Origin of the sequence: Streptomyces sp. NPDC029044, from assembly GCF_040637495.1 — a bacterium.
Classification (GTDB): Bacteria; Actinomycetota; Actinomycetes; order Streptomycetales; family Streptomycetaceae; genus Streptomyces.
On record NZ_JBEZWN010000026.1, the window covers coordinates 1 to 97,037 of the forward strand.

Below are 97,037 nucleotides of genomic sequence, written 5' to 3' on the forward strand. Positions count from 1 at the left end.
CTATGGCGACTTCGGGGGGCAGGCGGGGTGCGGGGGGCCCTGGCGGGGGGGTGGACGGGGGGCGGCCGGGGGGGGGGGCGGCCGGGGGGGCCGCGGCGCGCCACCCCCGGCCGGCGGGCCCCCCCCCCCCCCGGGGGCACCCCCTCCTGCCTTCCACCGGTCAGTGGCCGCGCTCGGCGCCGCCGTTGACCTGGATGATCTGCGAGGTGATGTGCCCGGCCCCCGGGGAGGCCAGCCAGTGCAGGGTTTCGGCGACGTCCCCCGGGGTGCCGGCCCGGCCGTTCGAGGTCTCATCGATGAGCCGGGCCCGCCGCTCCTCCGCCATCGCGTCCCCGAAGAACTCGGTGTCCTCGATGTACCCGGGCGCCACGACGTTCGCGGTGATGCCACGCGGTCCCAGCTCCCGGGCCAGGTCGTGGGCGTAAGGGTGCAGCCCCGCCTTGGCCGCCGCGTACGCCCCGCTCCCGGACCCGCGGTAGGCGGCGATGGAGCTGAGAAACAGCACGCGTCCGCCGGGCTCGGCGAGCCGCGGCTTCAGCGCCTCGGTGAGCAGCACCGCCGTCAGGGTGTTGAGGCGGAAGTTCACATTCCAGGTGTGCGCGACGGCCGCGAGCGGATCGTCACCCGGGGCGTCCGGTTCGAGCAGCCCGTTGCCCCCGGCGCTGTGCACGAGCACGTCCACAGCCCCCAACTCCCGTTCCACGAAGGCGGCGACACCCCGCACGTCCTCCGGCTCGGCGAGATCGGCCGCGTACGTCAGCGCGCCGGGCACCTCGGCCTTCTCCAGCACCTCGGCCCGCCGCCCGAGCAGCAGCACCCGATCGCCGTCCGCGGCGAACACCCGGGCCGCCGCGAGCCCAATTCCCGTACCGCCACCACTGATTACTACATTCCGTGCCATACGGACGACCCTACGACGCCCCGGCCGCCCGCCGTCAAACCGGCAGCCGCAGCCGCCGGTGACTCACCGCAGGCTGCGGACGTCGAGGTGCCGCAGAACCCGGTCGACCACCTCGGGATCCGCCCCGGGCTCGCTGCGCGCCGCCAGTACCTCGTGCCGCGCGGCGCTCAGCATCTCCTGCTGGATCCGCCGCACCCGCTTCACCCGCCGGGCCCCCTCCCGGTACGCCTCCCGCCGCTCGTCCTCCGCCAGTTCGGGACTGATCCGCACCCCGATGTCGTAGGCCCGCCGCAGCATCTGCTCGGACAGCTCCTCCGGCAGTTCCTCGGTCCCCTCGATCTCCCGCAGCCGCTGCTTCGCCGCCTTGGCCGCCCGGATCGCCAGGTCCTTGGCGAACTCCTTCTCCTTGTCCGTGTCGGCCTTCACCCCAAGCCACCGCACCAGCCACGGCAGCGTCAGCCCTTGCAGGACCAGCGTCGCCATGATCACCCCGAAGGCGATGAAGATGATCTCGTCCCGGCTCGGGAACGGCGCGCCGGCATCGGTCTCCAGCGGAATGGCCAGCACCAGCGCGACCGAGGCGACCCCGCGCATCCCCGACCACCACATCACCACGGTCTCGCGCCAGCTCACCGGGATGTCCTCGTCGTAGTCCCGCCGCGCGTGCAGCCGTTTGGTCAGCCAGGTCGCCGGCAGCAGCCACAGCAGCCGGGCGAACACGACGACGACCACCACCACCGCCGCCCAGCCCAGCAGCTCGCCCCACCGCCCCGAGGCCGTGCGGATGGCGTTGTGCAGTTCGAGACCGACCAGCCCGAACGCGACGCCGGTGACCAGCGTGTCGACGATGTTCCAGAACGTGTGGCCGGCCAGCCGTGTCATGACGTCGTCGGCGTCGGAGCCGTACTCCGCGAGGAACAGCGCGGTGGTGAGCACGGCGAGCACGCCGGACCCGTGCAGCTCCTCGGCCATGACGTAGGAGGCGTACGGCACGAGCAGGGTCAGCCCGATCTGCAGGGTGGCGTCGCCGAGGATTTCCATCAGCTTGTTCGCGCCCCAGCCCAGCGCGAGGCCCACGGCCACCGCCACCACGGCCGACAGCACCAGGTCGAGCCCGGCCTTCCAGGGCGAGAACGTCCCGCTGACGGCGGCGGCGATCGCCACGTGGTAGAGGACGATGGCCGTCACGTCGTTGAAGAGGCCCTCGCCCTCCAGGATCGACACCAGGCGGCGGGGCAGTCCCAGCTGTCCGGCCACGGCGGTCGCCGCGACCGGGTCCGGCGGCGCGACCAGCGCGCCCAGCGCGAACGCCGCGGCGAGCGGCAGCCCCGGCACGATCGCGTCGGCCACGGCGGCCACGCAGGCCATGGTGACGAACACCAGCGCCACGGCCAACAGGAAGATCGGCCTCTTGTTCGCCGCGAACTGCCGCCAGGAGGTGCGCCGCACGGCGGCGTACAGCAGGGGCGGCAGCAGCAGCGGCAGGATCAGGTCCGGCGCGATCTCGACGTTCGGCACGAACGGCAGCAGCGCGAGGACTATCCCCAGGAGCGTCATCAGCACCGGGGCGGGCATCTTGAGCCGGTCGCCCAAGGGGACACTGATCACGGCCCCGAGCAGCAGCACGAACAGCAGGGCCAACTGATCCACGGTCAGCGCTCCACAACGGTCAAATGTTCACACGACTGACCTCAAGCCTGCCACGCAACTCCCGGGACAAACCGTTTCGGCACCCACCACGAGGGGCTAAAGCGAACGCCGCATCCCCTGGTGCGGAATCCCCGCCTCCAAGTACTCGGGCCCGTAGGGCTCATAGCCGAGCCGCGCGTAGAAGCCGAGCGCGTGCGTCTGCGCGTGCAGGTCCACGGCCGCGAGCCCCCGCGCGCGGGCCGCGTCCTCGATGGCCCGCACCAGGGCGGCACCGACGCCGAGCCCGCGTGCGGCTCCCGTCACGGCGAGCCGGCCGAGGGAGCCCACGGACGGGCCGGCGCCGGTCTGGGCCACGGCCGCCTCCCCGTGCAGCAGCCGCCCCGTCCCGAGCGGCACGCCGTCCTGGCGGACCGCCAGCACATGGACCGCGCCGGCGTCGTACGCGTCGTACTCGATGTCCTCCGGTACGCCCTGCTCGCCGACGAAGACCTCCTTGCGCACCGCGAAGCACGCCTCACGGTCGGCCGGGTCCTCGGCGATCCGCACCACGTACGGGGTGCTCACGCGTACGTCTCCTCGCGGACCTGCTCCAGGGCCTTGTGCAGGTCCTCCGGGTAGTCGCAGGAGAACTCCGCCCACTGACCGTCCCCGGGGTGCTCGAAGCCGAGCCGTACCGCGTGCAGCCACTGGCGGGTCAGGCCCAGGCGCTTGGCGAGCGTCGGGTCGGCGCCGTAGGTGAGGTCGCCGACGCAGGGGTGCCGGTGGGCGGCCATGTGGACGCGGATCTGGTGCGTGCGGCCGGTCTCCAGCTTCACGTCGAGCAGCGAGGCAGCGCGGAACGCCTCGATGAGGTCGTAGTGCGTGACGGACGGCTTGCCCTCGGCGGTGACCGCCCACTTGTAGTCGTGCTGGGGGTGCCGGCCGATGGGCGCGTCGATGGTGCCGCTCGTCGGGTCGGGGTGGCCCTGGACGAGCGTGTGGTAGCGCTTGTCGACCGTGCGCTCCTTGAACTGGCGCTTGAGCGAGGTGTAGGCGCGCTCCGACTTGGCGACCACCATGAGGCCCGAGGTGCCCACGTCGAGCCGGTGCACGATGCCCTGGCGCTCGGCGGCGCCGGAGGTGGAGATCCGGTACCCGGCGGCGGCCAGGCCCCCGATGACGGTCGGCCCGCTCCAGCCCGGCGAGGGGTGCGCGGCCACGCCGACCGGCTTGACGATGACGACCACGTCATCGTCGTCGTGGACGATCTCCATGCCCTCGACCGGCTCGGCGACGACCTGCACCGGCGCGGGCGCCTGCGGCATCTCGACCTCCAGCCAGGCGCCGCCGTGCACGCGCTCCGACTTGCCGACCACCGACCCGTCGACCGTGACCTTCCCCGCGGCGGCGAGCTCGGCCGCCTTGGTACGGGAGAAGCCGAACATGCGGGAGATGGCGGCGTCGACGCGCTCGCCCTCCAGGCCGTCGGGCACGGGCAGGGTACGGATCTCGGGAAGCGTGCTCACCCGTCGAGTATGCCGGACGGCTCCGACAGGGCCGTACGCGCGCTCAGTCCTTGTGGACGGTCCCGTCCGGGTCGAGGCCCTTGAACGACAGCAGCACGATCAGGATGCCGCCGCACACGATCGCCGAGTCGGCCAGGTTGAAGACGGCGAAGTGCTTGGGTGCGATGAAGTCCACGACCGCGCCCTCGAAGACGCCCGGCGCCCGGAAGATCCGGTCGGTGAGGTTGCCCAGCGCCCCGCCGAGCAGCAGGCCGAGCGCGATCGCCCAGGGCAGGCTGTAGAGCTTGCGGGCGAGGCGGGCGATCACCACGATCACCGCCGCCGCGATCATCGTGAAGATCACGGTGAAGGCCTCACCGAAGCCGAAGGCCGCGCCCGCGTTGCGGATCGCCTCGAACTTCAGCCAGTCGCCGATGATCTCGATGGGCGGGTGGTGCTCCAGCTTGGCCACCACGATCAGCTTGCTGATCAGGTCGAGGGCGTACGCGATCGAGGCGACGGCGAACAGCACCGCGATCCGGCGCCGGCCCTGGGGCCGCCCGGCTGCGGACTCACCGGGCGGGGTGCCCTCGGAGTCGGGTCGCTCCTTGCCGCCCCCGGCCGCGTCCGGTGTGTCCGGCGTACCGATGATGCGCTCCGCCTCTGCCACGTGAGTCCCTCAACCTAGGTGCCTGACTGAGGACGAGGGTACGGCACACCCCGCAGGTCGCACGTGCTCAGGAGGCATTCGGCGGCCGGTCAGTACCGGCGCTCCTGCTTCTGCTTGCACTCCACGCAGAGCGTGGCCCGGGGGAAGGCCTGCATCCGGGCCTTGCCGATGGCGTTGCCGCAGTTCTCGCACAGGCCGTAGGTGCCCGCGTGCAGGCGCTCCAGGGCGCGCTCGGTCTGGAGGAGCATCTCCCGCGCGTTGGCGGCCAGGGCCAGCTCGTGCTCACGGGTGATGTTCTTGGTGCCGGTGTCCGCCTGGTCGTCGCCCGCGCCGTCCCCGGAGTCCCGCATCAGACCGGCCAGCGACCGCTCCGACGACGTGATCTCCTCACGCAGCCGGGTCTCCTCGGACGTCAGCTCGGACCGCGCCTCCTCGACCTCCTCCGCCGTCCAGGGGTCCTCGCCCGGGCGTACCGCGAGCTCACCGGGCTCCGCCGCGGCGATCCGTGCCTTGGGAACGGCGGTCTTCGCCGCCGTGGCCGTGCCAGGAGTCTTCTTCGCAACCACCGTCGTCGCTCCCGTCTGCTGCGCGGCCTCGGCCGCACCCGCCTTCTTGGCCGTGCTGCTCGCGGCCGTGTCCTGTGTGACCGCGCCGGTCCGGGCAGCGCCCTTCCCGGCCGCGCTCCTGGTGGTGGTGCTCTTGCCTCCGGCGGTCTTGCGGGCCGGGGCCTTCTTGGCGGCGGCCTTCGTGACCGCCGCCGCCTTTCCCGCCGTGGCGGTCTTGCCGGCGGCGGCCTTCCCGGCGGTGGCCTTTCCGGCAGTGGCCTTCCCGGCTCGGGCCTTTTCCGCCGAGGCGGCCTTCCGGACGGCCGCCTTCTTCTCCGCCGCCTTCCCGGCCGGTGCCCTGGCGGCCGATCCCTCGGCCGACTCCCCTGCGGCTCCGGCCGATGCCTCATGGGCCGGAGCCTGGGCCCGTGTCCTCTTCACCGGTGCCTCGGCCGGTGCCCCGTCCGTCGACGCCCTGGCCGAACCCTCATGGCCCGACACCTTGGCCCGTGTCCTCTTCGCCGGCGCCTCGGCCAATGGCCCGTCCTCCGACGCCTTGGCGTGTGCACGCTTCGCCGACGCCTGGACGTGCGCCCGCTTCGCCGGCGCCTTCACCGCCGACGCCTTGGCCGAACCCTCATGGCCCGACGCCTTGGCCCGTGTCCTCTTCGCCGGTGCCTCGGTCGGTGGCCCGTCCTGCGACGCCTTGGCGCGTTCCTTCCCGGCCCGCGCCTTGGCCCGTGTCCCCTTCGCCGACGCCTCGGCCGGTGCCCCGTCCTCCGACGCCTTGGCGCGTGCACGCTTCGCCGACGCCTGGGCGTGCGCCCCCTTCGCCGACGCCTCGGCCGGTGGCCCGTCCTCCGACGCCTTAGCGTGTGCACGCTTCGCCGACGCCTGGGCGTCCGCCCGCTTCGCCGGCGCCTCGGCCGGTGCCCCGTCCTCCGACGCCTTGGCGCGTTCCTTCCCGGCCGGCGACTTGGCCGTTGCCGCCCGGGGAGCGCTCTGCCCGGCCCCGGTCACCTCAGCCCCTGGCGGCTCGGGCCCTGACGCCCTGGTCTCGGACGACCTGGTGTCCGACGACCGGGTGCCCGACAACCGGGTCCCGGACGACCTGGTGCCCGACGACCTGGCCCCGGAGGATCCGGTGCCCGACGACCCGGCCCCGGAGGATCCGGTCCCGGATGGCTTGGCCTCGGCCGGTCCTGCCGCGGCCTCCTGGCTCACGGCCCTCCCGCCCGCGGCCTTCCCCTTCGGCGTCCTCTCCCCGGCCGTCCTCCCCCGGCCCTCCTGCACCGCCCGCCCAGCCGATCTGCCCTGCGTGGACTTCTTCCCGCCCACGTCCTTGGCCGCGCCGCCGGAGGCCTCCGCGGACCTGCCGGACGCCGACTGCTGTACGGCGGTCTTCTTCGCCACCATGGCCGCGGCCCCTTCACATATTGTGATCTTGCTCGCGAATCGTGCTGGGACGATAAATCGACTCGAGTCCCGCGGCAACGGGGCACACCGCCTGATTCGCCCGCCTCGCGCATGCCGCGGCGAACCTGCATCCGTTGTGCCCAGCTCCCCGCCCGGTAATCCGCCGAGCCGGACGTCCCAGGATCCGAACACCTATACCACCCCATTAGGGTCATCAAACCCATTTCGCACCCCTCCCGATACCCGCAAGGCCCGGCGCCCGGAAAACCGGTCGGCCGCCGTCCGCGCGGCGCCGTACACTGGGCGGAGCGAAAAGCGTGGATGGGGACGAGTAGCGGCGTACGCAGCCCAGAGCGACCCGGGGACGGTGTGAGCCCGGGGGCGAGCGCGACGTGAAGATCACCCCGGAGCCGCCGGAAGAACGCCGCAGCCGAGCGCAGCGGTCGGTAGACCCGGCATCGCGACCCCAATGAGGGGGCTCACCGGCGCACACCCCGTGCCGGAGGGCCAAGGAGGGTGGTACCGCGGGAGCGCGCCGAAGGCGGCGCAGGCAGACGTAGCTCTCGTCCCTCCGGACGGAAGGCAGCAAGTCCGCCGGAGGAAGCCCGCTGATGACATCGCCGACGTACCGCCAGGTGCCCGCCCAGGTCGACCTGCCCGCCCTAGAGCACGCCGTGCTCGACTTCTGGCGCGAGCAGAAGATCTTCGCCAAGACCCTGGAGCAGTCCGAGGGCCGCCCCGAATGGGTGTTCTACGAGGGCCCGCCCACCGCCAACGGCATGCCGGGTGCCCACCACATCGAGGCCCGCGTCTTCAAGGACGTCTTCCCCCGCTTCCGCACCATGCGCGGCTACCACGTCGCCCGCAAGGCCGGCTGGGACTGCCACGGCCTCCCGGTGGAGCTCGCCGTCGAGAAGGAGCTCGGCTTCTCCGGCAAGCAGGACATCGAGGCGTACGGCATCGCGGAGTTCAACGAGAAGTGCCGCGAGTCGGTGACCCGGCACACGGACGCCTTCGAGGCGCTCACGACCCGCATGGGCTACTGGACCGACCTCCAGGACCCGTACCGCACGATGGACCCGGAGTACATCGAGTCGGTCTGGTGGTCGCTGAAGGAGATCTTCAACAAGGGCCTGCTGGTCCAGGACCACCGCGTCGCCCCCTGGTGCCCCCGCTGCGGCACGGGCCTGTCCGACCACGAGCTGGCGCAGGGCTACGAGACGGTCGTCGACCCGTCGGTCTTCGTCCGCTTCCCGCTCACCTCCGGTCCGCTGGCCGGCGAGGCCGCGCTCCTGGTGTGGACGACCACGCCCTGGACCCTGGTCTCCAACACGGCGGTCGCCGCGCACCCCGAGGTCACCTACGTCGTGGCGACCGACGGCGAGGAGAAGCTCGTCGTCGCGGAGCCGCTGGTCGCCAAGGCCCTCGGCGAGGGCTGGGAGACCACCGGCCAGACCTTCACCGGCGCCGAGATGGAGCGCTGGACCTACCAGCGCCCCCTCGAGCTGGTCGAGTTCCCGGCCGATGCCCACTTCGTCGTCAACGCCGAGTACGTCACCACCGAGGACGGCACGGGCCTGGTCCACCAGTCCCCCGCCTTCGGTGAGGACGACCTCAAGGTCTGCCGCTCCTACGGCCTGCCGGTCGTGAACCCGGTCCGCCCGGACGGCACCTTCGAGGAGGACGTCCCGCTGGTCGGCGGCGTCTTCTTCAAGAAGGCCGACGAGAAGCTCACCGCCGACCTCGACGAGCGCGGCCTGCTCTTCAAGCACATCCCGTACGAGCACAGCTACCCGCACTGCTGGCGCTGCCACACCGCGCTGCTCTACTACGCGCAGCCCTCCTGGTACATCCGCACCACGGAGGTCAAGGACCGCCTCCTCGCGGAGAACGAGGGCACCAACTGGTTCCCGGACACGGTCAAGAACGGCCGGTACGGCGACTGGCTGAACAACAACATCGACTGGGCGCTGTCCCGCAACCGCTACTGGGGTACCCCCCTGCCGATCTGGCGCTGCGAGGACGACCACCTCACCTGCGCCGGATCCCTCGCGGAGCTGTCCGAGCTGACCGGCACGGACCAGTCGGGCCTGGACCCGCACCGCCCGTTCATCGACGATGTCACCTTCGCCTGCCCGCAGGGAGGCTGCGGCAAGACCGCCACGCGCGTGCCGGAGGTGATCGACGCCTGGTACGACTCGGGTTCGATGCCGTTCGCGCAGTGGGGCTACCCGTACAAGAACAAGGAGCTGTTCGAGGCCCGCTACCCGGCGCAGTTCATCTGCGAGGCCATCGACCAGACCCGCGGCTGGTTCTACACGCTGATGGCGGTCGGCACGCTGGTCTTCGACAAGTCGTCGTACGAGAACGTCGTCTGCCTCGGCCACATCCTCGCCGAGGACGGCCGCAAGATGTCCAAGCACCTGGGCAACACCCTCGACCCGATCCCGCTCATGGACCGGCACGGCGCCGACGCGGTCCGCTGGTTCATGGCGGCCGGCGGCTCCCCGTGGGCGGCCCGCCGCGTGGGCCACGGCACGATCCAGGAGGTCGTCCGCAAGACCCTCCTGACGTACTGGAACACGGTCGCCTTCCAGGCCCTGTACGCCCGTACGTCGAACTGGGCCCCGTCCGAGGCCGACCCGGCCCCGGCCGACCGCCCGGTCCTGGACCGCTGGCTGCTGTCCGAACTGCACGCCCTCACCGACCAGGTCACCCGGGCGCTGGACGCCTACGACACCCAGCGCGCCGGCAAGCTGCTGTCCGCGTTCGTCGACGACCTGTCGAACTGGTACGTGCGCCGCTCGCGCCGCCGCTTCTGGCAGGGCGACAAGGCGGCGCTGCGCACGCTGCACGAGGTCGTCGGGACGGTCACGCAGCTGATGTCCCCGCTGACCCCGTTCATCACCGAGCGGGTCTGGCAGGACCTGATCGTCCCGGTGACCCCGGGCGCTCCGGAGTCGGTCCACCTGTCGTCCTGGCCGGAGGCGGACCTCACCGCCATCGACCCGGAGCTGTCCAAGCAGATGGTGCTGGTGCGGCGCCTGGTGGAGCTGGGCCGTGCCACGCGGGCGGAGTCGGGCGTCAAGACGCGCCAGCCGCTGTCCCGCGCGCTGATCGCGGCGACGGGCTTCGACACGCTGGACTCCGGACTGCGCACGCAGATCACGGAGGAGCTGAACGTCGAGTCGCTGGCGACCCTGAGCGAGGTCGGCGGCAGCCTGGTCGACACCACGGCGAAGGCCAACTTCCGCGCGCTGGGCAAGCGGTTCGGCAAGCGCGTCCAGGACGTGGCCAAGGCCGTGGCGAACGCGGACGCGGCCGCCCTGTCGCTGGCCCTGCGCGAGGGCACGGCCTCGGTCGAGGTCGACGGTGAGACCATCACGCTCGCCCCCGACGAGGTCATCATCACCGAGACCCCCCGCGAGGGCTGGTCGGTGGCCTCCGACTCGGGCGCCACGGTGGCCCTGGACCTGGAGATCACCGAGGAGCTCCGCCGCGCGGGCCTCGCCCGTGACGCGATCCGCCTGATCCAAGAGGCCCGCAAGAACAGCGGCCTCGACGTGGCCGACCGCATCGCACTGCGCTGGACGGCCACGGACCAGGCGACGGTGGCGGCCCTGACCGACCACGCCGGCCTGATCGCCGACGAGGTGCTGGCGACCGACTTCGCGCAGGGCGAGGCGGAGGACGGCTACGGCGCGCCGTTCACGGACGAGGGCCTCACCCTCACGTTCCGCCTGCGCAAGGCGTAACCCTCAGGCCGAAGGCCCGGTCCCGCCAAAGATCTTGGCGGGACCGGGCCTTCGGCGTTGCGTACGCACGAACAGGGTGACGCGGACACGAACGCGCGTGGCAAAAGGGCGGGCCCCGGGTTCACACCCGGGGCCCGCCCTGAACGCTGCCGACGTCTATGCCGTACTACTGGCCATCAGGCCGTCAGTTGTCATCCTCGTCGATCAGGAAGCCCCGCATGGGCGAGGGCGCCTGGCCCATCGGCGACGGGCCCTGCGGGCGTACCGGCGCCATCGGCTGGGTCATCGCCGGCGACATCTGCTGCTGGCCGCCGTAGGACGGAGCAGCCGGCGCGGGAGCGCCGCCCATCGTCGGGTTGCCGCCGCCGTAGGACGGGGCGCTCGCGCCGGCCGGAGCCATGGAGGGCGCCGGGGACGGCGGGAGGGACGCGGCCGCCGGAGTGCGCGGCGGGGCCAGCGAGTCGTCGGCCTGGGTCTCCAGCTGACGCAGCTGCGACTCCAGGTACGACTTCAGGCGCGTGCGGTACTCGCGCTCGAAGCCGCGCAGGTCCTCGACCTTGCGCTCCAGCGTGGCGCGGGCGGACTCCAGGGAGCCCATCGCGACGCGGTGCTTCTCCTGCGCGTCCCGCTCCAGGGCGTCGGCCTTGGCACGGGCGTCACGCTCCAGACCCTCGGCACGCGAACGCGCCTCGCCGACGATCTTGTTGGCCTCGGAACGGGCCTCGGCGATCGCCTGGTCGGCGGTCTGCTGGGCCAGCGAGAGGACACGGGCGGCGCTGTCGCCACCGGGGCCTCCCTGACCGGGGCCGCCCATCGGACCGCCCATGGGGCCGGGGCCGCCCATGGGGCCGCCCATCTGCTGCTGCATCGGGGGCTGGCCCATCGGACCCGGACCCTGGCCCATGGGGCCGGGACCCTGGGGTCCACCCTGACCGCCGGGGCCGGCGGGCAGCTGCGGGGCACCGCTCGGCAGCTGGGGCGGACCACCCATGGGGCCACCCATCTGCTGCTGCGGCGGGCCCGATATGCCGGCGGGGACAGGACCACCCGGACCGCGCATACCCTGCTGCTGCTGTTGCTGCTGATCCTGCTGCGGCTCCGGAGGCTTGCGCATGTTCTGCTGGTTCTGCGCAGCAGCGCGCGTGGCCGCGGCCAGTTTGGCGCGCAGGTCCTCGTTCTCGCGGAGCAGGCGGGTCAGTTCGGCTTCGACCTCATCGAGGAAGGCATCGACCTCGTCCTCGTCATAGCCTTCTCGGAGGCGGACGGTCGTGAACTGCTTGTTCCGCACGTCCTCGGGGGTCAACGGCATCTCTTCACCTCAACGTAGTCGTCGGCATTCGGCAAGACCGTATCTGTCACATCGCTCACATCGCGTTCCGCACGACGGTGATCAGGATGTAAACGATGATCATCAAAACGAAGAAGGACAGGTCGAGCGCCACGCCCCCGAGACGCAGCGGCGGGATGACCCGCCGCAGAAGCTTGAGCGGTGGATCAGTGGCAGTGTAGGTGGCCTCCAGAACGACCACCATCGCCTTGCCGGGTTGCCATGAGCGGGCGAACTGGAAGACGTAGTCCATGACCAACCGGAAAATGAGCACGATGAGGAAGACCATCAGCGCGATGTAGAGAACCTGCAGAACCACGCCCATGACCTGTTGCTTCCCTCTCCCCTGTGCCTTGCTGTGTACTGCTGTGCACTGCTGTTTCCGGTGGTGCGTCTCAGCTCTGGTTGAAGAACCCGCCCTCTGCGATGCGGGCCTTGTCCTCCGCCGTGACATCGACGTTAGCAGGCGACAACAGGAACACCTTCTGCGTCACCCGCTCGATACTGCCGTGAAGACCAAACACCAGACCGGCCGCAAAGTCGACAAGTCGCTTCGCATCTGTGTCGTCCATCTCAGTCAAGTTCATGATCACCGGGGTGCCTTCACGGAAGTGTTCCCCGATGGTACGGGCCTCGTTGTAGGTCCGTGGGTGAAGCGTGGTGATCCGGTAAGGCTCTCGTTCGGACACGACCTTGGGCATGATCACCGGTGCGTTCTTCTCCAGACTTGCGCGTTCTTGTGTGATGGATGCCACGGGCGCGATGCGCGCCGGGCGGCTGGATTCCGCGGGGAGCGAAGCGGAGCGGGCGGCCGGTTCGCGGGGCGCGGGCGGCTGTACGACTCGTACCTCTTCGTCCCTTTGGGGCTGATGTGAGACGTGCGGCTGGTGTGACGGCTCGTGCCGTCGGTGGTCCCGCTCGGGCTCCGGGTCCAGTTCGGGTTCGAAGTCGTCGTCGGGGTCGAATCCGCGGCCGTCGTACCCATCGTCCTCCACGAGGCCGAGGTAGACCGCCATCTTGCGCATCGCGCCGGCCATGCTCTGAGTCCTCCGCTCTGTGGTGGATCGGCTGACGACTGCCAAGTGCCCGCGATCCACGAGGTCCTTGAATCCGCCTTTCGGCGGCAATGACCATATTTTCTGCTGTGGTCCGACTTCTTGGCGACGTTACCCGAGCCTGGGGCGGACTCCGAGTACCGCGCTGCCGACGCGCACATGTGTCGCTCCGGCCGCAACGGCCTGTTCGAGGTCCGTACTCATCCCTGCCGAGACCATGGTGGCAGCCGGATGACTCCGGCGCAGGTCGGTCGACAAAACCATCAGCCGCTCGAAGGCCGCCTGTTCGCGTCCCGCGTACTCACCGGTGAGCGGCGCGACGGTCATCAGTCCGTCGAGCCGGAGCCCCGGCGCCGCCGCCACGAGATCGGCCAACTCCCCGATCCCGCCGGGCCCCGTCCCACCCCGCTCGCCCCGGCCGCTCTCACCGGCGTCGAGTGCGACCTGGAGGAGACATCCCAGCTCGCGCCCGGCCCGGACGGCCTCCTTCGACAGGGCCGTGACGAGCCTGGAACGGTCGACGGACTGCACGAAATCCGCGTAACCGACCACCGATCGCACCTTGTTGGTCTGGAGTTGACCCACGAAATGCCAGGTGAGGGGCAGATCCGAGCAGGCCTCGGCCTTGGGCGCCGCGTCCTGGTCGCGGTTCTCCGCGACGTGCCGCACGCCGAGTTCGGCGAGGATCCGCACATCGCTCGCGGGATAGGTCTTGGTGACCACGATGAGGGTCACCTCGTCACGCGCCCGCCCCGCCGCGGTGCACGCGTCGGCGATACGCCGTTCCACTTTCGCCAGATTCGCGGCGAGTTCGTCCTTGCGTTCCGTCATGTCCTGTCAGTCCAGCCACACATAACCCGCGAGCCGACCGGTGGTGCGGTCGCGGCGGTACGAGAAGTGATCGCGCGACTCCAGCGTGCACACCGGCGACTGCTCCCGGTCGCGCACCCCGAGCCGATCCAGCTGGGCGTGCACTCCGGCGCTCACGTCGACCGCCGGCGTGCCCCAACTCGTCTCGGCGTACGCCGCCGGCTCGACGGCGGACACCTCGGCGCGCATCGCCTCGGGCACTTCGTAACACCGGCCGCAGACGGTGGGCCCGGTGCGGGCGATGATCCGGGAGGGCTCGGCGCCCAGCTCCGTCATCGCGCGCAGCGCGGCCGGGACCACTCCGGCGATCATGCCGGGCCGGCCCGCGTGGGCCGCGGCGGCGACCCCGGCGACGGGGTCGGCGAGCAGCACCGGCACGCAGTCGGCGGTGAGTACGGCGAGGGCGAGCCCCCGGCGCGTGGTGACGATCGCGTCGACCGACGGGACCGGGGCCGAAGATCCCCACGGCCCGTCCACCATCGCGACGTCGGCCCCGTGCACCTGGTTCATCCAGACCACCCGGTCCGGCTCGAGGCCGAGGGACTTGGCGGCCAGGTCACGGTTGGTGCGTACGGCGTCGGGGTCGTCACCGACCGCCCCGCCGAGGTTGAGCTCCTCATACGGAGCGGCGCTCACCCCGCCCCACCGGTCGGTGAAGCCGAAGTGCGCGCCGCTCGCGCTTTCGCGCTGTCCTATCACGACTGAAGGATCACTTGAGGAAGTCCGGTACGTCCAGTTCCTCGGCCGCGCTGTCCGAGTAGGTCCGCGGCGCCGGCGTGACCGGCGGAGCGACCGGGATGTCCTTGACCGGCTCCGGAGCGGGCTCCGGGTCCTCCTTCGGGGTCACGCTGCCGAGCGATCCGAAGGACGGGCGGCTCTCGGTCTGCCGCGCCGGGGCCGGCTCCTCCCGCTTGGCCGAGGAGGAACCGAGGACGTTGTCCCGCTTGGCGGGCGGCTGGCCGCCGTCGAAGCCGGCCGCGATCACGGTGACCCGGACCTCGTCGCCGAGGGCGTCGTCGATCACCGCGCCGAAGATGATGTTGGCTTCGGGGTGGGCGGCCTCGCTCACCAACTGGGCGGCCTCGTTGATCTCGAACAGACCGAGGTCGGAGCCGCCGGAGATGGAGAGCAGGACACCGCGGGCGCCGTCGATGGACGCCTCCAGCAGCGGCGAGGAGATCGCCATCTCGGCCGCGGCCACCGCGCGGTCGTCGCCGCGGGCCGAGCCGATGCCCATCAGGGCCGAGCCGGCCTCGGACATGACCGACTTGACGTCGGCGAAGTCGAGGTTGATGAGGCCCGGGGTGGTGATGAGGTCGGTGATGCCCTGAACACCCGAGAGGAGGACCTGGTCGGCCGACTTGAAGGCGTCCAGCACCGAGACCTGGCGGTCCGAGATGGACAGCAGCCGGTCGTTCGGGATGACGATGAGGGTGTCGACCTCTTCGCGGAGTTCGGCGATGCCGTCCTCGGCCTGGTTCGCGCGGCGCCGTCCCTCGAAGGTGAACGGGCGCGTGACCACGCCGATGGTGAGGGCACCGAGCGAGCGGGCGATGTTGGCCACGACGGGCGCGCCGCCGGTGCCGGTGCCGCCGCCTTCACCGGCTGTCACGAAGACCATGTCGGCCCCCTTGAGGACCTCCTCGATCTCCTCGCGGTGGTCCTCGGCGGCCTTGCGGCCGACGGCCGGGTTGGCTCCGGCGCCGAGTCCGCGGGTGAGTTCACGGCCGACGTCCAGCTTGACGTCGGCGTCGCTCATCAACAGAGCTTGCGCGTCGGTGTTGATGGCGATGAACTCGACGCCCTTGAGACCGACCTCGATCATCCGGTTGATGGCATTGACACCACCGCCGCCGACACCGATGACTTTGATGACTGCGAGGTAGTTCTGCGGTGCTGCCACGTCGAAGGCCTCTCGCCTCGAGTTACGTGTCGCCGAATCACCGTGACGCACTGCGCCCCGCGACCCGACGACTGATGCCGAATGGGACGGTCCGTATCGCCGACCCGAACCCTAACCCTGAAGTTTAGGGTTACCAGTGTGTCTGTTCCTTGGAGTCTTCTGAACAGGACACTAAGTCGACAAGTGGCGCACGTTCAACGAACACGCCGAACCTCCCGTTTTTCTTTTCACCCTATGTGATCAGCCGTAGCACTGCCCAACCAGGGTGCTGGCCTGCGCTGATGTGCGTCAACTCCGCGATGACGCCGGGGCGGTGGGCACACTCACGTCGAAGTACCCCGCATCGGGCGTTGCTTTCATCAGGGCGGTGAGGGTACGGGCCTTCGCGGCACCCTTCTCGCTGCTCCCCCAGACGACCGTGCGTCCGTCCCTCAACTCCAGCGAGATGTCGTCGTAGGAACGGACCTTGACGGTCCGTGTCTCGCGGGCGACGGCGGCCGGAACCGCGCGGGCGACACCGACCGCCTCGCGCACCAGCCGGGACTCCCCGAAGCGGCGCAGGCTGGCGGCTGCGGAGCCGGACCGGGAGAGCGTCAATTCCAGTGCCGGAACGCCTTTCGGGGCTTCAGAAACCGTGGCGAAGCGGACACCTTCATCGTCCACTTCGACGAACTTTTCACCCTTGTGGACAATCAGAACCGGAGTCCGCTCCACCACTTTCAGGTCGATTCCATGAGGCCAGGAGCGGACCACGTCAACCGCGTCAATTCGGGGCAATTTCCGGCGCAATCGTGTCTCGATCGCACCGGTGTCGACGGAAATCAGCGGCTTCCCGAGCGGAACCTCAGCGGCGGACTCGACCTGATCGGGCGTCAGGACCCGGGTGCCGGACACGGAGACGTGCTCGGCGCGCAGCCAGTCGGAGCCGTAGAAGAGCCAGATCGTCGGGATGCCGAGGAAGACCAGGGCGAGGCCCAGGAGGACGAGCGCGCGGAGTCTGGCCCGCCTCGACCGCAGGCGGGGCGGCGGGCCGGACGACTCCTGCTGGCGTTCACCGCGTTCGGCGGTGGTCGATCCGGCCACGCTCCCTGCCTTCCGTCATACAGTCCTATCGGTGTGCACGACTGGCGGCGATCGCCTCGTACACCATGCCGACGAGCAGCTCGTCGGCGTCCCGGCGGCCGAACTCGGCGGCGGCGCGGGACATCTGGTACAGCCGGTGCGGATCGGCGAGCACGGGCAGGACGTTCTGCTGGACCCACTCGGGGGTCAGCTCCGCGTCGTCGACCAGCAGTCCGCCGCCGGCCTTGACCACCGGCTGGGCGTTGAGCCGCTGTTCGCCGTTGCCGATGGGCAGCGGGACGTAGGCGGCCGGGAGCCCGACGGCGGAGAGTTCGGCGACGGTCATCGCACCCGCGCGGCAGAGCATCATGTCGGCCGCGGCGTACGCGAGGTCCATCCGGTCCAGGTAACTTACCGGGATATACGGGGGCATTCCCGGCATCTGGTGGACCTGCGGCAGTTCGTTCTTCGGGCCGACCGCGTGCAGGATCTGGATCCCGGCCTGCTGGAGCCAGGGCGCGACCTGCTGGACGACCTCGTTCAGGCGGCGGGCGCCCTGGGAGCCGCCGGTGACCAGCAGGGTGGGCAGGTTCGGGTCGAGGCCGAACGCGGCCCGGGCCTCGGGGCGTACGGCGGCCCGGTCGAGCGTGGCGATGGAGCGGCGCAGCGGGATACCGATGTAGCGGGCGCCCCGCAGCTTGCTGTCGGGCGTGGAGACGGCGACCTGGCTGGCGTACCGCGAGCCGATCTTGTTGGCCAGGCCCGGGCGGGCGTTGGCCTCGTGGATCACGATCGGCACGCCCAGGCGCTTGGCCGCGAGGTAGCCGGGCAGGGCGACGTAGCCGCCGAAGCCGACCACGGCGTCGGCCCTGGTGCGCTCCAGGATCTGCTCGGTCGCCTTGATGGTGCCGCGCAGCCGGCCCGGGACGGTGATCAGTTCGGGGGTGGGCTTGCGCGGCAGCGGAACGGCGGGGATCAGCGCGAGTTCGTACCCGCGCTCGGGTACGAGACGGGTCTCGAGGCCGCGCTCCGTGCCCAGGGCCGTGATGCCCACGCTCGGGTCCTGCCTGCGCAGGGCGTCCGCGAGGGCGAGCGCGGGCTCGATGTGGCCCGCGGTTCCTCCGCCGGCGAGTACGACATGCACCGAAATTCACCGCTCTCCGGACGAGCGCGCCACCGAGGCACGCCGTCGCATCGTGTTCCATCTCCGGGGACTCCGACCGGAACCGGTGCCCCCCGCCCCCCGCTTTCTACCAAAGCGGGGTTGCCGCATCGCAAGCGCCATCCGCGCAGCGGGGTCCTGACGCGCGAAGGCGATCAGCAACCCGATGGCGAACATGGTCGGCAACAGGGCGGATCCTCCGTAGGAGAACAGCGGGAGAGGGACGCCGGCGATCGGCAGCAGACCGAGCACCGCACCGATGTTGATCACGGCCTGGGCCGTGATCCAGGTGGTCACGCCTCCCGCGGCATACCTCACGAAGGGGTCCTCCGTGCGTCCGGCCACGCGGATACCCGCATAGCCTAGAGCCGCGAAGAGGGCGAGTACCGACAGCGTCCCCGCCAGGCCCAGTTCCTCACCGGTGACGGCGAAGATGAAGTCGGTGTGGGCTTCGGGTAGTTGGCCCCATTTCTCCACACTCGCACCGAGCCCGGAGCCGAAGATTCCGCCCGAGGCGAGGGCGTAGATCCCGTGCACGGCCTGCCAGCAGTCGACAGGTCCCGACTGGGGCTCGGTGGCGCCCAGGCACTGGAGCCGGGCCATGCGGTTGGGGCTGGTCTTGATGAGGATCAGGCCGAGGACGGCGGCGATCGACAGCACCCCGGCGAACAGCCGCGTGGGGGCGCCGGCCAGCCAGAGCAGGCCGAACAGGATGGCCGTGAGGATGATCGCGGTGCCCATGTCGCCGCCGATCATGATCAGGCCGAGCAGCATGAACGCGGCCGGCACCAGCGGCACGAGCATGTGCTTCCACTGGGTCAGCAGCTTCCTGTCCTGCTTGCGGGCGAGCAGGTCGGCGCCCCACAGCACGAGGGCGAGCTTGCCGAACTCGCTGGGCTGGATCTGGAAGGAGCCGCCGAGGGAGATCCAGTTCTGGTTGCCGTTGACCGACACCCCTATCCCCGGGATCTGCACCAGGACCATGAGGAAGACGGCGCCCGCGAGGATGGGGTAGGCGAGCGCCCGGTGCAGTCTCACCGGCATCCGCGAGGCCGCGAGCAGCAGACCGGTGCCGATCCCCGCCGCGAGCAGCTGCTTGCGGAAGAAGTACGAACCGGGCAGCGACATCTGAAGCGCGGTGATCTGGGAGGCCGAGTAGACCATCACCAGACCCAGCACGGTGATCAGCAGACTGCCGCCGAGGATCAGGTAGTAGGCGGTCAGCGGTCGGTCCCAGCCCCTGCGTGCGCGGGCGTAGAGGCTCAGGGCGCGGTTCTCCCGCGCGAGCCGGGGCGCGGCGGGGCGCTTGGGGGCGCGCGGGGTCGGAGGCCGTCCGGTGCGGCTGGTGGGCACAGCGGCTCACCCTGCCATGCCGGAGGGGGGCGTTGCGCGGTGCACGCCCCCTGGCCGCTCGGGCACCAGCCACATCCGTGTCACGCGTCCCTCCCAGGTACGCCCGGCACCGCCGCCGGGCGAGGCGGACCCGGGTCAGCCGTCGGCGGAGCCGAGCTCACGGACGGCGTCCGCGAAAGCGTCCCCGCGCTTGTTGTAGTTGGCGAACATGTCCATGGAGGCACAGGCCGGAGCCAGCAGCACCGTGTCGCCCGCCTGAGCGAGTTTCCGCGCCTCCCGGACCGCCGCGCGCATCGCCCCAGTGTCGGTCCGGTCGAGGTCGACGACGGGTACCTGCGGGGCGTGTCGCGCGAGGGCTTCCCGGATGAGCGCGCGGTCCGCGCCGATCAGCACGGCGCCCCGCAGCCGCTTCGCCGACTTGGCGACCAGCTCGTCGAAGGTCGCGCCCTTCGCGAGCCCGCCCGCGATCCACACGATCGGCTCGTACGCCGCCAACGAGGCTTCCGCCGCATGCGTGTTGGTGGCCTTGGAGTCGTCGACGTAGGCGACCCCGTCCACGTCCGCCACGTGCGCGATGCGGTGGGCGTCCGGGGTGAACGCCCGCAGGCCGTCCCGCACGGCCCTGGCGGGCACGCCGTAGGCGCGGGCGAGGGCCGCCGCCGCGAGGGCGTTGGCGATGTTGTGCGGGGCCGGCGGGTTGACGTCGCCGACCTCGGCGAGTTCCTGGGCGTTCTTGTGCCGGTCCTCGACGAAGGCGCGGTCGACCAGGATGCCCTCCACGACGCCGAGTTGGGACGGCGCCGGGGTGCCGAGGGTAAAGCCGACGGCCCGGCAGCCCTCCTCGACGTCGGCCGCGCGGACCAGGTCCTCGGTCGCCTTGTCGGCGACGTTGTAGACGCAGGCGACGCGATTGCCCTCGTAGATACGGCCCTTGTCGGCGGCGTACGCCTCCATGGAGCCGTGCCAGTCGAGGTGGTCGGGGGCGAGGTTCAGCACGGCCGCCGAGTGGGCGCGCAGGGAGGGCGCCCAGTGCAGCTGGTAGCTGGAGAGTTCCACGGCCAGGACGTCGTACTGCTCCTCGCCGAGCACCGCGTCCAGCAGGGAGACGCCGATGTTGCCGACGGCGGCCGTGCGCAGGCCCGCCGCCTTCAGGATCGACGTCAGCATCTGGACGGTGGTGGTCTTGCCGTTGGTGCCGGTGACGGCGAGCCAGTCGGCGGCGTCGGGGCCGCGCAGGCGCCAGGCCAGTTCGACATCGCCCCAGACGGGCACGCCCTGCTGCTCCGCCGCAGCGAACAGCGGCTTGTCCGGCTTCCAGCCGGGCGCGGTGACGATCAGCTCGGTGCCCTCCGGCAGGGTGTCGCCGTCACCGAGGCGCACAGTGACGCCGAGCGCCTCCAGTTCGGCCGCCTGCGCCCGCGCGCGCTCGTCGGCGCCGTCGTTGACGACCGTGACGGTCGCGCCGAGGCCGTGCAGCACCTTGGCCGCCGGGACGCCGGAGACGCCGAGCCCGGCGACGGTGACGTGCTTGCCCTGGAAGTCGAAGGGCTCCGAGGAAGTCACTTGTCCGCTGCCCATCCTGCGTAGAAGAGGCCGAGTCCGACGATCACACAAATGCCCTGGATGATCCAGAAGCGGACCACGACGAGCACCTCGGACCAGCCCTTGAGTTCGAAGTGGTGCTGGAGTGGCGCCATCCGGAAGACGCGCTTCCCGGTGAGGCGGAAGGAACCGACCTGGATCACCACGGACATGGTGATCAGGACGAACAGGCCGCCGAGGATGGCGAGGAGCAGTTCGGTGCGGGAGCAGATCGCGAGGCCGGCGAGCACACCGCCGAGGGCGAGCGAACCGGTGTCGCCCATGAAGATCTTGGCCGGCGAGGTGTTCCACCACAGGAAGCCAAGACAGGCACCCATCAGCGCGGAGGCCACCACCGCGAGGTCGAGCGGGTCGCGCACCTCGTAACACGCGCCCGGGTTGGTCAGCGTCTGCGCGTTGGCGCAGGACTCCTGGAACTGCCAGACACCGATGAAGGTGTAGGCACCGAAGACGAGCACCGAGGCGCCGGTGGCCAGACCGTCCAGACCGTCGGTCAGGTTCACGCCGTTCGACATCGCGAGAATCATGAACAGCGCCCAGACCACGAACAGCACAGGGCCGATCGTCCAGCCGAAGTCCGTGATGAACGACAGCTTGGTGGAGGCCGGGGTGTTGCCGCGGTTGTCCGCGAACTGCAGCGACAGCACGGCGAAGCCGATGCCGACGATCAGCTGGCCGGCCATCTTCGCCTTGGCGCGCAGACCGAGCGAACGCCGCTTGACGATCTTGATGTAGTCGTCGAGGAAGCCGACCAGGCCCATGCCGACCATCAGGCCGAGCACCAGCAGGCCCGAGAAGGTCGGCGCCGCGTCGACATCCGGGTCCAGATAACCCGTGATCACCTTGGCCAGGAAGTACGCGGCGACCGTCGCCAGGATGAAGGCGATGCCGCCCATGGTCGGCGTACCGCGCTTGCTGGCGTGCTCGCGCGGGCCGTCGTCGCGGATGTACTGGCCGTAGCCCTTGCGCGCGAGGAGCTTGATCAGCAGCGGGGTGCCGACCAGCGTGAGAAAGAGACCAATGACTCCTGCGAACAGGATCTGCTTCATCATCGGGCGGAAACCTCACCCTCGGCACCGGTCTCGACGAGCGCCTGCGCCACGCTCTCCAGACCGACCGAACGGGACGCCTTCACGAGCACGACGTCCCCCGGGCGCAACTCGCTGCGCAACAGGTCGACCGCCGCCTGTGCGTCGGACACGTGCACCGACTCCTCACCCCACGAACCCTCGTTATATGCGCCCAGTTGCAGCCAGGCGGCTTCCCTGCCACCGACCGCGACGAGCTTGCTGACGTTGAGCCGGACGGCGAGCCGCCCGACCGCGTCGTGCTCGGCGAGAGCCTCGTCCCCGAGCTCGGCCATCTTGCCGAGCACCGCCCACGTACGACGCCCCTTGCCCATCGCCGCGAGCGCGCGCAGAGCGGCTCGCATGGACTCGGGGTTCGCGTTGTAGGCGTCGTTGACGACCGTCACGCCGTCCGGGCGCTCGGTGACCTCCATCCGCCAGCGGGAGAGGGAGCCCGCCTCGGAGAGCGCGACGGCGATCTCGTCAGCGGACATGCCCAACTCGTGGGCGACGGCGGCCGCGGCGAGCGCGTTCGACACGTGGTGCTCACCGTACAGGCGCATGGTCACATCGCTTGCACCGGAGGGTGTGTGAAGCCTGAACGAGGGCTGTCCGGCGTCCGTGAGTCGCACGTTCTCGGCACGAACGTCCGCTTCGCCGGACTCTCCGAAGAACAGCACTTTCGCCTTCGTACGGGAGGCCATGGCCCGGACGTAGGGGTCGTCCGCGTTGAGGATCGCGGTGCCGCCGTCGGCCTCGGACGGCAGTGCCTCCACCAGTTCGCCCTTGGCCTGTGCGATCTGCTCGCGGCCGCCGAACTCGCCGATGTGGGCGCTGCCCACGTTGAGGACCAGGCCGACCTTGGGGGGTGTCAGGCCGGCGAGGTAACTGATGTGCCCGATGCCGCGGGCACCCATCTCCAGGACCAGGAACCTGGTCTCCTCGGTGGCGCTCAGCGCGGTCAGCGGCAGCCCGATCTCGTTGTTGAGCGAGCCGGGCGTGAACACCGTCGGCGCCTTGCGCTGGAGCACCTGCGCGATGAGGTCCTTGGTGCTGGTCTTGCCCGCCGAGCCGGTGAGGGCGACGAGGGTGGCGCCGAGACGCCGTACGACGTGCCGGGCGAGGGCGCCGAGGGCGGCCTGGACGTCGTCCACGACGATCGCCGGCACGCCGACGGGGCGGGTGCCGAGCACGGCCACCGCTCCCGCCTCGACGACCGCCGCCGCGAAGTCATGGCCGTCCACGCGCTCCCCGGCGAAGGCCACGAACAGGCTGCCCGGCCCCGCCTCGCGGGAGTCCCGGACGACCGGGCCGGTGACCTGGGCGGACGGATCCGGTATGTCGTGCGTCTGCCCGCCGACGACTTCTGCGATCTCGGCGAGGGAGAGGGCGATCACAAGTTCATCCCCTGGGTCTTCTGGATTTTCATCCCTGGGTCTTCTGGATGGCTTCGCGCAGCACCTGGCGGTCGTCGAAGGGACGGACCACCCCGGCGATGTCCTGGCCCTGCTCGTGGCCCTTGCCCGCCACCAGCACGGTGTCGCCGGGTTCGGCGCGGGCGACGGCGGCGGCGATCGCGGCGGCCCGGTCCTCGAAGACCTGCACCTCGCCGCGCTCGTGGGCGGGCACGGAGGCCGCGCCCTGGAGCATCGTGGCGAGGATCGCGAGGGGGTCCTCGCCGCGGGGGTTGTCGGAGGTCAGTGTGGCGGTGTCGGCGAGCCGGGCCGCCGCGGCGCCCATCGGCTCGCGCTTGGTCGTGTCGCGGTCGCCGCCGCAGCCGAGGACGATGTGCAGCCTGCCCTCGGTGACCTTGCGCAGGGCGCGCAGCACGGACTCGACGGCGTCGGTCTTGTGGGCGTAGTCGACGACCGCGAGGTAGGGCTGGCCCGCGTCCACGCGCTCCAGACGGCCCGGAACGCCGGGGACGGCGGCGACACCGTCGGCGGCGGCCTGCGGGTCGAGGCCGGCGACGGCGAGGGCGACGATCGCGGCGAGGGTGTTGGCCACGTTGAACGGGCCCGGCAGCGGCGATGTGGCGGCGATCCGCTCGCCCTTGGGACCGATGACGGTGAAGGTCGAGTCGAGCCGGCCGACCTCGACGTCCTCGGCGCGCCAGTCGGCGTCGGGGTGCCCCTCGGCGGAGTAGGTGACGACCGGGACGGTGGCTTCCTTCGCCAGCCTGCGGCCGTACTCGTCGTCGACGTTGACCACGCCGAGTTTGCCCCGTTTCGGGGTGAACAGCTGCGCCTTCGCCTGGAAGTAGTCCTCCATGTCGGAGTGGAACTCCATGTGCTCCGGGCTGAGGTTGGTGAAGACGCCGATGTCGAAGACGCAGCCGTCGACGCGGCCCAGCACCAGGGCGTGGCTGGAGACCTCCATGGCCACCGCGTCGACACCGCGTTCGCGCATGACGGCGAACAGGGCCTGGAGGTCGGTGGCTTCGGGGGTGGTGCGCTCGGACTTGATGCGCTCGTCACCGATGCGCATCTCGACCGTGCCGATCAGGCCGGTGGACCGAACCGTCTTCAGGCCGCCCTCGACGAGGTAGGCCGTGGTGGTCTTGCCGGAGGTGCCGGTGATGCCGATCTGGAGCAGGTCCCGGCCGGGGTGGCCGTAGATGGTGGCGGCCAGTTCGCCCATCCGCCCGCGCGGGTCGTCGACGACCAGCACCGGCAGTCCGGACGCGGCGGCGCGCTCGGCCCCCGTCGGGTCGGTCAGCACGGCGGCGGCACCGAGGCCCGCGGCCTGGTTGACGAAGTCGGCACCGTGCAGCCGGGCCCCCGGGAGGGCGGCGTACAGGTCGCCGGGGCGGACGGCGCGCGAGTCATGGGTGATGCCCGTGACCTCGGCGGCGCTCTCCGGCGCGGAAGCACCCAGCTGATCGGCGAGTTCCGCGAGGGGTGTGGCGGAGACCTGTACCGGCCTGGGCGGCCCGGGGTATGTCACGGGATGGCCCTTCTGGGTGGTTTGGGACTGATCAGCGTGTGGCACGGCGGTGAGCGTACCGGGCGTACCCGCCTCCGGGCGAAGTGAGGGGCTGGGGCTGCTCTGGTTCCCGGGCTGCGGGGTGATCGTTGTCACGGAGGCGGTCCTGGTGGCTCGGTGGGGCTGAGTACGGGGCAGGGCGTGGGGCCCTGATCACTGCTTGAAGGAGACGGGCAGCTTCGCGGGCTTGGCACCGGTCGGCGGGACCTGGAGGGACTTCAGTGCGAACTCCATGACCTTCTTGTAGACGGGTCCGCAGATCTGACCGCCGAAGTAGCTGCCCCGGGTGGCGTTCTGGATGGCGCAGTAGACGGTGACGCGGGGCTTGTCGGCGGGCGCGAACCCGGCGAACGACGAGGTGTAGCCGTGGTACTTGCCGGTGGCCGGATCCACGCGGTTGGCGGTACCCGTCTTGCCCGCGACGCGGTAGCCGGGGATGCGCGCCTTGGTGCCGGTGCCCTCCTCGTCGTCCACGACCGACTCCAGCATCTGGGCGAGGGTCTTCGCGGTCTTGGCGCTGACGACCCGGTTCTCCGCGGGTTTCGGGGCGGGGGTGAAGCGCCCGTCCGGTCCCTTGGTGCCGCGCACGAGGGTGGGCTCGATGCGGACCCCGCCGTTGGCGATGGTCGAGTACACCGAGGCCGCCTGCATGGCGTTGATGGAGACGCCCTGGCCGAAAGGGATCGTGTACTGCTGCGAGGTCGACCACTTGTCGGGCGGGGCGAGGATGCCCTTGGTCTCGCCGGGGAAGCCCAGCCCGGTGTAGCTGCCGAGGCCGAACTTGCGCAGGTAGTCGTAGAGGACCTTGTTGGCCTGGGCCTGGGTCTTGCCGAGCTGCCCGGTGGCGAGGATGGTGCCGATGTTGCTGGACTTGGCGAGGACGCCGTTGAGCGTCAGGTACCAGGTCGGGTGGTCGATGTCGTCCTTGAAGAGCCGGTCGCCGCGGTGCAGCCGGTTGGGGACGACCACGTGCGTGCCCGGCGTGGCGGCGTCCTCCTGGAGGACGGCCGCCATCGACATGACCTTGGCGGTGGAACCGGGCTCGAAGGCGTCCTGGAGGGCGGCGTTGCCGAGGGCTGCCGGGTCCGCGTCCGACAGGTCGTTCGGGTCGAAGCCGGGCGAGTTGGCCATGGCCAGGATCTGCCCGGTGCGGGTGTCCTGGACGATGACGTAGCCGCGGTCGGCCGCGGACTCCTTCACCTGGTCGCTGATGGCGTTCTGGGCGGCCCACTGGATGTCGCGGTCGATGGTGAGCTCGACGTCGCTGCCGGGGACGGCCGGTGTCTCGGTGGAGCCCGCGGTGGGCACGAGACGGCCGCCGGACTGGGCGTAGCGGATCTTGCCGTCCTTGCCGGCGAGCTGCTTGTTCAGCTGTAGCTCGATGCCGCCGCCGGGCTTGCCCTCGCCGTTGACCCAGCCCAGTATCCCGGCGGCGAGGTCGCCGCCCGGGTACACGCGCTTGCTGGTGGCGACGGAGAACACGCCCGAGAGGACGTTGGGCGTGGACTTGTCCGTCTCCGCCTTCTTGGAGAGCGCCGACTTGAGATCCTTGATCTGCTTCCAGACCTGCGGGGTCTGGCGGGAGGCCAGTTTGACGTAGCGCAGGGCCTTGTTCTCCGGGCGCAGCTTCTCGACCAGGGCTTCCTGCTCCTGGCCGAGGATGGGCGCGAGGAGGGCCGCCGCCTGTTCGGGGCCGTCCCCGATCTTCAGCATCTTCGGGGCGAACATCGTGGGGTCGGCGGTGATGTCGTAGGCGTCCTCGCTGGTCGCGAGGGCCACACCGGACCGGTCGGTGATCTCGCCCCGGTCTGCGGCCAGCACCTGCCCGACGTAGCGGTTCTGCTCGGCCTTGGCGGCGTACGTGCTCGCGTCGACGGCCTGCACCTGGAAGAGCCGCACGACGAAGGCGGACAGGACCAGGGTCAGGGCGAGTCCGACCAGGCGCAGGCGGGGGCGGGGGCTGCCGAGCCGCAGCGGCTTGGGTGCCGCCGGGCGGCCCTGCCCCGGTCGCCGGGCCGGACGGGCACCGGGGCCGGGACGCCGCCGGGCGTCGGGGCGGGCGGGCCTGGCGGGGCCGGGCACGCGACGGCGGGGCGGTTCCCTGTCGGACACTTCCGTCACCTGCCGGGGGTCGAAGGAGGGCCGTCGGTCATGGCCTCGGGGGCGAGGACCAGGGGGGTGTGCACGGAGGACTGCGGGACACCGGGGGCCGCGCCGGGGACGCCCTTGACGGTGCCGTCGGGAGCGAGGAAGGCGGGGTCGCCGCCGGGCACCATGCCGAGCTCGCGGGCGCGGCGCATCAGGGCGTCGGGGGCGGAGTAGGCGTCGATGTCCCGCTGGAGGGCCTGCTCCTCGTCGGTGAGGTTCTTGGTCCCGCGCTGGAGGTCGTCGAGCTTGAACGCGCCTTCGCTGAGGGCCGAGTTCAGCACCAGGAGGGCGATGAGACCGCCGCCGAGGAGGAGGACGACCAGGAGGACGAAGGGCGTGCGGGCCGCCTGCCCGGGGCCGGTCGGGAGGAGCCGGGCGAGTCGGGCCGCCCTCCCCTTCAGTTCGGGTTTGCCGCTCACGCACGCTCCCTCGGTCCGGCCTGCACACGCCTCACTCGACGTCCTCCCTGATGCGCTGGGCCCCGCGCAGCCGCGCCGGTGCCGCCCGCCGGTTCTCGGCGATCTCCTCTTCGGTGGGGAGTTCGGCACCGCGGGTGAGCAGCTTGAGCCGCGGCTGGTAGCGCTCGGGCACGACGGGCAGTCCGGGCGGCGCGGTGGTGGCGGCGCCCGCCGCGAAGACCTGCTTGACCAGCCGGTCCTCCAGCGAGTGGTACGACAGCACGGCGATCCGTCCGCCCACGTCGAGCGTCTTCACGGCGGCCGGGATCGCCCGCTCCAGGACGGAGAGCTCACCGTTGACCTCGATGCGCAGGGCCTGGAAGGTGCGCTTGGCCGGGTTGCCGCCGGTGCGCTTTGCGGCCTGCGGCAGGGCGTCGCGGATCAGCTCGACCAGCCGCGCGCTGCTGCTGAACGGCTCCTTCTCCCGCTCGCGCACGATCGCGCTGACGATCCGCTTGGCCTGCTTCTCCTCGCCGTAGGCCCGCAGGATGCGCACCAGCTCGCCCGGCGGGTAGGTGTTGAGGACCTCGGCGGCGCTGACGCCGGTCGTCTGGTCCATGCGCATGTCGAGCGGGGCGTCCTGGGCGTAGGCGAAGCCGCGGTCGGCCTCGTCGAGCTGCATGGAGGAGACGCCCAGGTCGAACAGGACGCCCTGCACGCGCGCGATGCCGAGCCGGTCGAGCACCTCGGGGAGTTCGTCGTAGACGGCGTGGACCGGCGTGGCGCGCTCCCCGTAGGGGGCGAGGCGCTCGCCGGACAGGCGCAGGGCCTCCTTGTCGCGGTCGAGGGCGACGAGCCGGACGGCGGGGAACCTCTCCAGGAGTGCCTCGCTGTGCCCGCCGAGGCCGAGAGTGCAGTCGACGACCACCGCGTCCGGGCCCTCCAGGGCGGGTGCCAGCAGATCCAGGCACCGCTGGAGCATCACCGGGACGTGTCGACTCTCGCTCAAGGGGCCCTCTCAGATCCGGCGCGGCCGTACGCACCGCCGGGTCCCCGCCCGTTCCCAGCTTCGCTGGGGCCCCGGTGAAGGGGCGGCCGGCCGGCGCCGGAAGCGTCAGCCGGCCGGGAGCGGGAGGAGGCCGAGCCGTACGTACGCGCCGCGCGCGCGGGGAGATCTCCGGTCGTCGCCGGGGTCTCCGAAGAAATCAGTCCAGCGGGGAGAGTCTCGCCTCCCGCTTCGCGTCACTTTAGTCCACCCTGTCGCGCGGTCAATCAACCGGCCTGCGCGTCGCCGCCGTTCGCGCGGAGACCGGTACGCCACCCTTGTGGGTTACCTCACAACCGCCTGCCGACGGCATTCTTTGTCGACTCCCACAGGAGGCCTGGACGGGGTGTGACCAGTAACGTCATACCTATGACGACTTCTGCATCGGTTCCCACAGGTTCGGAGAGCGCCATAGCGGCCGGCGGCACGGTCACCGACCGCCTCGTCGAGGCGAACGCCCGGTACGCGGCCGACTTCGGCCACGCCGACATGGCCGCCAGCCCCGCCCTGCACGTCGCCGTCGTGGCATGCATGGACGCCCGCCTCGACCCGCTGCAGGCGCTCGGCCTCGAACTCGGCGACTGTCACACGATCCGCAACGCCGGCGGCGTCGTCACCGACGACGTGATCCGCTCGCTCACCATCAGCCAGCGCAAGCTGGGCACGCGCAGCGTCGTCCTCGTCCACCACACCGGCTGCGGCATGGAGACCCTCACCGAGGACTTCCGGGGCGAGCTGGAGGCCGAGGTCGGGCAGCGTCCGTCCTGGGCGGTGGAGTCCTTCCAGGACGCCGAGCAGGACGTACGGCAGTCGATGCAGCGGATCCGCACCTCGCCGTTCGTGCCGCACACCGATGACGTGCGCGGATTCGTGTTCGACGTGAAGACCGGCCTGCTGCGCGAGGTCGATCCGGCCTCCTGACCCGGCCCGCAGGCCTGGACGCCGTGGGCCGTCCGCCCCGGAAAGCCACCTGCTGTAGCTGTCGAAAGCCTGTCAGTCACGCGTTCGAATGGTCGTAAGACCGACATATCGCGGCCAGTTGTCCACAGTCGAGTGACACGAAACGGTAACGGCAGCAAGAATGCGGGAGTGGCGTCACGCGGAACTTTTCACGCGTGGTGTCCGTGGTTCGGGGTGGGCCGGCCTGCGTCATGCGGCGTCGGCCCGGGAAAATGGGGTATCCCGTGCTCCTTGGGGGCGCGGGAAAGGCCGAGGAGGGCCGGGTGACGACCTATGACGATCGAGCGAGCCTCACTGATCTGACCGCCGTGGTGGAGCGCGTGCGGGAGTCGGTGGAAGGCGTGATCGAGGGCAAGCCCGAGGTCGTACGGCTCTCGCTGACCGTACTGCTCGCCGAGGGACATCTGCTGATCGAGGACGTCCCGGGTGTCGGCAAGACGATGCTGGCCAAGGCACTGGCGCGGTCCATCGACTGCTCGGTGCGCCGCATCCAGTTCACGCCGGACCTGCTGCCGTCGGACATCACCGGCGTGTCCATCTGGGACCAGCAGCGCCGTGACTTCGAGTTCAAGCCGGGCGCGATCTTCGCGCAGGTGGTGATCGGCGACGAGATCAACCGCGCCTCGCCCAAGACGCAGTCCGCGCTCCTGGAGTCGATGGAGGAGCGCCAGGTCACCATCGACGGCAAGACCTACGAGCTGCCCAGCCCCTTCATGGTGGTGGCGACGCAGAACCCCGTCGAGATGGAGGGCACCTACCCGCTGCCGGAGGCCCAGCGCGACCGCTTCATGGCCCGGGTGTCGGTCGGCTACCCGAGCGCGGAGGCCGAGCTCCAGATGCTGGACGTGCACGGCGGCGTCTCGCCGCTGGAGGACCTCCAGCCCGTGGCCCACGCGCACGAGATCCTCAAGCTGATCGAGGCGGTGCGCGGCGTGCACGTCGCCGAGCCGGTCCGGCGCTACGCGGTCGACCTGGTCGGCGCCACGCGCACGCACCCCGACCTGAGACTCGGCGCCTCCCCGCGCGCGACGCTGCACCTGCTGCGCGCGGCGAAGGCGTCCGCGGCCCTCAGCGGCAGGGAGTACGCGCTGCCGGACGACGTGCAGGCCCTCGCCGGCGCCGTCCTGGCCCACCGGCTGCTGCCCACCGCCCAGGCCCAGCTCAACCGGCGCACCGCCGAGCAGGTGGTCGACGAGATCCTTCAGCGCACCCCGGTGCCGACCGCGGCGCCGCCACAGCAGAGCGGTTTCGGCGGCCTCGACCGTACGGCGCCGGCCTATCCCCAGCAGCCGCCGCGGAGGCTGTGATGACGACCGCGGGGACGGGGCACGCGGAAGCCGACCGGGGCGAGAAGGGCGGCATCCGCACCGCCCTGGCCGGTCTGACCACCCGCGGACGCTCCTTCCTGGCCGCCGGTGTCGCGGCCGCGATCTGCTCCTACGTGCTCGGGCAGGCCGACCTGCTGCGCGTGGGTCTCCTGCTGGCGGTACTGCCGCTGGTGTGCGCGGCGGTGCTGTACCGCACCCGCTACCGGGTCGCGGGCAGCCGCCGGCTCTCCCCCGCGCGCGTGCCCGCGGGCAGCGAGGCCCGGGTCCACCTGCGGATGGACAACGTCTCCCGGCTGCCCACGGGGCTGCTGATGCTCCAGGACCGGGTGCCGTACGTGCTCGGCCCCCGGCCCCGCTTCGTGCTGGACCGGGTCGAGGCGGGCGGCCGGCGCGAGGTCTCCTACCGGGTGCGCTCCGACCTGCGCGGCCGCTATCCGCTGGGTCCGCTCCAGCTGCGCCTGACCGACCCGTTCGGCATGTGCGAGCTGACCCGGTCCTTCTCGACGTACGACACGCTCACCGTCATCCCGCGCGTGGAGCCGCTGGCGCCGGTACGCCTCAGCGGTGAGGCCAAGGGGTACGGCGACGGCCGGCAGCGTTCGCTCGCGCTGGCCGGCGAGGACGACGTGATCCCGCGCGGCTACCGCTACGGCGACGACCTGCGCCGCGTGCACTGGCGCTCCACCGCCCGCTACGGCGAGCTGATGGTGCGCCGCGAGGAGCAGCCACAGCGCGCCCGCTGCACGGTGCTGCTGGACACCCGGGGCATCGCCTACCAGGGCGCGGGACCGGACGCGGCCTTCGAGTGGGCCGTGTCGGGCGCCGCGTCCGTGCTGGTGCACATGCTCGAACGGGGCTACTCGGTGCGGCTGTTGACGGACACCGGCAACGCGGTGCCCGGTGAGGGCGGTGACGGCTTCGCGGGTGCGAGCCAGGAGTCGGCGGACGCGGCCGGGCTGATGATGGACACCCTCGCGGTGATCGACCACTCCGACGGCGCGGGCCTGTCCCGGGCCTACGACGTGCTGCGCGGCGGGAACGAGGGACTGCTGGTGGCCTTCCTCGGCGACCTGGACGAGGACCAGGCGGCGGTGCTGGGCCGGATGCGGCAGCGCAGCCCGGGTGCGGTCGCCTTCGTGCTGGACAGCGAGAGTTGGGTCCGGGAACCGAGCGACGTCCCCGGTCCGTCGGACAGGAGCGAAGACCGGTTGCGCATGCTGCGGGAGGCCGGCTGGACGGCCCTGCGGGTGCCGCGGGGCGCCTCCGTGGACGAGGTGTGGCGGCAGGCCGACCGGGAGCGCAGGGGCGTGGCCGCCGCGAGCGGCGGGGAGGGACCGGGATGAGCGGGCGGGTACGACTGACCCTGGGCGCCTGGGCGGCCACGCTGATGGCCGCGTGCGCCCTGCTGCCCCTGGTCAAGCCGGCCACCTGGATCGTGCAGGCGGCCTTCCTGCTGGCCCTGCAGTCGGGCGTCGGTGCCGCAGCCCGCAGGGTGCCGCTGGCCCGGCCGCTGACCGTCGCGGCGCAGGCCGTGGTCACCGTCGCGCTGCTGACCTTCGTGTTCGCCCGTGAGCAGGCCCTGGCCGGGCTGATCCCCGGGCCGCAGGCCTTCGACCGCTTCGCGGTCCTGCTCCAGCAGGGCGGGGACGACATCGCCCGGTACGCCATCCCGGCTCCCCTGGAGTCCGACGGCATCCGGCTGATGCTCATCGGCGGGGTCCTGGTCATCGGGCTGCTGGTGGACACCCTCGCGGTGACGTTCCGCAGCGCCGCCCCGGCCGGGCTGCCCCTGCTCGCGCTGTACTCCGTGGCCGCCGGGCTGTCCGACGGGGGTACGGACTGGCTGTGGTTCCTGGTGGCGGCGGCCGGCTATCTGATGCTGCTGCTGGCCGAGGGGCGGGACCGGCTGTCGCAGTGGGGCCGGGTGTTCGGCGGCGCTCCGCGTACGTCCGGCGCCGAGCCGAGCGGCGCGGTCGCCCCGGTCCGTACCGGCCGGCGCATCGGCGTGGTCGCGCTGGGCATCGCGCTGGTGGTGCCGCTGGGCCTGCCCGCGATGAACGGCGGCCTGCTGGACTCCGTGGGAGCCGGCGCGGGCGGCGGCCCCGGCGGCGGGGGCACGATCTCCGCGGTGAACCCGCTGGTGTCGCTGCGGGACAGCCTGAACGCGGACGACGACCAGCAGGTCCTGTCCGTGCGGACGAAGATGAAAGACGTCTCGGACCTGTATCTGCGGATCGTGTCCCTGGACGACTTCGACGGCACCACGTGGAAGCCGTCCCGGCGGTCCATCACCGCCGTGCCCGGCGGCACCTTCCCGGACCCGGTCGGCCTCAGCCCGGACGTCAAGCGCAGGGAGGTCGACACCACGATCACGGCGGCCGACTGGTACGCCCAGGACTGGCTGCCCATGCCGTACCCGCCGAGCGGTGTGCGCATCAGCGGCAACTGGCGCTACGAGCCGGTGGGCATGACCCTGGTCGGCGACCACGGGCAGAACACGCGGGGCCTGACGTACCAGGTCAAGAGCCTGGAGATGCAGCCGACGGCGAAGCAGCTCGCCGCGGCGGGGCCGCCGCCCGCGGACATCGAGGGCGACTTCACCGAACTGCCCGACTCGCTGCCGTCGGTGGTGGGCCGCACCGCCCGCCAGGTCACCGCGGGCGCCGCCAACCCGTACGACCAGGCGGTCAAGCTCCAGGACTGGTTCGCCGTGACCGGCGGCTTCGAGTACGACACGCAGGTGCAGGTGGGCAGCGGCTCGCAGGCCATCGCCCGCTTCCTGAAGGACAAGCAGGGCTTCTGCGTCCACTTCTCGTTCGCGATGGCGGCGATGGCCCGCTCCCTGGGCATCCCGGCCCGGGTGGCGGTGGGCTTCGCGCCCGGTTCCCCGCAGGCCGACGGCTCGGTGTCGGTGGGGCTGCGCGACGCGCACGCCTGGCCGGAGCTGTACTTCGAGGGCGTGGGCTGGACCCGCTTCGAGCCCACCCCGAACCGCGGCTCGATCCCGTCGTACACCCTGCCCGACAGCCCGGACAACTCGGTGCCGGACCCGGTGCGGCCGTCCGAGACGACGTCCACCGCGCCCTCCTCGGCGCCGTCGGCGAGGGAGTCCTGCACCCCGGAGCAGAGGAAGCTGGACGGCGGCTGCGCGAGCGAGTCGCCCGCGGCCGCGCTGCCCACGGACGACGACGGCCCGAAGTGGTACGCGTTCCTGCTGTGGGCCCTCGCCGGTCTCGCCGTCCTCGCACTCCCCCTGGCGCCGATGCTGTGGCGGCTGCGGACGCGCACGGTGCGGCTCGGGGCGCACGGCCGCAGTGAGGCGGACGCGGCGCGGCACACGCTGGCCGTCTGGCAGGAGCTGACCGACACGGCGTGGGACTTCGGCATCGCGCCGGACGAGTCGCAGACACCACGCAAGGCGGCCGCCCGAATCGTCCGGCTGGGCGACCTCGACGCGGCGGCCGCGGCCTCGGTGCACCGGGTGGCGAACGCGGTGGAGCAGGTCCTGTACGCACCGCGTCCCCGCCCGGTGGCCGGTCTCACGGACGATGTCCGCCGCGCGACGGCGGGCCTCCGCGCTACGGCCGGCCGCCCGGCCCGGCTCCGGGCGCTTGTGGCTCCCCGCTCCACCGTGCGGGTGGTGTGGGCGGCGTCGGCCCGGTGGACGGACGTCCGGGAGCGTGCCGTGGCGTTGCGGCCGACCTGGCGGAAGGCGTCGGGCCAGCAGGGCTGAGGGGATACGCCGGGCCCGGCAGGGCTGAGGGATACGCCGGGCCGGCACGGCTGAGGGATACGTCAGGCCCGGCACGGCTAAGGGATGCGCCGGACCCGGCACGGCTGAGGGATACACCGGACCCGGCACGGCTGAGGGATACGTCAGGCCCAGCACGGCTGAGGGATACGTCAGGCCCAGCACGGCTGAGGGATACGCCGGGCCGGCACGGCTGAGGGATGCGAGCGGCTCAGGCCGGTCGGTGCGAGTGCGCCGGCCGGCCTTTCGCGTTGCCGGGGCAGGCCGACCCTGTTGTGTCCGGTGCGGGCCGGCCCCGCGCGGGCCGGCCCCGGCTGTCGACGCATGCGTCAGGGGGTGACCACCGACTCGATGGTCACCCCCTGACGTACGTATGCGGACGTAGGCCTGGAGAGGCTGCGCGCAGGGCTAGTGGCCGCCCTGCTCGTCGCGGCGCTTCTGCCAGCGCTGCTCGATGCGGTCCATCACGGAGCGGCGCTGCCGGCCCTGTCGGCGGGCCTGGGGCCCGGCGGCACCGCCGGCCTGTTCGCCCGGCTTGGGAGCCTTGCGCCAGCCGGTGACGGCCAGCACCGCACAGCCCAGCATGACGAGGAAGCCCACGACACTCAGCCAGACCTGCTTGGCGACCATTCCAGCCATGAGGAGCGCGATACCTACGAGGAAGCCGGCGACCGCCTGGTAGACCCGTCGCCGGGTGTACGTGCGCAGCCCGCTTCCCTCAAGCGCTGTCGCGAACTTGGGATCTTCGGCGTACAGCGCTCGCTCCATTTGCTCGAGCATGCGCTGCTCGTGCTCCGAGAGCGGCACGGAGTCCTCCTCATCGTGCAGTCGCCGGGGCGACCCGGGGGGTCCCTTCAGGATAGGCAGGGAATCGCCCCCGTGAAACCCGCCCCTCTGCGCCAATTGACCAACCGGACCCCGGCATGGGCGTCCCGGCTCGCTGAGGCTTCCATTCCCCGGCGGCCGACCCGTCATGCCGGAACGGTCTCCCTCGATCATACGGCGCGCCGCCTCCATTCGGGGGGCCTGTGGCGTACTCCATGCACAGCCAAGCCGCTGATCAGCGGCGGTACCTCAGGAAGCGGCTCAGGCCTCGGCAGCCCCATCGGTCTCGGCGGCCCCACCTGTCGCACCGGTCCCACCCGTCTCACCGAGCACGTGCAATTGCGTCGCCACCGAGTGGAAGGCGGGGAGCTCGGCCGCGGCCTCCTCCAGCTTCAGCAGCGCTTCCAGCGCTCCGGGCTCGGTGTCCACCAGGACGCCGGGCACCAGGTCGGCGAAGACCCGCACGCCGTGCACGGCGCCGACGCGCAGACCTGCGGCCTCGACCAGGCCGGTGAGCTGCTCGGCGGTGAAACGGCGCGGAACGGGGTCACCCGTGCCCCATCGCCCGTTCGGGTCGTCGAGGGCCTGGCGGGCCTCCGTGAAGTGCCCGGCGAGGGCGCGGGCCAGCACGGCACCGCCGAGGCCGGCGGCGAGCAGGCTGAGGACGCCCTCGGCGCGCAGGGCCGCCACCGCGTTGCGGACGCCTTCGGCCGGGTCGTCCACGTACTCCAGGACGCCGTGGCACAGCACGACGTCGTAAGCACCGCGCTCGGCCACGTCGAAGAGGCCGTGGGCGTCGCCCTGCACGCCCTTCACCCGGTCGGCGACACCGGCCTCGGCGGCACGGCGCTCCAGGGCGAACAGCGCGTTGGGGCTGGGGTCGACAACGGTGACACGGTGACCCAGACGGGCGGCGGGCACCGCGAAGTTGCCGCTGCCGCCTCCGGTGTCGAGGACGTCCAGCGACTCCCGGCCCGTGGCCTTGACCCGGCGGTCCAAGGCGTCCTGGAGGACCTCCCAGACCACGGCGGTACGGAGTGAGGCGCGGGGGCGCATCGGGTCCGACACGGCAGTTGACTCCTCGGCGCGGCACCGCCTCTTGCACGGCGGCGTGAACGGGGCGTCTTCCCCGGCCCCGGTCGACGGGGAGGAGAAGACTTCAGGCGTCCCCCACCCTATTGCCTACGCCGAGGCGCCTGGATGACCCGGTGCGGGGACGGACCCCGGGTCAGACGGGAGCTCCCGGCCCGGGCCGTCGGCCGGACCCGGGCTGCCTACCGCTCCAGGGCCGCGGGCCGGTCCCCCGGCCGCCGCTGCCCGGTCAGCCCGCGTCCGGCATGTCCCTCCCCGAGCCGGGCCCCTCCGGCCGGTCCTGGTCCGGGCGGGGCTGTGGGAGGACCGGCTGGAGGACCAGCATCCGCTCGACGAGGCGCAGGAACATCGCCACGTCCCGTATCAGGTCGTCGGCGTCCCGGCCGGTGGCGGCGCCCTGGATGCCGGCCTCGGCCCGGGCCCGGCGCCGGGCGCCCGCGGCGAACAGCGCGCTCCACTCGGTCAGTTCGGGCGCGATCTCGGGGAGCACTTCCCAGGCGCTGCGGATCTTGGCCCGGGCCCGGGGTGAGGTCTCCGGCCGCCCCCGGGCGGCGAGTACCGCGGCGGCGGTGCGCAGGGCGGCGAGGTGGGCCGTCGCGTAGCGCTCGTTCGGGGTTTCCAGGGCGGTGGCCTCGTCGAGGCTCGCGCGGGCCTGGGCGAGCAGGTCGAGGGCGGCGGGCGGGGCCGTGGCCCGGCGCAGCACGGGGTGCACGTCGCTCGCCGGGCCGGTCAGTGAGGGGGCAGGGCCGGTGGCGCGGCGCCGACGGGCGGCTGCTGCGTGGTAGCTGGCCATGACGAACCTCCTGTCGTCTGGGTGACGGCACGTCCGGTCACGGAGTGCCGTATGTGACCCATCGTGAGGTATGGCACTGACAATCCGCTCTGACCTGCTGTTTTGCTTCGCTCGTAGGTTCGGAGTAGTTTTTGCACTGACCAGTCAGTTCAATTTCAGGGGAGACTCGTGGGGGAACAGGCGGGAGGGGTGCGGATCGCCGCCGAAGGCCTCGGGATCAAGGGGCCACGGGGGTGGGCGGTCCGCGGGATCTCCTTCGACGCGGGGCCGGGGGCTGTCGTCGCGGTCGAGGGCCCGTCCGGGTCCGGCCGCACGTGCCTGCTGCTCGCGCTGACGGGGCGGATGAAGGTCGCGGAGGGCACGGCCTCGGTGGGCGACGCGAGGCTGCCGAAGCAGATGGCGGCGGTGCGCGGCATCAGCGCGCTGGCGCACGTCCCGGGGGTCACCGACCTCGATCCGGCGCTGACCGTCGGCGAGCACCTGCGGGAGCGGGCGCTGCTCCAGCAGCGGTTCGGCGCGTCGCTGCGGGGTCTGCTGCGGCCCCGCGGCGAGCGGGCGGCCGAGGCCGGGCAGCGCGTCGACGCCGCCCTCGAAGCCGTGCGGCTCGACCTGGAGGCTCTGCCCAAGGGGCCGCGCACGGCCGTACGGGACCTTGAGCGCCTGGAGGCGCTGCGACTGTCGGTTGCGCTCACCCTGGTCGGCGGGCCGCGGCTGCTCGGCATCGACGACACCGACCTCAAGCTCGCGGACGGTGAGCGGGAGGAGGTCTGGACGCTGCTCAGGTCCCTGGCCGAGGCCGGGACGACGGTCGTCGCGGTGTGCAGCGAGGCTCCCGAGGGCGCCGTCAAGGTGTCCACCGCGCAGAGCCGCGAAGAGCCGCCCGCCGAGGACGAGTCCGACCGGGCCGACCAGGCCAACCGGGCCGACCAGGCCGACCAGGCCGACCAGGCCGACCAGGGAGAGGAGAAGGCCGATGCGCTCGCCGAGACTGGCCGCGCTTGAGCTGCGCCGCTTCGGGCGGGGGAAGCTGCCGCGCGCCGCTCTGGTCGCGCTGCTGGTGCTGCCGCTGCTGTACGGCGCGCTGTACCTGTGGTCGTTCTGGGACCCGTACGGCCGTCTGGACAAGGTCCCGGTGGCGCTCGTGAACGACGACAAGGGGGCGACCGCCGACGGGAAGAAGATCACGGCGGGCGACGACATCACGAAGGGCCTGCACGACAGCAAGACCTTCGACTGGCAGGAGGTGAGTGCCGCCGAGGCCCGCAGGGGTGTCGAGGACGGCAGCTACTACCTGTCGCTCACCCTGCCCGCCGACTTCAGCGAGCGGATCGCCTCCAGCTCCGGGAACAGCCCGGAGACCGGCGCCCTCCAGGTGCACACGAACGACGCCAACAACTACATCGTCGGGCAGATCTCCCGGACGGTCTTCAGCGAGGTGCGGCAGGCGGCGTCCACGAAGACGTCCCGGTCGTTCCTGGACAAGATCTTCGTGTCGTTCTCCGACATCCATGGCAAGACCGTGAAGGCGGCACAGGGCGCGGACCGGCTCAAGGGCGGCATCGGCAAGGCCGAGAAGGGCTCCAAGGACCTCGCCGACGGCCTGAGGAAGGCCAAGGACGGCAGCGGCAAACTCTCCACGGGCCTGAAGAAGCTCCACACCGGCGCGGGCGACCTGGAGGACGGCTCGAAGCAGGTCGCCGAGGGCACGCAGAAGCTCGCCGACCGGGTCAACGGCACCGCCGACAAGGTCGGTCCCTTCCTGAAGGGCAACGAGAAGACCATCGGCGACACCGCCCAGCTGGTCGCCGACTCCTCCGGGGTGATCCGCAAGCACCTCGACACCCTGGTGAAGACGGCCCCGACCGCCGCCAAGGGCGCCCGGGCGGCGTCCGGCACGCTGAACGACGTCTACGCCCGGCGCTGCGACGACCCCGTCCTGCCCGACGCGGCCTGCTCCGACCTGAAGAAGGCCAAGGACGCCGCCGCCGACGTCACGCTCATCGCGGACGACCTCAACACGCTGATCGCGGACCAGGACGGCGACCTGGACAAGCTCGACAAGAACCTCGCCACCCTCCAGAAGCAGTCCCAGGCCCTCGCGAACCGCGCCCCGCACCTCTCCGAGGACCTCGCCGACGCCGTCAAGAAGATCAACAAGCTGAACGACGGGGCGGCCGACGTCGCCGCCGGGGCGAAGAAGCTGCACAAGGGCATCGGCACGGCCAAGACCGGTGCCGTCGGCCTGGACAAGGGCGTCGGCAAGCTGAAGACGGGCGCCGACGACCTCAACGGCGGCATCTACAAGCTCGTCGGCGGCTCGGGGAAGCTCGCCGGCGGCCTGCACGACGGGGCGGAGAAGATCCCCGACTACGACGAGCAGGACCGCGACCGGCGTACCGAGGTCATGGCCGACCCCGTCCGGCTCGCCTCCCAGGACCTGCACAAGGCGCCCAACTACGGCACCGGGTTCGCGCCGTACTTCATCCCGCTGTCCCTCTGGGTGGGCGCGATGGTGGCGTACATGCTGATCGCGCCCATGAACCGGCGGGCGCTGGCGGCGGGCGCCCCGGCGTGGCGGATCGCGCTGGCGGGCTGGCTGCCCGTGGTGGCGATCGGGATGCTCCAGACGGTGGCGCTGATGTCGGTGCTGCACTGGGCGGTCGGCCTGGAGATGGCACGGGCGGCCGGGACGGTGGGCTTCCTGTTCCTGGTGACGGCGTGCTTCGCGGCGATCGTGCAGTGGCTGAACGCGCGCTTCGGAGCGGCCGGCCGGATCCTGGTCCTCGCGCTGCTGATGCTCCAGCTGACCTCGGCGGGCGGCACGTACCCCGTGCAGACCAGCCCCGGGTTCTTCAACGCGCTCCACCCGTTCCTGCCGATGAGCTACGTCGTCGAGGCCCTGAGGCGGCTCATCACGGGCGGTGGTCTCGAACCGGTGTGGCAAGGGTGCGTGGTGCTGACGGCGTTCACCGCGGGCGCCCTCGCGCTCACCGCCGTTGCGGCCCGGCGGCGCCAGGTGTGGACGCTGGACCGGCTGCACCCGGAACTGAGCCTGTGAAGCGCGCCGCCGTGCCCGCCGACCTCCCCACCGTCACGTCCCCCGGAAAGGTTCCTGTGACAATCAGGGCCATGGAAAGCAGCAGTGCCGCGTCGGGCGGCAGCACGCGCCGCGAGGCCACCCGGCAGAAGCTCTACGAGGCGGCCGTCACGCTCATCGCCGAGCAGGGGTTCTCCGCCACGACCGTGGACGAGATCGCCGAGCGTGCCGGGGTCGCGAAGGGCACGGTCTACTACAACTTCGCGAGCAAGTCCGTCCTCTTCGAGGAACTGCTGCGGCACGGAGTGGGTCTGCTGACCGCCTCCCTGCGGGAAGCGGCCGAACGGACCGCGCGGGAGGGCGGCAGCAAGGTCGACGCCCTGGACGCGATGATCCGCGCGGGGCTGGTCTTCATCGACCGCTACCCGGCCTTCACCCAGCTCTACGTGGCCGAACTGTGGCGCACCAACCGGGCCTGGCAGTCCACGCTGATGGTGGTCCGGCAGCAGGCCGTCGCGGTCGTCGAGGACGTCCTGCGCGAGGGAGTCGCGGGCGGCGAGTTCAGTGAGGAGATCGACGTGCCGCTGACGGCGGCGGCACTGGTCGGCATGGTCCTGGTCGCCGCGCTCGACTGGAAGTCGTTCCAGCCGGAGCGTTCCCTGGACGACGTCCACGCGGCCCTGTCGCGGCTGCTCCAGGGCCGGGTGAGCGGCTGCCGCTGACGGCCCCTGCGGCGACCGCGCGAAAGCGCCGGTCCGCTGTGGCCGCGTCCCCCGCGGGCCACCTCGAACCGGCGCCTTCCGTGCTCCCCCGTTTCCTGCTCCCCCGTACGTCCCCCCGCAGGACCCCCGTTGCGGTCGTCCCCCGGTTCTCCCCCGTGTCTCGCTCCCGCCGACACCGTCGGCGGAAGGAGCGGATCGTGGGCCGGCTCCGTTCCGGCGCCCCGTGTCGCCGGTGCCGGAGCCGTGCCCCTCTCCGTGTCTCCACTCTCCCGTCCGCGCAGGTCGTCCCCCATCCGCGCGCGTACTCAACTCCCCGTATAGGTACGGATACTCAGTCCTGCGCACGGGGCCCCACAGCGCTCTGCCGCCATCTGGTCACGATCACCTCCGCGCCCGTACTCGGAGGCCGCCGGCGTGGCTGCCGGTGGGGGCTGCCGGCGTGGCTGCCGATGGGGGCCGCCGGTGGGGGCTGCCGGTGGGGGCTGCCGGTCGGGGCCGATAAAGTCGCCGGCATGGCACGGATTGCGGTGATCGGCGCCGGGATGGGCGCGCTGACGGCTGCCGCCCGGCTGGCCGTAGCGGGCCACCGGGTGGCGGTGTACGAGCGGACGGACACCTACGGCGGAGCGCTGCGCCGCTTCGAGCGCGACGGCTTCTCCTTCGACACCGGCCCCGCCCTGCTGCCGCTGCCGGCCGTCTACCGCGACCTGTTCGTGAAGACCGGCAAGGAGCCGCTGGAGTCCTGCGTCGAGCTGGTCCAGGTCGATCCGTCGTCACGCCACGTGTTCGCGGACGGCACCGAGGTGTCGCTGCCGAACGCCTCGCGCGCGGGCGTCGTCGCCGCCCTGGACGAGGGGCTCGGCGTGGGCGCGGGCCAGCGCTGGGGCGACTTCCTGGTCCGGGCCCGCGAGGCCTGGGACCGGACCCGCCGGCCGCTGCTGGAGGAGCCCCTCTGGCCGAACTGGCAGGTGCTGGCCGAGCGCGAGCCCTACCCGTCTGTGCCGCACAAGCGGCTGCTGCGCACCCGCCGCGCCGGCACCCTCGCCGAGGTCGGCGCCTGGGAGCTGCGCGACCCGCGGCTCGCGGCACTCCTGGAGAGCCACACCCTCGGGTACGGCCTGGACCCCCGGGCCGCCCCGGCGAGCGCGGCCGTTCTGCCGTACATGGAGCACGCCTTCGGCACCTGGTACGTGCGCGGCGGCCTGCGCGAGCTGGCGCGGGCGGTGTACGAGCGGTGCCGGGCCCGCCGGGTCGCGTTCCACTTCGGCGCCGAGGTCACCGGCGTGCTGGAGAAGGACGGCCGGGCGTCCGGGGTGGAACTCGCCGACGGGTCGGTCGCGGAGGCGGACTTCGTGGTCGCCGGCGTCGCGCCCGGCATCCTGGCCCGGCTGACGACGGGCACTCCCCTGCGGGACGAGAGCGAGGTTCCGCCGCAGCCCGCGGCGGCCGGCCGGCTGACGCTCCTGCTCGCCCTGCGCGGTCCTCGCCCCGAGGGCACGGCACACCGCACGGTGGTGCACACCCCGGACCGCGAGGCCGAGCTGGAGTCCCTGTTCGGCGCGTCCACCGGGAATCGCCGTCCGACGGTCACGGTGCTGCGGCCCGACGACCCCCGCCCGGCCCCGGCGGACCACGAGGCGGTCACCCTCACGACGGCGGTGCCCGCGCGGCCCGGACAGCCTCACGACGACCTCGTGGACCACATGATCACCGCCGCCGAACGCGCCGTACCCGGCCTGCGCGACCGCCTCCTCTGGCACGAGGTGCGCACCCCGGCCGACACCGCGGACGAGACGGGTGCGGAGGGCGGGGCGGTGCCGGTACCGGCCCTGGCGGCGGCCGGCGGGCGGCTGCTGCATCCGTCCAACGGCACGCGGGTGCCCGGCCTGTTCACCGTGGGCGGCTGGGCCCACCCCGGTGGCGGACTGCCGCACGCGGGCATGTCGGGCGCGCTGGTCGCGGGACTGATCGTGGAGGGGCCGGAGTTCCGCGGCTCGCAGTGAACGCGCCGCTCGGCGGGAACGCGACACCCCGGCGGGAACGCGACGCTCCTGGGGCCGAAGCCTCAGAAACGGTACTGCTCGTCGAAGCCGTTGCCCTGCGGCTGCTGCCCGCCGCCCTGGTACGGGTACGGCTGCTCCGGCGGCAGCTCCTGCCCGTACTCGTCGGTGTTGCGCTGCTGCGGGACCCACACCCCGCCGGTCGGGGTCTCGCCGCCGTAGGTGCCGGCGTACTGCTGCTGACCGTCGGCGTCGTAGCCCTGCTGCCGGCCGTAGTACTGCTGGTCGCCGTAGGTGCCGTCGTACGTGCCCTGGCCGTAGTTCGACGAGCCGATGTACGGGTCGGAGTAGGCGGCGTACTGCTGCTGACCGGTGGCGTCGTAGCCCTGCTGCTGGCCGTAGCCGGAGTAGTCGTAGGCGTAGGACTGGTCGGCGGCCTGGGTGGCGTACTGGTCGTGGGCCCGCTGTCCCGCGGCCGGGTACCCGCTGTCGTAGGTGCCGTAGGAGCCGGTGTCGTCCGGCATGGGCTGCGGCTCGTAGACGGCCGTGGTCTCGGCCGCCGTCGGCTGGTGGGCGGGGCGGGCGGGGGTGAAGACGTCGTCGCGGTCGTAGTCGTCGTCCTGGGCGTAGGCGGCGGTGTCGCGGCGGTAGGCGCCGGACTCGTCGTCGTAGCCGCCCTCGGCCTCCACGCCGGAGACCTCCAGGGTCGGTTCCTGGCGGCCGCGCTCAGCACGGCGGCGCTTGCTGCCGCCCAGCGCGGGCGCGTTCATCGCCCAGCCGGCCGCGAAGCCGCTGCGGAACGACAGGGTGACGTAGGTCTGGCCGACCGCGAAGGCGGCCGCGCCGAGGCCGATCACGACGACCGACGGGATCAGGACACCGACGACGACACCGAGGAACCCGACGAAGGCCAGCAGCCGCCAGCGCAGCCGCGCCTTGTACTGCAACAGCACCTCGCCCAGCAGCCACAGCGCGACGACGCCGAACGCGATGTAGAGGACCGCCCAGCCCATGTACGCCCCTCTCCCAGTGGCCGCTACGCAGTGTGTCGTATACCGGTGCGAACGGTCTAGGCCTGCGGTGAATGGTGCAGGCCAAGGTTCTCGTAGATTTCCAGTGTCGCGGTGGAGTTGTTGAGCGTGATGAAGTGCAAGCCGGGCACCCCCTCGGCAAGCAGCTGCGCACAGAACTCCGTGGCGAATTCGATACCAATGGAGCGTACAGCGGCCGGATCGTCTTTTGCTGTGAGGATCCGCTCTTTCAGGGCGGCCGGGAACGCGGCGTTGGTGAGCGATCCGATCCGCTCCAGCGTCTTCACGCTCGCGATCGGCATGACCTCGGGGATGATCGGGGTGTCGCAGCCGGCTGCGGAGACCCGGTCCCGCAGCCGGAGGTAGTCCTCCGGCTGGAAGAACATCTGCGTGATGGCGTAGTCCGCGCCCGCCCGGCACTTGTCGACGAAGTGGCGGACGTCGCTGTCCCAGTCCAGGGAGCGCGGGTGCATCGCCGGGAAGGCGGCGACGCCCACGCAGAAGTCGCCGGACGCCTTGATCAGTTCGACGAGTTCGGCGGCGTAGGCGAGGCCGCGGGGGTGCGGCACCCAGTCACCCATGGGGTCGCCGGGCGGGTCACCGCGCAGGGCGAGCATGTTGCGGATCCCGGCGTCGGCGTACTGGCCGATGATGTTGCGCAGGTCGGCCACCGAGTGGTCGACCGCGGTGAGGTGGGCGATCGGGGTGAGGGTGGTGTCGGAGGCGATCGCCTCGGTCGCCTTGACCGTGCCCGCACGGGTGGAACCGCCCGCGCCGTAGGTCACGGAGACGAAGTCGGGCGCCACCGCCTCGACCCGGCGCAGCGCGTTCCACAGGTTCCGCTCGCCCTTCGGGGTCTTGGGGGCGTAGAACTCGAACGAATACGTCGTCTTGCCGGCCGCGAGCATGTCGCGGACGGTGCGGGCGTGGTCCGACCTGATGGATGCGGTGCCGAGGGCCATACGGGCAGGTTAGCCAGGGGAGGTCGGTCCCCCAACCGCGGACCGAGATTTGACCGGATTGTCCACTTGTTGTCCATCCCTTGGACAACCGTCTCGGCCCAGCCTGCCGTTCGGACAGGTCTTAGGGGGTCTCCCGCAGCCGCTTCGCGAACTCGGCCGCCGCGGCCCCCGGGTCGTCGGCCTCGGTGATCGCCCGTACGACCACGACGCGCCGGGCGCCCGCCTCCAGGACCTGGTCGAGGTTGCCCAGGTCGATGCCGCCGATGGCGAACCAGGGGCGGTCGGTGCCGAGACCGGCGGTGTACCGGACGAGGTCCAGGCCGGGCGCGTGGCGGCCGGGCTTGGTGGGGGTCGGCCAGCACGGGCCGGTGCAGAAGTAGTCCACGCCCGGCTGGACGGCGGCCGCGGCGGCCTCGGACTCGGCGTGGGTGGAGCGGCCGATCACGACGTCGTCGCCGAGGAGCGCGCGGGCCGCGGGGACCGGGAGGTCGCCCTGCCCGAGGTGCAGCACGTCGGAGCCGGCGGCGTGCGCGACGTCCGCCCGGTCGTTGACCGCGAGCAGCTTGCCGTGCCGGGCGCAGGCGTCGGCGAAGACGGCCAGGTGCTCCAGCTCCTCACCGGCCTCCATGCCCTTGTCCCGCAACTGCACGATGTCGACGCCGCCGGTCAGCACGGCGTCGAGGAACGCCCCGAGGTCGCCCTGCCGCTTGCGCGCGTCGGTGCAGAGATAGACCCGGGCGTCGGCGAGCTGGGCCCGGGCGGTGGCGGCGGTGCCGGTCATGCGAGTCCCCCTGGGTGTCGTGGCGTGCGGGCCGGTGGGCCCGTCCGTGCGTCGGCGTACCCGTGCGGGAGGGCCGCGCGGCTGCCGGCGGCGTGCGGCGCGGGAGCGCCCTGTCCCGCTGCGAACGCCTCGGGCACCCTACGCCTGAGCGCGGGTCCCGCCACGCCCCGGTGGCCGTCGCGCGGCTCTTTCGGGGGACGGCCACCGGCCAGGGCAGGCCCGAGCCGCCCCGGGCCGTGGCCCCTGGGGTCACGGCCCTCCTCGGGCGGTTGGTCAGGTCCGGCCCCGCTCACACGGCACCGGACGGTTGTCCGGCCGGGGCCGGGTCAGACCGCGAGCGCCTGGGCGCGGCGCTTCACCTCCGTGCCGCGATTCTCACCGAGCGCCTGCGCGGGGGTGCCGGGCAGGCTGGGGTCCGGGGTGAAGAGCCACTCCAGCATCTCTTCGTCCGTGAAGCCGTCGTCCCGCAGGAGCGTCAGGGTCCCGGACAGGCCCTTGACGACCTTGTCCCCGTCGATGAAGGCGGCGGGGACGTGCAGCGCGCGGTTCTCACCACGGCGTACGGCGATGAGCTGGCCGTCCTTGACCAGCTGCCGCACACGCGTCACCTCGACGCCGAGCTGTTCGGCGATGTCGGGGAGGGTGAGCCAGGCGGGGACGAGAGCATCGATCTTTGCGTCAATCTCGGTCACGGAAACCAGCCTGCCATCTGCCACTGACAGTCGGAAGTCGGCCCGGCCCACGCGGGCGCCCCGCCGGGCCCGGCAGCGCCGCCCGGGCGGCCCCGCGAGGGGCCGTAGCTCAAGCCGTCGCCGCCTTCATGGGCCTGGCCGGATCCGCCAGCAGCACCGGATTCATCGCGGCGCCCGACTCGATCAGGCGGCGGCCCTGCGCCAGGTCCCGGGGCCGGCCCACCGCCAGCAGCGCGACCAGCCGCTCACCGCGCAGCCAGCAGACCGTCCAGGCCGGTCCGGCGGGGTCGCCCCGCCACAGGATCGTGTCCGCGGCCGCGTGGTGCCCGGCGTACTGGACGAACCGCCCGAACTGCTCGGACCAGAAGTACGGCACCGGGTCGTACACCGCGAGCGTCTCCGCCGTGGCCCGGCCGACGATGTTCACGGCGACCGTGCGCGGCCCCTGGAGGGCGTTGTCCCAGTGGTGGACCAGCAGGCGCTCGCCGTAGCGCCCCGAGGGGAAGGATGCGCAGTCGCCGACGGCGTACACGTCGGGCACGGACGTGCGCAGATGCTCGTCGGCCACGATCTCGCCGTGCGCACCGAGCTCGATCCCGGAGCCGGCCAGCCAGGCCGTCGCCGGGCGGGCGCCGACACCGACGACGACCGCGCCCGCGGGCAGCCGCGAGCCGTCGTCCAGGAGTACCGCGCCGGGCTCGACACGCTCCACGCGCGCGTGGGTCCGCAGGGTCGCGCCGGCGTCGGCGTACCAGCCGGTCATCGGGTCGGCCACCTCGGCGGGCAGTGCCCCGGCGAGCGGCCGTTCCGCGGCCTCCACGACGGTCACGGCGCAGCCCGCCTCGCGGGCGGCCGTGGCGAACTCGGCTCCGATCCAGCCCGCGCCGACGACCACGATGTCGTGCTTGCGGGCCAGCACCGGCCGCAGCCGCTCGGCGTCGTCCAGGGTGCGCAGCAGGTGCACGCCGGGCACGCCCTCCGCGCCGGGCAGCCGGACCGGTTCGGCACCGGTCGCGACGACCAGGACGTCGTACGGCACGGGCCCGTCCTCGGTGTCCAGTTCGTGGCCGGCGGGGCGCAGGCCCAGCACCTCGCAGCCGAGGCGCAGTTCGACGCCGAGGGCTTCGAAGTCGACGTCGAAGGCGGAACCCTCGGCCTTGCCGAGCAGGACCGCCTTGGACAACGGGGGCCGGTCGTAGGGCTGGTGGGGCTCGGCGCCGAGCAGGATCACGTCACCGGTGAAGCCCCGCTCGCGCAGGGCGACGGCGGTCTGCACGCCGGCCATCCCCGCACCCGCCACGACGACGCGCCGCGGCGCGGACGAACCTGGGTCCTGCGTCTGCTCGCTCACCTGATCACCATAGACACCTGACGAATTGTCAGTCAGTGCTCGTGCGCCGTGACCTGCTCCACAACGCTCGTGCCGCTGCCCGCCCGGGACTCCCACTCCCAGGTCTCCTCCAGCCGCACCCGCCCGTCGGGCAGTTCCACGACCGCCGACACGCAGTGCCCCGAGGACGTGGTCCCGTCCCGCTTGAGCTGGACGTACCGGAAGTCCAGCCGGTCACCTTCCCGGGTACCCACGAGATGGCCGCGTACGACGTCGCCACCCGCGTACTCGGCCCAGATCTCGCCCTCCCGCTCGTGGTACGTGAACCGGGTGCGGGTGCCCACCTGGCCCGGTGCCTGGTCGGCGACCGGGGCGAGGACGAGACCGTCGAGGGACCGGGTCATGGGCTGAGGCTCCCTTACTGCGGGACAGGGCATCGGGCTAGGGTGGCCAACGTAAAGCACTCGCGGGAGCCCGGACGCACCGGGCTGAGAGGGAGGCTGGCGGCCTCCGACCGTACGAACCTGATCCGGGTCATGCCGGCGAAGGGAGGGGCTGGACGCCCATGTCGCCTACGTCCACATCGTCAGACGTCCTCGTCGTCGGGGGCGGGATCATCGGCCTGGTCACGGCCTGGCGGGCCGCGCAGCGCGGGTTCACCACGGCCGTCGTCGACCCCGAGCCGGGCGGCGGGGCCGCGCAGGTCGCGGCCGGCATGCTGGCCGCCGTCACGGAACTGCACTACGGCGAACAGACCCTGCTCGGCCTGAATCTCACCTCGGCCCGGCGCTACCCGGACTTCGCCGCCGAGCTCACCGAGCTGACCGGCCGGGACCTCGGCTACCGCCGCTGCGGCACGCTCGCCGTGGCCCTGGACGCCGACGACCGGTCCCACCTGCGCGAACTGCACGCACTGCAGCAGCAGTCGGGCCTGGAGTCGCAGTGGCTGTCCGGGCGCGAGTGCCGGCGCCTGGAGCCGATGCTCGCGCCCGGCGTGCGCGGCGGGCTGCGGGTCGACGGCGACCACCAGATCGACCCCCGGCGGCTGGCCGGTGCCCTGGTCGCCGCATGTGAGCGGGCGGGCGTGGCCTTCCACCGGACGTGGGCGGAGCGGCTGACCGTCGTACGGGACCGGGCCGCGGGTGCCGTCCTGGCCGGCGGGACCGAGGTGGCCGCCGGGCAGGTGGTGCTCGCCGGGGGCAGTCTCAGCGGGCGGCTCGCGGGCGTCCCGCAGGACATGCTGCCTCCGGTGCGGCCGGTGAAGGGGCAGGTCCTGCGCCTGACGATGCCGCTGCGGCACGGGCCGTTCCTGAACCGGACCGTGCGCGCGGTGGTGCGTGGCAGTCACGTCTACCTGGTGCCGCGCGAGAACGGCGAACTCGTCGTCGGGGCCACGAGCGAGGAGCTGGGCTGGGACACCACCGTGACCGCGGGCGGCGTGTACGAACTGCTGCGCGACGCGCACGAGCTGGTCCCGGGCATCACCGAGCTGCCGCTCACCGAGACCCGGGCCGGGCTGCGGCCCGGCTCCCCCGACAACGCGCCCCTGCTCGGCCCGACGGGTCTGGAGGGCCTGCTGCTGGCCACCGGGCACTACCGCAACGGCGTCCTGCTCACGCCGGTGACCGGCGACGCCCTGGCGCACGCCCTGGCCACGGGTGAACTCCCGGAGGAGGCCCGGCCCTTCACCCCGAAGCGTTTCAGTCCTGCCACCGCACTCACGGAGCAGCCCGCATGAACATCTCCGTCAACGGCGAGTCCCGGGACGTCCGGCCCGGCACCGCTCTCGACACCGTCGTGAGGTCGCTCACCGCCTCGCCCTCGGGCGTGGCCGCCGCCCTCAACGAAACCGTCGTCCCGCGCACGCAGTGGCCCGCCACGCCGCTCTCCGAAGGAGACCGGGTGGAAGTCCTCACGGCCGTCCAAGGAGGCTGACCATGGCCGACGATCCGTTCGTCCTCGGTGGCACGTCGTTCACGTCCCGTCTGATCATGGGCACGGGCGGGGCACCCAGCCTGGATGTGCTGGAGCGGTCGCTCGTCGCCTCGGGGACGGAGCTGACGACCGTCGCGATGCGCCGGGTGAACGCCTCGGTGCACGGTTCGGTGCTGTCCGTCCTGGACCGGCTCGGCATCCGGGTGCTGCCCAACACGGCGGGCTGCTTCACGGCCGGCGAGGCCGTCCTCACGGCCCGTCTCGCGCGCGAGGCCCTCGGCACCGACCTGATCAAACTGGAGGTCATCGCCGACGAGCGCACGCTGCTGCCGGACCCGATCGAGACCCTGGAGGCGGCCGAGACGCTGGTCGACGACGGGTTCACGGTCCTGCCGTACACCAACGACGATCCGGTGCTCGCGCGGAAGCTGGAGGACGCGGGCTGTGCGGCGATCATGCCGCTCGGGTCGCCGATCGGCTCCGGTCTCGGCATCCGCAACCCACACAACTTCCAGCTGATCGTCGAGCACGCGCGCGTGCCGGTGATCCTGGACGCCGGTGCCGGTACGGCCTCGGACGCGGCGCTGGCGATGGAGCTGGGGTGCGCGGGTGTGATGCTCGCCTCGGCGGTGACGCGGGCGCAGGAACCCGTCCTGATGGCCGACGCCATGCGGCACGCGGTGGAGGCGGGGCGGCTGGCGTACCGGGCCGGGCGGATCCCCCGGCGGCATTTCGCGCAGGCGTCGTCACCGACGGAGGGAATGGCCGCCCTGGACCCGGAGCGGCCCGCTTTCCAGTAGGGGCTCGTCCACACGTCACAGGTCGGCTGCAGTCGCGCCCCGAAATCGGGCGGGGCGGGAGAGCTGTCGGTGTCGGCTCGTACACTCGCCTGCGTGGACACGACCCTTCAGGACCCCTTGGTCGGGCAGGTGCTCGACGGCCGGTATCGCATCGACGCGCGGATCGCGGTCGGCGGGATGGCCACGGTCTACCGGGCCGTGGACACCCGGCTCGACCGGGTCCTCGCGCTCAAGGTGATGCACCCCGCGCTCGCGGTGGACGCCTCGTTCGTCGAGCGGTTCATCCGCGAGGCGAAGTCGGTGGCCCGGCTGGCCCATCCGAACGTGGTGCAGGTCTTCGACCAGGGCACCGACGGCTCGTACGTGTACCTGGCGATGGAGTACGTGGCGGGCTGCACCCTGCGCGACGTGCTGCGCGAGCGCGGGGCCCTCCAGCCGCGCGCCGCCCTGGACATCCTGGAGCCGGTGCTGGCCGCGCTGGGCGCCGCCCACCGCGCCGGGTTCGTACACCGCGACATGAAGCCCGAGAACGTCCTCATAGGGGACGACGGCCGGGTCAAGGTCGCCGACTTCGGGCTCGTCCGGGCCGTGGACACGGTGACGAACACCACCGGCACGGTCCTCGGCACGGTCTCGTACCTCGCCCCGGAGCAGATAGAGGACGGCACCGCCGATCCCCGGGTCGACGTGTACGCGTGCGGCGTGATGCTGTACGAGATGCTGACCGGCGACAAGCCGCACGACGGGGACTCCCCCGCCGTGATCCTCTACAAGCACCTGCACGAGGACGTGCCCCCGCCGTCGGCCGTCGTGCCCGGCATGGCGTACGAGCTGGACGAGATGGTGGCCTCGGCGACGGCCCGCACCCCGGCGATCCGTCCGCACGACGCGGTGGCGCTGCTCGCGCAGGTCCGCGACGGACGCGGCCGGCTGAGCGAGGACCAGCTGGACGCCGTGCCGCCGCAGGCCCTCGCGGTGGACCACGACAACGGCGACGACCGCACGACCGTCATCCCGCGCGCCCTGACCACACCACGCCCGCTGCCGGTGAACGAGGACGACGAGGCCTCCGGGGCGGCCATGGACCGCACCAGCCGGTTCGCGTCCCCGCCCCCGCCCCCGCCGTCCCGGCGGCGCCCGGGGTCCCGGCGCGGACCTGCGGCGATCATCGTCGCCGTCCTGCTCGTGCTGGGCATCGGTGGCGGCATCTGGTACATCAACTCCGGCCAGTTCACCGAGGTCCCGCCGCTGCTGGCGAAGACGCAGGAGCAGGCCGAGGACAGGCTGCGGGACGCCGGTCTCGAACTCGGCAAGGTCGAGCACGCCTACAGCGACACCGTGGAGCGCGGTCAGATCATCAGCAGCGACCCGAAGGCCGGGGAGCGCATCCGCGGCAACGACTCGGTGAGCATCACCGTCTCCGACGGCCCCGAGACCGTGCGGGTGCCCGCGCTGGCGGGCCAGAAGCTGGACCGGGCGCGTGCCCGGCTGAAGGAGGGCGGGCTGGAGCCGGGCATGGTCACCCGGGAGTTCAGCGAGGACGTACCGCGCGGCTCGGTGGTCTCCGCGCGGCCGGCCGACGGCACGAAGGTGCGCTCGGGCACGGCCGTCGCGCTGGTCGTCAGCAAGGGCAGCCCCATCGACATCCCCGACGTCACCGGCTCGGACGAGGCCGACGCGCGGTCCGAGCTGACCGAGGCCGGCCTCAAGGTGAAGATCGCCACCGAGCGGGTCAACTCCTCCGAGTACGACAAGGGCCAGGTCGTCCGGCAGACGCCGGCGTCCGGCGGCACTGCGGCCGAGGGCGACACCGTCACGCTGACGCTGTCGAAGGGCCCCGAGATGGTCGAGGTCCCCGACGTGGTCGGCGACAGCGTCGAGGACGCCACGCGGGCGCTGGAGGGCGCCGGCTTCCAGGTCGACGAGGACCGCGGTCTGCTCGGCCTGTTCGGCGACGAGGTCAAGAGCCAGTCCGTCGACGGCGGTGCGACCGCGCCCAAGGGTTCGACCATCACCATCAAGATCAGGTGACGACGGCGGGCGGGAGCCCGTGGACGGAGCAGGGCCGGACGCATGACACCCTGAACGGGTGAACAGTCAGCTGTCCGGCCCCTCCCGCAATCCCGTGGGGGCCCATGTCCCCGTGGCCGGCGGGCTCCACTCCGTAGGCCTGTCGTACGCCCGTGACCTGAAGGCGGAGGCCGTCCAGGTCTTCGTCGCCAATCCGCGCGGCTGGGCCACGCCCACCGGCAACGCGAAGCAGGACGAGGCGTTCCGGGCGGCGTGCGCGGCCGAGTCGGTCCCGGCCTATGTGCACGCCCCCTACCTGATCAACTTCGGCTCGCACACCGAGGCGACCGTGGAGCGGTCGGTGGAGTCGCTGCGGCACTCGTTGCGGCGCGGGCGGGAGATCGGGGCGCTCGGCGTGGTCGTGCACACGGGCAGCGCGACCGGCGGCCGGGAGCGGTCCGTGGCCCTGAAACAGGTCCGCGAGCACCTGCTGCCGCTCCTGGATGAGCTGACCCATGACGACGATCCGTTCCTGCTCCTGGAGTCGACGGCCGGACAGGGCGCCTCGCTGTGCTCGCGGACGTGGGACTTCGGCCCGTACTTCGAGGCGCTGGACGCGCACCCGATGCTCGGCGTGTGCCTGGACACCTGCCACATCTACGCCGCCGGGCACGACCTGACGGGCCCCAGCGGCATGCATCAGACGCTGGACTTGCTGGTGGACACGGTCGGCGAGGGCCGGCTGAAGCTGATCCACGCCAACGACTCCAAGGACGTGGTGGGCGCCCACAAGGACCGGCACGAGAACATCGGCGTCGGCCACATCGGTGAGGACCCGTTCCGGGCCCTGATGACCCACCCCGCGACCGCGGGCGTGCCGCTGATCATCGAGACACCGGGCGGCAAGCAGGGGCACGCGGCCGACGTGGAGCGGCTGAAGAAGCTGCGCGACGGCTGAGACCGCCGGCGACGGCTGAGGCGTCAGAGGTCGGGGCCGTCCCCGGGCTCCTCCTGGTACGAGTAGCGCTGCTCCTGCCAGGGGTCGCCGATGTTGTGGTAGCCGCGCTCCTCCCAGAAGCCCCGCCGGTCGGCGGTCATGTACTCCACGCCGCGCACCCACTTGGGGCCCTTCCAGGCATAGAGGTGGGGCACGATCAGGCGCAGCGGGAAGCCGTGCTCGGCGGTGAGGAGTTCGCCGTCCTTGTGGGTGGCGAAGAGGACCTGCTCGTCGGCGAAGTCGGACAGCCTCAGGTTGGAGCTGAATCCGTACTCGGCCCACACCATCACATGGGTGACGTCGTCGGCGGGCGGGGCGAGGTCCAGGAGCGTGCGCGCGGGGATGCCGCCCCACTCGGCGCCCAGCATGCTGAACTTCGTCACGCAGTGCAGATCGGCCACCACGGTGGTGTGGGGCAGGGCCGTGAACTCCTCGTGGGTCCAGCAGTGCTTGCCGCCGCCCGCGGTGGCGCCGAAGACCCGGAACTCCCAGCGCTCGGGCCGGAACTTGGGGACGGGCCCGTAGTGCGTGACCGGCCAGCCGCGTTGCAGCCGCTGTCCCGGGGGCAGCTCCGGCTGCGCCGCTCCCGCTGGATCGCGCCCTTCTCCCGATTCGTGTTCCAGCGGCTGACCCATGACTCCATCCTGACAGACCCCGGGTGATGCCCCTGACCGGGCCCACTTCGAAAAGGGACAAACTCAACTAAGCATGCCCTTACTTACTAAGTGCAGACTTACTGGACGATCTTCTCCGCCAGTGGAATCATGCGGCGCAACCTGCCAGTTCCCCCGCGTGGAAGGAGCCTCTGCGATGCAGGGCGACCCCGAGGTCCTCGAATTCCTCAACGAGCAGCTGACCGGCGAGCTGACGGCGATCAACCAGTACTGGCTGCATTACCGGATCCAGGACAACAAGGGCTGGACCAAGCTCGCCAAGTACACGCGTGAAGAGTCCATCGATGAGATGAAGCACGCGGACAAGATCACCGAACGCATTCTCATGCTGGACGGCCTGCCCAACTACCAGCGGCTCTTCCATGTACGAGTCGGCCAGACGGTCACCGAGATGTTCCAGGCGGACCGGCAGGTCGAGGTCGAGGCGATCGACCGGCTCAGGCGCGGCATCGAGGTGATGCGCAGCAAGGGCGACATCACGTCCGCGAACCTCTTCGAGTCGATCCTGGAGGACGAGGAGCACCACATCGACTATCTGGACACGCAGCTGGAGCTGATCGAGAAGCTCGGCGAGGCGCTGTACATCGCGCAGCAGATCGAGCAGCCGAGCTAGGACCGGCCCGCCGGCCTGCCGTCAGGCGGCGTCTTCCAGCTCCGTGAGGACCGGCTCGCCCCGGTCGGCCAGGTCACGGCGAGGGCAGGATCCCCTGCCCAGGATCGCCTGGATGCGGCGTACACAGGACCCGCAGTCCGTGCCCGCCTTGCAGGCGGAGGCTATCTGGCGGGGGGTGCAGGCGCCGCCGTCCGCGTGCTGCTTGACCTGCTGCTCGGTGATCCCGAAGCAACTGCAGACGTACACGCGGTTCACCTCCGACGGGTCGTTCTCAGATGTGCCGTCCCCGTTGATCGGTGAGGCTAACCTAACCTTACCCGTCGGGTCCGGAGCGCAAAAGTGGAGAGGGGCGCGGATCGTGTGATCCGCGCCCCAGTCCCTGCCCCGGTAACAGGCGGACCCGTCACTGGCCCCTGTACATCACTGATCCCGGTACATCTCGGCCACGAGGAACGCCAGGTCGAGCGACTGGCTGCGGTTGAGCCGCGGGTCGCAGGCCGTCTCGTAGCGCTGGTGCAGGTCGTCGACGAAGATCTCGTCGCCGCCGCCCACGCACTCGGTGACGTCGTCACCGGTGAGCTCCACGTGGATGCCGCCCGGGTGGGTGCCGAGGGCCTTGTGGACCTCGAAGAAGCCCTTGACCTCGTCGAGCACGTCGTCGAAGCGGCGGGTCTTGTGCCCGGAGGCCGCCTCGAAGGTGTTGCCGTGCATCGGGTCGGTCACCCAGGCCACGGTCGCGCCGGAGGCGGTGACCTTCTCGACCAGCTCGGGGAGCTTGTCGCGCACCTTGTCGGCGCCCATGCGGACGATGAAGGTCAGCCGGCCCGGCTCCCGCTCGGGGTCGAGACGCTCGATGTACTGGAGCGCGTCCTCGGCGGTGGTCGTCGGACCCAGCTTGATGCCGATGGGGTTGCGGATCTTCGAGGCGAACTCGATGTGCGCGTGGTCCAGCTGGCGGGTGCGCTCACCGATCCACACCATGTGCCCGGAGACGTCGTACAGCTGCCCCGTGCGCGAGTCGACCCTGGTCAGCGCCGATTCGTAGTCGAGCAGCAGCGCCTCGTGCGAGGCGTAGAACTCGACCGTCTTGAACTCCTCCGGGTCGGCCCCGCAGGCGTGCATGAAGTTCAGCGCGTTGTCGATCTCGCGCGCCAGCTGCTCGTAGCGCTGGCCCGACGGGGACGACTTCACGAAGTCCTGGTTCCAGGCGTGCACCTGGCGCAGGTCGGCGTAGCCGCCGGTGGTGAAGGCGCGCACCAGGTTCAGCGTGGAGGCGGACGCGTGGTACATCCGCTTCAGCCGCTCGGGGTCCGGGACGCGCGCGGCCTCGGTGAAGTCGAAGCCGTTGACGGAGTCGCCGCGGTAGGTCGGCAGCGTCACGCCGTCGCGGGTCTCGGTCGGCTTGGAGCGCGGCTTGGAGTACTGGCCGGCGATGCGGCCGACCTTCACGACCGGCACGGACGCGGCGTACGTGAGCACGGCGCCCATCTGGAGCAGCGTCTTCAGCTTGTTGCGGATGTGGTCGGCGGACACCGCGTCGAAGGCCTCGGCGCAGTCGCCGCCCTGGAGGAGGAACGCCTCTCCCTTGGCGACGGCCGCCATCCGGGCGCGCAGCTGGTCGCACTCGCCCGCGAAGACGAGCGGCGGATACGACTCGAGGTCCGCAACGACTGCGCGCAGAGCCTCGGTGTCGGGGTACTCGGGCTGCTGCGCCGCGGGCAGATCTCGCCAGGTGTTGCCAGCGGAGGCGCTGGTCTTAGCGTTCACGGTCACGACCTCAACACTACGGGGTCATCTCGGGCGTCCTGACCCATGACCAGCAAGTGAGACACCCCGAACACTCCTCGGACATGGGGTAGGGTGCGTCGCATGTTCGCGCACTCGACCCAGACCTGGTGGTGGACCGCTCATCCGGCGGCCCGCTGACTGCGCGTACTCAAGACTTCGCGAAGGCCGCCCGAGGGGCGGCCTTCGGTGTTTCCCGGGGTCCGTTCCTCTCTCACCGAGATGGAGCACGGACCCATGAACCTGCTCGGCTTGCCGGACGACCCCCGTCCGTTCGCCCTGCTGCGCCGCCGCACCCCGGGCCACGACCAGGAACGGGTCGAGGTCCTGATCGGCCCGGTCGCCCCGCACGACCGCCTCGCCGATCTCCCCGACCGGAGCCTCGCGCTGGTGCCCTTCCGGCAGATCCGCGAGCGCGGCTTCGACGTCCGCGACGACGGCACGCCCCTGCTGGCCCTCACGCCCGAGGAGTCGTACGACGTCCCACTGGCCGACGCCCTGGAGCAGCTCCCGGCGCACGACGTGCACGTCGAGGGCGGCGGTTTCGACGTCGGCGACGAGGAGTACGGCGAGATCGTCGGACGTGTGCTGCGGGAGGAGATCGGGCGGGGCGAGGGCGCGAACTTCGTGATCCGCAGGACGTACGAGGGAGAGATCCCCGGGTTCGGACGGGCCGACGCGCTGGCCCTGTTCCGCCGGCTGCTGGAGGGCGAGCGGGGGGCGTACTGGACGTTCGTGGTGCACACCGGGGACCGCACGCTGGTCGGGGCCAGCCCCGAGGTGCATGTGCGGATGTCCGGCGGCACGGTCGTCATGAACCCGATCAGCGGCACCTACCGCTACCCCGCCGAGGGGCCCACGCCCGAGCACCTGCTCGGCTTCCTCGCCGACGGCAAGGAGATCGAGGAGCTGTCGATGGTCGTCGACGAGGAGCTCAAGATGATGTGCACCGTCGGCGACATGGGCGGGGTCGTGATCGGGCCCCGGCTGAAGGAGATGGCGCACCTCGCGCACACCGAGTACGAGCTGCGGGGGAAGTCCTCGCTGGACGTGCGGGACGTGCTGAGGGAGACGATGTTCGCGGCGACCGTCACCGGCTCGCCCGTGCAGAACGCCTGCCGGGTCATCGAACGGCACGAGGCCGGGGGGCGGGGGTACTACGCGGGCGCGCTGGCCCTGATCGGCCGGGACTCCGGCGGCGCCCAGACCCTCGACTCCCCGATCCTGATCCGCACCGCCGACATCGCCGGCGACGGACGGCTGCGCGTCCCGGTCGGCGCCACGCTCGTGCGCGGGTCGGACCCGGAGAGCGAGGTCGCGGAGACCCACGCGAAGGCGGCGGGTGTCCTGGCGGCCCTGGGCGTACGGCCGGGGAGGCCGCGCGAGGAGTCCGTGCGGCCGCGGCTGTCCGACGACCCCCGGGTGCGGGCCGCGCTCGACGGACGCCGCTCCTCGCTCGCGCCCTTCTGGCTGCGGATGCAGGAGCGCTCCGCGGAACTGAGCGGCCACGCCCTGGTCGTCGACGGCGAGGACACCTTCACGGCGATGCTCGCGCACGTGCTGCGCGCCGCCGGCCTGGAGGTGAGCGTGCGGCGTTACGACGAGCCGGGGCTGCGGGAGGCGGTGCTCGCGCACGAGGGGCCCGTCGTGCTCGGGCCCGGGCCGGGCGACCCGTCCGACCTCGACGATCCCAAGATGCGCCTCCTGCGCGACCTCACCGCCGAGCTGATCCGCAGCGAACGTCAGGGCGTGCTGGGGGTCTGTCTCGGGCACGAGCTGATCGCGGCCGAGCTGGGGCTGGACATCGTACGGAAGGAAGTGCCGTACCAGGGGGCGCAGACGGAGATCGAGCTGTTCGGGCGGCGGGAGACCGTCGGCTTCTACAACAGCTTCGTGGCGCGCTGCGACGACGAGGCGGCGGCCGAGCTGGCGGCGCACGGGGTCGAGGTCGCGCGCGCTGCGAACGGGGAGGTGCACGCGCTGCGCGCTCGTGGGTTCGCCGGGGTGCAGTTCCACCCCGAGTCGGTGCTGACGCTGAACGGCGCGGCGGTGGTGCGTGAGCTGGTGGCGCAGGTGCGGGGCACGGGCGCGCCCTCGGTCTGACCCGGTGCGGGGCGGGGCCGCTCGGCCCCGCCCCGCACCGGGCGGTCAGCCGAAGAACACCCCGACCTCCTCGTACAGCGCCGGATCCACCGTCTTCAGGCGGGCCGTGGCGTCCGCGATGGGGACACGGACGATGTCGGTGCCGCGCAGGGCGACCATCCGGCCGAAGTCGCGGTCGCGGACGCAGTCGATGGCGTGCAGCCCGAAGCGGGTGGCGAGCCAGCGGTCGAAGGCACTGGGGGTGCCGCCGCGCTGGACATGGCCGAGGACCGTGGTGCGGGCCTCGTTGCCCGTGCGCTTCTCGATCTCCTTGGCGAGCCACTCGCCCACCCCGGACAGCCGGACGTGCCCGAAGGAGTCCAGCGACTGGTCCTTGAGGACCATGTCGCCGTCCTTCGGCATCGCTCCCTCGGCGACGACCACGATCGGCGCGTACGAAGCCCGGAACCGGGAGGTCACCCACGCGCACACCTGCTCGACGTCGAAGCGCTGCTCGGGGATGAGGATGACGTTGGCGCCGCCGGCGAGGCCCGAGTGCAGGGCGATCCAGCCGGCGTGGCGGCCCATCACCTCGACGACCAGGACGCGCATGTGGGACTCGGCGGTGGTGTGCAGCCGGTCGATCGCCTCGGTCGCGATGCCGACGGCTGTGTCGAAGCCGAAGGTGTAGTCGGTTGCCGACAGGTCGTTGTCGATCGTCTTCGGCACGCCCACGCAGGGCACGCCGTGCTCGTCGGAGAGGCGGGCGGCCACACCGAGGGTGTCCTCGCCGCCGATGGTGATCAGCGCATCGACCTCCAGCTCGGCGAGGTTCTGCTTGATCCGGCGGATGCCGTCCGCCACCTTCAGCGGGTTGGTCCGCGAGGATCCGAGGACGGTGCCGCCGCGGGGCAGGATGCCGCGCACGGCGGGGATGTCGAGACGGACGGTGAGGTTCTCCAGGGGTCCTCGCCAGCCGTCCCGGAAGCCGGTGAAGTCATAGCCGTACTCCTGCACGCCCTTGCGGACGATGGCCCGGATGACGGCGTTGAGGCCGGGGCAGTCGCCGCCTCCGGTCAGTACTCCGACGCGCATGGAACAGTCCCTTCGCCGCAGGTGCCTGACGAAGGGTCAGTGTGACGGGCGCCTCACTCGTCGTCGAGGCCGCGCTCTATCGCGTACCTGACGAGTTCGACGCGGTTGTGCAACTGGAGCTTGCCGAGGGTGTTCTGGACGTGGTTCTGCACCGTGCGGTGGGAGATGACCAGGCGTTCGGCGATCTGCTTGTAGCTCAGGCCCTTGGCGACCAGCCGCAGCACCTCGGTCTCGCGGTCGGTGAGCCGGGGCGCCTTGGGTTCGTCGGTGTCGGCGGCGGGGGCGGGCTCGGAGGCCAGGCGGCGGTACTCGCCGAGGACCAGTCCGGCCAGGCCCGGGGTGAAGACCGGGTCGCCGACGGCCGTGCGGCGGACCGCGTCCTGGAGTTCGCCGGTGGAGGCCGACTTCAGCAGGTAGCCCGTCGCACCGGACTTGACGGCCTCCAGGACGTCGGCGTGCTCACCGCTCGCGGACAGCACGAGGACGCGCAGCGCGGGGTTCTCGCCGACGACCTCCTTGCAGACCTGGACGCCGGGCTTGCCGGGCAGGTTCAGGTCGAGCACGAGGACGTCGGGCGCGGCGGCCTTGGCACGGCGTACGGCCTGGTCGCCGTCGCCCGCGGTGGCGACCACCTCGAAGCCCGACTCGGCGAGGTCGCGGGCGACGGCGTCGCGCCACATGGGGTGGTCGTCGACGACCATGACCTTGATCGGGTCCCGCCGGTCCCCGGTGGTGTCCGTCATCGCTGCTCCGCCTTCCCCCGTGTGTCCGTCACGTCCTTCGGTACCTTCAACTCGACCTCCGTGCCCTGGCCGGGCACCGAGATCAGCTCCGCGCTGCCGCCCAGGTCGCGCAGCCGGCCGCGGATGGACAGGGCGACACCGAGCCGCCCCTCGCCCTCGGCCTGGTCGAGCCGCCCCTCCGGGATGCCGGGTCCGTCGTCCCGGACGGTGACGATCACCTCGTCCGGCTCGTCCTCTACGAGGATCCACGCGCGTGCGTCCTGACCGGCGTGCCGACGGACGTTGTCCAGGGCGGCCCCGACGGCCGCGGCGACCTCCCGGGCTGCGGCCGGCGCCAGCGGCACGGGCGCGCCGGGCTCCGCGAGGCTGACCCTGGCCCCGGCGTACGGCGCGAGCAGGGCGCGCAGGTCGAGGGGGCCGCTCGGCTCCGGATCCTCGTCGACGGCCCGGACGAGCGCGCCCTCGGCGGCGTCCTCCGAGACCCGGGAGACGGGCACGAGGCCGCCGGAGACCAGGGTGCGCAGCGCGACCTCCTGCTCACCGGCCATCCGGCCCAGCTCGGCCGCCTCTCCCCCGAGCACGGCCCCGCGGCGCTGCACCATCGCCAGCACCTGGAGCACGCTGTCGTGGATGTCCCGGGCGAGGCGCTCCCGCTCGCGCGTGGCGGCCTCGATCTCCAGGGCGCGGGCGAGGGTGCGCTCGGAGGCGCGGGCGACCTCGACGACGTAGCCGATGGCGACGGAGGCGATGCAGACGAGGATGACGTTGTGGACGGTGTCGCGGGCCGGGCTGCCGCGCTCGACCAGGTTGGCGACGGCCACGAGGCCGGAGGCGAGGGCCGCCCAGCGCCAGCCGCCCTTGATGGCGAAGGCGAGGACGGCACCGGCGGTCCATATCGACGGCAGGGTCGGCCCGCCCGCCTGGACCCGCTCGTGGGCGTCGGCGACGGGCGTGAGCAGGATGCCGGTGACGGCGATGGTGAGGTCGACGGCGAGGAACCGCTTGGTGCAGCGGGCGGCGTTCGCGACGCGGGGCAGCGTGGCCAGGGTCCATGCGCACAGCACGGCGTAGTAGGCGACGGCGACCCAGGGGCGGGTGAACTCGTCGTAGGCGGTGGCGAACAGGCCGACCGCGTACAGCATCGTGAGCACCCGGTACCCGGTGAGGGCACGCCACAGCGGCTGCTCGACCGACATCCTCATGACTCGCTCGCGCTTGGCCATCTCCCCCGCCCCCGACCCGGGCCCCGGCTAGGGCTCGGTCCGCCGCCGCTCCTGCTGCTGCTTTTCCTTCTCCTGCTTTTCCTTCTCGGCCTGTTCCTTCTCGGCCCGCGCGAGAGCGGCCCTGGCCGCCTTCTCGGCTTCCTTCTCGGCCTTCGCCGCTTCCGTGAGCTGCCGCTTCATGGCCGTGGCGTACATGTCGACGTACTCCTGGCCGGAGAGGTTCATGATCTCGTACATGACCTCGTCGGTCACCGCGCGCAGCACGAACCGGTCGTGCTCCATGCCCTGGTAGCGGCTGAAGTCAAGGGGCTTGCCGATCCGGATGCCGGGCCGCATCAGCTTCGGCACGACCTTCCCGGGCGGCTGGATCTTCTCCGTGTCGATCATGGCGACGGGGATGACCGGCGCGCCCGTGGCGAGCGCCACGCGGGCGAGCCCGCCCGGCTTGCCCCGGTAGAGCCGCCCGTCGGGCGAGCGCGTGCCCTCCGGGTAGATCCCGAACAGCTCACCGCGCTCCAGCACCTCGATGCCGCTCTTGATGGCGGCCTCGCCCGCGCCGCGCGCACCGGAGCGGTCCACGGGGAGCTGCCCGACCCCCTTGAAGAAGGCGGCCGTCATCCGGCCCTTCACGCCGGGCGTGGTGAAGTACTCGGCCTTCGCGATGAAGGTGACCTTGCGGTCGAGGACGGCGGGCAGGAAGAACGAGTCGGAGAACGACAGGTGATTGCTCGCCAGGATCGCAGCGCCCTCGGCGGGTACGTTCTCCAGGCCCTCCACCCAGGGTCTGAAGGCGAGCTTCAGCGGACCCCCGATGGTGACCTTCATCGCGCCGTACAACAACCGAGTGCCTCCTGTATGTGTCGATCAGACCTTAACCCGGAGCGCTGTCAAAGGCGCCGACGGCCCTGGTCGGTGTCAGTGCGGTCGCGTACGGTGAAGGTCCCGCGCACGACGCGCGAACCCCTTTCCATGACGTTCCGTGACATTCCGTGATCGTGCCAGTCCCTTCTCACGACCAGGAGGCCGAAGGTGCCGGTCCTTGCCGGAGCCGAGCCGTTTCACCACGAGGGCGGAGAGGCCGCCGTCCTCCTCTGCCACGGCTTCACCGGATCACCGCAGTCGCTGCGCCCCTGGGCGGAGCACCTCGCCGAGCACGGTCTGACCGTCTCCCTGCCGCTGCTGCCCGGGCACGGCACGCGCTGGGAGGACCTGCGGATCACCGGCTGGCAGGACTGGTACGCGGAGGTGGACCGCGCGCTGCGTGTGCTGTGCGAGCGCCGCGAGACGGTCTTCGTGGCCGGTCTGTCCATGGGCGGCGCGCTCGCCCTGCGACTGGCCGCCAAGCACGGCGACGCCGTCCGCGGTGTCATGGTCGTCAACCCGGCGAACAAGGTGCACGGCCTGGCCGCGCACGCCCTCCCGGTGGTGCGCCACCTCGTCCCCGCGACGAAGGGCATCGCCAGCGACATCGCCAAGCCGGACAGCAGGGAGCTCGGCTACGACCGGGTGCCGCTGCACGCGGCGCATTCGCTGCGGCAGTTCTTCCAGGCCACCGACCGCGAGCTGCCGCAGGTCACGCAGCCGGTGCTGCTGATGCGCAGCCCGCGGGACCATGTGGTGCCGCCCGCCGACTCGGCCCGGATCCTCAGCCGCATCTCCTCGACGGACGTGAAAGAGGTCATCCTGGAACAGAGCTACCACGTCGCCACGTTGGACCATGACGCGGACCGGATCCACGAGGAGAGCCTCGCGTTCATCGGCCGCATCGCGTCCGCCCTCGGCAAGGAGCCCGGGCTCGGCAAGGAAGGGACGACCGCAGGTGGCTGAGCACGACTCCGACCGTGAGGGCCGGGAGCCGGAGGAGAAAGGCGTCCCCATCGACGAGGAGGCCGCCTGGGCGGCGATCGTCGCCGGGTACGGCGAGGAGCCGCCGGACCCGCCGGGCGCCAAGCCGTTCAAGTCCATCGAGGACCTGGCCCTGCCGGCGGCCGGGACCAACGACGCCGTGATCGACGGCGACCGGGGCGACACGGCGGTGAAGTCCGGGGACACCGTCAAGCCGGCCGAGCCGCAGGAGGCCGAGGAGCCGGGGGACAAGGCCGTGCAGCCCCTGGGCGGCTCCGTCTCGTTCGCGCCCGGCGTCGGGCCGCGCGACTACACCCCGCCCGAGCCCGCCGAGGACGACTTCGACGAGGACGACGAGGGCCACTTCGTGCCCCCGGAGCCGCCCCCGCTGCCCACCGGCGACCCGACCGCCAAGTTCGCCTGGCTGGGTGTGCTCGGCGGGCCGGTGCTGCTCCTGCTGGCCGTGCTGTTCGGCTGGGACATGACGTGGTGGCTGGCCACACTGGGGATCGGCGGTTTCCTCGGCGGGTTCGCGACGCTGGTGATGCGCATGCGCACCGACGACGAGGACGACGACGACCCCGGGCGGGGCGCGGTCGTCTAGGAAGCCTGGGAAGCGGGGACTCTGAGGGCGGCCAGGACCGGAAGGTGGTCCGTGGCCGCCCTCAGGTCCGCGTCGGACACCCCCGGCAGTCCGTGGGAAGGCACGCCGCAGCCCAGGACCTCGATGCCCTGCGTCGCGAAGATCGCGTCGATGCGCTGGTAGGGGTCGGCGGGCGTCCAGGTGTGCTCGCCGCCCCAGGGGGCTGCGGCCCGGCAGTCGGTGAGGCGGCCGGCCAGCCGGCGGAAGGCCGGGCCGTCGGGGCGTTCGTTGAGGTCGCCGCCGGCGATCAGGTGCTCCGCACCCATGCCGGCGAGCCGGTCCAGCAGCATGCCGGACTGCTCGTAGCGCTCGTCCTTCTGGAGGGACAGGTGGCAGCTGAGCACGCCGAGGCGGGCACCGGCGATGCGGACGACCGCGGTGGCGAAGCCGCGGCGGTGCAGGCGGGGGGTCGGGGGCAGGAGGATGTCCTCCGTGCGTTCGACGGTCGCGCGGAGCGAGCTGAGGATGGCCGGGCCCGTGGTGGTGGCGCCGCCGGTGACGATCACGAGGTCGGAGGCGAGGGCGAGGCGGGCGAGTTTCTTGCGCCAGCGGAAGAAGCGGGGGGCTTCCTGGATGAGGACGAGGTCGGGTGCGCAGGCCTTGATGACGCGGGCCAGGGCGTCGGTGTCGTCGCGCATGGAGCGGATGTTGTAGCTGAGGACCCTGATGACTGCGGAACCGTCGGGTTCTGTACGCGAGTTGGGGAGCAGCGACATGTGATCAATTTACGCCCAAAGGGGCGGGGCGCGGGGATGGCGTGCGAGTGCCGGTTGTTCGTGGCTCGTCGCGCAGTTCCCCGCGCCCCTGGCGCCCGACAGCTCGGGGCGCGAGGTACTCGCGCGAGTGCCGGGTCGCATATGGCTGTTCGCGCAGTTCCCCGCGCCCCTGAGGCGCGTCCCGTGAAGGCGCGTCCCGTGAAGGCGCGTCCCCTGAAGGCGTTCTACATGATCGGGTCGGGTTCCCTCGCCAGGTCCGCCGCGCCCACCAGGCCGGCCTTGTTGCCCAGTTCCGCCGCGCGGACCTCGGCCACCGGGCGCCAGTTGCCGCCGACCAGCCAGCGCTTGTAGGACTTGCGGATCGGGCCCAGGACCAGCTCGCCCTCGTCGGAGAGACCGCCGCCGACGATGAACGCGGAGGGGTCGAAGAGGGAGGCCAGGTCGGCGAGGCCCGCGCCGACCCAGCGGGCCAGTTCGCGGTAGGAGTCGACGGCGACCCGGTCGCCCTGGCGGGCGGCCATGGAGATGTGCTTGCCCTCGATGCCGTCGGGCGTGCCGTTGCCGAGGCCGAGCAGCGTCTCGGCGTTCTCGGGGGTGGCGTTGGCGCGCTGCTTGGCGTACCTCACCAGGGCGCGGCCCGAGGCGTACTGCTCCCAGCAGCCCTGCGAACCGCAGCCGCACAGCAGGCCGTCCGGCACCATGCGGATGTGGCCGAACTCGGCGGCCACCCCGAAGTGTCCGCGGCGCAGCTTGTTGCCGATGATGATGCCGCCGCCGAGGCCGGTGCCCAGCGTGATGCAGATGACGTTGCGGTGGCCCTTGCCGGCACCGAACTTGTACTCGCCCCACGCCGCCGCGTTGGCGTCGTTCTCCACGACGACCGGGAGGCCCGCGCGAGCCTCGACCTTCTCCTTGAGCGGCTCGTTGCGCCAGTGGATGTTGGGCGCGAAGTAGACCTCGGAGCGCTGCCGGTTCACGTAGCCGGCGGCGCCGATGCCCACGCCGACGATGTCGTGACCGACGCGTGCGCCGTCCACCGCCGAGGCGATGGCGTCCACGATGCCCTCAGCCGTGCCCGGGGTCGGCACCTTGTGGGTCGAGAGGATGTTGCCTTCCTCATCGACCACGCCGGCCGCGATCTTCGTGCCGCCGATGTCGACGCCGATGGTGAGTCCCATGAATCCCTCAGTTTCGGTCGAGCCCCGCTACGGATAACGGTACCCGAGGCCCTGCCGTCGGGTCGGCGGTCGTCCGCACGGTGGGCACCCCCCTGGGGGCCTCGCCGGCCCGCCGCTCGGCCGGGGCGGGCACTCAGTCCAGGTCGATGCGCTCCCCGGGACCGGCGTCGTCGCCGCCGTCCCGGCGTCCGCCCTGGTCACGGGGGTCTTCCTGATCGTCGCGGCCGGTCCAGCGGCGCTCCTGGGCCTGGACGGCGGAGCGGTAGGCGGCGAGCAGTTCGTTCCCGGCCGCCGCCAAGTGGTCGAAGACGTCCGGGTTGCGTTCGATGACGGGTTCCACGGCGTCCTTGGCCTGCTGGACGACCTGCCGGACGACCTGCTGGGCGGCGGGCCCCGCGACCGCGCCGAGCAGCGGGGACTGCACGCCGGAGAGTTTCTCCGCGACGGCGTCGACGAGCTTCTTCAGCTCGTCGGCCGCGGAGCCCGGGGGCGTGCCGTACTGGGTGCGGCGGCGGGCCTTCTCCGCCTGGAGGTCCTCGGCGCACGCGGTCGCCCAGGCGTCGGCGTCGCTCGCCCGCACCTCGTCCGCGGCCTCTTCGCGGGCGGCACCGGACGGGGAGGGCTCTTCGCTCATGACGGGCTCCTGACTACGGTTCGTCCCTACGACGTTACCCGAACGGGCGTACCGCGTTCACGGGCCGGGACCGGCCGTTCCTCCCCGGTCCGTCGCCCGCCGTGTCACCGGCTCTGCGGCCACAGCCCGGGGTCGGGTACGAAGCGGATCCGCAGCTCGCCCTCGCGCAGGGCGGCCCCGTCGACGGTGCAGCGGCGCAGCGCGGAGGGCAGTGGGACGATCCGCCTGAACTGCCCGGCCGTGACGACGAGTTCGTCGCCGCGCCGGACGAGGTCGAGTTCCTCGCGTATGGCTCCGGGCAGCGGGATCTGCCAGACGAGCACGCCGTCCTCGCCGAGCCGGTCGGTCACGGGCCAGTCGGCCGCGGAGGGCGCCGGCTGCACGCCGGGCACGGCGAGCGCGGTGAGGTCGTCGGCGCCGCGCGGGTCGTGTCCGAGGTGGGCCACGGTGCGGACGTCGTACGACTCCCGCCACTCCTCCAGGGTCTTGCGCTGCTGGGCGACGGGGCCGGCGAGCCAGGTGTCCGGGGACGCCTCGGGCAGGAGGCGGTTGGCGATCACGAGGTCGGTGCGCAGACCGTGCAGGGCGAGGCCGAGGCCGGCGGTGCTCAGCGCCTCGGCACCGGCCGGGCCGGGCTCGGCGACCAGGCGGACGACGGTGTCGCGGTCGGCGACGACCGCTTGGACGGCGGCCAGTTCCAGGTCCCAGCGGCCGGCCGTCTCGTAGAGCCACTCGGCGGGCATGGGGACGCCGGCGAGGCGGCCGAGGACGGGGCGCAGGGCGCGGGCGGCCTGCCGTTCGGCCGGGAGCAGGCGGCGCAGGTAGCGGCGGAGTTCCCCGGGCAGGGCGAGCAGGGCGAGGGCCTGCGGGGCCGGGGGGAGGTCGACGACGAGGGTGTCGTACTTCTCCGACAGCGCGGCGTCGCGCAGGGCCCGCAGCCAGGCGAGTTCCCTGGCGCCGGGCAGGGGGGTGAGTTCCTCGGGGTCCAGGCGGGAGGCGCCGAGGAGGTCCAGGACGGTGGAGGCGCGGTCCTGGAGTGCGGTGAGGTCCTCGCGGAAGTCCTGGGCGGCGTCGGGGCGCCAGGCGGTGAGCCGCGGGGCGGCCTGGACCGGGGCCGGGCCGGTCGGCACCCCCAGGGCGGCACCGAGGGTGTCCGTGCGGTCGGTGCCGAGGACGAGGGTGCGGGTGCCCTCGGCCGCCGCGGCCAGGGCGGTCGCGGCCGCGAGGGTGGTACGACCGCTGCCGCCGGGGCCGGTGATCAGGATGGTGCGCATGAGGTCGAACGTACCTTGGGGCGGCCGGCCTGGGGCGCGGGGCCGTAGCGCGTATGCGGCTCCGCCGCGCGGGCGCGCCCGGCCCCGACGGGCCCGCGCCCGGCACCCGGGCCGGCGACCTCTGCGGCGGGGCTCCTACTTGCCCGCTTCGACCCTCTTCTTCAGCCCGGCCAGCGCCCGGTCGATGATGACCTTCTCCGCCTTGCGCTTGATCATGCCGAGCATGGGGATCTTGACGTCCACGGTCAGGGCGTACGTGACCTCCGTGCCGCCCGCGCCGGACGGCTTGAGGAGGTACGAGCCGTCGAGGGAGCGCAGCATCTGGGACTTCACCAGCGTCCAGGACACCTCGTTCTCGCCGGTCCAGGTGTACCCGAGGACCTGGTCGTCCTTGATCGCGCCCGCGTCCATGACGAGGCGGACCTGCTCGGCGCGGCCCTGGGCGTCGGTCTTGAGCACCTCCGCCTCCTTCACCTCGCCGGTCCAGTCCGGATAGCGGGCGAAGTCGGAGATGACCGCCATGACGTCGGCCGGGGCGGCCTCGATGGTGATGCTCGAGCTGGTGTGTTCCGCCATCGCCGTGGCTCCTCCAGATGCGGGCCGGTAAGACGTCGTCCTGCGCACGTGTGTGCAGCGTGAAGGCTACCGCGCACGGAGCCCGCGGATCTCACCCGACCTGGGCCGTCCTCACCACTCCAGCGCCCACGGGGTCCCGGTCGACGCGAAGTGCCCCACGTTCACGCACTCGGTCGCCCCGATCCGCATCCTTTTCACCAGCGGCTGGTGGACGTGCCCGAAGAGGGAGTAGCGGGGCCGGGTGCGGCGGATGGCGTCCAGCAGGGCGCGGCTGCCGCGCTCGAAGCGGCGGGCGACGGTGTCGTAGACCAGCTCGGGGACCTCGGGCGGGATGTGCGTGCAGAGCACGTCGACCTCGCCGATCGCCTCGATCTTCGCCGCGTACTCCTCGTCGCCGATCTCGTACGGCGTCCGCATCGGTGTGCGCAGGCCGCCGCCGACGAAGCCGAAGACCCGGCCGCCGATCTCGACGCGCTCCCCGTCGAGGACGGTCGTGCCGGGGCCCGCGTACTCCCGCCACAGGGCCGGCATGTCGACGTTGCCGTAGGTGGCGTACGTAGGAGAGGGGAACGCGGCGAACAACTCGGCGTACTGCTTGCGCACCGCCTTCTCGATCACCGTGGCGCGGTCCCCCTGGAGGCCGGCCCACAGCCCGGCCCCGAACACCCGGGCCTCCTCGAAGCGGCGGGCGGTGCGCAGCGCGACGATGCGGTCGGCGTTCTCGACGCCGAAGAGGTCGGGGAAGATGCCGCGCGAGTGATCGGCGTAGTCGAGGAAGAGGACGAGATCGCCCAGGCAGATCAGGGCGTCGGCGCCCTCGCCCGCCGTGGCCAGGTCGCGGGCGTTGCCGTGCACGTCGCTCACCACGTGGACGCGCGTCCGGTGGTTTCCGGCTGGTGTGGGTGCCATGACGATCAAGCGTAGGTCGAGCGCTGCCCTTGTGAACAGTGGCGGTCCTACCTGCGGTTACTGGCCAGTCAGTTAGCCCGTGGACTACTGTGCGCGAAGGAATACCCAACTGTGTGACGCAGCGAACATCTCGACGGGACCCCCTGTCGTAGAAGCCATACCGGCGGGTAACGTCCGGGCAGTCCAGTCGTGCTCTGCATTTCAACAAGTGAATGCGCGAGCACCTCCCCGAGCCTTGGACCGCACCGTCGCAGCACACACCGTCGTGGCGCCGGCGCCCTATGAGGAGCAGCAGTCTTGCGCGAGTTCAGCCTTCCGGCTTTGTACGAGGTCCCTGCGGACGGAAACCTGACCGACATCGTCCGCAGAAACGCCGCGCAGCACCCGGACGTCGCCGTCATCGCCCGCAAGGTCGGCGGCAGCTGGCAGGACGTCACCGCCACCACCTTCCTCGCCGAGGTGCACGCGGCGGCGAAGGGGCTGATCGCCGCCGGGGTCCAGCCGGGCGACCGGGTGGGCCTGATGTCCCGCACCCGTTACGAGTGGACCCTGCTGGACTTCGCGATCTGGAGCGCGGGCGCGGTGACCGTGCCGGTGTACGAGACCAGTTCGCCGGAGCAGGTGCAGTGGATCCTCGGCGACTCGGGCGCGACCGCCTGCGTCGTGGAGTCGCAGGCCCACGCGGCCGCGATCGAGTCGGTGCGCGACGGGCTGCCGGCGCTCAAGCACGTGTGGCAGATCGACGGCGGCGGCGTGGAAGAGCTGGGCCGGCTCGGCCAGGACGTCACGGACGAGACGGTCGAGGAGCGCGGCTCGTTCGCCAAGGCGGACGACCCGGCGACCATCGTCTACACCTCGGGCACCACCGGCCGGCCCAAGGGCTGTGTGCTCACCCACCGCAACTTCTTCGCCGACTGCGGGAACGTGGTGGAGCGGCTGCGGCCGCTGTTCCGCACCGGCGAGTGCTCGGTGCTGCTCTTCCTGCCGCTCGCGCACGTCTTCGGCCGGCTGGTCCAGATCGCCCCGATGATGGCGCCGATCAAGCTGGGCACGGTCCCGGACATCAAGGACCTCACCGACGAGCTGGCCGCGTTCCGCCCGACCCTGATCCTCGGTGTGCCGCGCGTCTTCGAGAAGGTCTACAACTCGGCGCGCGCCAAGGCGCAGGCCGACGGCAAGGGCAAGATCTTCGACAAGGCCGCCGACACCGCGATCGCCTACAGCAAGGCGCTGGACACCCCCTCGGGCCCGTCGTTCGGCCTGAAGATCAAGCACAAGACGTTCGACAAGCTCGTCTACAGCAAACTCCGGGCGGTCCTCGGCGGCCGGGGCGAGTACGCCATCTCCGGCGGCGCCCCGCTCGGCGAGCGCCTCGGGCACTTCTTCCGCGGCATCGGCTTCACGGTCCTGGAGGGCTACGGCCTGACCGAGTCCTGCGCCCCCACCGCGTTCAACCCCTGGGACCGGCAGAAGATCGGCACGGTCGGCCAGCCGCTGCCCGGCTCGGTGATCCGGATCGCCGACGACGGCGAGGTGCTGCTGCACGGCGAGCACATCTTCAAGGAGTACTGGAACAACCCCGGCGCGACCGCGGAGGCGCTGGCCGACGGCTGGTTCCACACCGGTGACATCGGCACCCTCGACGAGGACGGCTACCTCACGATCACGGGCCGCAAGAAGGAGATCATCGTCACCGCGGGCGGCAAGAACGTCGCCCCGGCCGTGATCGAGGACCGCATCCGGGCGCACGCGCTGGTCGCGGAGTGCATGGTGGTGGGCGACGGGCGGCCGTTCGTGGGCGCGCTGATCACCATCGACGAGGAGTTCCTGGGCCGTTGGTGCTCCGACCACGGCAAGCCTGCGGGTTCCACCGCGGCGTCGCTGAGCGAGGACCCGGACCTGCTGGCCGCGGTCCAGGCGGCGATCGACGACGGCAACGCCGCGGTGTCGAAGGCGGAATCGGTGCGGAAGTTCCGCATTCTGTCCTCCCAGTTCACGGAGGAGTCGGGCCACCTGACGCCCTCGCTGAAGCTGAAGCGGAACGTGGTGGCGAAGGACTACGCGCACGAGGTCGAGGCCATCTACGCGAAGTGACCCACGACAGGCCCTATGGCGCGGTGTCCTCGGCGAGGACCCGCGCCATCGTGCGTTCGGCGAGGGCGGTGATGGTCACGAAGGGGTTGACCCCGAGCGACCCGGGCACGAGCGAGCCGTCGGTGACGTACAGCCGGGAGTATCCCTTGACCCGCCCGTAGTCGTCCGTCGCCCGGCCCAGCACGCAGCCGCCCAGCGGGTGGTAGGTGAAGTCGTCGGCGAAGGCCTTGCTCCTGGAGCCGAACAGGTCGTACCGGTAGATCGTCGCGTTGGCCGCGTTGATCCGGTCGAACAGCTTCCTGGCCATGGCGACGGAGACCGCCGAGTGGGCGGCCGTCCAGCCGAGCCGGAGCCGGTCCGAGCCGGTGTCGTAGGAGAAGGACGCCCGTTCCGGGTTCCTGGTGATCGCCAGGTAGAGGCTCACCCAGTGCTCCAGGCCCGTCGGCAGCGGGGCGATCTCGGCGAAGACCGGGTTGGCGGTGTTCGCCCAGTCGTCGATGCCCATGACCGGCATGGTCGACTGGTTCGCGCCGACCGTGTCCCACAGGTGGTTGGCACGGCCGAGCATCACGTTGCCGTTGGTGCCCCAGCCGGCCCCGACACTGGCGTCGAGCGCGGGCAGGGTGCCCGTCTCCCGGGCGCGCAGCAGCAGTTCGGTGGTGCCGAGGCTGCCGCCGCCGAGGAAGAGGTACCTGCACCCGTACTCCTTGGTCTCGACGACGCGGCCGGTCTCGTCGACGCGGTCGGCGGTCAGGACGTAGGTGCCGTCCGGCGCGCGGCTGATCGCGCGCACCTTCTCCAGGGTGTGGACGGTGACCTTGCCGGTGCCGAGCGCGCCGGCGAGGTACGTCTTGTCGAGGCTGCGCTTGCCGTGGTTGTTGCCGTAGATGACCTCGCCGCCGAGCGCCGACTTCGGGGCGGTGCCGGCCGCCTCGCGCTGCATGTGGCCGAAGTCGTAGACGCTGGGCACGAAGGTGGTCCGCAGGCCGGTCTTCTCGGCGTGCTTGCGGGAGACGCGGGTGAAGCGGTACCACTCCGTCGACTCGAACCAGGCCGGGTCGACGCTGTTCACTCCCAGGGCGGCCCGGGCGCGCGGGAAGTACGTGCCGTACATCTCGCCGGCGTCGACGGTCGGGAACTGTTCGGCGAAGTACGACCGGGGCGGGGTGACCGCCATGCTCCCGTTGACCAGGGAGCCGCCGCCGACGCCCCGGCCGACGTACACGGACATGTGGTCGAAGTGCACGCGGTCCAGGACGCCCGGGTAGCGGCCGATGTCCCGGTTGACGACGTCCAGCCAGAGGAAGGTGCCGAGAGGGGCCTCGGTGCGGTCGCGGAACCACATGGAGCGGTGGTCGGGTGCGCTGGTGGTGCAGAAGACCTTGCCGTCGGGGCCGTTGGTGTTCCAGAGGCGGCCCATCTCCAGGACGACCGTGCGGATGCCGGCCTGGCCGAGACGGAGAGCTGCCACGGCGCCGCCGTAGCCGGAGCCGACGACTATGGCGGGGGCGGTGTCGACTGCGTCGGGCTGGGCGGCTCGGGCGCTTTGGAGGCCGATGCGGGTGAAGCCGAGGGTGGCTGCGGTTTGCAGGGCTGCCATGCCCAGGATTTGACGTCTTGTCAGATGACGATGCGTCAGGTTAGATGTCATGGGCGCAGCATCGGCGGATTTTCGGGTTCCGCCTAGTGGGGTGCCGCTTGATCCTTGCGGGCGGGTGCGGACTGTTTGTGGTTTCTCGCGCAGTTCCCCGCGCCTCTCTTGCCCTAAAGCAAGCTCTTGAGGTTCTCCGCGAGCAGGTCCCAGCGCCACTTCTCCTCGACCCACTCCCTGCCCCGCTCCCCCATCCTGCGGCGCAGCTCCGGGTCGCCGAGGAGGGTGGTGATGCGGTCGGCGGTCTCCTGGGGGGAATCGCCTCTCACCACCCAGCCGGTCTCGCCGTCGAGGACCGCGTCCGGGGCGCCGCCCGAGTCGCCGGCCACGACCGGGAGGCCCGTCGCGGAGGCCTCCAGGTAGACGATGCCGAGACCTTCGACGTCCAGGCCGCCGCGGCGGGTGCGGCAGGGCATCGCGAAGACGTCACCGGCGCCGTAGTGGGCGGGCAGCTCGGACCAGGGCACGGCACCGGTGAAGCGTACGGCGGAGGCGACGCCCCTCTCGCGCGCGAGCCGGCGCAGGTCCTGCTCGTAGGGGCCGCCGCCGACGATCAGCAGGACGGTGTCCGGCTCTGCCGCCAGGATGCGCGGCATGGCCCGGATCAGTGTGTCCTGCCCCTTGCGGCGCACCAGCCGGGAGACGCAGACCACGACCGGGCGGTCCGTCAGGCCCAGCCGGGCCCGCACCTCGTCGCCGCCCGACCCGGGGTGGAAGGTTTTCTCGTCGACCCCGGGCGGCAGCTGCGCCATCCGTGCGGCCGCCCCGGGCGTCAGGGCGGAGGCGATGCGTGAGCGGGTGTACTCGCCGAGGTAGGTGATGGTGTCCGTGGAGTCCCCGATCCGCCGCAGCAGCTGCCGGGCGGCGGGCAGCTGCGCCCAGCCGGCCTCGTGGCCGTGCGTGGTGGCGACCAGCCGCTCGGCGCCCGCGGCGCGCAGGGCCGGCGCCATCAGGCCGAGCGGGGCCGCCGCCCCGAACCACACCGAGGTGCAGCCGTGCTCGCGCAGCAGATCGACGGCCCGCCGGGTGGCACCCGGCGTGGGCAGCAGCATCGTCGTGCGGTCCCGTACGACGGTGAAGGGCTGCTCGGCGTCGAAGGCGCGGGTCGCCTCGACGCCCTCCCGGGTCCGCTTCCAGGTCGAGGCGTAGACGACCAGTTGCTGCGGGTCCAGCCGCAGCGCCATGTTGTGCAGGAACGCCTGGATGCCCCCGGGCCGGGGCGGGAAGTCGTTGGTCACGATCAGGGTCTTGCGCACGCCGCCGACCCTACCGAACGGCCCTCACCGCCGTACGCGGCAGCCGGTATGGCACGCTCACAGCTGACGGGCCCATCATGGCCCCCTCAACACGGCGCACGAACGGGCAGGGATCACGTGAAGACGACGGGCACGAGGCGGTCCCTGGCATGGCTGCCGGTGGTCTGGTGTCTCACGAGGCTGTTGCTGCTGCTGTTCGTCCTGAAGGTGTACGTCTTCCCGGGCCCGGACGTCACGAGCGACGTGCACGTCATCTACCGGGGCTGGTACGAGGTCCTCAGCACCGGAACGTTCCCGCTGCGCGACGTCACCTGGCAGTACCCGCCCGCCGCCGCGCTGGCGATCCTCTCCCCCGGCCTGCTGCCCTTCCTGGACTACGGCACCGCGTTCTTCGTGCTGGTCTGCGTCACCGACCTGGCCGTGCTGGCCCTGATGACGTACGCCGGACGCCGCCCGGGCCGCTCGCTGCGCGGCGCCTGGGTGTGGGTGATCGGCGTACCGCTGCTCGGCCCGACGGTGTACGCCCGCTACGACGTGATGGTCACGGCGGTGGCCATGGCCGCACTGCTCGCGGGCGCCCGGCACCCGAAGGCGCTGGGGGCCCTGGCCGCGTTCGGCGCTCTGCTGAAGGTGTGGCCGGCGATGCTGCTGCTGGCCGCCCGCCGCCGCAGCGCCTGGGTGTCGGCCCTGGTGACGGGCGTCGCGGTGACGGGTGCGTTCGCGCTGACCATGCCGGGCGCGTTCGCGTTCCTGACCTTCCAGCGCGACCGGGGCACCGAGGTGGAGTCGCTGGGCGCGCTGGTCTTCCATGTCGCCCGGCACTTCGGCTGGCAGGGCGAGGTGAAGCTGAACTACGGCTCGATCGAGTTCCTCGGGCCGTATGTGAGCGAGGTGAGCACGGGCGCCCTGTTCCTGACCGGGGCGGCCTTCGGCTGGCTGGTGCTGTGGCGGCTGCTGGCCCGGCACTTCGAGGAGCACACGCTCGCCGACGCGGCCTTCGTGGCGGTGCTGATGTTCACCACCACCAGCCGGGTGATCAGCCCGCAGTACATGGTGTGGCTGGTCGGGCTGGCGGCGGTGTGCCTGTACTTCCCCGGGAGCCGGATGCGGCTGCCGGTCGTCCTGGTGCTGGTGGCGTGCTTCGTGACGGTGCTGGAGTTCCCGTTCTACTTCGCCAACGTCGTCGCCAGCGACGGCCTCGGCCTCACCCTGCTGTTCCTGCGCAACGGCCTCCTGGTGGCCGCCGCGCTGCTCGGCGCCCGCGCCCTGTGGCGCGCGACGGTGCCGCGCACCCTCCCGGCCGCCGTGCCCGCTCAGCCCGTCCGCACCGACGAGACCCCCGTCTCCTCCTGAGCCCGGTCCCGCCGCAACAGCAGCCCCGCCACCGCGCACTGCACGGCCGCCGCGAGCCCCATCGCGAGACACACCCCGGGCAGCCCGGACCCCGTGAGGGCGTACGCCAGCCCCAGCTGGACGGCCGTCCCGAGCACGGTCACCCGCAGCAACGCCGAGGAGTCGGACGACCTGTTCCGCCAGGGCATGCTGCGTGTGGCCCGGGCCACGGGCGAGGCCGAGCGGGCCTGGCTGCGGGAGGCCGTCGAGCTGCTCGACCGCCCGGAGTGAGGCCGCGGGCGGTCCGGCCCCGGGTCAGCCCAGCTGCTCCCGCAGGTACTCCCGCCACTGCCCGGTGAAGGCCTCCGGCGTCGTCCCCAGCACCTTCCGCATCGCGTCCTCCACCGCACCGGGCCGCTCCCGGCGCTCCCCGACGGCCCGGTAGAAGTCGCGCAGCCGGGCCTCGCCCCAGTGGTCGGCGATCAGCCGGCACGCCGTCCAGCCGCTCTCGTAGGAGCGGGCCAGGCGGCTCGCGTCGCCGGTGAAGCCGAAGTCCTCGTCGTCCGGGAGCGCGGCGGGGACCCGGCCGGCGGCGACCGCCCGGGACAGTTCGGGCGCTGCCTCGGCCGGGGTGCGGCCGGTGTCGCGGTAGCCGACCCAGTCGGCGTACCCCTCGGACAGCCACAGGGGCGTGGCGGCCGTGGTGCGGGCGCGGGTGGCGACATGGGTGGTCTCGTGGGTGACGACGATCTGCTCGCCGAGACCGCCGAGGAGCGCGAACGCGTCCGGGTTGACGATGATCCGGTCCGCCGACGCCCGGTCCCGCGCGCCGGTCTCGCCGGTGGTGACCGCCGCGATCCCGCGGTAGGAGGAGGCGGGCGAGCCGAGCAGCCCCGCCATCCCCTCCAGTGACCTCGGTACGAGCACGACGACCCGTCGGCTCCATCGCGTGCCCCAGGCCTCCGACACGGCGGGCACGGCACGGTCGGCCAGGTCCGCGAAGTCCCGCAGCGCGCGCCCGGACTGCCCGACGCCGAGCACGAGGCTGTACCGGCCCCGGACGAGGTGCACCGCCCCCTGGTCCCAGAGCTGCTGCGCGGACTTCCGTGCGGGCCGGTCGGTGTCGACGGACCACTTCCCGTCGGCGCCCCGGCTCAGCCGCAGGGTGCGCCCGGCGGTCACCGGCGCCCGGTCGTACCCGGCGACGCGGTAGCGCAGTTCGGCGTCGGCGGTGGCCGTGTCGCCGGTGCGGCGCAGTCCGGTCACCCGGTACGACCAGGCGGCCACGGGCACCGCGCGAAGTCGGGCGAAGTCCGTCCCCGCGCCCGTGCGTTCGTAGGCCCGCTCGTCGCGGTCGAGGACGGCCGCGGCCCGGCGGTCCAGGAGCCGCTGGACGTCGGCCGTCGCGCTGTCGGCCGCGGGCCGCCCGCCGCACCCGGTCAGGGCGACGAGCAGCACGACGAGCGCCACGAGCACGGACCCCGACCTTCGACCAGCCACGTTCCCGATCGTACGGGCGCCGGGCCGCCCCGGTCAGACCCTGGTGACCGACGAGACGGGCATCATCCCGACCGGGTCGTAGCGCACGGGCGCGCCGGGGTAGGGCGCGTGGATGACCTGGCCGCCCCCCATGTACATCCCTACGTGGCTGGCGTCGCCCCGGTAGACGACCAGGTCACCGGGGCGCGCCTCGGACAGCGGGATCTGCCGGCCGGCGTACCGCTGGGCCTGCGAGGTGCGCGGCAGGGAGACCCCGGCCTGCGCGTACGACCACTGCATCAGGCCCGAACAGTCGAAGCCGGTGGGCCCGTTGGCGCCCCAGACGTAGGGCTTGCCGAGCGCGCTGCGGGCGGCGGCGACGGCGGCCGACCCGCGTCCCGAGGCGGCGGTGTCGCCGCCCGGGCCGGGCAGGTCGCCGCGGCCGGAGCGGGAGGCGCGGCCGTAGGCGTCGCGCTCGGACTCCGGCAGGGAGTTGAGCAGCCGCCGGGCCGTGGCGAGCTTACGCTCGACGGTCTTCTTGTGCGCGGCGACGGCCTTGCGGCTCCGCTCCAGTTCGTGGAGCTTGCCGGCGGCCTCCTCGCGGTCCTGGGCGAGTTCGCGCATGGCGTGCCGGAGTTCCCTCAGCTCACCGGCCTGGTGGGCGGTGAGGCGGTCGAGCCGGGACGCGTGGTCGAGGTAGTCGTCCGGGTCGTCGGAGAACAGCAGGGCGAGGGAGGGGTCGATGCCGCCCTCGCGGTACTGGGCGCCGGCCAGCGAACCGAGGGAGTCCCGCAGGGTGTTGACGCGCTGCTGCCCACGTGCGATGCGGTCCCGGGCGATGCCGACCTCGTCGCGCAGTTCGTCGGCGCGCTCGTCGGCCGCGTTGTACGCCTCGGTCGCCTTCTCGGCCTGCTCGTAGAGCCGGTCCACCGTGGCGCGGGTGTCGTCGTACGGTGTGGCGGCGGCCGGTACCGCGGCCACGGCTGCGGCCGCGACGGACAGGATGCCGACCGCGGCACCGGCGCCCCGGTCGAACCCGGACGGTGCAAGGCGGCGATGAGACCCCACGGGAAGCCGCTCTCCTTCCGCTGGCGGACTTGGAACGCGGCAGACAGTAGCCCCGCGACCGGGGGCCGCCAACGACCATCCGTGGGTATCCAGCACGGCGCCCCGCCGCTGACGCAGGTCAAGGGCGGGGCGTGGGCTCACTCGGGCTGTCGCGATTCGCCCGAACGGCGGACACGGTGTCCTGATCTTGAGGACGCCCGGGGTCCGCGGGGGACGGCGACGGGGGCCGGGATCAGACCCGGACGCCGAACATGAACGGGCCGCCGATGGTGTCCATCGACTCGTAGCGGACGACCGTGCCGGTGCGCGGGGCGTGGATGATCTGCCCGTTGCCGGCGTAGAGGCCCACGTGGTGCAGGTCGTTGAAGAAGAAGACCAGGTCGCCGACCTTGAGCTGGCTGACCGAGTAGATCTTGGTGCCGGCCCCGGTCTGGGCCTCGGAGGTGCGCGGGATCTGGACGCCCGCCGCGGCGTACGCCCGGGAGGTGAGGCCGGAGCAGTCGTAGGAGCTCATGCCCGTGGCACCGTACACGTAGGGCTTGCCGAGCTGGCTCTGGGCGAAGGCGAACGCGGCGGCGGCACGGCCCGAGCCGGGCGGGACGTCGGCGGTGAGGGCGTCGCGCTCGGCGGTCCGGCTGGCGCGGTTCTGCTCGGCGGCCAGTTCGGCCTTCTGGGCCGCGGTGAGGCTGTTGAGCAGCTTCTGCGCGGAGGAGAGCTTGCCCTGGACTTCCTTCTTCTTCTTGCCGAGTTCGGTCCGGGTGGAGGCGAGGTCCTTGAGCTTCTCGGAGGCCTCGGCACGCTCCTGGGCGAGTTCGCGCTGTTTCTCCTGGACCTTCTTGAGCGCCTCGACCTGCTGGCTGCTCAACTGGTCGAGCGTGGAGGCCTTGTCCAGGTAGTCCTCGGGGTTCGCGGAGAGGAACAGCTGGACGGAGGGGTCGATGGAGCCGGTGCGGTACTGCGAGGCGGCGGCGAGGCCCAGGCTGTCGCGGAGCTCGTTGAGCTCCTCCTGGCCGCGGGCCACGTTGTCCTGGATGGTGGAGATCTCCTTCTGGAGCTTCTCCTGCTTCTCCTTGGCCCCGTTGTACTTCTCGGTGGCCTGCTCCGCCTCTTCGTAGAGCTTGTCGACCTTGGCCTTGACCTCGTCCTTGCTCGGCTTCTCGCTGGGGGCGGCGTTGGCGGCCTGCGAGCTGAAGGCGACGGCAGCGGCGGCGGCGGTGGTCAGCACGGTCACACGTGCGCGGCTCGGCTGCTTGGGACGACGGTGGGACGCCACGGGTGAAAAGCTCCTTCTCAGCCCCTCCGCCGTCTCTCCCGATGAGTGATCACCCGAGCGGAGGTTCGGCCCGACCCTAGTGACCTTCCTGTGATCAGTTCAAATCCTCAGCTGAAAAATTGCGTCACGGTAGGCCAACTTTTCCCCTGGACTCACGGGTGGTGAGACCCATTTGACGCACCGTGGCTCACAGGTCCCATCAATCCGGGCATCGCGCCCGGACGTTACGCATGGGGCGTACGTCTCCTAGGACCGCGAAAGGCGCTTGAGGAGCATCGCCGAGGCCACCGGGCGGGCACCGGCGCGGGCGACTCCGTCGGCGACCTCGCGGTCGGTGGAGGCCACGATGACCGGGCGGCCCGGGGGTTCGGCACGCACCAGCTGGCGGATCAGCTCGTCGGCGGTGACGCCCGGCTTCGAGAAGAGCACCCGGACGCCGCGCGGCGGCGCGAGCAGCACCGGCGCGGCGAGCTCGGCCCCGTCGAAGACGCAGGTCACCTCGGCGCCGCTCTGCGCGGCCAGTTGGGAGAGCTGCCCGAGCAGCCGCAGGCGCTGCTTCTCCAGCGGCATCTGCGGATAGCCGGTCTTGGTGACGTTGTAGCCGTCGACGACGAGATGGGCCTGCGGCAGCGCCAGCAGCTGGTCCAGGACCTGCGGGTCGTGCTCGGACAGGGCGCGGGCGGCGATGTCCTTCGGGGACATCCGGCCCGGCTCGACGGCGTCGACGGTCTCGGCGGGGCGCACCGACACCGGGGGCAGGGCCAGTTCGCGGCGGAGCCCCTGGGTGGCGTCCAGCAGGGTGTCCAGCAGCAGCCGTACCCGCATGTCCTCGACGCTGCGGCCCTCGCGGGCGGCCCGGCGCGCGGCCTCCAGGGCGGCCTCGGTCTCGCCCAGCCGGGACTTCAGCCGCCGGGTCTCGCTCTCGGCGGCGGACACCTGGGCCTGCCCCTCGGCACGGACGGCCTCGATCTCACCCTGCGCCTTGCGCAGGGCGGCCTCGCCGCGCTTGACGTCGCTCAGGGCGGCGCGCAGCTTGCGGTGCAGCGACTCGGTTTCCTTCTTGGCCGATTCCAGCTCCGTGCGCAGCCGCTCGGTCTCGGCCCGGGTATGGTCGCGGGCCCGGTCCAGTTCGGCGCGCAGCCGCTCCAGCTCGGCCCGGCCCTCCTCGTCGGCGCGCTCGGCGTCGGCCCGCTGGGCCTCCTCGCCGGCGGCCGTCACCTGCTTCACCCAGCCGGGGGGCCGCAGTACGTAGGCCGCGGCCGCCACGTCGAGCGGGTCCGCGGCCGGGGGCGGGGAGCCTGAGTCCAGGGCGCCGGTCAGTTCCGGCTGGGCCTCTCTGAGCTTCTCCCCGATGCGCTGGCGGAACAGCGGGTCGGTCTCCAGGGCGGCCGCCATCGCGTTGCCGGCGAACTTCGCCCGGCGGTTCGGTGCGAACCGGGCGTACTGCCTCAGCTGCGCGGGCAGCTCCCCGACCGTCAGCGCGCCGAAGCCGTCGGAGACGATCTGCACGACCCTGCGGCGCACGCCGTCGGGCAGCGGACGGTCGAGCACCTCGGCGGCGCCGTCGTCCGGCCCCCCGCCCGTGGTCTCCACCATCCGTCACACCCCAATGCCTGAGCGGGGCCGGCTCCTGTCAGGAGCCGGCGCCCGGCCTGTCCACGAGTTCCACCTGGTCCACCGCGTTGCACCAGCGGCAGCGCACCGACTCGATGGTCTCACTGAGCACCTCGCGCTCCTCGACCTTCGGCTCTCCGGCCAGGTCGAGGTGGACGTATTCGACGACCTTCGCCGAGCGGGTCACGTCGAACCTCGTGAGGTTGCCGCAGAGGGTGCAGCGCCACCGCGTCTCGGCGGTCGGCAGGGGAACCGTCATCGTGACCTGTTCTCTTTCCTTCTAGTGTCCGCGACGCGACCGGCATCCCCGGTGCGTGTGGCTCGTAACCCTACGGCCTGGCGGGTACCCGCCGCCCGCGCGTCCACGGCGGCGAGGCGGTCTGGGTGGTTGCGTCCGGTTACGTCATGCTCTGTATTCATGATCCGCAAGTGGAGTGCGTCGCTCGTCCGGGCCGGCAGAGCGGCCAGGGGGTCGTCGGCGCCGGTGACGTACTCACTGATCGCCCTGTGCTGCCTGGCCTTCCTGGCCGGGCCCGCCTCGGGCCTGAATCCCGCCTACGGCACGGGCGACGAACTGCTCGCCGTGCAGCGGGCCTACTTCCGGCGCTGGGGCGTGATTCCCGCAGAACTGTTCGAAGGGTCCGCGGGGTCGGCCCTCACCCCCGCCACCGCGCTCTTCGTCCACGGCAGCTGGGTGCACCTGCTCGGCAACATGCTCTTCCTCTACGTCTTCGGGGCGATGACCGAGGAGCGGATGGGGCGAGTGCAGTTCACCCTGTTCTACGTCGGCTGCGGCTACCTGGCCCTGCTGGGCTACGCCGTCGCCAACGCGGACTCCGAGCAGTCCCTGGTCGGAGCCTCGGGGGCGATCTCCGCGGTCCTCGGTGCGTTCCTGTACCTGTTCCCCCGGGCCCGGGTGACCAGTCTCCTGCCGTTCCTCTTCTTCCTGCCGGTGCGTTTCCCGGCGTGGGTGGTGCTGCCGTTCTGGGCGGCACTGCAATGGCTGGCGGCGGGGCGGGCCTCGGACGGGCCGGGGGTGGCCTACCTCGCCCACCTGATCGGCTTCGGTCTCGGCTTCGGCTATGCGTCGGTCCGCTACGGCCGTCCCACCAGCCCTACTAGAGTGAAGGCCGCCCCTGCTCCGGCCCCCGAGGGAGAGAACCAGCCGTGATCACCGCGATCGTCCTCATCAAGACCAGCGTGGACCGGATCCCCGAGATCGCCGAGTCGATCGCGGCGCTGGACAGCGTCAGCGAGGTCTTCTCGGTCACCGGCACCTACGACCTGATCGCGATGGTCCGGGTCAAGGAGCACGAGGACCTGGCGGAGGTCATCCCGGGCCGGATCAGCAAGATCCCCGGGGTGGAGGGGACCGACACGCACGTGGCGTTCCGCACGTACTCCCAGCACGACCTGGAGGCGGCCTTCTCGATCGGGCTGGACAACTAGCGACGGCGTCCTGCCCGCCGGGCCCCGGATGAGGAGTTCTTCATCCGGGCTTCATCCCGCTCCCCGGGTTCCGTCCGCAGGATCGGGCCCATGGTTTTCTCCCGCCGGATGGCCGCCCTGTCCGCCGTCGTGCTGATCCCGCTGGGCATCGCCGCGACCAGTTACGCGCTCGCGGACAGCCCCGAGTCGCCCAGGGTGCCCTCCCAGCAGGTCGAGCTGGACCACGGCTCGCCCACGCCCACCTCCACCCTCCGGCCCTCCCAGAAGGCCACACCCCCCGGCGCCACACCGGGTGACGAGGTCGTCTCGCGGCCTCCGGTGACCGACAGCTCAGCGGGTGACGATGACGACGACGACCACGGCCGGGGCACCGGAGACGACGGACCGGGCGACGACGACGGCCCAGGCTCCGACGGCTGACACCGGCCGCCGGCGGGTCTCCGCCCGGGTCCGGATCCTGCTGTGGCTGCTGCTCGTGATGGCGCTCGCGCTCGCCTCGGTGGCCATGACCACCCGCTCGTTCCTGCTGCGGGACGTCGACCACCGCATCAACCGCCTGCTCACCCAGGAGACCGGAGAGTTCGCCAACTTCGAGGAGCGCGGCGGCGATCCGCGCACGGGCCGCCCGTTCACCGACGCGGACCGGCTGCTGACGGTGTTCCTGGAACGGCAGTACCCCGACGCGGACGAGGAGCTGATCGGCCTGGTCGGCCGGGCGGGTGCCGACCCCCGGCAGATACGCCAGCCGCACGACCTGCCCATCGCCCTGCCCCTGCACGAGGACCCCGCCGCCCGGGCCCGTATCTTCGGCTCGCCCGACTCCTCCGGGGTGCTGGTCCGGCCGCAGGGTGAGATCCGGTGGGCGAAGGTCACCGTGGCCCAGCCGGGCCGGGCGCCGGACGCCGCGTTCGTCGTGGCGTTCCACCCGGAGCGGGAGCAGGCCCGGGTGAACAGCGTGTTCCGCACGCTGCTCGTCATCTCCGGGGTGGCCCTGCTGCTGACCGTCGGCATCGCCTGGGCGGTCGCCGGGCGGATCCTCAGACCGGTGCGGGTGGTGCGCGCCGCGGCGGCGCAGCTGACCGAGCAGGATCTCACCCGCCGGATCCCGGTGCACGGCCACGACGACATAGCGGCGCTCGCCGAGACGTTCAACGGCATGCTCGACCGGCTGGAGCGGGCCTTCGCCGCCCAGCGCGAGTTCGTCGACGACGCCGGACACGAGCTGCGCACCCCCATCACCATCGTGCGCGGACACCTCGAGGTCATGGGCGACGACCCGGCCGAACGCGAGGAGACCGTCCGGCTGGTCACCGACGAACTGGACCGGATGAGCCGCATCGTGGAGGACCTGCTGCTGCTCGCCAAGGCCGAACGCCCCGACTTCGTCTCCCCCGAGCCGTTCCAGGTCGCCGAACTCACCGCCGACGTCTACGTCAAGGCCCGCACCCTGGGCGACCGCGACTGGCGGCTCGACGGGGTCGCCGACCTGGAGGCCGTACTGGATCCGCAGCGGATCACCCAGGCCATGGTGCAGCTCGCACAGAACGCCGTGCAGCACACCACGCCCGGCCAGACCATCCGCATCGGCTCCCGCACCGACGGCCCGGACCTCGAGCTGTACGTGGCCGACTCCGGGCCCGGTGTGCAGCCGCAGGACGCCGAGGTGATCTTCGAGCGCTTCCGGCGCGGCACGGCCCGCCGGGGCGCCCGGGGCTCCGGTGCCGGCCTCGGGCTGTCCATCGTCAAGGCGATCGCCGAGGGCCACCGGGGCCGGGTCCGGCTGCACGGCACACCCGGGGGCGGCGCCACCTTCGCCCTCGTCCTGAACACACCCCGGCATCCGGAAGGGGACCCCACGTGAACCGCATCCTCATCGTCGAGGACGAGGAGCGCATCGCCTCCTTCGTGGAGAAGGGCCTGCGCTCCAACGGCTTCACCACGACCGTCGCGACCGACGGCGACGCGGGCTACGAGTACGCCCTGACCGGCGGTTTCGACCTCGTCGTCCTGGACATCGGGCTGCCCGGCCGGGACGGCTTCACGATCCTGCGGGAGCTGCGCGAGGCGCGGGTGTCGGTGCCGGTGATCGTGCTGACCGCGCGCGACTCCGTACGGGACACGGTGGCCGGCCTGGAGGGCGGCGCCGACGACTGGATGACCAAGCCGTTCCGGTTCGAGGAGCTGCTCGCCCGGGTGCGGCTGCGGCTGCGCACGGCGGCGCGGGCGCCGGAGGTGACGGTGCTCAGGTCGGGCTCCCTGAGCCTCGACCTGCGCACGCGGCGTGCCCGGTCCGGGGAGCGGACGGTCGATCTGACGGCTCGTGAGTTCGTGCTGCTGGAACTGTTCCTGCGGCATCCGGGGCAGGTGCTGTCGCGGGAGCAGATCCTGTCCCACGTGTGGGGCTACGACTTCGATCCGGGGTCCAACATCGTGGACGTGTACGTGCGGACGCTGCGGAAGAAGCTGGGGGCGGAGCGGGTGGAGACGGTGCGGGGGATGGGGTATCGGCTGCCGTGAGTGCCACTTGAGCGCCGTTGCCGGGGTGCGGGTTGTCTGTGGCTTGGCGCGCAGTTCCCCGCGCCCCTGAGGGCGTGTGAAAACTCCTTCATGTGGGGCTCATGGGCGGCTCACCGCTGTCGTCGATCGTCTATGGCGTGACCCTGAATCCGCGCTCCACCACCGCTCTGTGCGTGGCGCTGTCGCTGTGCGCACTCCTGGCCGTCCCCACGAACTTCCCGGGACTCGGTGCCGACGCGCGGCTCACGCTCGTCGTGTTCGTCCTCGCGACCTGCGCCTGGATCGGGACGCCGATCGACGACACCTACATCGCGCTCGGCGCGGGGCTCGCGCTCACGGTGACCGGGGTGATCAGCAGCGACACCCTGTTCGGCACGCTCGGTGATGCCACGGTGTGGCTGCTGATCTGCGCGTTCGTGCTGGCGGCCGCGGTGAGCCGGACCGGGCTCGCGGGACGGGCGGCGGTGTTCCTGGTGAGCGGGGCGCGGACCGTCCGGCAGCTGGTGCACCTGACGACGGCCGCCCTGGTCGTCACGGCGTTCGCGGTGCCCGCCACCTCCGGCCGGGCCGCGCTCGCGCTGCCGGTGTTCCTCGCCCTGGCCAAGGTCCTGGCCGACCGGAAGCGACTGGTCGTGATGCTGGCGCTGCTGTTCCCGACGGTGATCCTGCTGTCGGCGGTGGCGACGCTGATCGGCGCGGGAGCCCATCTGATCACCGTGTCGGTGCTCTGGGAGACGACCGGACAGCACATCGGCTTCACGCAGTGGCTGCTGCTGGGCCTGCCGCTGGCCGTGGCCTCCTCCCACCTGGCCGCGGAGCTGGTCCTGCTGACGACGACCCGGCGCGCGGACCGCACCGGCCCGGTTCACATCACCCCCGAGCAGATCCAGCGGCACAGCGAGCAGCCGGTCACCGGCCCCTGGAGCCAGGCCGAGAAGCGCTGCGTCCTGCTGCTGGCCACCGTGATCGCCCTGTGGTGCAGTGAGCCGCTGCACCGCGTGCCGCCGGCGCTGGTAGCACTGATCGGCGCGGTCATCGCGGCCTCGCCCGCCCTCGGCACCGTGCGCCTGAAGGACGCGCTGAAGACCGTCCCCTGGTCGTTGCTGCTGTTCATGGCCGCGACGATGGCGATGGGGGTCGCGCTCGCCGACTCGGGAGCGGCGAAGTGGCTGGTCTCCGGGCTGCCGGCCGGCGCGTCCCCGACGGTGTTCCTGGCGATCGTGATCACCGTCAGCACGGCGGCCCACCTGGTCCTTCAGTCCCGCTCGGCCCGCTCGTCGGTGCTGGTGCCGCTGGTCGTGGCGGCCGCCGCCGGCATCGGGGTCAACCCGGTCGCCGCCGCCCTCGCCTCGACGGCCGCCGCGGGCTTCTGCCACACCCTGCCCGCCTCGGCCAAGCCGGTCACGCTCTTCGCGCAGCTCCCCGGCACCCCGACCTACACCCCGCGCGACCTGCTGCGGCTGTCCGCCGTCCTGGCGCCGCTGACCGCCGTGCTCGTCCTGTTCTTCGCCGTCGCGGTGTGGCCGCTGCTCGGCGTGTCCGTCACCCGTTGAGGAGCCTTCCGTGCTGAACCGTGTCGTCGTAGCCCCCAGCGGCTTCAAGGAGTCCCTGTCCGCCGAGGCCGCCGCCGACGCCATCGCGGCCGGCGTACGCCGGGTGCTGCCCGGCGCCGACATCGACCTCGTGCCCCTGGTGGACGGCGGCGAGGGCACGGCTCTCGCCCTGGCCGCCGCGACCGGGGGCCGGATCGTCACCACCGCGGCGACCGGCCCGGTCGGGGAGACCATCGCCGCGCACTTCGCCCTCCTGGGCGGCGGGGACACCGCGGTGGTGGAGATGGCGGCGGTCGCGGGCCTCTCCCTCGTCCCGCGCGGCCTGCGCGACCCGGGCGCCACGACCACGTACGGCGTCGGCGAGCTGATCCGCGCCGCCCTGGACACCGGCGTCCGGCGGATCCTCGTCGGCTGCGGCGACTCGGGCACCTCGGACGGGGGCGCGGGCGCCCTCCAGGCGCTCGGGGCGCGGCTGCTGGACGAGGAGGGCCGGGAACTCCCGCACGGCGGCCGGGAGCTGACGCGCCTGCACCGCATCGACCCCACCGGCCTGGATGCCCGGCTCACGGAGGTGGAGCTGCTCGTCGCCTGCAACCCGTACAACGTACTGTGCGGCGAGCGGGGCGTGGCCCGGGTCTTCGGGCCGCAGAAGGGCGCGACGCCCGCGCAGGTGGAGGAGCTGTCGGCGGCCCTGGAAAACTGGGCGTTCGTCCTCACCCGCGACGCCGCCGTGCCGGACGGCGATCTGCGCCGCGGGCCCGGAACGGGAGCCTCCGGCGGCCTGGGGGCGGGTCTGGCCGCCCTGGGCGCCCGGCTGCTCCCCCGCTTCGACGTGCTGCTGGACCACCTCGACCTGGACGCCCGGCTGGCCCGCGCCGACCTGGTCGTCACCGCCGAGGGCGCCCTGGACCACCAGACGCCGCGCGGCAAGGTCCCCGCCGAGGTGGCGCGCCGCGCCAAGCTCTACGGCCGGCCCGTCCTGGCCCTGGCCGGCACGCTCGGCGAGGGTGCCGGCGACGTGCCGGGCGTGGACGCCTGCCACGGCATCCTGCCCGCCCCGATGGAGCTGGCCGAGGCCCTGCTGCGCGCGAGTGAACTCCTCACGGACGCCACCGAGCGCGCCCTGCGGATGATCGTCCTGGGCACCCGGCTGCCGGTTCAGGCGGAGGTGTCCGGCACGCAGCGCCCGTCCTCGGTGCGGTAGTTCCACTTCGCTCCGTCCGTGACGAGCTCCCTGACGGCCCGTACGAACCGCTCCACGTGCTCGTCCGGGGTGCCCGCGCCGAAGCTGACCCGGATGGCGTTGAGCGACTTCTCCCCGGGCGCGCCCTCCGGCGAGCCGCACTCACCCTGGGACTGCGGATCGCTGCCGAGCAGCGTGCGCACCAGCGGGTGGGCGCAGAACAGCCCGTCCCGTACGCCGATGCCGTACTCGGCGGACAGGGCGGCGGCGAAGTGCGAGCTGTTCCAGCCCTCGACGACGAAGGAGAGCACGCCGACGCGCGGCGCGTCGTCCCCGAAGAGGGACAGGAACCGCACCTGCGGGACGTCGGCGAGCCCCTCCCGCACGGCGCGGACCAGGTGCTGCTCACGGGCGACGAGGGTGTCGAAGCCGGCCTCGGTCAGCGCCTTGCAGGCCGAGGCCACGGCGTAGGCGCCGATGACGTTGGGCGACCCGGCCTCGTGGCGGGCGGCGCTGTCGTGCCATTCCACGTCCACTCCCCCGTCCTCGCGCCGGCTGACCTTGCGGCTGGCACCGCCGCCCGCGAGGTACGGCTCGGCCGCGCGCAGCCAGTCGGCCCGCCCGGCCAGGACGCCCGTACCGAAGGGCGCGTACAGCTTGTGCCCGGAGAAGGCGACCCAGTCGACGTCGAGGTCCGCGACGGACACCGGGTGGTGCGGGGCCAGCTGGGCGGCGTCCAGCACGATGCGCGCGCCATGGGCGTGCGCCGCCGCCGCGAGTTCCCGTACGGGCCACAGCTCACCGGTCACGTTCGAGGCGCCGGTGACGCACACGAGAGCCGGGCCGTAGGGGTCGCGGTCGGCGAGGGCCCGCTCCAGGGTCTCGACGGCCTCACGGGGGCTGCGCGGGGCGTCGAGGAAGGTGACGCGGGCGTTGCGCCAGGGCAGCAGGGAGGCGTGGTGCTCGGTCTCGAAGACGAAGACCTGGCAGTCGGCGGGGAGGGCGGCGGAGAGGAGGTTGAGGGAGTCGGTGGTGGACCGCGTGAACACGACCTGGTCGTCCTCGCGGCAGTCGAGGAACTCGGCGACGGTCCGGCGGGCGTTCTCGAACAGGTCGGTGGAGAGCTGGGAGAGGTACCCGGCACCGCGGTGGACGCTGCCGTAGTACGGCGCGTAGGCGGCGACGTCGTCCCAGACCCGCTGGAGCGCCGGGGCGCTGGCGGCGTAGTCGAGCGCGGCGTAGGCGACCTCGCCCCCGGTCACGAGCGGCACGGTGACATCCCGCCCCAGAACGGGCAGCGGGGCACAAACGGACGGGACGGCGGCAAGGGTGGAGACGGACATGGCGGAACTCCCGTGAAGGCAGGTGGAATCCGCCCGCGAGCGCGTGCGGCTCAAGCGGGGGAAAGGAAAAGGGGGATGCGGAGGCGGGGCTCTGCGGCCCTATCGCATTCGCTGGTTCACGGAAGACTCCTCGTCACGCGCTTGCCGTAGACCTCGCTGCCTACGGCCCGGTCTTCACCCGGGGCACCCCGCCACGGACGGAGGGTTGCCGGACAGTCGGCCGGGGCCTCATGACTGTCACTCATGACCTGATCAGGAACGTACGCGAAGAGATCGGCGTCCCGCAACCCGAGTCCGGATCGCGGGACGCCGTCCGTGGTGTCCTACCTGTTGCTGGCGGCCACCCAGCGCTCCAGCGTCCGCTTGGCCGCCCCCGAGTCGATCGACTCGGCCGCCTTCGCCATCCCGGCGCTGATCTGCTCGGCCAGCGGTGCGGCGGTGGGCTCCAGGGCCACCAGCGCCGCCGCCGAGTTCAGCAGGACCGCCTCGCGGACCGGGCCGGTCTCGCCGTCCAGCAGGCGGCGGGCGACCTCGGCGTTGTAGGAGGCGTCGGCGCCGCGCAGCGCCTCCACCGGGACCAGTTCGAGGCCCACGTCACGCGGGTCGAAGGCCTCCTCGGTCACCGCGCCGTCCCGGACGATCCACACGCGGGAGGTGGCCGTCGTGGTCAGTTCGTCCAGACCGTCGTCGCCCCGGAAGACCAGGGACGAGTTGCCGCGCTCGGCGAAGACTCCCGCGACGATCGGCGCCATGCGCGGGTCCGCCACGCCGACCGCCTGGGCACGGACCCGGGCCGGATTGGTGAGCGGGCCGAGGGCGTTGAACACCGTACGGATGCCCAACTGGCCGCGAGCCGCGCCCGCGTGCCGCAGCGCCGGGTGGAACTTCACCGCGAAGCAGAAGGTGATCCCGGCTTCCTCGGCGACCTCCGCGACCCGGTGCAGCGGCAGCTCCAGGTTGACGCCGAGCTTCTCCAGCACGTCGGAGGCCCCGGACGCCGAGGACGCGGCCCGGTTGCCGTGCTTGACGACCTTCGCGCCGGTGCCGGCGACGACGATCGAGGACATCGTGGAGATGTTCACCGTCTTCGCGCCGTCACCGCCGGTGCCGACGATGTCGACCGTCGCCCCGGGCACCTCGATCACGTTGGCGTGCTCGTACATCGTGCGGACCAGGCCGTTGATCTCCTCGACGGTCTCGCCCTTGGCGCGCAGGGCCACGACGAACCCGGCGATCTGCGCCTCGGTCGCCTCGCCGCGCATGATCCGGTCCATCGCCCAGGCGGTGTCGTCCGCGCCCAGGTGCCTGCCGTCCAGCAGGCCGTTCAGCAGCAGGGGCCAGGAGCGGCCCGCCGCGGTGTCGCCTCCAGCGGGGGTCACAGCGCTCATCAGCCGCTCCAGGGTCGTCGTACGTCACGTAAAAGCAGTGGTCCCACCCTATCCAGCCCCGAGCACCACGAAGGGCCTCGTCCGGTGTTCGGACGAGGCCCTTCTGTGGCGTGGCGAAGCAGTCGATCAGTGGTGGCCGTGGCCGCTCGTGATCTCCCGGTGTTCCTCGGCGGTGGGCTTCGGGATCTGGGCGCCCTCGCCGAAGTAGGCGTCGCTGAGCTTGGCGCGCAGCTTCTCGGAGCCCTTCACCTTGCGCTCGACACCGTTCTCGTCGACCGTCGGGCCGATCTCGGCCGGCTGGTACTGCTCGTGCGCCGTGAGCGTGTACATCTGCTCCTGGCTGAGCGGCTCGTGCACCTCGATGAACTCACCGTGCGGCAGGCGCTTGATGATGCCGGTCTCGCGGCCGTGCAGCACCTTCTCCTTGTCCCGGCGCTGAAGCCCGAGACAGATGCGCTTGGTGACGATGAAGGCGAGGACCGGTCCGACGAAGAACCCGATCCGGACGAACCAGGTCACCGCGTTGATCGACAGGTGGAAGTGGGTGGCGACGATGTCGTTGCCACCGCCGATCAGCATGATGATGTAGCCGGTGACCCACGCGACACCGACACCGGTGCGGGTCGGGGCGTTGCGCGGCCGGTCCAGGATGTGGTGCTCGCGCTTGTCCCCGGTGACCCACGACTCGATGAACGGGTAGAGGGCGATGATCGCGAGGAACACACCGAAGAGCACCAGCGGGATGAACACGCCCAGGACCAGGGTGTGGCCCCAGAGGTTGATCTCCCAGCCCGGCATCGCGCGGATCAGGCCTTCGGCGAAGCCCATGTACCAGTCGGGCTGGGCACCGGTCGACACCTGGTCGGGCCGGTACGGGCCGAGGACCCAGATCGGGTTGATCGTCGCGATCGCGGCGAGGGCCGAGATGACACCGAAGACCAGGAAGAAGAAGCCTCCGGCCTTGGCCATGTAGACCGGCAGCAGCGGCATGCCGACGACGTTCTTGTTGGTCCGGCCGGGACCCGCGAACTGGGTGTGCTTGTGGTAGAAGACCAGGATCAGGTGGCCGACCACGAGCCCGAGCATGATGCCCGGCAGCAGCAGGATGTGGATCGAGTAGAAACGGGCGACGAAGTCGGTGCCCGGGAACTCCCCGCCGAACAGGAACATCGAGATGTACGTGCCCACGATCGGCACGGACAGGATCGCGCCCTGCGTGAAGCGGACACCGGTGCCGGAGAGCAGGTCGTCCGGGAGCGAGTAGCCGGTGAAGCCGGTGAACATGCCCAGGACGAACAGCAGGAAGCCGAACAGCCAGTTGATCTCGCGCGGCTTGCGGAACGCGCCGGTGAAGAAGACGCGCATCATGTGCACGAACATGCCGGCGAGGAAGATGATCGCCGCCCAGTGGTGGATCTGCCGGATGAGCAGACCGCCGCGGACGTCGAAGCTGATGTCCAGCGTGGAGGCGAACGCCTCCGACATCAGCTGCCCCTGGAGCGGGACGTAACTGCCGTGGTACTCCACCTCGTTCATCGACGGGTGGAAGAACAACGTCAGGTACACACCCGTGAGGATGATGATGATGAAGCTGTAGAGGCAGATCTCGCCCAGCATGAAGGACCAGTGGTCCGGGAAGATCTTGCGCATGTTGGCCTTGGCCAGGGAGTAGATCCCGAGGCGGCCGTCGGCCCAGTCGGCGACCCGCTCACCCGCGGGCGCCTTGCGTCGTTCTTGTGCAGTGCTCATCCGCGCTCCCAGAAAGCAGGGCCGACGGGCTCGTCGAAGTCGCCGCGCGCCTCGAGATAGCCCTCGTCGTTCACGCCGATGCGGAGCTGCGGCAGGGCGTGACCGGCGGGACCGAAGATCACTCGGGCACCGTCGGAGAGGTCGAAGGTGGACTGGTGGCACGGGCAGAGCACGTGGTGCGTCTGCTGCTCGTACAGGGAGATCGGGCAGCCGACGTGGGTGCAGATCTTCGAGTACGCGACGATGCCCTCGTGCGACCACTCGAGCTCGCGCTTGTCCTTGATGTCCTCCGGCTGGATCCGGACGATCATCAGGGCGGCCTTGGCGATCTCGTTCTGGAAGCCGTGGTCGTGCTCCTCCAGGCCCTCGGGCTTGGCGAAGGTCAGCGAACCGACCGCGACATCCGACGGACGCAGCGGCTCGTTGGTGTTCATGTTGACCAGCAGCTTGCCCTTGGACCACAGCGTGTGGCGGAGCTTCGTGCCGGGCAGCGGACCGAGGTCGCGCAGCAGCACGACGCCGGAGAGCGGCACCAGCGTGAGCGCGCCGAGCATCGTGTTGCGGATCAGCTTGCGGCGGCCGAGCGCGGACTCCTTGGCGCCCTGCTGGAAGTCCGCGAAGACCTTCTCGCGGACCTCGGGCGTCGCCTCGATCGGGTGCCGCTCGTCGGCGACCTCCACGTCCGACATCAGGGTGCGGGCCCAGTGGACGGCGCCGGCGCCGATGCAGAACAGCGCGATGCCGAGCGTCATGCCCAGCGCGAAGTTCAGGGCGCTGATGTGGCCGAGCGGCCAGATGTAGACCGCCTTGTCGACCGGGATCGCCACGAACGAGGCGATGAAGGCGACCGTGGCCAGCATCGACACCGTGAACATCAGGGCGACGGAGCGCTCGGACCGCTTGGCGGCCCGCTCGTCGACGTCCTGGATCCGGTGCTCGTGGGGCGGCAGGCCCGGGTCGGCGAACGGGTGCTTGTCGTCCGCGACGCTCACGGCGCCGTGCCCGTGCTCGTCATGTCCTGCGGACTGCGCGGCAGGCAGGTTCTCTTCTGGAATGTCTTGGCTACTCATGACTTCTTGGCCTTTGCGGTCCGGGCGGCGACCCACACGGCGACGGCGATCAGACCGCCGAGACCGAAGATCCAGCCGAACAGGCCCTCGCTGACCGGCCCGAGGCCACCCAGTTCGAGGCCGCCGGGGCTCTCGGTCCTATCGCTGTTGACCGCGTCGAGGTACGCGATGATGTCCTTCTTGTTCTTCTCCGACAGCGTGGTGTCGGGGAAGGACGGCATGTTCTGCGGGCCGGTCTGCATGGCCTCGTAGATGTGCTTCGGGGAGGCGCCCTCGAGGGTCGGCGCGTACTTGCCGTGCGTCAGCGCGCCGCCCTTGCCGGTGAAGTTGTGGCACTGCGCGCAGTTGGTGCGGAACAGCTCACCGCCCTTGGCGATGTCGGCACCCTCGGGGCCGTACTGCTCCTCCGTCGGGATCGACGGGCCGGCGCCCAGCGAGGCGATGTACGCCGCGAGCTGGTCGATCTCGGCCTGCGAGTAGATGTTCTTCTTCTCCGGGACCTGGGGGCCCTGGGAGGTGGCGGCCGGCATACGGCCGGTGGCCACCTGGAAGTCGACGGCCGCGGCGCCCACACCCACCAGGCTCGGCCCGTCGGAGGTGCCCTGACCGCCGGTGCCGTGGCAACTGGCGCAGCCGACGGCGTAGAGCTTCTTGCCCTCCTCGATGGTGAGGGACTGGGCGGTTTCGTCGGCCTGCGCCTTGTCCGCGGGTGCGAACACGGCGTACAGCCCCCCGGTGCATGCCAGCGCGAGGAGTAGGACGACGAGCGCCGCCAACGGGTGGCGTCGTCGTGCGGAGAGCTTTTTCACGGATTACCCCGGTGTCAGGATCTTCTGCGTCGATGCTTCTGGGATGCGCGCTTCGTCGAGCACGCGCGGATGCGGGCCCTGCTACTTGATCATGTAGATCGTGGCGAAGAGACCGATCCAGACGACATCGACGAAGTGCCAGTAGTAGGACACGACGATCGCGGCCGTCGCCTGCTCGTGGGTGAACCTCCGGGCCGCGTAGGTCCGGCCCAGGACCAGCAGGAAGGCGATGAGTCCGCCCGTCACGTGCAGTCCGTGGAAGCCGGTGGTCAGGTAGAACACCGAGCCGTACGGGTCGGAGGACAGGGACAGGCCCGCCTCCTTGACCAGCTCCGTGTACTCGAGGACCTGACCGCCGATGAAGATCGCACCCATTACGAAGGTGACGATGAACCACATCCGGAGCTTCTTCACGTCACCGCGCTCGGCGGCGAAGACGCCGAGCTGGCAGGTGAGCGAGGAGAGCACCAGGATGGTGGTGTTCGCCGCCGAGAACGGGAAGTTGAGATGGCCGGCCATCTCCTTCCAGTGATCGGGACCCGTCACCGATCGCAGGGTGAAGTACATCGCGAAGAGGGCCGCGAAGAACATCAGCTCGGAACTCAGCCAGATGATGGTTCCGACGCTGGTGAGGTTCGGCCGGTTGACCGACGGGTGCGCGTGCCCGGTTTCTACTGTCGTTGCTGTCGCCACGACCGACATTATGTCGGTCGCTTATCCCGCCCTCACTCCGGGGGGTGCCGTTCGGAGTGTCTTCCCCGGTCGTACCGGTGTTGACGTGGTGTTCAAGGGAGTAGCATCCGGCCCAACGGGCCTGTCCTTACGACGCTGACGTCACGGAGGAACAATGCAGCCGACCGCCACGGTGCTGGTCTACAGCGACGACTCCAACACCCGCGAGCAGGTGCGGCTCGCCACGGGACGGAGGCCGGCTCCGGACGTCCCCGTGGTGGAGTTCCTGGAGTGCGCGACTCCGGCCGCGGTGCTCAAGGAGCTGGACCGGGGTGGGATCGACGTCTGTGTGCTGGACGGCGAGGCCGTGCCGATGGGGGGCATGGGGGTCTGCCGGCAGATCAAGGACGAGGTGTTCGACTGCCCGCCGGTGCTGCTGCTGATCGGGCGGCCCCAGGACGCGTGGCTGGCGACCTGGAGCCGGGCGGAGGCGGCGGTGACCCTGCCGGTGGAGCCGGTGGAGTTCGCCTCCGCGCTGGCTTCTCTGTTGCGGGAGAAGGCGGCTTTGAACGCCTAGGGGCTCGGTTCGCCTTGTTGTTCGGCGGCTGCGGGCGCGTGGGGGTTGTTCGCGCAGTTCCCCGCGCCCCTGACGGGCGATGCCCCTGAGGGCGGTCAGACGCTCTGGGGCCTCAGGCGGGCCCTGTCGGCCTCTGTGGGGCCGTCGGGGGTGCCTCCCACCAGGGCGCTGCCGGTGCGCCACTTCGCCCAGTCGAGGTTCCAGTCGCCGAAGCCGTTGCCGAAGGGGGCCATCATGTCGCCGCCGGAGTTGACGACCTTGACGATGTCGCCCTCGCGGACGGTGTCGTAGAACCAGGCGGCGTTCTCCGTGCTCATGCCGGTGCAGCCGTGGCTGACGTTGGCGTAGCCCTGGGAGCCGACGGACCAGGGGGCGGCGTGGACGTACTCGCCGCTGTTGGTGACCCGGACCGAGTGGTGCACGATCAGGTCGTAGAAGTCCGAGGCGCCGATGCTGGCGCTGGTCATGCGGACGGTGCCCTCCTTGGCCAGGACGACCTTGACGCCGTTGCGGGTGTCGTAGCCGGGCATGCCCGTGGTGACCGGTATCTGCCGGACGACCTCGTCGTTCTTGTAGACGGTCATCTGATGGGCGGCGGCGTCCGTGACGGCCACGAGCTTGTCCGCGGTGGTGAAGGTCAGCGGCTTGGCCTTGCCGCCCCACATCCGGTCGCCGATCTTGATGCCCTGAAGGTTGCTGCGCACCTGGACGGTGGCCTGGGCGGGCCAGTAGTCCTTCGGGCGGTAGTGGAGCTTCTTGTCGTCCACCCAGTGCCAGGCGCCGTCCGTGGAGGGCGTCGAGGAGACCTTGAGGGCGCGTTCCACGACGGCCCGCTGGGCCTTGTCCTCGACCGGCTGGCTCAGCTCCGCCGTGACGGGCTGGCCGACGCCGTAGGTGCCCGTCTTGGGGCCGAAGGTGACGTCCAGGCTCTTCTTGGTGGTGGGCTTGCCGGTGTCGAAGGTGACGACCTTGCGGCCGGGCGCCCCGTCCTCGTCCTCGGTGCTCACACGGACCGTGTAGCTGGCGTTCGCGGCGAGCGGGGAGGTGCTGTGCCAGCGGCTGCCGTCGGCGGCGAGTTCGCCCGCCACGTAGCGTCCTGAGGCGTCGTGGGCGGTGACGTCCGTGATGCGCCCGTCGGAGTCCTCGACGACCTCCAGTGGCTTGTCCGGGTCGGCCTTCTTGCGGCCTTCCGAGGGGGCGTTGAACGAGACCTGGTCCGCCGCGTCGTAGGGGCGGGCGGCCAGCGGGTTGCCGTCCGAGCCGCAGGCGGTGGCGCCCGCGCAGAGGGCAATCACCAGCAGCGTGCAGCCGACGACGGTGCGGGGGCGGGATATCGCTGTGTGGCTCATGAGCTCACGCTAGGAAGCAGCGTCAACAGCGGCACGCCGAGCGACCCGGACGAGTGACACGCATTACGGCAGAAGCAGGGGCCCGGACACTCCTTGCGGAGTGCTCGACCCGCGCCAGGCCAAGGGCCTGGAGTTCGACTCCGTCCTCGTGGTCGAGCCCGGCCGCTACGGCACCAG

87 protein-coding genes, 2 pseudogenes and 2 riboswitches are annotated in these 97,037 nt (G+C 71.8%); of the genes and pseudogenes, 30 read left to right on the top strand and 59 right to left on the bottom strand.

Annotated features, from left to right (window positions below; all coding sequences use genetic code 11):
- Positions 1-160: 160 nt before the first annotated feature.
- The 6 genes from AB0E85_RS21285 to AB0E85_RS21310 form a co-directional block, all read right to left on the bottom strand.
- Positions 161-901: an SDR family oxidoreductase gene (locus AB0E85_RS21285; protein ID WP_361929369.1), complete on the bottom strand. Its 741-nt coding sequence runs from the start codon at positions 899-901 to the stop codon at positions 161-163.
- 63 nt (positions 902-964) lie between these two features.
- Entirely contained in the window at positions 965-2,551 is a 1,587-nt protein-coding gene (locus tag AB0E85_RS21290; RefSeq protein WP_361929372.1) for a Na+/H+ antiporter, read from the bottom strand.
- Between the two features lie 96 nt (positions 2,552-2,647).
- A complete protein-coding gene (locus AB0E85_RS21295; RefSeq protein WP_361929375.1) occupies positions 2,648-3,115 on the bottom strand; it encodes a GNAT family N-acetyltransferase in 468 nt (155 codons plus the stop codon).
- Positions 3,112-4,056, bottom strand: a complete 945-nt coding sequence (locus AB0E85_RS21300; protein ID WP_298556905.1) for an RluA family pseudouridine synthase — start codon at positions 4,054-4,056, stop codon at positions 3,112-3,114. The genes AB0E85_RS21295 and AB0E85_RS21300 overlap by 4 nt, the downstream gene beginning before the upstream one ends.
- 43 nt (positions 4,057-4,099) lie before the next feature.
- A complete protein-coding gene (lspA, locus tag AB0E85_RS21305) occupies positions 4,100-4,705 on the bottom strand; it encodes a signal peptidase II (RefSeq protein ID WP_361929379.1) in 606 nt (201 codons plus the stop codon).
- Positions 4,706-4,794: 89 nt separating this feature from the next.
- A complete protein-coding gene (locus tag AB0E85_RS21310; RefSeq protein ID WP_361929551.1) occupies positions 4,795-5,691 on the bottom strand; it encodes a TraR/DksA family transcriptional regulator in 897 nt (298 codons plus the stop codon).
- A 1,586-nt stretch (positions 5,692-7,277) separates the two neighbouring features.
- Here AB0E85_RS21310 and ileS point away from each other — a divergent pair.
- Positions 7,278-10,421 carry an isoleucine--tRNA ligase gene (gene ileS / locus AB0E85_RS21315; protein ID WP_361929380.1) on the top strand — a complete coding sequence of 1,048 codons (3,144 nt, stop codon included), beginning with the start codon at positions 7,278-7,280 and terminating at the stop codon, positions 10,419-10,421.
- A 184-nt stretch (positions 10,422-10,605) separates the two neighbouring features.
- On the opposite strand, the gene AB0E85_RS21320 is transcribed toward ileS, so the two are convergent.
- The 16 genes from AB0E85_RS21320 to rsmH all read right to left on the bottom strand — a co-directional run bounded on the left by AB0E85_RS21320 (position 10,606) and on the right by rsmH (position 28,362).
- Positions 10,606-11,730: a DivIVA domain-containing protein gene (locus AB0E85_RS21320; protein ID WP_361929382.1), complete on the bottom strand. Its 1,125-nt coding sequence runs from the start codon at positions 11,728-11,730 to the stop codon at positions 10,606-10,608.
- A gap of 55 nt (positions 11,731-11,785) precedes the next feature.
- The gene (locus AB0E85_RS21325) at positions 11,786-12,073 is read right to left on the bottom strand and encodes a YggT family protein (RefSeq protein WP_361929385.1); all 288 of its coding nucleotides are present in this window, start codon (positions 12,071-12,073) and stop codon (positions 11,786-11,788) included.
- Positions 12,074-12,143: 70 nt separating this feature from the next.
- A complete protein-coding gene (sepF, locus tag AB0E85_RS21330) occupies positions 12,144-12,785 on the bottom strand; it encodes a cell division protein SepF (RefSeq protein WP_102907744.1) in 642 nt (213 codons plus the stop codon).
- A gap of 129 nt (positions 12,786-12,914) precedes the next feature.
- Positions 12,915-13,634 (bottom strand): YggS family pyridoxal phosphate-dependent enzyme, encoded by a 720-nt coding sequence (locus AB0E85_RS21335; RefSeq protein WP_361929388.1) that lies wholly within the window; start codon positions 13,632-13,634, stop codon positions 12,915-12,917.
- A gap of 6 nt (positions 13,635-13,640) precedes the next feature.
- Complete coding sequence (gene pgeF / locus AB0E85_RS21340; RefSeq protein WP_361929390.1) at positions 13,641-14,372, bottom strand: peptidoglycan editing factor PgeF; 732 nt, start codon at positions 14,370-14,372, stop codon at positions 13,641-13,643.
- 10 nt (positions 14,373-14,382) lie between these two features.
- The gene (ftsZ, locus tag AB0E85_RS21345; protein ID WP_033312673.1) at positions 14,383-15,576 is read right to left on the bottom strand and encodes a cell division protein FtsZ; all 1,194 of its coding nucleotides are present in this window, start codon (positions 15,574-15,576) and stop codon (positions 14,383-14,385) included.
- A gap of 288 nt (positions 15,577-15,864) precedes the next feature.
- Complete coding sequence (locus tag AB0E85_RS21350) at positions 15,865-16,659, bottom strand: FtsQ-type POTRA domain-containing protein (RefSeq protein ID WP_361929393.1); 795 nt, start codon at positions 16,657-16,659, stop codon at positions 15,865-15,867.
- A gap of 25 nt (positions 16,660-16,684) precedes the next feature.
- Positions 16,685-17,782, bottom strand: a complete 1,098-nt coding sequence (murG, locus tag AB0E85_RS21355; protein ID WP_062926343.1) for an undecaprenyldiphospho-muramoylpentapeptide beta-N-acetylglucosaminyltransferase — start codon at positions 17,780-17,782, stop codon at positions 16,685-16,687.
- 6 nt (positions 17,783-17,788) lie between these two features.
- Entirely contained in the window at positions 17,789-19,153 is a 1,365-nt protein-coding gene (gene ftsW, locus AB0E85_RS21360; protein ID WP_361929396.1) for a putative lipid II flippase FtsW, read from the bottom strand.
- Positions 19,154-19,288: 135 nt separating this feature from the next.
- Positions 19,289-20,716 (bottom strand): UDP-N-acetylmuramoyl-L-alanine--D-glutamate ligase, encoded by a 1,428-nt coding sequence (gene murD, locus AB0E85_RS21365; protein WP_361929399.1) that lies wholly within the window; start codon positions 20,714-20,716, stop codon positions 19,289-19,291.
- Positions 20,713-21,804, bottom strand: coding sequence for a phospho-N-acetylmuramoyl-pentapeptide-transferase (gene mraY / locus AB0E85_RS21370; protein WP_010039348.1), 1,092 nt, complete (start codon positions 21,802-21,804; stop codon positions 20,713-20,715). The genes murD and mraY overlap by 4 nt, the downstream gene beginning before the upstream one ends.
- Positions 21,804-23,219: a UDP-N-acetylmuramoyl-tripeptide--D-alanyl-D-alanine ligase gene (murF, locus tag AB0E85_RS21375; RefSeq protein WP_361929401.1), complete on the bottom strand. Its 1,416-nt coding sequence runs from the start codon at positions 23,217-23,219 to the stop codon at positions 21,804-21,806. The genes mraY and murF overlap by 1 nt, the downstream gene beginning before the upstream one ends.
- Before the next feature lie 28 nt (positions 23,220-23,247).
- Positions 23,248-24,768, bottom strand: coding sequence for a UDP-N-acetylmuramoyl-L-alanyl-D-glutamate--2,6-diaminopimelate ligase (locus AB0E85_RS21380; protein WP_361929403.1), 1,521 nt, complete (start codon positions 24,766-24,768; stop codon positions 23,248-23,250).
- A gap of 192 nt (positions 24,769-24,960) precedes the next feature.
- Positions 24,961-26,919, bottom strand: a complete 1,959-nt coding sequence (locus tag AB0E85_RS21385) for a penicillin-binding protein 2 (RefSeq protein WP_361929406.1) — start codon at positions 26,917-26,919, stop codon at positions 24,961-24,963.
- A gap of 5 nt (positions 26,920-26,924) precedes the next feature.
- Positions 26,925-27,374 carry a hypothetical protein gene (locus AB0E85_RS21390; RefSeq protein ID WP_361929408.1) on the bottom strand — a complete coding sequence of 150 codons (450 nt, stop codon included), beginning with the start codon at positions 27,372-27,374 and terminating at the stop codon, positions 26,925-26,927.
- 31 nt (positions 27,375-27,405) lie between these two features.
- A complete protein-coding gene (rsmH, locus tag AB0E85_RS21395; RefSeq protein ID WP_361929411.1) occupies positions 27,406-28,362 on the bottom strand; it encodes a 16S rRNA (cytosine(1402)-N(4))-methyltransferase RsmH in 957 nt (318 codons plus the stop codon).
- A 405-nt stretch (positions 28,363-28,767) separates the two neighbouring features.
- Here rsmH and AB0E85_RS21400 point away from each other — a divergent pair, with 405 nt between their 5' ends.
- The 4 genes from AB0E85_RS21400 (at position 28,768) to AB0E85_RS21415 (ending at position 34,419) form a co-directional block, all read left to right on the top strand.
- Positions 28,768-29,319 (top strand): carbonic anhydrase, encoded by a 552-nt coding sequence (locus tag AB0E85_RS21400; protein WP_361929414.1) that lies wholly within the window; start codon positions 28,768-28,770, stop codon positions 29,317-29,319.
- 302 nt (positions 29,320-29,621) lie between these two features.
- Positions 29,622-30,665, top strand: coding sequence for a MoxR family ATPase (locus tag AB0E85_RS21405; RefSeq protein ID WP_361929417.1), 1,044 nt, complete (start codon positions 29,622-29,624; stop codon positions 30,663-30,665).
- On the top strand, positions 30,665-32,029 hold the full coding sequence (locus tag AB0E85_RS21410) for a DUF58 domain-containing protein (RefSeq protein ID WP_361929419.1): 1,365 nt from the start codon (positions 30,665-30,667) through the stop codon (positions 32,027-32,029). The genes AB0E85_RS21405 and AB0E85_RS21410 overlap by 1 nt, the downstream gene beginning before the upstream one ends.
- On the top strand, positions 32,026-34,419 hold the full coding sequence (locus AB0E85_RS21415; protein ID WP_361929422.1) for a DUF3488 and transglutaminase-like domain-containing protein: 2,394 nt from the start codon (positions 32,026-32,028) through the stop codon (positions 34,417-34,419). Before AB0E85_RS21410 ends, AB0E85_RS21415 begins: the two co-directional genes overlap by 4 nt.
- A gap of 426 nt (positions 34,420-34,845) precedes the next feature.
- On the opposite strand, the gene AB0E85_RS21420 is transcribed toward AB0E85_RS21415, so the two are convergent.
- The 3 genes from AB0E85_RS21420 to AB0E85_RS21430 form a co-directional block, all read right to left on the bottom strand.
- Complete coding sequence (locus tag AB0E85_RS21420) at positions 34,846-35,244, bottom strand: DUF3040 domain-containing protein (RefSeq protein WP_031108527.1); 399 nt, start codon at positions 35,242-35,244, stop codon at positions 34,846-34,848.
- Between the two features lie 279 nt (positions 35,245-35,523).
- Positions 35,524-36,330 (bottom strand): methyltransferase, encoded by an 807-nt coding sequence (locus AB0E85_RS21425; RefSeq protein WP_361929425.1) that lies wholly within the window; start codon positions 36,328-36,330, stop codon positions 35,524-35,526.
- A gap of 253 nt (positions 36,331-36,583) precedes the next feature.
- Positions 36,584-37,147 carry an SAV_6107 family HEPN domain-containing protein gene (locus tag AB0E85_RS21430; protein WP_361929428.1) on the bottom strand — a complete coding sequence of 188 codons (564 nt, stop codon included), beginning with the start codon at positions 37,145-37,147 and terminating at the stop codon, positions 36,584-36,586.
- Positions 37,148-37,315: 168 nt separating this feature from the next.
- Here AB0E85_RS21430 and AB0E85_RS21435 point away from each other — a divergent pair, with 168 nt between their 5' ends.
- From AB0E85_RS21435 to AB0E85_RS21450, 4 genes are all read left to right on the top strand, one after another.
- Positions 37,316-38,149, top strand: a complete 834-nt coding sequence (locus tag AB0E85_RS21435; protein WP_361929431.1) for an ATP-binding cassette domain-containing protein — start codon at positions 37,316-37,318, stop codon at positions 38,147-38,149.
- Positions 38,121-40,205 (top strand): YhgE/Pip domain-containing protein, encoded by a 2,085-nt coding sequence (locus tag AB0E85_RS21440; protein WP_361929434.1) that lies wholly within the window; start codon positions 38,121-38,123, stop codon positions 40,203-40,205. The genes AB0E85_RS21435 and AB0E85_RS21440 overlap by 29 nt, the downstream gene beginning before the upstream one ends.
- A gap of 71 nt (positions 40,206-40,276) precedes the next feature.
- Positions 40,277-40,906, top strand: coding sequence for a TetR/AcrR family transcriptional regulator (locus tag AB0E85_RS21445; RefSeq protein ID WP_361929437.1), 630 nt, complete (start codon positions 40,277-40,279; stop codon positions 40,904-40,906).
- A gap of 512 nt (positions 40,907-41,418) precedes the next feature.
- The gene (locus AB0E85_RS21450) at positions 41,419-42,909 is read left to right on the top strand and encodes an NAD(P)/FAD-dependent oxidoreductase (protein ID WP_361929440.1); all 1,491 of its coding nucleotides are present in this window, start codon (positions 41,419-41,421) and stop codon (positions 42,907-42,909) included.
- A 62-nt stretch (positions 42,910-42,971) separates the two neighbouring features.
- Here AB0E85_RS21450 and AB0E85_RS21455 read toward each other — a convergent pair whose 3' ends face one another.
- The 6 genes from AB0E85_RS21455 to AB0E85_RS21480 all read right to left on the bottom strand — a co-directional run bounded on the left by AB0E85_RS21455 (position 42,972) and on the right by AB0E85_RS21480 (position 48,106).
- The gene (locus AB0E85_RS21455) at positions 42,972-43,919 is read right to left on the bottom strand and encodes a hypothetical protein (RefSeq protein WP_361929442.1); all 948 of its coding nucleotides are present in this window, start codon (positions 43,917-43,919) and stop codon (positions 42,972-42,974) included.
- A 56-nt stretch (positions 43,920-43,975) separates the two neighbouring features.
- Positions 43,976-44,899, bottom strand: coding sequence for a methylenetetrahydrofolate reductase [NAD(P)H] (metF, locus tag AB0E85_RS21460; RefSeq protein ID WP_361929444.1), 924 nt, complete (start codon positions 44,897-44,899; stop codon positions 43,976-43,978).
- A gap of 121 nt (positions 44,900-45,020) precedes the next feature.
- Positions 45,021-45,680 carry a thiamine phosphate synthase gene (gene thiE, locus AB0E85_RS21465; RefSeq protein ID WP_361929446.1) on the bottom strand — a complete coding sequence of 220 codons (660 nt, stop codon included), beginning with the start codon at positions 45,678-45,680 and terminating at the stop codon, positions 45,021-45,023.
- Positions 45,681-46,006: 326 nt separating this feature from the next.
- Positions 46,007-46,372, bottom strand: coding sequence for an Rv2175c family DNA-binding protein (locus tag AB0E85_RS21470; protein ID WP_361929448.1), 366 nt, complete (start codon positions 46,370-46,372; stop codon positions 46,007-46,009).
- A 109-nt stretch (positions 46,373-46,481) separates the two neighbouring features.
- On the bottom strand, positions 46,482-47,723 hold the full coding sequence (locus AB0E85_RS21475; RefSeq protein ID WP_361929451.1) for an FAD-dependent oxidoreductase: 1,242 nt from the start codon (positions 47,721-47,723) through the stop codon (positions 46,482-46,484).
- 32 nt (positions 47,724-47,755) lie between these two features.
- Positions 47,756-48,106 carry a hypothetical protein gene (locus tag AB0E85_RS21480; RefSeq protein WP_361929454.1) on the bottom strand — a complete coding sequence of 117 codons (351 nt, stop codon included), beginning with the start codon at positions 48,104-48,106 and terminating at the stop codon, positions 47,756-47,758.
- A gap of 52 nt (positions 48,107-48,158) precedes the next feature.
- Positions 48,159-48,270, top strand: a riboswitch (TPP riboswitch).
- On the opposite strand from AB0E85_RS21480, the gene thiO reads away from it, so the two are divergent.
- The 5 genes from thiO (at position 48,268) to AB0E85_RS21505 (ending at position 53,405) form a co-directional block, all read left to right on the top strand.
- Positions 48,268-49,440, top strand: coding sequence for a glycine oxidase ThiO (thiO, locus tag AB0E85_RS21485; RefSeq protein WP_361929456.1), 1,173 nt, complete (start codon positions 48,268-48,270; stop codon positions 49,438-49,440). Its footprint overlaps the riboswitch before it by 3 nt.
- The gene (gene thiS / locus AB0E85_RS21490; RefSeq protein ID WP_161366547.1) at positions 49,437-49,637 is read left to right on the top strand and encodes a sulfur carrier protein ThiS; all 201 of its coding nucleotides are present in this window, start codon (positions 49,437-49,439) and stop codon (positions 49,635-49,637) included. The genes thiO and thiS overlap by 4 nt, the downstream gene beginning before the upstream one ends.
- Before the next feature lie 2 nt (positions 49,638-49,639).
- Positions 49,640-50,437: a thiazole synthase gene (locus tag AB0E85_RS21495; protein WP_361929459.1), complete on the top strand. Its 798-nt coding sequence runs from the start codon at positions 49,640-49,642 to the stop codon at positions 50,435-50,437.
- Positions 50,438-50,530: 93 nt separating this feature from the next.
- The gene (gene pknB, locus AB0E85_RS21500) at positions 50,531-52,468 is read left to right on the top strand and encodes a Stk1 family PASTA domain-containing Ser/Thr kinase (RefSeq protein WP_361929462.1); all 1,938 of its coding nucleotides are present in this window, start codon (positions 50,531-50,533) and stop codon (positions 52,466-52,468) included.
- A 58-nt stretch (positions 52,469-52,526) separates the two neighbouring features.
- Complete coding sequence (locus tag AB0E85_RS21505) at positions 52,527-53,405, top strand: deoxyribonuclease IV (RefSeq protein WP_361929464.1); 879 nt, start codon at positions 52,527-52,529, stop codon at positions 53,403-53,405.
- 23 nt (positions 53,406-53,428) lie between these two features.
- Here AB0E85_RS21505 and AB0E85_RS21510 read toward each other — a convergent pair whose 3' ends face one another.
- Complete coding sequence (locus AB0E85_RS21510; protein ID WP_361929466.1) at positions 53,429-54,079, bottom strand: sulfite oxidase-like oxidoreductase; 651 nt, start codon at positions 54,077-54,079, stop codon at positions 53,429-53,431.
- Positions 54,080-54,254: 175 nt separating this feature from the next.
- On the opposite strand from AB0E85_RS21510, the gene bfr reads away from it, so the two are divergent.
- Positions 54,255-54,731 (top strand): bacterioferritin, encoded by a 477-nt coding sequence (bfr, locus tag AB0E85_RS21515; RefSeq protein ID WP_033312705.1) that lies wholly within the window; start codon positions 54,255-54,257, stop codon positions 54,729-54,731.
- A 21-nt stretch (positions 54,732-54,752) separates the two neighbouring features.
- On the opposite strand, the gene AB0E85_RS21520 is transcribed toward bfr, so the two are convergent.
- Both AB0E85_RS21520 and AB0E85_RS21525 read right to left on the bottom strand, forming a co-directional pair.
- Entirely contained in the window at positions 54,753-54,986 is a 234-nt protein-coding gene (locus AB0E85_RS21520; protein WP_107458467.1) for a (2Fe-2S)-binding protein, read from the bottom strand.
- 165 nt (positions 54,987-55,151) lie between these two features.
- Positions 55,152-56,504 (bottom strand): class II 3-deoxy-7-phosphoheptulonate synthase, encoded by a 1,353-nt coding sequence (locus tag AB0E85_RS21525; protein ID WP_361929469.1) that lies wholly within the window; start codon positions 56,502-56,504, stop codon positions 55,152-55,154.
- A 96-nt stretch (positions 56,505-56,600) separates the two neighbouring features.
- Between AB0E85_RS21525 and AB0E85_RS21530 the strand changes: the two genes are divergently transcribed.
- Positions 56,601-56,657, top strand: a complete 57-nt coding sequence (locus AB0E85_RS21530; RefSeq protein WP_078625594.1) for a trp operon leader peptide — start codon at positions 56,601-56,603, stop codon at positions 56,655-56,657.
- Between the two features lie 96 nt (positions 56,658-56,753).
- On the top strand, positions 56,754-58,619 hold the full coding sequence (locus AB0E85_RS21535) for an anthranilate synthase family protein (protein WP_361929471.1): 1,866 nt from the start codon (positions 56,754-56,756) through the stop codon (positions 58,617-58,619).
- A 45-nt stretch (positions 58,620-58,664) separates the two neighbouring features.
- Here the strand turns inward: AB0E85_RS21535 and AB0E85_RS21540 are convergent, their stop codons facing one another.
- The 4 genes from AB0E85_RS21540 to AB0E85_RS21555 are packed head-to-tail and all read right to left on the bottom strand — an operon-like array spanning position 58,665 to position 62,484.
- Positions 58,665-59,693: a 6-phosphofructokinase gene (locus tag AB0E85_RS21540; RefSeq protein WP_361929473.1), complete on the bottom strand. Its 1,029-nt coding sequence runs from the start codon at positions 59,691-59,693 to the stop codon at positions 58,665-58,667.
- A gap of 53 nt (positions 59,694-59,746) precedes the next feature.
- Positions 59,747-60,436 carry a response regulator transcription factor gene (locus AB0E85_RS21545; protein ID WP_361929475.1) on the bottom strand — a complete coding sequence of 230 codons (690 nt, stop codon included), beginning with the start codon at positions 60,434-60,436 and terminating at the stop codon, positions 59,747-59,749.
- Positions 60,433-61,659, bottom strand: a complete 1,227-nt coding sequence (locus AB0E85_RS21550) for a DUF5931 domain-containing protein (RefSeq protein WP_361929478.1) — start codon at positions 61,657-61,659, stop codon at positions 60,433-60,435. The genes AB0E85_RS21545 and AB0E85_RS21550 overlap by 4 nt, the downstream gene beginning before the upstream one ends.
- 27 nt (positions 61,660-61,686) lie before the next feature.
- A complete protein-coding gene (locus AB0E85_RS21555) occupies positions 61,687-62,484 on the bottom strand; it encodes a lysophospholipid acyltransferase family protein (RefSeq protein ID WP_361929554.1) in 798 nt (265 codons plus the stop codon).
- 204 nt (positions 62,485-62,688) lie between these two features.
- On the opposite strand from AB0E85_RS21555, the gene AB0E85_RS21560 reads away from it, so the two are divergent.
- Positions 62,689-63,486: an alpha/beta fold hydrolase gene (locus AB0E85_RS21560; protein WP_361929480.1), complete on the top strand. Its 798-nt coding sequence runs from the start codon at positions 62,689-62,691 to the stop codon at positions 63,484-63,486.
- Positions 63,479-64,108: a hypothetical protein gene (locus AB0E85_RS21565; RefSeq protein WP_361929482.1), complete on the top strand. Its 630-nt coding sequence runs from the start codon at positions 63,479-63,481 to the stop codon at positions 64,106-64,108. Before AB0E85_RS21560 ends, AB0E85_RS21565 begins: the two co-directional genes overlap by 8 nt.
- Here the strand turns inward: AB0E85_RS21565 and AB0E85_RS21570 are convergent.
- The 6 genes from AB0E85_RS21570 to AB0E85_RS21595 all read right to left on the bottom strand — a co-directional run bounded on the left by AB0E85_RS21570 (position 64,105) and on the right by AB0E85_RS21595 (position 69,434).
- Positions 64,105-64,863 (bottom strand): endonuclease/exonuclease/phosphatase family protein, encoded by a 759-nt coding sequence (locus AB0E85_RS21570; protein ID WP_361929485.1) that lies wholly within the window; start codon positions 64,861-64,863, stop codon positions 64,105-64,107. The two genes, AB0E85_RS21565 and AB0E85_RS21570, sit on opposite strands and share 4 nt — an antisense overlap.
- A gap of 224 nt (positions 64,864-65,087) precedes the next feature.
- A complete protein-coding gene (locus AB0E85_RS21575; RefSeq protein ID WP_361929488.1) occupies positions 65,088-66,041 on the bottom strand; it encodes an ROK family glucokinase in 954 nt (317 codons plus the stop codon).
- 133 nt (positions 66,042-66,174) lie between these two features.
- On the bottom strand, positions 66,175-66,675 hold the full coding sequence (locus tag AB0E85_RS21580) for a DUF5304 domain-containing protein (protein WP_361929491.1): 501 nt from the start codon (positions 66,673-66,675) through the stop codon (positions 66,175-66,177).
- Positions 66,676-66,779: 104 nt separating this feature from the next.
- Positions 66,780-67,949: an ArsA-related P-loop ATPase gene (locus AB0E85_RS21585; protein WP_361929494.1), complete on the bottom strand. Its 1,170-nt coding sequence runs from the start codon at positions 67,947-67,949 to the stop codon at positions 66,780-66,782.
- A 135-nt stretch (positions 67,950-68,084) separates the two neighbouring features.
- Positions 68,085-68,525 (bottom strand): SRPBCC family protein, encoded by a 441-nt coding sequence (locus AB0E85_RS21590; RefSeq protein WP_361929497.1) that lies wholly within the window; start codon positions 68,523-68,525, stop codon positions 68,085-68,087.
- A 111-nt stretch (positions 68,526-68,636) separates the two neighbouring features.
- The gene (locus AB0E85_RS21595; RefSeq protein WP_361929500.1) at positions 68,637-69,434 is read right to left on the bottom strand and encodes a metallophosphoesterase; all 798 of its coding nucleotides are present in this window, start codon (positions 69,432-69,434) and stop codon (positions 68,637-68,639) included.
- 297 nt (positions 69,435-69,731) lie between these two features.
- On the opposite strand from AB0E85_RS21595, the gene AB0E85_RS21600 reads away from it, so the two are divergent.
- Positions 69,732-71,528 (top strand): AMP-dependent synthetase/ligase, encoded by a 1,797-nt coding sequence (locus AB0E85_RS21600; protein ID WP_361929503.1) that lies wholly within the window; start codon positions 69,732-69,734, stop codon positions 71,526-71,528.
- Between the two features lie 13 nt (positions 71,529-71,541).
- On the opposite strand, the gene AB0E85_RS21605 is transcribed toward AB0E85_RS21600, so the two are convergent.
- Both AB0E85_RS21605 and AB0E85_RS21610 read right to left on the bottom strand, forming a co-directional pair.
- Positions 71,542-73,128 (bottom strand): GMC oxidoreductase, encoded by a 1,587-nt coding sequence (locus AB0E85_RS21605; protein WP_361929506.1) that lies wholly within the window; start codon positions 73,126-73,128, stop codon positions 71,542-71,544.
- Between the two features lie 164 nt (positions 73,129-73,292).
- Complete coding sequence (locus AB0E85_RS21610) at positions 73,293-74,435, bottom strand: glycosyltransferase family 4 protein (protein WP_361929509.1); 1,143 nt, start codon at positions 74,433-74,435, stop codon at positions 73,293-73,295.
- A gap of 117 nt (positions 74,436-74,552) precedes the next feature.
- Between AB0E85_RS21610 and AB0E85_RS21615 the strand changes: the two genes are divergently transcribed.
- Positions 74,553-75,788, top strand: a complete 1,236-nt coding sequence (locus AB0E85_RS21615; protein ID WP_361929511.1) for a glycosyltransferase family 87 protein — start codon at positions 74,553-74,555, stop codon at positions 75,786-75,788.
- Here the strand turns inward: AB0E85_RS21615 and AB0E85_RS21620 are convergent.
- Positions 75,749-75,940: pseudogene (locus tag AB0E85_RS21620) on the bottom strand (MATE family efflux transporter); the annotation flags it as partial. The gene AB0E85_RS21615 and the pseudogene AB0E85_RS21620 sit on opposite strands and share 40 nt — an antisense overlap.
- Before the next feature lies 1 nt (position 75,941).
- On the opposite strand from AB0E85_RS21620, the pseudogene AB0E85_RS21625 reads away from it, so the two are divergent.
- Positions 75,942-76,058: pseudogene (locus AB0E85_RS21625) on the top strand (PadR family transcriptional regulator); the annotation flags it as partial.
- 24 nt (positions 76,059-76,082) lie between these two features.
- Here AB0E85_RS21625 and AB0E85_RS21630 read toward each other — a convergent pair.
- The 5 genes from AB0E85_RS21630 to AB0E85_RS21650 form a co-directional block, all read right to left on the bottom strand.
- Complete coding sequence (locus tag AB0E85_RS21630) at positions 76,083-77,267, bottom strand: hypothetical protein (RefSeq protein ID WP_361929514.1); 1,185 nt, start codon at positions 77,265-77,267, stop codon at positions 76,083-76,085.
- Positions 77,268-77,300: 33 nt separating this feature from the next.
- Complete coding sequence (locus AB0E85_RS21635) at positions 77,301-78,314, bottom strand: NlpC/P60 family protein (protein WP_361929517.1); 1,014 nt, start codon at positions 78,312-78,314, stop codon at positions 77,301-77,303.
- 232 nt (positions 78,315-78,546) lie between these two features.
- Positions 78,547-79,587 carry a C40 family peptidase gene (locus AB0E85_RS21640; protein ID WP_107458445.1) on the bottom strand — a complete coding sequence of 347 codons (1,041 nt, stop codon included), beginning with the start codon at positions 79,585-79,587 and terminating at the stop codon, positions 78,547-78,549.
- Positions 79,588-79,833: 246 nt separating this feature from the next.
- Complete coding sequence (locus AB0E85_RS21645; protein ID WP_361929520.1) at positions 79,834-81,183, bottom strand: NYN domain-containing protein; 1,350 nt, start codon at positions 81,181-81,183, stop codon at positions 79,834-79,836.
- A 37-nt stretch (positions 81,184-81,220) separates the two neighbouring features.
- Complete coding sequence (locus AB0E85_RS21650) at positions 81,221-81,460, bottom strand: hypothetical protein (protein WP_033312729.1); 240 nt, start codon at positions 81,458-81,460, stop codon at positions 81,221-81,223.
- Between the two features lie 159 nt (positions 81,461-81,619).
- On the opposite strand from AB0E85_RS21650, the gene AB0E85_RS21655 reads away from it, so the two are divergent.
- From AB0E85_RS21655 to AB0E85_RS21685, 7 genes are all read left to right on the top strand, one after another.
- Entirely contained in the window at positions 81,620-82,372 is a 753-nt protein-coding gene (locus AB0E85_RS21655; protein WP_033312730.1) for a rhomboid family intramembrane serine protease, read from the top strand.
- Positions 82,369-82,650: an Lrp/AsnC ligand binding domain-containing protein gene (locus AB0E85_RS21660; RefSeq protein WP_030848030.1), complete on the top strand. Its 282-nt coding sequence runs from the start codon at positions 82,369-82,371 to the stop codon at positions 82,648-82,650. Before AB0E85_RS21655 ends, AB0E85_RS21660 begins: the two co-directional genes overlap by 4 nt.
- Positions 82,651-82,740: 90 nt before the next feature.
- On the top strand, positions 82,741-83,070 hold the full coding sequence (locus AB0E85_RS21665) for a small secreted hydrophilic protein (RefSeq protein WP_361929524.1): 330 nt from the start codon (positions 82,741-82,743) through the stop codon (positions 83,068-83,070).
- A gap of 58 nt (positions 83,071-83,128) precedes the next feature.
- Positions 83,129-84,511 carry an ATP-binding protein gene (locus AB0E85_RS21670; protein ID WP_361929557.1) on the top strand — a complete coding sequence of 461 codons (1,383 nt, stop codon included), beginning with the start codon at positions 83,129-83,131 and terminating at the stop codon, positions 84,509-84,511.
- Positions 84,508-85,167, top strand: coding sequence for a response regulator transcription factor (locus tag AB0E85_RS21675; RefSeq protein ID WP_361929527.1), 660 nt, complete (start codon positions 84,508-84,510; stop codon positions 85,165-85,167). Before AB0E85_RS21670 ends, AB0E85_RS21675 begins: the two co-directional genes overlap by 4 nt.
- 137 nt (positions 85,168-85,304) lie before the next feature.
- Entirely contained in the window at positions 85,305-86,720 is a 1,416-nt protein-coding gene (locus AB0E85_RS21680) for an SLC13 family permease (protein ID WP_361929530.1), read from the top strand.
- A gap of 10 nt (positions 86,721-86,730) precedes the next feature.
- A complete protein-coding gene (locus tag AB0E85_RS21685; RefSeq protein ID WP_361929532.1) occupies positions 86,731-87,924 on the top strand; it encodes a glycerate kinase in 1,194 nt (397 codons plus the stop codon).
- On the opposite strand, the gene AB0E85_RS21690 is transcribed toward AB0E85_RS21685, so the two are convergent.
- The 6 genes from AB0E85_RS21690 to AB0E85_RS21715 form a co-directional block, all read right to left on the bottom strand.
- Positions 87,879-89,246 (bottom strand): aminotransferase class V-fold PLP-dependent enzyme, encoded by a 1,368-nt coding sequence (locus AB0E85_RS21690; RefSeq protein ID WP_361929535.1) that lies wholly within the window; start codon positions 89,244-89,246, stop codon positions 87,879-87,881. The two genes, AB0E85_RS21685 and AB0E85_RS21690, sit on opposite strands and share 46 nt — an antisense overlap.
- Positions 89,247-89,378: 132 nt before the next feature.
- Positions 89,379-89,495, bottom strand: a riboswitch (SAM riboswitch).
- 74 nt (positions 89,496-89,569) lie between these two features.
- Positions 89,570-90,634, bottom strand: a complete 1,065-nt coding sequence (gene trpD, locus AB0E85_RS21695; protein ID WP_361929537.1) for an anthranilate phosphoribosyltransferase — start codon at positions 90,632-90,634, stop codon at positions 89,570-89,572.
- 126 nt (positions 90,635-90,760) lie between these two features.
- Positions 90,761-92,383, bottom strand: a complete 1,623-nt coding sequence (locus AB0E85_RS21700; protein WP_361929540.1) for a cytochrome bc complex cytochrome b subunit — start codon at positions 92,381-92,383, stop codon at positions 90,761-90,763.
- Entirely contained in the window at positions 92,380-93,453 is a 1,074-nt protein-coding gene (locus tag AB0E85_RS21705) for a Rieske 2Fe-2S domain-containing protein (RefSeq protein WP_361929543.1), read from the bottom strand. Before AB0E85_RS21705 ends, AB0E85_RS21700 begins: the two co-directional genes overlap by 4 nt.
- The gene (locus AB0E85_RS21710; protein WP_361929546.1) at positions 93,450-94,262 is read right to left on the bottom strand and encodes a c-type cytochrome; all 813 of its coding nucleotides are present in this window, start codon (positions 94,260-94,262) and stop codon (positions 93,450-93,452) included. Before AB0E85_RS21710 ends, AB0E85_RS21705 begins: the two co-directional genes overlap by 4 nt.
- An 81-nt stretch (positions 94,263-94,343) precedes the next feature.
- Positions 94,344-94,964 carry a heme-copper oxidase subunit III gene (locus tag AB0E85_RS21715; RefSeq protein WP_102912848.1) on the bottom strand — a complete coding sequence of 207 codons (621 nt, stop codon included), beginning with the start codon at positions 94,962-94,964 and terminating at the stop codon, positions 94,344-94,346.
- Positions 94,965-95,109: 145 nt separating this feature from the next.
- Between AB0E85_RS21715 and AB0E85_RS21720 the strand changes: the two genes are divergently transcribed.
- On the top strand, positions 95,110-95,511 hold the full coding sequence (locus AB0E85_RS21720; RefSeq protein ID WP_184564426.1) for a hypothetical protein: 402 nt from the start codon (positions 95,110-95,112) through the stop codon (positions 95,509-95,511).
- A 95-nt stretch (positions 95,512-95,606) separates the two neighbouring features.
- On the opposite strand, the gene AB0E85_RS21725 is transcribed toward AB0E85_RS21720, so the two are convergent.
- Positions 95,607-96,860 (bottom strand): Ig-like domain-containing protein, encoded by a 1,254-nt coding sequence (locus tag AB0E85_RS21725; RefSeq protein WP_361929548.1) that lies wholly within the window; start codon positions 96,858-96,860, stop codon positions 95,607-95,609.
- Between the last annotated feature and the right edge of the window lie 177 nt (positions 96,861-97,037).

What these genes read in the sequence shown, in the direction of transcription:
- AB0E85_RS21285 (WP_361929369.1), bottom strand. Translation starts at nt 901, where the DNA reads ATGGCACGGAATGTAGTAATCAGTGGTGGCGGTACGGGAATTGGGCTC.
- ileS (WP_361929380.1), top strand. Translation starts at nt 7,278, where the DNA reads ATGACATCGCCGACGTACCGCCAGGTGCCCGCCCAGGTCGACCTGCCC.
- AB0E85_RS21320 (WP_361929382.1), bottom strand. Translation starts at nt 11,730, where the DNA reads ATGCCGTTGACCCCCGAGGACGTGCGGAACAAGCAGTTCACGACCGTC.
- AB0E85_RS21325 (WP_361929385.1), bottom strand. Translation starts at nt 12,073, where the DNA reads ATGGGCGTGGTTCTGCAGGTTCTCTACATCGCGCTGATGGTCTTCCTC.
- sepF (WP_102907744.1), bottom strand. Translation starts at nt 12,785, where the DNA reads ATGGCCGGCGCGATGCGCAAGATGGCGGTCTACCTCGGCCTCGTGGAG.
- AB0E85_RS21335 (WP_361929388.1), bottom strand. Translation starts at nt 13,634, where the DNA reads ATGACGGAACGCAAGGACGAACTCGCCGCGAATCTGGCGAAAGTGGAA.
- mraY (WP_010039348.1), bottom strand. Translation starts at nt 21,804, where the DNA reads ATGAAGCAGATCCTGTTCGCAGGAGTCATTGGTCTCTTTCTCACGCTG.
- AB0E85_RS21400 (WP_361929414.1), top strand. Translation starts at nt 28,768, where the DNA reads ATGACGACTTCTGCATCGGTTCCCACAGGTTCGGAGAGCGCCATAGCG.
- AB0E85_RS21410 (WP_361929419.1), top strand. Translation starts at nt 30,665, where the DNA reads ATGACGACCGCGGGGACGGGGCACGCGGAAGCCGACCGGGGCGAGAAG.
- AB0E85_RS21415 (WP_361929422.1), top strand. Translation starts at nt 32,026, where the DNA reads ATGAGCGGGCGGGTACGACTGACCCTGGGCGCCTGGGCGGCCACGCTG.
- AB0E85_RS21430 (WP_361929428.1), bottom strand. Translation starts at nt 37,147, where the DNA reads ATGGCCAGCTACCACGCAGCAGCCGCCCGTCGGCGCCGCGCCACCGGC.
- AB0E85_RS21440 (WP_361929434.1), top strand. Translation starts at nt 38,121, where the DNA reads ATGCGCTCGCCGAGACTGGCCGCGCTTGAGCTGCGCCGCTTCGGGCGG.
- AB0E85_RS21445 (WP_361929437.1), top strand. Translation starts at nt 40,277, where the DNA reads ATGGAAAGCAGCAGTGCCGCGTCGGGCGGCAGCACGCGCCGCGAGGCC.
- AB0E85_RS21450 (WP_361929440.1), top strand. Translation starts at nt 41,419, where the DNA reads ATGGCACGGATTGCGGTGATCGGCGCCGGGATGGGCGCGCTGACGGCT.
- AB0E85_RS21455 (WP_361929442.1), bottom strand. Translation starts at nt 43,919, where the DNA reads ATGGGCTGGGCGGTCCTCTACATCGCGTTCGGCGTCGTCGCGCTGTGG.
- metF (WP_361929444.1), bottom strand. Translation starts at nt 44,899, where the DNA reads ATGGCCCTCGGCACCGCATCCATCAGGTCGGACCACGCCCGCACCGTC.
- thiE (WP_361929446.1), bottom strand. Translation starts at nt 45,680, where the DNA reads ATGACCGGCACCGCCGCCACCGCCCGGGCCCAGCTCGCCGACGCCCGG.
- AB0E85_RS21480 (WP_361929454.1), bottom strand. Translation starts at nt 48,106, where the DNA reads ATGACCCGGTCCCTCGACGGTCTCGTCCTCGCCCCGGTCGCCGACCAG.
- thiO (WP_361929456.1), top strand. Translation starts at nt 48,268, where the DNA reads ATGTCGCCTACGTCCACATCGTCAGACGTCCTCGTCGTCGGGGGCGGG.
- thiS (WP_161366547.1), top strand. Translation starts at nt 49,437, where the DNA reads ATGAACATCTCCGTCAACGGCGAGTCCCGGGACGTCCGGCCCGGCACC.
- AB0E85_RS21495 (WP_361929459.1), top strand. Translation starts at nt 49,640, where the DNA reads ATGGCCGACGATCCGTTCGTCCTCGGTGGCACGTCGTTCACGTCCCGT.
- AB0E85_RS21510 (WP_361929466.1), bottom strand. Translation starts at nt 54,079, where the DNA reads ATGGGTCAGCCGCTGGAACACGAATCGGGAGAAGGGCGCGATCCAGCG.
- bfr (WP_033312705.1), top strand. Translation starts at nt 54,255, where the DNA reads ATGCAGGGCGACCCCGAGGTCCTCGAATTCCTCAACGAGCAGCTGACC.
- AB0E85_RS21535 (WP_361929471.1), top strand. Translation starts at nt 56,754, where the DNA reads ATGAACCTGCTCGGCTTGCCGGACGACCCCCGTCCGTTCGCCCTGCTG.
- AB0E85_RS21540 (WP_361929473.1), bottom strand. Translation starts at nt 59,693, where the DNA reads ATGCGCGTCGGAGTACTGACCGGAGGCGGCGACTGCCCCGGCCTCAAC.
- AB0E85_RS21545 (WP_361929475.1), bottom strand. Translation starts at nt 60,436, where the DNA reads ATGACGGACACCACCGGGGACCGGCGGGACCCGATCAAGGTCATGGTC.
- AB0E85_RS21550 (WP_361929478.1), bottom strand. Translation starts at nt 61,659, where the DNA reads ATGGCCAAGCGCGAGCGAGTCATGAGGATGTCGGTCGAGCAGCCGCTG.
- AB0E85_RS21555 (WP_361929554.1), bottom strand. Translation starts at nt 62,484, where the DNA reads ATGAAGGTCACCATCGGGGGTCCGCTGAAGCTCGCCTTCAGACCCTGG.
- AB0E85_RS21570 (WP_361929485.1), bottom strand. Translation starts at nt 64,863, where the DNA reads ATGTCGCTGCTCCCCAACTCGCGTACAGAACCCGACGGTTCCGCAGTC.
- AB0E85_RS21575 (WP_361929488.1), bottom strand. Translation starts at nt 66,041, where the DNA reads ATGGGACTCACCATCGGCGTCGACATCGGCGGCACGAAGATCGCGGCC.
- AB0E85_RS21580 (WP_361929491.1), bottom strand. Translation starts at nt 66,675, where the DNA reads ATGAGCGAAGAGCCCTCCCCGTCCGGTGCCGCCCGCGAAGAGGCCGCG.
- AB0E85_RS21585 (WP_361929494.1), bottom strand. Translation starts at nt 67,949, where the DNA reads ATGCGCACCATCCTGATCACCGGCCCCGGCGGCAGCGGTCGTACCACC.
- AB0E85_RS21590 (WP_361929497.1), bottom strand. Translation starts at nt 68,525, where the DNA reads ATGGCGGAACACACCAGCTCGAGCATCACCATCGAGGCCGCCCCGGCC.
- AB0E85_RS21595 (WP_361929500.1), bottom strand. Translation starts at nt 69,434, where the DNA reads ATGGCACCCACACCAGCCGGAAACCACCGGACGCGCGTCCACGTGGTG.
- AB0E85_RS21605 (WP_361929506.1), bottom strand. Translation starts at nt 73,128, where the DNA reads ATGGCAGCCCTGCAAACCGCAGCCACCCTCGGCTTCACCCGCATCGGC.
- AB0E85_RS21645 (WP_361929520.1), bottom strand. Translation starts at nt 81,183, where the DNA reads ATGGTGGAGACCACGGGCGGGGGGCCGGACGACGGCGCCGCCGAGGTG.
- AB0E85_RS21650 (WP_033312729.1), bottom strand. Translation starts at nt 81,460, where the DNA reads ATGACGGTTCCCCTGCCGACCGCCGAGACGCGGTGGCGCTGCACCCTC.
- AB0E85_RS21655 (WP_033312730.1), top strand. Translation starts at nt 81,620, where the DNA reads ATGATCCGCAAGTGGAGTGCGTCGCTCGTCCGGGCCGGCAGAGCGGCC.
- AB0E85_RS21665 (WP_361929524.1), top strand. Translation starts at nt 82,741, where the DNA reads ATGGTTTTCTCCCGCCGGATGGCCGCCCTGTCCGCCGTCGTGCTGATC.
- AB0E85_RS21670 (WP_361929557.1), top strand. Translation starts at nt 83,129, where the DNA reads ATGGCGCTCGCGCTCGCCTCGGTGGCCATGACCACCCGCTCGTTCCTG.
- AB0E85_RS21690 (WP_361929535.1), bottom strand. Translation starts at nt 89,246, where the DNA reads ATGTCCGTCTCCACCCTTGCCGCCGTCCCGTCCGTTTGTGCCCCGCTG.
- trpD (WP_361929537.1), bottom strand. Translation starts at nt 90,634, where the DNA reads ATGAGCGCTGTGACCCCCGCTGGAGGCGACACCGCGGCGGGCCGCTCC.
- AB0E85_RS21700 (WP_361929540.1), bottom strand. Translation starts at nt 92,383, where the DNA reads ATGAGCACTGCACAAGAACGACGCAAGGCGCCCGCGGGTGAGCGGGTC.
- AB0E85_RS21705 (WP_361929543.1), bottom strand. Translation starts at nt 93,453, where the DNA reads ATGAGTAGCCAAGACATTCCAGAAGAGAACCTGCCTGCCGCGCAGTCC.
- AB0E85_RS21715 (WP_102912848.1), bottom strand. Translation starts at nt 94,964, where the DNA reads ATGTCGGTCGTGGCGACAGCAACGACAGTAGAAACCGGGCACGCGCAC.
- AB0E85_RS21720 (WP_184564426.1), top strand. Translation starts at nt 95,110, where the DNA reads ATGCAGCCGACCGCCACGGTGCTGGTCTACAGCGACGACTCCAACACC.
- AB0E85_RS21725 (WP_361929548.1), bottom strand. Translation starts at nt 96,860, where the DNA reads ATGAGCCACACAGCGATATCCCGCCCCCGCACCGTCGTCGGCTGCACG.